At 53.0% G+C, this 115,343-nt stretch carries 104 protein-coding genes, 2 riboswitches and 1 other annotated feature (2 of these 107 cut by a window edge); of the genes, 14 read left to right on the top strand and 90 right to left on the bottom strand.

Annotated elements, in window-relative coordinates:
- The 20 genes from DQG23_RS14285 to DQG23_RS14195 form a co-directional block, all read right to left on the bottom strand.
- Nucleotides 1-118: the start of a sugar phosphate isomerase/epimerase family protein gene (locus DQG23_RS14285; RefSeq protein WP_238177890.1), read on the bottom strand. 704 nt of this gene lie to the left of the window's left edge; only the first 118 of its 822 coding nucleotides appear in the window; it begins with the start codon at nt 116-118; its stop codon lies off the left edge, out of view.
- Nucleotides 119-135: 17 nt separating this feature from the next.
- On the bottom strand, nt 136-384 hold the full coding sequence (locus DQG23_RS43960; protein WP_475110895.1) for an SGNH/GDSL hydrolase family protein: 249 nt from the start codon (nt 382-384) through the stop codon (nt 136-138).
- Nucleotides 381-746 (bottom strand): GDSL-type esterase/lipase family protein, encoded by a 366-nt coding sequence (locus tag DQG23_RS43955; protein ID WP_475110891.1) that lies wholly within the window; start codon nt 744-746, stop codon nt 381-383. Before DQG23_RS43955 ends, DQG23_RS43960 begins: the two co-directional genes overlap by 4 nt.
- A 47-nt stretch (nt 747-793) precedes the next feature.
- Nucleotides 794-1,654, bottom strand: coding sequence for a phytanoyl-CoA dioxygenase family protein (locus DQG23_RS14275; protein WP_113031534.1), 861 nt, complete (start codon nt 1,652-1,654; stop codon nt 794-796).
- 52 nt (nt 1,655-1,706) lie between these two features.
- Complete coding sequence (locus tag DQG23_RS14270; protein WP_113031533.1) at nt 1,707-3,848, bottom strand: ligand-binding sensor domain-containing protein; 2,142 nt, start codon at nt 3,846-3,848, stop codon at nt 1,707-1,709.
- 36 nt (nt 3,849-3,884) lie between these two features.
- Nucleotides 3,885-4,496 carry a histidine phosphatase family protein gene (locus DQG23_RS14265; RefSeq protein WP_113031532.1) on the bottom strand — a complete coding sequence of 204 codons (612 nt, stop codon included), beginning with the start codon at nt 4,494-4,496 and terminating at the stop codon, nt 3,885-3,887.
- A 58-nt stretch (nt 4,497-4,554) separates the two neighbouring features.
- Nucleotides 4,555-5,160: a histidine phosphatase family protein gene (locus DQG23_RS14260; protein ID WP_113031531.1), complete on the bottom strand. Its 606-nt coding sequence runs from the start codon at nt 5,158-5,160 to the stop codon at nt 4,555-4,557.
- Entirely contained in the window at nt 5,160-6,197 is a 1,038-nt protein-coding gene (locus DQG23_RS14255; RefSeq protein ID WP_113031530.1) for a Gfo/Idh/MocA family protein, read from the bottom strand. The genes DQG23_RS14260 and DQG23_RS14255 overlap by 1 nt, the downstream gene beginning before the upstream one ends.
- A gap of 21 nt (nt 6,198-6,218) precedes the next feature.
- Nucleotides 6,219-7,613: an ABC transporter substrate-binding protein gene (locus tag DQG23_RS14250; RefSeq protein WP_158560487.1), complete on the bottom strand. Its 1,395-nt coding sequence runs from the start codon at nt 7,611-7,613 to the stop codon at nt 6,219-6,221.
- Nucleotides 7,614-7,750: 137 nt separating this feature from the next.
- Nucleotides 7,751-8,740: a carbohydrate ABC transporter permease gene (locus tag DQG23_RS14245; RefSeq protein ID WP_113031528.1), complete on the bottom strand. Its 990-nt coding sequence runs from the start codon at nt 8,738-8,740 to the stop codon at nt 7,751-7,753.
- Nucleotides 8,741-8,744: 4 nt separating this feature from the next.
- On the bottom strand, nt 8,745-9,623 hold the full coding sequence (locus DQG23_RS14240; RefSeq protein WP_113031527.1) for a carbohydrate ABC transporter permease: 879 nt from the start codon (nt 9,621-9,623) through the stop codon (nt 8,745-8,747).
- Nucleotides 9,620-11,905 carry a DUF5696 domain-containing protein gene (locus DQG23_RS14235; RefSeq protein ID WP_113031526.1) on the bottom strand — a complete coding sequence of 762 codons (2,286 nt, stop codon included), beginning with the start codon at nt 11,903-11,905 and terminating at the stop codon, nt 9,620-9,622. The genes DQG23_RS14240 and DQG23_RS14235 overlap by 4 nt, the downstream gene beginning before the upstream one ends.
- A 12-nt stretch (nt 11,906-11,917) precedes the next feature.
- Nucleotides 11,918-12,532 (bottom strand): YIP1 family protein, encoded by a 615-nt coding sequence (locus DQG23_RS14230; RefSeq protein ID WP_113031525.1) that lies wholly within the window; start codon nt 12,530-12,532, stop codon nt 11,918-11,920.
- The gene (locus DQG23_RS14225) at nt 12,529-14,019 is read right to left on the bottom strand and encodes an NHL repeat-containing protein (protein WP_113031524.1); all 1,491 of its coding nucleotides are present in this window, start codon (nt 14,017-14,019) and stop codon (nt 12,529-12,531) included. Before DQG23_RS14225 ends, DQG23_RS14230 begins: the two co-directional genes overlap by 4 nt.
- Before the next feature lie 74 nt (nt 14,020-14,093).
- Nucleotides 14,094-14,975 carry a carbohydrate ABC transporter permease gene (locus DQG23_RS14220; protein WP_113031523.1) on the bottom strand — a complete coding sequence of 294 codons (882 nt, stop codon included), beginning with the start codon at nt 14,973-14,975 and terminating at the stop codon, nt 14,094-14,096.
- Entirely contained in the window at nt 14,975-15,925 is a 951-nt protein-coding gene (locus DQG23_RS14215; protein ID WP_113031522.1) for a carbohydrate ABC transporter permease, read from the bottom strand. The genes DQG23_RS14220 and DQG23_RS14215 overlap by 1 nt, the downstream gene beginning before the upstream one ends.
- Complete coding sequence (locus DQG23_RS14210; protein ID WP_113031521.1) at nt 15,922-18,900, bottom strand: extracellular solute-binding protein; 2,979 nt, start codon at nt 18,898-18,900, stop codon at nt 15,922-15,924. Before DQG23_RS14210 ends, DQG23_RS14215 begins: the two co-directional genes overlap by 4 nt.
- Before the next feature lie 120 nt (nt 18,901-19,020).
- Nucleotides 19,021-19,935 carry a dihydrodipicolinate synthase family protein gene (locus tag DQG23_RS14205; protein WP_158560485.1) on the bottom strand — a complete coding sequence of 305 codons (915 nt, stop codon included), beginning with the start codon at nt 19,933-19,935 and terminating at the stop codon, nt 19,021-19,023.
- Between the two features lie 34 nt (nt 19,936-19,969).
- On the bottom strand, nt 19,970-21,058 hold the full coding sequence (locus tag DQG23_RS14200; RefSeq protein WP_113031519.1) for a bifunctional heptose 7-phosphate kinase/heptose 1-phosphate adenyltransferase: 1,089 nt from the start codon (nt 21,056-21,058) through the stop codon (nt 19,970-19,972).
- An 86-nt stretch (nt 21,059-21,144) separates the two neighbouring features.
- A complete protein-coding gene (locus DQG23_RS14195; protein ID WP_113031518.1) occupies nt 21,145-24,345 on the bottom strand; it encodes an alpha-mannosidase in 3,201 nt (1,066 codons plus the stop codon).
- 189 nt (nt 24,346-24,534) lie between these two features.
- Between DQG23_RS14195 and DQG23_RS14190 the strand changes: the two genes are divergently transcribed.
- Nucleotides 24,535-26,463: an ABC transporter ATP-binding protein gene (locus DQG23_RS14190; protein WP_238177889.1), complete on the top strand. Its 1,929-nt coding sequence runs from the start codon at nt 24,535-24,537 to the stop codon at nt 26,461-26,463.
- A 185-nt stretch (nt 26,464-26,648) separates the two neighbouring features.
- On the opposite strand, the gene DQG23_RS14185 is transcribed toward DQG23_RS14190, so the two are convergent.
- Entirely contained in the window at nt 26,649-27,194 is a 546-nt protein-coding gene (locus tag DQG23_RS14185) for a glutathione peroxidase (RefSeq protein WP_113031517.1), read from the bottom strand.
- A gap of 296 nt (nt 27,195-27,490) precedes the next feature.
- Here DQG23_RS14185 and DQG23_RS14180 point away from each other — a divergent pair, with 296 nt between their 5' ends.
- Nucleotides 27,491-28,255, top strand: a complete 765-nt coding sequence (locus DQG23_RS14180; protein ID WP_113031516.1) for an ABC transporter ATP-binding protein — start codon at nt 27,491-27,493, stop codon at nt 28,253-28,255.
- Nucleotides 28,252-29,271 (top strand): ABC transporter permease, encoded by a 1,020-nt coding sequence (locus tag DQG23_RS14175; RefSeq protein WP_113031515.1) that lies wholly within the window; start codon nt 28,252-28,254, stop codon nt 29,269-29,271. The genes DQG23_RS14180 and DQG23_RS14175 overlap by 4 nt, the downstream gene beginning before the upstream one ends.
- 70 nt (nt 29,272-29,341) lie before the next feature.
- On the opposite strand, the gene DQG23_RS14170 is transcribed toward DQG23_RS14175, so the two are convergent.
- The 26 genes from DQG23_RS14170 to DQG23_RS14050 all read right to left on the bottom strand — a co-directional run bounded on the left by DQG23_RS14170 (nt 29,342) and on the right by DQG23_RS14050 (nt 59,676).
- Entirely contained in the window at nt 29,342-29,986 is a 645-nt protein-coding gene (locus DQG23_RS14170) for a hypothetical protein (protein ID WP_146762308.1), read from the bottom strand.
- Complete coding sequence (locus tag DQG23_RS14165; RefSeq protein WP_146762307.1) at nt 29,970-31,148, bottom strand: hypothetical protein; 1,179 nt, start codon at nt 31,146-31,148, stop codon at nt 29,970-29,972. Before DQG23_RS14165 ends, DQG23_RS14170 begins: the two co-directional genes overlap by 17 nt.
- A complete protein-coding gene (locus tag DQG23_RS14160; protein ID WP_113031512.1) occupies nt 31,145-32,011 on the bottom strand; it encodes an ABC transporter ATP-binding protein in 867 nt (288 codons plus the stop codon). Before DQG23_RS14160 ends, DQG23_RS14165 begins: the two co-directional genes overlap by 4 nt.
- Nucleotides 32,012-32,065: 54 nt before the next feature.
- The gene (locus DQG23_RS14155; protein ID WP_113031511.1) at nt 32,066-32,452 is read right to left on the bottom strand and encodes a hypothetical protein; all 387 of its coding nucleotides are present in this window, start codon (nt 32,450-32,452) and stop codon (nt 32,066-32,068) included.
- Nucleotides 32,453-32,455: 3 nt separating this feature from the next.
- Nucleotides 32,456-32,986, bottom strand: a complete 531-nt coding sequence (locus DQG23_RS14150) for an RNA polymerase sigma factor (protein ID WP_113031510.1) — start codon at nt 32,984-32,986, stop codon at nt 32,456-32,458.
- Between the two features lie 315 nt (nt 32,987-33,301).
- Complete coding sequence (locus DQG23_RS43430) at nt 33,302-34,036, bottom strand: CAP domain-containing protein (protein WP_192894593.1); 735 nt, start codon at nt 34,034-34,036, stop codon at nt 33,302-33,304.
- Nucleotides 34,037-34,046: 10 nt separating this feature from the next.
- Nucleotides 34,047-34,184: riboswitch (cyclic di-AMP (ydaO/yuaA leader) on the bottom strand.
- Between the two features lie 112 nt (nt 34,185-34,296).
- Nucleotides 34,297-35,535 (bottom strand): DUF445 domain-containing protein, encoded by a 1,239-nt coding sequence (locus DQG23_RS14140; RefSeq protein ID WP_113031509.1) that lies wholly within the window; start codon nt 35,533-35,535, stop codon nt 34,297-34,299.
- A gap of 126 nt (nt 35,536-35,661) precedes the next feature.
- Nucleotides 35,662-38,181 (bottom strand): ATP-dependent helicase HrpB, encoded by a 2,520-nt coding sequence (gene hrpB, locus DQG23_RS14135; RefSeq protein ID WP_113031508.1) that lies wholly within the window; start codon nt 38,179-38,181, stop codon nt 35,662-35,664.
- A 249-nt stretch (nt 38,182-38,430) separates the two neighbouring features.
- Nucleotides 38,431-39,519 (bottom strand): M24 family metallopeptidase, encoded by a 1,089-nt coding sequence (locus DQG23_RS14130; protein WP_113031507.1) that lies wholly within the window; start codon nt 39,517-39,519, stop codon nt 38,431-38,433.
- A 36-nt stretch (nt 39,520-39,555) separates the two neighbouring features.
- The gene (locus DQG23_RS14125) at nt 39,556-41,214 is read right to left on the bottom strand and encodes a DUF4091 domain-containing protein (protein ID WP_113031506.1); all 1,659 of its coding nucleotides are present in this window, start codon (nt 41,212-41,214) and stop codon (nt 39,556-39,558) included.
- A 105-nt stretch (nt 41,215-41,319) separates the two neighbouring features.
- On the bottom strand, nt 41,320-42,048 hold the full coding sequence (locus DQG23_RS14120; RefSeq protein ID WP_113031505.1) for a phosphonate ABC transporter ATP-binding protein: 729 nt from the start codon (nt 42,046-42,048) through the stop codon (nt 41,320-41,322).
- Between the two features lie 200 nt (nt 42,049-42,248).
- Nucleotides 42,249-42,941 carry a spore cortex-lytic enzyme gene (gene sleB / locus DQG23_RS14115; RefSeq protein WP_113031504.1) on the bottom strand — a complete coding sequence of 231 codons (693 nt, stop codon included), beginning with the start codon at nt 42,939-42,941 and terminating at the stop codon, nt 42,249-42,251.
- A 186-nt stretch (nt 42,942-43,127) separates the two neighbouring features.
- The gene (locus DQG23_RS14110; RefSeq protein ID WP_113031503.1) at nt 43,128-44,345 is read right to left on the bottom strand and encodes an MFS transporter; all 1,218 of its coding nucleotides are present in this window, start codon (nt 44,343-44,345) and stop codon (nt 43,128-43,130) included.
- Between the two features lie 171 nt (nt 44,346-44,516).
- Nucleotides 44,517-44,912 carry an ArsR/SmtB family transcription factor gene (locus DQG23_RS14105; RefSeq protein ID WP_113031502.1) on the bottom strand — a complete coding sequence of 132 codons (396 nt, stop codon included), beginning with the start codon at nt 44,910-44,912 and terminating at the stop codon, nt 44,517-44,519.
- A 1-nt stretch (nt 44,913) separates the two neighbouring features.
- Nucleotides 44,914-45,339 (bottom strand): SRPBCC family protein, encoded by a 426-nt coding sequence (locus tag DQG23_RS14100; RefSeq protein WP_113031501.1) that lies wholly within the window; start codon nt 45,337-45,339, stop codon nt 44,914-44,916.
- Between the two features lie 453 nt (nt 45,340-45,792).
- Nucleotides 45,793-46,470, bottom strand: coding sequence for an MOSC domain-containing protein (locus DQG23_RS14095; protein ID WP_113031500.1), 678 nt, complete (start codon nt 46,468-46,470; stop codon nt 45,793-45,795).
- Nucleotides 46,471-46,592: 122 nt separating this feature from the next.
- On the bottom strand, nt 46,593-46,715 hold the full coding sequence (locus DQG23_RS43425; RefSeq protein WP_272949046.1) for a hypothetical protein: 123 nt from the start codon (nt 46,713-46,715) through the stop codon (nt 46,593-46,595).
- Nucleotides 46,712-48,787, bottom strand: coding sequence for a (Fe-S)-binding protein (locus DQG23_RS14090; RefSeq protein WP_113031665.1), 2,076 nt, complete (start codon nt 48,785-48,787; stop codon nt 46,712-46,714). Before DQG23_RS14090 ends, DQG23_RS43425 begins: the two co-directional genes overlap by 4 nt.
- A 155-nt stretch (nt 48,788-48,942) precedes the next feature.
- Entirely contained in the window at nt 48,943-49,359 is a 417-nt protein-coding gene (locus DQG23_RS14085) for a PaaI family thioesterase (protein ID WP_113031499.1), read from the bottom strand.
- Between the two features lie 53 nt (nt 49,360-49,412).
- Nucleotides 49,413-51,191: an acyl-CoA dehydrogenase family protein gene (locus DQG23_RS14080; RefSeq protein ID WP_113031498.1), complete on the bottom strand. Its 1,779-nt coding sequence runs from the start codon at nt 51,189-51,191 to the stop codon at nt 49,413-49,415.
- A 72-nt stretch (nt 51,192-51,263) separates the two neighbouring features.
- Complete coding sequence (locus DQG23_RS14075; RefSeq protein WP_113031497.1) at nt 51,264-52,442, bottom strand: acetyl-CoA C-acyltransferase; 1,179 nt, start codon at nt 52,440-52,442, stop codon at nt 51,264-51,266.
- A 38-nt stretch (nt 52,443-52,480) separates the two neighbouring features.
- Complete coding sequence (locus DQG23_RS14070; protein WP_113031496.1) at nt 52,481-54,856, bottom strand: 3-hydroxyacyl-CoA dehydrogenase/enoyl-CoA hydratase family protein; 2,376 nt, start codon at nt 54,854-54,856, stop codon at nt 52,481-52,483.
- Nucleotides 54,857-54,904: 48 nt separating this feature from the next.
- Nucleotides 54,905-56,797 carry an AMP-binding protein gene (locus DQG23_RS14065; protein WP_113031495.1) on the bottom strand — a complete coding sequence of 631 codons (1,893 nt, stop codon included), beginning with the start codon at nt 56,795-56,797 and terminating at the stop codon, nt 54,905-54,907.
- 44 nt (nt 56,798-56,841) lie between these two features.
- The gene (locus tag DQG23_RS14060) at nt 56,842-57,822 is read right to left on the bottom strand and encodes an electron transfer flavoprotein subunit alpha/FixB family protein (RefSeq protein ID WP_113031494.1); all 981 of its coding nucleotides are present in this window, start codon (nt 57,820-57,822) and stop codon (nt 56,842-56,844) included.
- Nucleotides 57,823-57,950: 128 nt separating this feature from the next.
- Entirely contained in the window at nt 57,951-58,727 is a 777-nt protein-coding gene (locus tag DQG23_RS14055; protein WP_113031493.1) for an electron transfer flavoprotein subunit beta/FixA family protein, read from the bottom strand.
- A 310-nt stretch (nt 58,728-59,037) separates the two neighbouring features.
- Nucleotides 59,038-59,676, bottom strand: coding sequence for a GDSL-type esterase/lipase family protein (locus DQG23_RS14050; protein WP_113031492.1), 639 nt, complete (start codon nt 59,674-59,676; stop codon nt 59,038-59,040).
- A 245-nt stretch (nt 59,677-59,921) separates the two neighbouring features.
- Between DQG23_RS14050 and DQG23_RS14045 the strand changes: the two genes are divergently transcribed.
- On the top strand, nt 59,922-61,166 hold the full coding sequence (locus DQG23_RS14045; RefSeq protein WP_113031491.1) for an MFS transporter: 1,245 nt from the start codon (nt 59,922-59,924) through the stop codon (nt 61,164-61,166).
- 111 nt (nt 61,167-61,277) lie between these two features.
- Here DQG23_RS14045 and DQG23_RS14040 read toward each other — a convergent pair whose 3' ends face one another.
- The 3 genes from DQG23_RS14040 to DQG23_RS14030 all read right to left on the bottom strand — a co-directional run bounded on the left by DQG23_RS14040 (nt 61,278) and on the right by DQG23_RS14030 (nt 64,574).
- Entirely contained in the window at nt 61,278-62,243 is a 966-nt protein-coding gene (locus DQG23_RS14040; RefSeq protein ID WP_238177888.1) for a 2,3-diaminopropionate biosynthesis protein SbnB, read from the bottom strand.
- A gap of 60 nt (nt 62,244-62,303) precedes the next feature.
- Nucleotides 62,304-63,266, bottom strand: a complete 963-nt coding sequence (sbnA, locus tag DQG23_RS14035) for a 2,3-diaminopropionate biosynthesis protein SbnA (protein WP_113031489.1) — start codon at nt 63,264-63,266, stop codon at nt 62,304-62,306.
- 87 nt (nt 63,267-63,353) lie between these two features.
- Nucleotides 63,354-64,574 carry a phenylacetate--CoA ligase family protein gene (locus DQG23_RS14030; protein WP_113031488.1) on the bottom strand — a complete coding sequence of 407 codons (1,221 nt, stop codon included), beginning with the start codon at nt 64,572-64,574 and terminating at the stop codon, nt 63,354-63,356.
- A 253-nt stretch (nt 64,575-64,827) separates the two neighbouring features.
- Between DQG23_RS14030 and DQG23_RS14025 the strand changes: the two genes are divergently transcribed.
- The gene (locus DQG23_RS14025; protein WP_146762306.1) at nt 64,828-65,688 is read left to right on the top strand and encodes a YheC/YheD family protein; all 861 of its coding nucleotides are present in this window, start codon (nt 64,828-64,830) and stop codon (nt 65,686-65,688) included.
- A gap of 81 nt (nt 65,689-65,769) precedes the next feature.
- On the opposite strand, the gene DQG23_RS14020 is transcribed toward DQG23_RS14025, so the two are convergent.
- From DQG23_RS14020 to DQG23_RS14005, 4 genes are all read right to left on the bottom strand, one after another.
- Complete coding sequence (locus tag DQG23_RS14020) at nt 65,770-67,374, bottom strand: DUF3369 domain-containing protein (RefSeq protein ID WP_113031486.1); 1,605 nt, start codon at nt 67,372-67,374, stop codon at nt 65,770-65,772.
- The gene (locus DQG23_RS14015; protein ID WP_113031485.1) at nt 67,371-68,909 is read right to left on the bottom strand and encodes a sensor histidine kinase; all 1,539 of its coding nucleotides are present in this window, start codon (nt 68,907-68,909) and stop codon (nt 67,371-67,373) included. Before DQG23_RS14015 ends, DQG23_RS14020 begins: the two co-directional genes overlap by 4 nt.
- 46 nt (nt 68,910-68,955) lie before the next feature.
- On the bottom strand, nt 68,956-69,330 hold the full coding sequence (locus DQG23_RS14010; RefSeq protein ID WP_113031484.1) for a hypothetical protein: 375 nt from the start codon (nt 69,328-69,330) through the stop codon (nt 68,956-68,958).
- 95 nt (nt 69,331-69,425) lie between these two features.
- Complete coding sequence (locus tag DQG23_RS14005; RefSeq protein ID WP_113031483.1) at nt 69,426-69,842, bottom strand: thiol-disulfide oxidoreductase DCC family protein; 417 nt, start codon at nt 69,840-69,842, stop codon at nt 69,426-69,428.
- A gap of 240 nt (nt 69,843-70,082) precedes the next feature.
- Here DQG23_RS14005 and DQG23_RS14000 point away from each other — a divergent pair, with 240 nt between their 5' ends.
- Entirely contained in the window at nt 70,083-71,051 is a 969-nt protein-coding gene (locus DQG23_RS14000) for an alpha/beta hydrolase (RefSeq protein WP_113031482.1), read from the top strand.
- Nucleotides 71,052-71,157: 106 nt separating this feature from the next.
- Here DQG23_RS14000 and DQG23_RS13995 read toward each other — a convergent pair whose 3' ends face one another.
- Nucleotides 71,158-71,454: a hypothetical protein gene (locus DQG23_RS13995; protein ID WP_113031481.1), complete on the bottom strand. Its 297-nt coding sequence runs from the start codon at nt 71,452-71,454 to the stop codon at nt 71,158-71,160.
- 257 nt (nt 71,455-71,711) lie between these two features.
- On the opposite strand from DQG23_RS13995, the gene DQG23_RS13990 reads away from it, so the two are divergent.
- The 3 genes from DQG23_RS13990 (at nt 71,712) to nagB (ending at nt 74,079) form a co-directional block, all read left to right on the top strand.
- Nucleotides 71,712-72,152 carry a hypothetical protein gene (locus DQG23_RS13990; RefSeq protein ID WP_113031480.1) on the top strand — a complete coding sequence of 147 codons (441 nt, stop codon included), beginning with the start codon at nt 71,712-71,714 and terminating at the stop codon, nt 72,150-72,152.
- A gap of 325 nt (nt 72,153-72,477) precedes the next feature.
- Nucleotides 72,478-73,335, top strand: coding sequence for a MurR/RpiR family transcriptional regulator (locus DQG23_RS13985; RefSeq protein WP_113031479.1), 858 nt, complete (start codon nt 72,478-72,480; stop codon nt 73,333-73,335).
- 6 nt (nt 73,336-73,341) lie between these two features.
- Nucleotides 73,342-74,079, top strand: coding sequence for a glucosamine-6-phosphate deaminase (nagB, locus tag DQG23_RS13980; RefSeq protein ID WP_113031478.1), 738 nt, complete (start codon nt 73,342-73,344; stop codon nt 74,077-74,079).
- A 189-nt stretch (nt 74,080-74,268) separates the two neighbouring features.
- Here the strand turns inward: nagB and DQG23_RS13975 are convergent, their stop codons facing one another.
- The 4 genes from DQG23_RS13975 to gcvH all read right to left on the bottom strand — a co-directional run bounded on the left by DQG23_RS13975 (nt 74,269) and on the right by gcvH (nt 77,327).
- Nucleotides 74,269-75,522 carry an MFS transporter gene (locus DQG23_RS13975; protein WP_113031477.1) on the bottom strand — a complete coding sequence of 418 codons (1,254 nt, stop codon included), beginning with the start codon at nt 75,520-75,522 and terminating at the stop codon, nt 74,269-74,271.
- A 125-nt stretch (nt 75,523-75,647) separates the two neighbouring features.
- Nucleotides 75,648-75,788, bottom strand: a complete 141-nt coding sequence (locus tag DQG23_RS42125) for a hypothetical protein (protein ID WP_158560483.1) — start codon at nt 75,786-75,788, stop codon at nt 75,648-75,650.
- Between the two features lie 121 nt (nt 75,789-75,909).
- Nucleotides 75,910-76,833 carry a TIGR01777 family oxidoreductase gene (locus tag DQG23_RS13970; RefSeq protein WP_113031476.1) on the bottom strand — a complete coding sequence of 308 codons (924 nt, stop codon included), beginning with the start codon at nt 76,831-76,833 and terminating at the stop codon, nt 75,910-75,912.
- A gap of 104 nt (nt 76,834-76,937) precedes the next feature.
- Nucleotides 76,938-77,327 carry a glycine cleavage system protein GcvH gene (gene gcvH / locus DQG23_RS13965; protein ID WP_113031475.1) on the bottom strand — a complete coding sequence of 130 codons (390 nt, stop codon included), beginning with the start codon at nt 77,325-77,327 and terminating at the stop codon, nt 76,938-76,940.
- Nucleotides 77,328-77,625: 298 nt separating this feature from the next.
- Nucleotides 77,626-77,738: riboswitch (glycine riboswitch) on the top strand.
- Between the two features lie 388 nt (nt 77,739-78,126).
- Between gcvH and gcvT the strand changes: the two genes are divergently transcribed.
- From gcvT to gcvPB, 3 genes are read left to right on the top strand one after another with little or no spacing between them, the layout of a single operon-like run.
- Entirely contained in the window at nt 78,127-79,227 is a 1,101-nt protein-coding gene (gcvT, locus tag DQG23_RS13960; protein ID WP_113031664.1) for a glycine cleavage system aminomethyltransferase GcvT, read from the top strand.
- Nucleotides 79,228-79,275: 48 nt separating this feature from the next.
- Nucleotides 79,276-80,628, top strand: coding sequence for an aminomethyl-transferring glycine dehydrogenase subunit GcvPA (gene gcvPA, locus DQG23_RS13955; protein WP_113031474.1), 1,353 nt, complete (start codon nt 79,276-79,278; stop codon nt 80,626-80,628).
- On the top strand, nt 80,625-82,088 hold the full coding sequence (gene gcvPB, locus DQG23_RS13950) for an aminomethyl-transferring glycine dehydrogenase subunit GcvPB (protein WP_113031473.1): 1,464 nt from the start codon (nt 80,625-80,627) through the stop codon (nt 82,086-82,088). Before gcvPA ends, gcvPB begins: the two co-directional genes overlap by 4 nt.
- 207 nt (nt 82,089-82,295) lie before the next feature.
- Here gcvPB and DQG23_RS13945 read toward each other — a convergent pair whose 3' ends face one another.
- From DQG23_RS13945 to DQG23_RS13915, 7 genes are all read right to left on the bottom strand, one after another.
- Nucleotides 82,296-82,805: a GyrI-like domain-containing protein gene (locus DQG23_RS13945; RefSeq protein WP_113031472.1), complete on the bottom strand. Its 510-nt coding sequence runs from the start codon at nt 82,803-82,805 to the stop codon at nt 82,296-82,298.
- Nucleotides 82,806-83,126: 321 nt separating this feature from the next.
- Nucleotides 83,127-83,762: a trimeric intracellular cation channel family protein gene (locus tag DQG23_RS13940; protein WP_113031471.1), complete on the bottom strand. Its 636-nt coding sequence runs from the start codon at nt 83,760-83,762 to the stop codon at nt 83,127-83,129.
- 48 nt (nt 83,763-83,810) lie between these two features.
- Nucleotides 83,811-84,596 carry a TIGR00266 family protein gene (locus tag DQG23_RS13935; protein ID WP_113031470.1) on the bottom strand — a complete coding sequence of 262 codons (786 nt, stop codon included), beginning with the start codon at nt 84,594-84,596 and terminating at the stop codon, nt 83,811-83,813.
- A 24-nt stretch (nt 84,597-84,620) separates the two neighbouring features.
- A complete protein-coding gene (kapB, locus tag DQG23_RS13930; protein WP_113031469.1) occupies nt 84,621-85,001 on the bottom strand; it encodes a kinase-associated lipoprotein KapB in 381 nt (126 codons plus the stop codon).
- A gap of 61 nt (nt 85,002-85,062) precedes the next feature.
- Complete coding sequence (locus tag DQG23_RS13925) at nt 85,063-85,383, bottom strand: thioredoxin family protein (RefSeq protein WP_113031468.1); 321 nt, start codon at nt 85,381-85,383, stop codon at nt 85,063-85,065.
- The gene (locus DQG23_RS13920; protein ID WP_113031467.1) at nt 85,380-85,877 is read right to left on the bottom strand and encodes an NUDIX hydrolase; all 498 of its coding nucleotides are present in this window, start codon (nt 85,875-85,877) and stop codon (nt 85,380-85,382) included. Before DQG23_RS13920 ends, DQG23_RS13925 begins: the two co-directional genes overlap by 4 nt.
- 30 nt (nt 85,878-85,907) lie before the next feature.
- Nucleotides 85,908-86,585, bottom strand: a complete 678-nt coding sequence (locus DQG23_RS13915) for a DUF6483 family protein (protein WP_113031466.1) — start codon at nt 86,583-86,585, stop codon at nt 85,908-85,910.
- Nucleotides 86,586-86,676: 91 nt separating this feature from the next.
- Here DQG23_RS13915 and DQG23_RS13910 point away from each other — a divergent pair, with 91 nt between their 5' ends.
- Entirely contained in the window at nt 86,677-86,883 is a 207-nt protein-coding gene (locus tag DQG23_RS13910; protein WP_113031465.1) for a hypothetical protein, read from the top strand.
- A gap of 240 nt (nt 86,884-87,123) precedes the next feature.
- Here DQG23_RS13910 and DQG23_RS13905 read toward each other — a convergent pair whose 3' ends face one another.
- The 24 genes from DQG23_RS13905 to DQG23_RS13785 all read right to left on the bottom strand — a co-directional run bounded on the left by DQG23_RS13905 (nt 87,124) and on the right by DQG23_RS13785 (nt 114,608).
- Nucleotides 87,124-88,746, bottom strand: a complete 1,623-nt coding sequence (locus DQG23_RS13905; protein WP_113031464.1) for an ABC-F family ATP-binding cassette domain-containing protein — start codon at nt 88,744-88,746, stop codon at nt 87,124-87,126.
- A 347-nt stretch (nt 88,747-89,093) separates the two neighbouring features.
- Entirely contained in the window at nt 89,094-90,125 is a 1,032-nt protein-coding gene (locus DQG23_RS13900) for a M42 family metallopeptidase (protein WP_113031463.1), read from the bottom strand.
- A 140-nt stretch (nt 90,126-90,265) separates the two neighbouring features.
- The gene (locus DQG23_RS13895; protein WP_113031462.1) at nt 90,266-90,538 is read right to left on the bottom strand and encodes a hypothetical protein; all 273 of its coding nucleotides are present in this window, start codon (nt 90,536-90,538) and stop codon (nt 90,266-90,268) included.
- A 291-nt stretch (nt 90,539-90,829) separates the two neighbouring features.
- The gene (locus tag DQG23_RS13890) at nt 90,830-91,117 is read right to left on the bottom strand and encodes a Dabb family protein (RefSeq protein ID WP_113031461.1); all 288 of its coding nucleotides are present in this window, start codon (nt 91,115-91,117) and stop codon (nt 90,830-90,832) included.
- A gap of 62 nt (nt 91,118-91,179) precedes the next feature.
- Nucleotides 91,180-92,739, bottom strand: coding sequence for an ABC-F family ATP-binding cassette domain-containing protein (locus DQG23_RS13885; protein WP_113031460.1), 1,560 nt, complete (start codon nt 92,737-92,739; stop codon nt 91,180-91,182).
- A 155-nt stretch (nt 92,740-92,894) separates the two neighbouring features.
- Nucleotides 92,895-94,508, bottom strand: a complete 1,614-nt coding sequence (locus tag DQG23_RS13880) for a DUF6382 domain-containing protein (RefSeq protein WP_158560481.1) — start codon at nt 94,506-94,508, stop codon at nt 92,895-92,897.
- A gap of 5 nt (nt 94,509-94,513) precedes the next feature.
- On the bottom strand, nt 94,514-95,038 hold the full coding sequence (locus DQG23_RS13875) for an A24 family peptidase (RefSeq protein ID WP_113031458.1): 525 nt from the start codon (nt 95,036-95,038) through the stop codon (nt 94,514-94,516).
- A 22-nt stretch (nt 95,039-95,060) separates the two neighbouring features.
- Complete coding sequence (locus DQG23_RS13870) at nt 95,061-95,750, bottom strand: TadE/TadG family type IV pilus assembly protein (RefSeq protein WP_113031457.1); 690 nt, start codon at nt 95,748-95,750, stop codon at nt 95,061-95,063.
- A gap of 24 nt (nt 95,751-95,774) precedes the next feature.
- Nucleotides 95,775-97,916, bottom strand: coding sequence for a hypothetical protein (locus tag DQG23_RS13865; RefSeq protein ID WP_158560479.1), 2,142 nt, complete (start codon nt 97,914-97,916; stop codon nt 95,775-95,777).
- 211 nt (nt 97,917-98,127) lie between these two features.
- On the bottom strand, nt 98,128-99,162 hold the full coding sequence (locus tag DQG23_RS13860) for a hypothetical protein (protein ID WP_113031455.1): 1,035 nt from the start codon (nt 99,160-99,162) through the stop codon (nt 98,128-98,130).
- A 2-nt stretch (nt 99,163-99,164) separates the two neighbouring features.
- Nucleotides 99,165-99,386, bottom strand: coding sequence for a Flp1 family type IVb pilin (locus DQG23_RS13855; protein WP_113031454.1), 222 nt, complete (start codon nt 99,384-99,386; stop codon nt 99,165-99,167).
- Between the two features lie 15 nt (nt 99,387-99,401).
- Nucleotides 99,402-100,202: a type II secretion system F family protein gene (locus tag DQG23_RS13850; protein WP_113031453.1), complete on the bottom strand. Its 801-nt coding sequence runs from the start codon at nt 100,200-100,202 to the stop codon at nt 99,402-99,404.
- Between the two features lie 4 nt (nt 100,203-100,206).
- The gene (locus tag DQG23_RS13845) at nt 100,207-101,115 is read right to left on the bottom strand and encodes a type II secretion system F family protein (protein ID WP_113031452.1); all 909 of its coding nucleotides are present in this window, start codon (nt 101,113-101,115) and stop codon (nt 100,207-100,209) included.
- Nucleotides 101,112-102,347: a TadA family conjugal transfer-associated ATPase gene (locus DQG23_RS13840; RefSeq protein WP_113031451.1), complete on the bottom strand. Its 1,236-nt coding sequence runs from the start codon at nt 102,345-102,347 to the stop codon at nt 101,112-101,114. The genes DQG23_RS13845 and DQG23_RS13840 overlap by 4 nt, the downstream gene beginning before the upstream one ends.
- Nucleotides 102,340-103,464, bottom strand: coding sequence for a P-loop NTPase family protein (locus tag DQG23_RS13835; RefSeq protein ID WP_146762304.1), 1,125 nt, complete (start codon nt 103,462-103,464; stop codon nt 102,340-102,342). The genes DQG23_RS13840 and DQG23_RS13835 overlap by 8 nt, the downstream gene beginning before the upstream one ends.
- 310 nt (nt 103,465-103,774) lie before the next feature.
- Nucleotides 103,775-105,463: a serine/threonine protein kinase gene (locus tag DQG23_RS13825; protein WP_113031448.1), complete on the bottom strand. Its 1,689-nt coding sequence runs from the start codon at nt 105,461-105,463 to the stop codon at nt 103,775-103,777.
- A 206-nt stretch (nt 105,464-105,669) separates the two neighbouring features.
- Nucleotides 105,670-106,719: a threonine ammonia-lyase gene (gene ilvA / locus DQG23_RS13820; protein WP_238177887.1), complete on the bottom strand. Its 1,050-nt coding sequence runs from the start codon at nt 106,717-106,719 to the stop codon at nt 105,670-105,672.
- 15 nt (nt 106,720-106,734) lie between these two features.
- Nucleotides 106,735-107,038, bottom strand: a binding site (T-box leader).
- Nucleotides 107,039-107,140: 102 nt separating this feature from the next.
- Complete coding sequence (locus tag DQG23_RS13815; protein WP_420330233.1) at nt 107,141-107,911, bottom strand: ABC transporter ATP-binding protein; 771 nt, start codon at nt 107,909-107,911, stop codon at nt 107,141-107,143.
- 46 nt (nt 107,912-107,957) lie between these two features.
- Nucleotides 107,958-108,428, bottom strand: a complete 471-nt coding sequence (locus DQG23_RS13810) for a YdeI/OmpD-associated family protein (protein ID WP_113031445.1) — start codon at nt 108,426-108,428, stop codon at nt 107,958-107,960.
- A 36-nt stretch (nt 108,429-108,464) separates the two neighbouring features.
- Nucleotides 108,465-108,806 carry a cyclic-phosphate processing receiver domain-containing protein gene (locus tag DQG23_RS13805; protein ID WP_113031444.1) on the bottom strand — a complete coding sequence of 114 codons (342 nt, stop codon included), beginning with the start codon at nt 108,804-108,806 and terminating at the stop codon, nt 108,465-108,467.
- Entirely contained in the window at nt 108,803-109,648 is an 846-nt protein-coding gene (locus DQG23_RS13800) for a deoxyribonuclease IV (RefSeq protein ID WP_113031443.1), read from the bottom strand. The genes DQG23_RS13805 and DQG23_RS13800 overlap by 4 nt, the downstream gene beginning before the upstream one ends.
- Nucleotides 109,649-109,661: 13 nt before the next feature.
- Nucleotides 109,662-110,471 (bottom strand): Fpg/Nei family DNA glycosylase, encoded by an 810-nt coding sequence (locus DQG23_RS13795; protein WP_113031442.1) that lies wholly within the window; start codon nt 110,469-110,471, stop codon nt 109,662-109,664.
- Between the two features lie 242 nt (nt 110,472-110,713).
- On the bottom strand, nt 110,714-112,231 hold the full coding sequence (locus tag DQG23_RS13790; protein WP_113031441.1) for a ribonuclease H-like domain-containing protein: 1,518 nt from the start codon (nt 112,229-112,231) through the stop codon (nt 110,714-110,716).
- Nucleotides 112,232-112,358: 127 nt separating this feature from the next.
- Nucleotides 112,359-114,608: a DEAD/DEAH box helicase gene (locus DQG23_RS13785; protein ID WP_113031440.1), complete on the bottom strand. Its 2,250-nt coding sequence runs from the start codon at nt 114,606-114,608 to the stop codon at nt 112,359-112,361.
- A 566-nt stretch (nt 114,609-115,174) separates the two neighbouring features.
- On the opposite strand from DQG23_RS13785, the gene DQG23_RS13780 reads away from it, so the two are divergent.
- A protein-coding gene (locus tag DQG23_RS13780) for an ABC transporter ATP-binding protein (protein WP_113031439.1) crosses the window boundary here: on the top strand, nt 115,175-115,343 show its 5' end (the start). The gene runs 1,619 nt beyond the window's last position; 169 of the gene's 1,788 nt are visible here — the first part of the coding sequence; the start codon lies at nt 115,175-115,177; its stop codon lies off the right edge, out of view.

Below are 115,343 nucleotides of genomic sequence, written 5' to 3'. Positions count from 1 at the left end.
CCCTCCGCGCAAAAAGTTGAATGCCCTCCGCTCCTACCTCCTTCGCCTTCTTCACGCCTTCCCATGCGCCGATCTTGAAATTATCCTCGATTACGCCGATTTTGTTCTTCATCGTCAAGCGGATCTCCATCCTCTCTACCAAGTAAAGCCGATCGATTTCAAAAACGCCCTTGCGATCGCCATATGTCCGGCCTTCTTCGGATGAATGCGGTCCGACGCGATCGCACCGGGATAATAATAGCGCATCAACTCATCCATCACGGCTTGGGTATCGACGAAAATCGCATCGTACTCCACCGCCAGTCTCCTGACGACATCCGAGTAACGATCCATCATCGCACGCATCGCATCAGCCCTGTTGGATTCGATATAAAAAGGCGTCATGAGAACGAGTCCTTCAATTGCCCCTTCGTACCGGCGATTAATTCGCGCAAAATGCTTTCGTATTCGTCGATATAAACGGGATTCGCCGGTTTGCCCGGCAGATCGAATTGCTGCCATACATCATTGATGCCGATTTTGATCGACAGCCATTCCGGCCGGTGATCCAGCACATCCTGCTGCCAGCGATGCTTGAGATCGCGCGACGTATGCCCGCCGACCCCTTTGTTCATCACCCGTATGCCCAGCTGCGGATAAACGGCCTGCAGCAGCGAGGCGATGCCGGACACATAACCCTCGCCTTTCGGTGCTTCCGTAATCGAATCGCCGATCATCAGCAGCGTATCGCCTTGCTCCAGTTTCATCGTCCGTTATCCTTTCCCTCTTGAAATCGTTACCGTTCGTTGCGGCATCACCAAGGATCCAGACCCAGAAGCTTACGGCCGAGATCCGTCAGCGCTGCGGGCTCCGCACTTGCCTTCGCTTCCCAGCCGCGCGGATCTTGAGGAACGTCGGATGATCCCGTCCGGTTGCGCCAGGTTTCGACCGCACTCTCTCGGCGAACGCCGGGCTGAGCGGGAGACATCGAAATGTACTGCGCAAACCGCGGCTGCGACGTGTAATTTTGCCCGTTCCCATGCGCCAGCAGAACATCCCATATCAGCAAATCGCCTGCCTCGCCCGGTATCGGGACGACTTCGTGGCCCGTTACGTCCGGAAGGGTAGGATGACGGTCGTCCGGCTGCGCGCGAAGCCACTGCTCGAAGTCGCGGTAAATGCTTGGGACACATTGAAAGCCGCCTTGATCCGCTTCCGTATCGGCCAAGTACAACACTCCCTGTACGCGGCGCGGCTTGGGCAGCGGGAAGGTCAAGTTACGCGTATCGATATCCCAATGAATAAACCCGGTATTAAATTGCGTGAAATCTTCGCGTCTGGGCGGCTTCATATTGACCCGGTCGATGCTAACCCACAGCTTTTCCTCTTCCAGCAATTCGGCGAAAGCGCCGTATAGTCTCGGATACTGGCGGTTATCCCACATGGTTTGGTGGTTATACAGAGGCAGCATGCCTTCCTTTTGGTGCTTCCAGAACGTATCCATCCCCGCTGCAGGCCGATACCAGCTCTCCGGATCGTCCGGCTGCTGGCCCGTAAATTGCCAGATCGTTTCGATAACGCGTTCGCAGTTCGCTTTCGGCACCGCATTTTTTACCACGACATAACCGTTCGTTTCAAAAAACTCGCGCATCTCCGCCGTAATGACAGCTTCCACGTGCTCATCCCCTTTGACCGGTTTCTCATTTTATAACGCTCGTGATTAAACGTCAGTCCGCTTTAACCGTCTCGTCGATCAGCTTCCAATACCGTGCCAACCAGTAAGGGTGAAGATAGACGGTTCCGTCCTCGAGTAAATGACCGTCTCCGCTGTCGCATATATATGGCGTTTTGTCCCACCGGTGCATCGGCCTTTCCTCGTACGGGAGCGGTTCGGCAAGAAGGCGGTACCCATGTTTGGCGAGCTCAGAATGGAACCGGACGTCGGATCGGTTGCTGTTGACAACCTTCCAATGAATAAAGTCGAGAGGCATTTCGGCCAGCGTCTGTACTGCAGCTTCTACATCGCAAGCCCGCCCGGTTAACGCCCCGTATACCGCATTCCATAAAGGCGACCGCTCCCGGCGCTCGAACTGCCAATGATGCTCCAAGCTCATCATATATAAGGCGCGCAGATCAGGATCCGTCTCATACATCAGCAAGGGAACGTAGGCATGAAAGCCGAGATTATCGTCAATGCTGCTCGCTTCGCCAAGAAACGTATTTTTCTGCTCCAGCGTGTTCATTCCGTAATGGTGACGGGCGACCAAGTTCCGGTATTCTCGTTCGTATTTCTCATCGCCCGTCATATGGACGGCGGATTTCAGAAACGATAATAACTGAAGCGAATTGATTCCCCGCTGATCGAGCCATTTGGCGTCTCCATTCAGCTTCCCGGGCGTCCACACCGCCCACGTTGTCGGCAAGCCGTCCATGTCGGTCAAGCAATAATCATGCTCGATCACATGATCCATAATCGCGCTTACGTTTGCGCGGATGAGCGCTTTGTCTTCCTCATCCGCCGCCAGATCGAAATAGACGGAATAAGCATAGAAGTGGCCGGTCAGCTCGTCGCTTGACGTATCGCCCTTCCATTCCCACTCGCCGTCCGCGCTCAGGCGCCACTCCGGATTGCTTTCGTTCAGGCCGAATCCCGGCTCCGACTTGTGTCGGACGGAACGTGCGAAAAAGCCCGGCCTGCCGGTAACCGAAAGCAGTCGCATAACCGCATGCATGGAGCGTTTAGCCTTCTCCTTCGCCCGCTCGTCACCGGTTACCGCATAACGGTAGCATTGTGCTGCGACGTAATCGGACGTCCATAATCCGTCGTTGTCGGAAATTCTGACGCTTCCGCTTTCGATGTCGCCCCCTTCGGTCAATCCCCTGCGCGTGACATAGTCGAAACGGGTTTCGTACCGCTCTACCATCCTGTCAAAATGATCCGCCTTCTCCTCCAGCGACATCAGTCGCGCAGACATCTTCGCTATTCCGCCGGAAGTGCCGACCCAAACTGTCCCGTCTGCATCGACCGTTATCGCATGAACGTCATCGTCGGGCAGCCAGCGCTTGGAGGCGAAATACCTCAGCTGTCCCTCGCGAAGCCGGATCGCTCCCCGCGCGGTGCCGAACCAGCGCGTGCCGTCGCCGCCGCGCGCAATTACCCGGACATCCTCGCATGCCAACCCCTTTGAGCCGTCGAGGACATAAAACATATCGCTATCGTCGTGCACGCAAACGCCTTTGTCGGTTCCGATCCACAGATGGCCCCACCGGTCGGCGGACATGCCCCGCAAATCGTCGCTGACGATGCCGCCGTCCCGCGCTTCGATCTTGAACCAGTGCGGCCGCTTGCCGGATAACGCGAACAGCCCCGAGTCCGTCGATGCATATACCTGACCGTCTCCCAGTACGGCAAGATCACGCACCTGCGCTCGCCCGAAGAGAGCCACCCGCTGCCAGCCGTCCCTACCCAAACGAAACAACCCTTCCTTAGCAGCCGCCCACAATGCTCCGCGATCGTCCTCCGCCATCGCTATAGCCGGATAGCCAAGGCTGTCCCGGCGCCATTCCCCGCGAAAAAAACGATACAGCTCGCTTCCAGCCGTCATCCAGAGCGCGTCCTCGCGATCCGCATACAGCATAGTAACCGCACCCGCTTGAGGAAACAGCTCCTCTCCCGCCACACCGTCGACTGCTGCCCATCGTTCGCCTTCCAGTCGGGCCAGCCCGGCGTCCGTGCTCGCCCATAACGTCCCCGCAGCGAATGCCAGCGCATTCACGCGGCTCGAAGGCAAGCCCTGCTGCATCGTATAAAAGCTGCGTTCCCATTGCGGGTAACGCCCCAGCATAAGCGTCGCCCTTGCGGTATTCATTTTCGTTATCACGCCTTCCAAATTGCCATTAATGCGTTACGAATGTTGAAACAAGGGACGGAAGTCGCCAACATACTTCACGTTTACCCCGGCTTCGCCGAAGCTTAGCCAGTACATCGTTCCGTTGCTTTGCAGGAAGCGGACATCGCTGCGAAAATCCAGGCCGAGAGCCGCCAGCAGCAGACGCCGGTTGAAGCCGCTATGCGAGAACAGCGCCACGCGCTCCTCGCCGGGAAACTCGCGCCGCAGCCGGTCCAATATTCGCCGGGCCCTGCCATGCGCCGTCTCCTCGTCCTCGTCGCCTGCGCAATACCAGCCTTCGGCCGCTATTTCGTCCTCAAGCTTAATTTCCGGATACATACTCGCCAGCTCCGGTTCGCTCGGACCGCGGTACGCCCCCTTGTTGCGAACCTCGAACGTTTCGATCCATACCCGAATCGGCAAATTCGCCGCCCGAGCGAGCGGCTGTGCCGTTTCGATCGCCCGCTGCAGAGGACTGGACACGATGTGCGTCACGTTCGCGCCCAGCATACCCGTTTTTACGTGCTCGGCTTGACTGCGGCCAAGCGCGGTCAATTCCCCGTCCGCCATGTCATGCGGCACGGTATTGCCGATAGACTGTCCGTGGCGAATGATGAATAATTCCATAGCTTCCTCCCTGTCGCGCAATGGTGTTTTTCTTCCAACAAGCTCACTGCAAATCGCGTCAACCGAACAACGGTCTCGGCAAACCTGCGTATTCCACCACGGTTTCCCGTTCCTTGAAGCTGATCCAGTAAATACTCCCGTTGCTCTCTGCAAAACGAACGCCGCTGTTATGATCCAAACCGATCGCCGCTCTCAGCAGGTACCGGTTAAAACCGCCATGCGCGAACAGCGCCACGCGCTCGTCGCCGGGGAATTCGCGGCGCAGCCGACCGATGAAGCGCTGCGCCCGCTCATGTCCCCTTTCGGGCGTTTCATCGCCCGCGTAAAACCAGCCCTCCGCGTCCATTTCGTCCTCCAGCAGGATGCCGGCAAATAAACGCTCCAGCTCTTCGCTCTTCGGTCCGCGGTAAGGGCCGCGGTTCCTGATTTCATAAGCTTCGAGCCATACGCGAACCGGAAGCTCCGATCGCCGCGCGAGCGGCTGCGCCGTTTCGATCGCCCGAATAAGCGGACTCGACACGATATGCGTCAACCCGGCCCCCTCCAAGCAGTCGGCGACATGCTCCGCCTGGCGTCGGCCAAGCTCGGTAAGCGGACAATCGGGCATATCTTCCTCGCTTATATTGCCGACCGATTGACCGTGCCTGATGATGAATAAGTCCATTACAGCTTCACCGCTTCCCCGGTTTCCGCCGAACGGTACAACCCTTCGATAATTTGCTGCACGATGACCCCCTGACGGGGAGTCGACAGCATACGTCCGTTTCCGGCGACGGCGTCGATGAACGCTTCCAGCTGAAGCTGATGGGAGTCGGGGTCGGGCAGCTTCGGCGCCGCGATATCGACGATCGTTCCGTAGCGGCTTTGGAAGACGCCTCCCGTCTTGAAGTCGCAGCCGCCCTTCGTGCCGTGCAGTCTAACCGTATTATTCGTATTCTCCAGCGTATGGACGATAAAGCTCGTTTCGAGCAGCAGCGTCGCCCCGTTATCGAACTTGATCATGCCCATCGCCAAATCCTCAACGGTATAGTTCCGGTAATCCCACGGCGTCGGTACGGATTCGAGCGGCTTGATGCCGAGCTCCCGGTGTGTAGAGCCGAGCACCGACACCGGCTTCGGAAACTCCATGTACCACAAGGCCAGATCCAGCATATGAACGCCGATGTCGATAAGCGGACCGCCGCCCTGGAGCTCCTGGTTGACGAAAACGCCCCCCGGGATGCCGTTCCTGCGCATCGCCGATATCCGGCCGGCATAAATCCGGCCGAGTTCCCCGTCTTCAATCATCCGCTTGAGATATTGCGCCCGCGCTTTATAGCGGTTGTTGAAGCCGTAGGCGAGTATTTTCCCGGACGCGTTCGCCGCTTCCTCCATCGCCTCCGCTTCCGCCGCGGTCATGGCTGGCGGTTTTTCGCACAGTACGTTGCAGCCCGCCTTCAGCGCGGCCAGCGTTGCCGGGGCGTGAAATTTGTTCGGCGTACAAATGCTGACGGCGTCAAGCTCCACATCGGCGAACATTTCGTTATAATCTTCGAAAGCGTACGCGAACCCGTGCTCCTCGATATTCCGCTGCAGCACTCCTTTGTTCACGTCGGCGATCGCGACTAGCTCCACCTTATCGCCGTGCTTCTTGTAGTTGTTAATATGAGCCGCTTGCGCTATCCCCCCGCCGCCGACGACGCCGATTTTGAGTTTGGCCACTACGATCCGCTCCTTAATCCGTTATTTACCCAGAACTTTCTTAAGCGCGTCTTTCTCGACGGATACCGCCTTCTCCGTTTCGTCCGCGATTTGCTGAAGGACGGCGCGGGAATCCTGATTTTTCGTAAGCGCTTCGGTCAGCTTCTCGCCCCAAATCGTGGAGGCCTTTTCGTCGAGCGGATTGCCGCTTTGGTACACCATTTTATCAACCATCTTGAAGCCTTCTTCGAGTATCTTCTGTCCGCCCATTGCCGGTTCTACCTTTTCCTTGACGATCGGCAAACTCCAGTGCGGTTTATACGGCGTCAAATCCGCCGTCTTCATGAAAATTTGCTGCGCCTCGGGCGAGGTGACTGCGAATTTGATATATTCCCATGCGAGCTCTTTGTTTTTGCTTTGCGAAGGAATCACATATGTGCCGTATCCGAGACCCGGATGCTGACCGAACGGCAGCGTCGTCATCCGCCATTTGCCTTGGTTTTCGGACAACGAGCCTTTGCCGCCGTTTTCGTCGATTTGGAACGTGCTGAGTCTGTACACGCCGCCGAAATACGTGATCAGCTTGCCGTTGTTGAGCGCACGGTCCTGCTCCTCTTTCGCGCCCGGGAAAATCAGATCGAGCTGAGTCGCCCGCTTTGCATAGTCGATCGCTTTGGCGAACGTATCGTTATTCCGTAAATATTTTAGGTCCTTGTCATAGTAGCCGACGCCCGGAGATGCGATGTCGGTCACTTCCTCCGCTTTACGGAAGAAATAATGGCCTTTGGCCCGCATTTTTTGCGCCAACTCGAAAAACTTATCCGGATCGGCAATCAGCTGCCCTACCGAATCCGGGTCGGACGGATAACCGTTCTCTTCGAAAATGTCCGCACGGTAAAACATGACGTAAGGCGTCATCCGCCAAGGCAGCCCGAACAGCTTTTTGCCGTCAAGCGTCGTAGACATTTCCCAAGCCATGGGTGCAAAATCTTTCTGCATGGCGCCCGCATTGTAAGGAGCGTCGAGCAGGTTTTCCAAACCGGCCATCGCTTTGAATTTATGGAAATGCGCCTGCGACAAATCGATAACGTCCGGCGCTCCGGTGCCTGTGGCCAGAGCGGTCGTAAATTTATCCTCCGATTTCGGCGGCGTATCGGTGATGACCTTGACGTTCGGATACTTTTTCCGGAAAAGATTGGTGACGTCCTCGTAGCCTTTCCAGACCGTAATCTCGCCTTTAAAATCCTCCGGCTTCTTCGCCGGAGCGGCGCTTGCGCTAGGACTTGCGCTTGCGCTCGGCTTCGCGGAGCTGTCCGTGCCGCTTGGCTTAGGACTGCTGCTTCCGCTATCCCCCGGCGCATTCGATCCGCTGCATCCGCTTAACGCCAATCCGACCGATAAAAGGATGGCTGACAATGAGAGTGACATTTTTTTCATCGTTCTTCTCTCCTTCGCAGTGTATTTTCGTCCTTCGACTTGCCGTTTCCCCGCTTTTTGGTGACTGTAACCGCCCGTTCGTCTTGCCATGGACACCTGTGCGCCAAACTGCGGCATCACCCCTTTCAAAGCCTTGTTTATTCGCCGGCAATCCCCGTTCGTTCGACGCTTTCCACGAAATAACGCTGTGTGAATAAATACAGGAGGAGTATCGGCAATATCGTCAGAAACGCTCCCGCCATCAGCTTCTCATGGTTGGTCGGAAGCTCTCCGATTACATCCTTCGAGTCTTGCTTCATCCCGGTTTCATCCTTTTCCTTCGTCACCTCGATCGTCCCCAGCTTCTGATTCAAGGTGAAGGTGTCCGACTTATTCAGATACAGGTTCGGAAAGAAGGAATCGTTCCAATGCCAGACGATCGAGAACAGGAAAACAACCAGTATAGCCGGCTTCGCCAGCGGCACCATGATCGATATGAACGTCCGCCAAGGTCCGGCTCCGTCGATCTTGGCAGCCTCCTCGAGCTGATGCGGCAGCCCGCGGAAAAACTGCATGTAGACGAGGACGAACAATGCGCCGCGCAGCCCATGGCCGAAAAAGTTAGGAACGAGGAGCGGCAAGTACGTATTCATCATTTTCAAATCGCTGAACAACAGGAACAAAGGCACGACGATCGACTGGGGCGGAACAAGAAACGTAAACAGAAGCAAAACCATCAGTAACGTGTATCCCGGAAACCGGTAACGCGCGAAGCCGTATCCCGCAAGCGCGCAGCCGAACAGCTGCAGCAGGGCTCCGCCCAGCGATAAGATGACACTGTTCTTGAAGTGCTTCATGTACGACAAGCTGTTGAACGCAAAAATGAAATTATCGAACTTCAGCGACTTCGGTATCCACTGGACGAGCGCATCCGCCACATCCTGCCCCGTCATAAACGATTGGCTGATCATATAAAGCATCGGGTACAGGAAAACGAAAGACAGACTGAGAATCATCACATAATGAATCGTTGCGCTTATCGCATCCTTCACCCGTCTTACGCCCGTCGAGCGAAGAAAGCCGGAGGCGGAAACCGGCTCGTGAGCCGGCCTGCGCCTGTAAACGAGGGTGAACCGGGTTTCTTTCACGCGCTTACCTCCTGTCCTTGGCCATGGCGGACGTATTGCGGAATATCGCGAATACGATGCCGATGACGATAAAGATGAAGACGAAATAAATCCATCCGATGGCCGAGGCGTAGCCGTAGCTGAACTTATTGAAAACGAGCGTATTGATAAAACGCATCATCTTGTTCATAACCGACGTAAACGAGTCGACGATACAAAACAGCGTGCTCACGAGCAGCATCGGCATGATCATCGGAAACGTAATTTTCCAAAAGTTCTCCCAAGGCGTCGCGCCGTCGCATTTGGCCGCTTCATAAAGCGTCGGAGATATCGTTTGCAGACCCGCCAGCAGGATCAGGATCGGAACCCCGGCCCCCCACATGACGAGCGTGAGCGAATCCATCATGGACAACAGCGGCGTCAGCAGCTCCAGCGGAATGTAGTCCTGCAGCATGCTTTTCATATCATACTGCTGGAAAATCGGCAGTGTCGCCGCGCCTTGGGCGGTTAATTTCTGCAGCGTTTCACCCGCGGCGATGATGACCGGAAGGAAGAAGACGCCGCGGAAGAAGATTCTGCCTTTCATCGGTCTATTCAACAGGATAGCGCTGAACATAGCGAAAATGAGGATGAGCGGCACTTGAAACCCCATTTTCAGCATCGTGTCTTTCAGGATCGGCATGAACTCCACATCTATCGTAAACGCCTGCCTGTAATTTTTGAGGCCGATGTAAGTCGCTTCAAGACGCCCTGAGCTTACCTTCAAATCCTGCAGCGAGTAGATGAGCGACCGGACGAGCGGAATCGCCATAAAAACCAGAAACCCGATCGTCCATAGCGCAACGAAGGAGTAGCCTTCCCATATGTGTCTGCCCCTTAGCGTCAAGCGCAGCTTTCCTTTCATTTGGCGCTCCCCCCTTCGACGACGGCATAGCTGCCTGCTTCGATCCTCACATTGTCCGCAAGCTTGGCACTTTCCCCATAATTCACATAAATGGCGACGCCGTTCGCGAAAGTCGTACGATACACGTCCGGCTCCAGCTGCTCGTGACCGACGATCGGCTGATTCGTCACCGGCTTCAGCGCTTTTGCGGCTTTCCGGTATTCCTCCGCCGCCGGTTCAAGCCAATCCCGGTAGTCCGAGCTGATCAGATCGTTCAGCGGCGTGCGCTGGAGATTGGACGAATTCGCATAGGACAACCGGTACAGCGGCATCGCCCCGTATTCGATCATCCGCAAGAACGATTTCGGTCCGTCCTCGCGCATATTCCCGGGTTCTCCGTAATAAGGGATGAGGCCGCGGAGCACGATTTGATAGAACGGAACCGTCCGGTCTTCGAATATGAAATGACTCGAATCCATAGGCGCGTTGTCGATCCGGTTCACATGACCGAACGTGTAGGCATTGCCGTAATTTACCGCTGCGCCGCCGATCCGATTCTTAACGGATTCCAGCACCTCCTTCCAGCTCTCCGCCGTTTGTTTGCGGCTGAAAAGCGAGGACGGGGATTGATCCGAATAAAGCAGCTTGCCGACGTGATCCATTCGAATGCCGGTTATGCCCAGCTTCTCATACTTCGCAAGCTCCTTGTTCATTTTGCCTGCTGCGGTTTCCGGCTTCAGCAAAAGGAATTTCATCCCCTTTTGCTGCTGTAAGGTAGCCAAATTCGCATGGCGTACGACCAACGGCTCGCGGTTCAGTCCGCGTATGACGTCCTTCGATTCCTTGAACGTTCCGCTATCCGCATACGGCTTGACATAGTTCGCGTCCAGCGTGATCCGGATGCCCTTCGATTTGGCGTAATTGGCCAGGTCCACAAGACGACTCGAACCCCCAAGCTTGCCGGCGACAGGAAAATGCAGCGGCTGGCTCCCGAACACTCCCCCGTCCGACCAGCCCTCCAGCGTGACTCCCATCGCATCGACACCCTGCTCCGTAAACCGGTCGATGATTTCCTTGGCCTGCTCGAACGTGGTCATCTTGACGTAGGTGCTGCCGAGTATTTCGTCCCGCACCACGCCGCCTACCAGCTGCAGCTGAAGCTCCGGACGATCCTGCGGCACCGGCTTGACGCCGCGGTCGTTCGTCAAGTAGCTGCGATAAGCGTTCGCCATCCCGACATAACCGCTTTGCTCGCCTTGGAGCGGCACATAGCGGACACCCCGGTCTCCTTGAATCATGCCGCCTTGATACATCGGCACTTCGCCTGAATCTCCAATGAAGATGACATCGTCGTTGCGGTACGTAAATTCGACAGACGCCCGGTAAAGGCCGATGTTCTGGTAGCCGGAGGGAGCCGCCGCGATCTTGGCGTCAAAATCGCCTTCCGTTACGATGGCTGCAAAGCCTTGCTTGCCGCGATTGATGCCGAATACCGGCATGGCGATCGTTTCCTGCGGTGCGGGAAACACGTCTTCCTTCGAATTTTTCAGCACCGTTTCCTTCGTTTTCGTTTTGAAGGCGGGATCGCCGCCGTAAATGTTCTGATAGTACCGGTCGAAATATTCCAGATGCTTCTCCTTGAAATTGACGATTGCGCCCGAGCCGTCCGGAATGAAGAGATAGCCGTTTTCCTTGGCGTTTGCCGCATCGAAATACGGCAGCGGCTCGAGGCTGACCAGTTTGCAGCCGGCACCCTCCTTAATCGACTCGAAAGGCACTTTGACTTCCATGCCGTCTGCCGTCAAGCGGTATTCCATCGCAAAATGCAGCCCGATCGACGTAAGCGCGTAATCGACCCGTACGCCGCCCTCGATCAAGGCGGGCGCCGCCGTTCCCGCTTCCTTAAGCGGGTTAGTCAGCGTCGGATTAGCCCCCTGGGTATACCGGATCACCATCGGATTTTGAATCAGCGCAAGCTGGCTCTCCGATATGCCGGCAAGGTTCTGCGGATAGTTGTACCAGCGGTAACCGCTCGACTTGTCTTCCAGATGGACGAGACCTTTGGCTCCGTCGTACATCAAGCGGAATTTGCCGTTCTCGGCCACCTGTTTGACGGTGTCGCCCGCCGCCCCTTCCAGGGCGCGGATCTTGATCGGCGCCTTGTCGTCGTTCTCGGCGCAAACGCCGTTACTAGCCGCCGCAGTCGTCTGCTTTCCTTTCGGATACCGAACCAGGAGGACCGCCGCAACGACCGCTGCAATCACAACGAAGACTGACAGTTTGTAAATGGTACGTTTACTCATGCGCTCCCCCCTCTACATGCGGAATCGGATTTCCGTAATCAAGCCGGCCACAAAGTTGAACGCCTGATTGACAAGACCATAGAACAGAATTAGGACAAACCAGATGATCAGCATGCCGATGATGGTCAGCATCAGAATGCCCAGCAGTTTATACAGGTTGAAGTCATGCAAAATTTTCACTTTCATAATGAGCAGGAACGCCACCCAGAGGAATACGAACCCGCTGATGAAAATATAAACGGGCATTTCCTGAAGCGTCAGCACATTCGTCAGCATCGAAAGCGGCAGCGTCATGACGACGTAAGGCGTCAAAGCGTAAGCGCCGCCCACCAACAGCTCCTTGAACTTTCCTTCGCCCTCTTGGATCGTGCTGATTCCCCAATTGGCTACCGTCCAGGTGAGCCAGAGGATGAGGATCGAGGACGCTTCGGTAATGAAGGATATTTCGTAAGCTTCTCGCCGCTGGAACAAGATCCCCGAAATCGACAGAGACAAAATCCGCACCGCAACGACAAGCGCCATCATGAAGGCGGCATCGCGGTACCGGGCGCGTCCCGGCTCTTGGAGGTCGTAATAAAAATCGATCGGATGCGCCAGTACCTGACCGGCCATTTTCCATGTGCTCATCGGACTTCCCCTCCTTCCGCGCGAACAGCCGACATTTGCCTCTTCAGGAACAGCTTGCGTTTGCGCCGCCGCCACCCGATCACGGTCCGCAGGAGAACCCCGACAGCTATCAGCACGAGGACGGATTCGATAAAGTGCTTGCGAAGAAATATTTTGCGCTGCTCAAGGAAAGCGTCCGAGTATTCTTCATAAGCTCTCGCTTGTTTAAAGTACCTCATCGCTTCGGTGTATTTCTCCTGCTTGCTCAGCGATTTGCCGATCGCCAAGTAAGCCAAATTGTAGTTGCTGTTCAGCCGCAGCACCTGCGCCCACGGCTCCTGCGACTCCTCGTAACGGCCGTCCGCATACAGAACGGACGCCTGATGCACCAGCTCCCCGAACGCCGTGACGCGAAAACGGTCGATCCGGTTTCTTGTCTCATCGGCGATATAGATGATACCGTCCGACGTCTGCGCTATGCTCGAAGGCGTAAGCATCAGCCCGTTCTGGGCGCCAAGGCCGCCGAAGGCGAACAGCAGATTGCCTAGACTGTCGTATTGGAACGCCCTGCCGGTAATTTTGTCCAGCGCCGTAATGAACCCTTGGCTGTCGACGCTCACATCGACGAAGGAGTTAAATTTGCGTTTATCGTTCGTGATCTTCATCCGGTAGTCCCCGTAGCGCCCGATGGCGGACTCCTGCGCATTCAGCGTGTCGACGCCGACGGCGCTCAGCCGCTTAACCTGAAGGGTCTCCGTGCCTAGCGTCGTCGTATAAATGAATCCTTCCGCATCCTGGAACAGGTTGGAAAACTCCGGCGGCTTATCGCCGGACATCTGCGCCTTCTGCTCCTTCGTTGCAATCAGGTTGGTCAGGATGCGGGTCACGTTGAATGCCACGTGATTGCCTCCGAACAGTCCCGCGAATTCTCCGTTCGGATCGAGCTGCAGCAAGCCTTGATACAAGCCGTCGCAGACGATGGACAAGTAACCGCGTTTATCGACGATCACTTTGGACGGCAAGTATAGGAACTTTTCGCCCAGAAGCGGGCTTTTGGGATCGCGGAAATCTTTGACGAACCGTCCGGAGTGGTCAAATACCGCAATTCTGCTGTTTTTCGTATCGGCCACATAAACGGTTCCGTCTTCCGCGGCGAATACGCCCTTCGGTCCGTTCAGTTTGCCGTCGCCGTCTGTTGAGCCGTAAATGCCGAGCACCCGTTTATTTGCGTCCATATGCACAATCCGGTTATTTCCGGTATCGGCGATATAGATCGTGTCGTCGGCTGCCACATACAGATCCTGAGGCTTGTTGAACGGCCCCGCTTCATTGTCGAACCCGTCGATCGAATCCATGTAGGCGTAACCGTTCAGCGAGGCGACCGGATCGAATTTGTTATTGTACGTATACCCGTCGTATGGACTTCGGGCCTCTGCAGGCGGCGCCTCCGCAATCAGCAGGACGATCGCCGCCAGGAACGCGAATGCGAAACGTATGTGAACTCTCACTGGACTCCCCCCTATAAAGCTCTGCCGAAGCGAAGCGTTCCGCCGTAGGCGCCGGCTTCGCGAAGTGGAGCGGGTTATGCTTTGATCCCGGAGTGCGCCATCGTCTCGAGCACCCGGCGCTGCGTGATGATAAACATGACTAACGTCGGGATGACCATCAGGAAGCTGGCCGCCGCCAAGGCGCCTACGCGGGCGACCACGCCATATCCTCCGCTGATCGTATTGATGGCGAACGGCAGCGTTTTCATCTGGTCCGTTGTCGCGTAAACCGTCGAAGCCCACGGATCGTTCCACGCTGCGATGAAATTAAGCAGCATGAGCGTCGCGATGGCCGGCTGCAGCAGCGGGATCACGATTCTGAAGTAGCTTCGCCACTCGCCTGCCCCGTCGATACGGGCCGCTTCCAGCAGCGCATCCGGAATTTGATCGAGGAATTGCTTCATTAGAAACAATCCCATAGGCGAAGCGAGCATCGGCAGGATAAGCGCGAAATAGGAATCCATCAGCCCCATCTTGGATACGACGATATATTGCGGAATTTGCGTCACTTGCGGTGCGAACATAAGCGCCAGAATGATCATGCTGAACATTTGCTTGCGGAACGGCAGCTTCTTGTGCTTGCTGAGCGGATATGCCGCCATCGTGCTGATCAGAATACCGAGCGTCACGACTAAGAGAGAAACGACGACGCTGTTGAAAATGTATCTGGAGAACGGAACGACGGAGCTTGTCGCCGCAAAAAGGAGTTCCTTGAAGTTTTGCAAGGTCGGATTGATGACGATAAACCGCGGCGGAAACAAGAAAAGCTCCGAAACGGGCTTAAAAGCGGTCACCGCCAAATAAACGAGCGGCATCAGCATAAGCAGACCGAAAACGGTCAGAAAAGCGTAGAGGATCGACCCGCTCCAATCGAAACGGCCCCCGTTTATAAGTGAAGAGCGACTGGTCACGTTCATCAATCCCTTTCCCCGAGTAAATTGAAGATGATCCGGTTAAGCCCCACCATCAGCAGGAAGAGCACGACGGCGATCGCCGCGGCGTATCCCATTTCGAAGCGGACGAACGCATAGTCGTACAGATGGGTCATAATCGTATGGCCGGCATATAAGGTGCTGGGGAAGCCGGCGAGCGACATGGCGATGTCGTACACCTGCAGCGAAGAGACGATCGTGAGCACCGCGCCGAAAAGCAGCTGGGGCTTGATGGAAGGCAGCGTAATATACCATAACTCCTGCCAGCGGTACCGGACCCCGTCGATGACGCCCGCTTCATACAAGTCGGTCGGGACGTTGGACAAACCGGCGAGAAACGCCAGAAATCCGGTACCCATACTAGTCCATAAGGAAACGAGTATGATGACGGGCATGATCGTCTTCACATCCTGCAGCCACAGCCACGGTTCGTCGAAAACGCCTATTTTGATCATCCAGTGGTTAATCAGCCCGTAGCGGTCGCCTGAGAACAAGTACAGCCAGACGACGGACATGGCGACCGAGCTGGCAATCGCCGGCGTATAAAAGCACAGTGTAAAAAAGAATCGGTATTTTTGCGGAATGTTGCTGATGAGCCAAGCGAGAATGAACGACATGCAGTAGCCGAGCGGGCCGGTAAAGACGGCGAACGTAAGGGTGTTCCCGATCGCCTTCAGGAAGATGTCGTCCTCCAGAAAAAGCTGCTTGTAGTTTTCCAGACCGACCCACCGCGGCGGCTCCAAAATGTTATAGTACGTCAAGCTCAGTCCCGCGGCGGTTAATACCGGAATTACCGTGAATACGAGAAACAGCAGGAAAAACGGCGCCAAAAACAGGAACGAGGTACGGTGGCTGACCAAGCGGGCCCATAAGCTCTCCTTCTTGTCGGCTATGACCTTCTTCGCGGTTTGCGAATCAAGGGCTGCTTCACTCATCCGCCGTCACCTCCCTTTCCTTTCGTCGTCTTAGCCGGCTCGTCGTCCAAGCCGAATTCATCCCGTTTTTTGCGGATTTCCTTGTTGATTTCCTTCACGCCGTCCTCCAGCGCTTCCCGCGTGTTTTTGCCGTTTAATACGATTTCGTTCCAAATGTTGTTGATATACCTGGATGTGTAGTAGTCGCCGGGAACGATTTCCCGTTCCTTGAACCAGTCCCACTGCTCGAGAATGGCGTCGATGTCCGCCTTCGGCCACGGCAGGTTTTTCAACGCTTCCACGTTAGCCGTATTCCAGCGGGCTTCGGCGCCGATTATGGCCTCCAGCTCGCTTCCGAATCGTTCCTGCACGGCCGAGCTGGTCCACCACTTCAAAAACTCCCATGCGTCGTCCTGCTTTTTTGTCGTGCTGAAAATGACTCCGGTTTGCGCGGCTCCGCCGACCGAACGGTCGATGACGCCGTCGCTGCGGCGAATGCCCGGTATCGGCCGCATTTCCCACCAGCCCGTCAATTCGGGAGCGGCGGTCGACAGCTGCATGTAAGTCTGGTAATCGGCTACACCGATCGGCATTTCCCCGGTACGAAACCGGTTATAAAAGCTCGATTCCTTGCTGATCTTGTAGTTCGTGTACATGCCGGTCCACATCTTCATTGCGGCTAGCGCTTCCGGCGTATCCAAACCGGAGATGCCATTGTCGCGGTAAAATTCGCCGCCGCGCTGGAACAGGAACGGAGCAAACTGAGCTGCAGACCCGTCCGTATCGTGCGGATAGTAGAAATCCATCCCGTTCTGCTGCAGCTTAGGAATGATATCCATCACTTCCTGCCACGTCTCGGGAATTTTCTTGATGCCAAGCTCCTCCATTATGTCTTTGCGGTAAAACATCATGTTGAAGTTCTGATTCTCGGGGAGCGCGTAATTGCCTCCTTGGAACCGATAAGGGGTAAGCGCGCCCGGCCTGAAGCGCTCCGCAACTTGCTCATAGTCTGGAAAAACGTTCAAATCAACGAGTCCGCCCCGCAGTGCGAAATTGTTCGGGATTGTCGCGTCGACGCCTAGAGCGACATCGGGTCCTTTGCCCGAAGTCATCGCCAGCATAAACAAGTTCATCGAGCCGGCGGGAATGATGTTGACCTCGACGTTGATACCCGTCTGGGCCGTAAAATCGGCATCCGTCATCTGTTTAATGATTTGCACCCAATCGCGGCCGCGGGCTACCCATACCTTCAGCGTATCGCCGTTTTCCTCGCGGGTGGAGCCGATTTTTCTGTAATCTTTGGTGAAAGAGGTGAAGAAATCGTAAACGCCGATCCCGACCTTCGTCATGAAGCCGGCATTCGCATCGGGCCAATTCCGGTCAGGCGACTTGACGACCAAGTAGTCGAGCTGCAGTTTCTGTTTGTTCATTGAGGTAATCCATGAGCTGAGTGAAGTTTGTGTCGTGGAAAAGCTGTCGATCCGCTTCGGAATGGTGTCGGTTTTGCCGGCCAAATCGATCAGAAGATCTCGAGCCATCAGGATGGATGCGAGTTCGGTGCTGCCTTTCTTGACGCCCAAGCTATAAATGCGCTGTATGGCGTCGTCCAGATCGCGCGCCATCAAATGAAGTCTGGGCACGAGATTCGGAATGTTGTTTTCCAATTCCCATTCGCGGTTCGGATCCGGGTTCGTGCCGGTTATCATGATGACCTCGCGGCTCAAAAACGACATTTTGCCGGAAACGTCCTGAATCAATTCGAAGATGGAGCCTAACTGACCGACCTGAACCTCCATACGCAGGCGGTGCTTGCCTTTATCCAGATAAAATAAGTACGGATCGCCTTCCTTGCTTCCAAGGCCACCGACCTGCCAATCCCCGTCGAACGGGAAATCGGCGCTGTTCATTTCGCGGAACGGAATGGAGCCGTCGAGGTAAATCGTCCGCTGCACCGGAACCTGATTCAGCCATTTGGCCAAGTACCGGGCTCCTATGTTATACAGGCCGGATTCGGGAACTTCGAATTCCCACTCGATCCATTGGCTGCCGTCGCGCCACGCACCGCCGCCGATCGTATTCATCCGGACGGCGCTTCTATCGAACGGTTCGGTAGCCGGATCGCGCTCATCCACTCTCCGCAGCGTAGCTTCGGATTTCAGCGAAGCTTCTTCCGCCTGCACCTTGATGTACGTATCGCGGACGTCCTTATAGCCTTTATCCTGATACATCTTTAACAGCTCTTGATAGGTTGGCGGAGTAACGGGGGAGTAAACGCTCAATTCGCCAATGGCAGCCGGTTCTCGAATATAGCCGATGCGAATCGTATGCTTCCCCTTGGTCATATAAAAACGGAACGGTTCGGCCGTGCGCGCTTCCGGATCGCGAAACTCGCGGAACTGCCATCCGGCGACCTCTTCCTGCTTCGGATTGAATTCGTTGCCCATGGTATCGAACCAGGTCGTTCCGGCTTCCTTCCACATTCTGGGGAACACCATTCTTTTGGCCTGCGAGAACGGATAAGCGCCGTCGATTTGCACGCTCCGCTGGATAGAGGCCCCTTTGCCTTGAAGCGCGTAATACGCGATGCCCATCTGATAATAACCTGCGCTTTCAATATCGATCTCGTACTCGGCCCAATCTCCTTCGGCGGTCATGGCGAGCACGTCGCCTTTCATCCCTTCCGGGTCGCTGCGCTTGAAAACGCCTGACCCGCCAATTGCTTTAAAGCCGGCGCCTGGAACGGCGATACGGATCCCTTTCGTATCTTGCGCTTCTTTGCCGCTTGTTTGTTTGTAATAAGCGGAGTACGCAGTTTCCTGCCTGGCACCGATTCCGGAGCCCGCAATGATAGATCTCTGATCCACATCGCCGTATTCCGGTATGCCGGCCATAACCGTATCGTCATAACCGCGTGCATTGTTCCACCATATAAAAACCGATACGAGCAGCACGCCGGTAATGATCGATACCGTGTATTTGCGAAGCATCTTAAGCATGTATTTCCCCCCAACGAACCGATGTGGGCAATTTCTTAATCATTAAAATATAGTGCAAGAGTTATGCGAATGCATGTTCATTGTTCGCTAATTTTACCGGCTCACTTTCGCGCTTCTGCCTTAAAGCGCCGCAAGGGTACGGTCTGCCGCTCTTTTCCAAACGGCGATTCCTTGTCTGGCGGAGTCGTTCATCTCTTTCGCTTTGCGCGTAAGCTCGTTCATCGGTACACCTCGAAGCTTCGCCAGATGTTTGGCCGTAGCCGGATATCCTTTGCCGAGAACGCCGTCCAGAAAAACCAGCAGCTCGTGAAGCCTTTCCGCCGTTTCCCGGTTTCCGTTCGCAGCTTCGCGCCAGAATGCCAGCGCAACGTCGGCCGCGGCTGCGGAAATCGTTGCCATAATCCCTTGCGCGCCGCTGTGCAGAGCTTCCAGCAAGTATGGCATGTTAGCCTGAAACACGAGGCTCCCGGTAGCGCTTTCAATTTTCGCTCGAATGCCTTCCGGCGTGCAGGTCGTGTCTTTGATACCGGCAATCCCATGCTGCGTTACAAGCCGTCCGTATACATCCGGATCGACAAACCGCGGCGAGGCAAGCGGACACTCGTAAAGAAAGACCGGGATAGGCGACAGATCGGCCAATCTGCCGAAATAATCCTCAAGCCGGCTTTGATCTTCCCCCATGCTGCCCGGCGGGATCAGCACGATGCCGGAAACGCCCGTCTCCGCCATGCGCTGCAATTCCTCTTTATGCTCTGCGGGGTCGCTTTGCACGTTTCCGGTTGCTACCACGGGCATATCCCCCGCAAGTCGTACCGCGCGTTCGGCAAGTGTAAGCCTTTCCTGCAGCGTCAAATATTCCATTTCGCTGCTTCCGCATACCGCAAACAAGCCGTGGGGACGATGAGATACCTGCCATTCGACATAACGGTCGTATACTTCCCAGTCGATCTCTTTATTTAGCTGAAACGGAGTAAGCAATAACGCATAAACGCCCTTAAACCGATCCGCAGGCACTAAAGATGCCCGGTTTGACACGCCATCATCTCCCAATCCTTGTATTTCGTTACGTTTAGCATGGCTCAGACGTCTGCTTGAGCGATTCATTCTCGTCAAACCGGTTCAATATTTCCTGCGGCGAAGCCGTCCCCGCCCTTCCCAGCTTACGGACGGACACCGCTGCGGCCAAATGCGCGAACGCCGCCGCTTCCGGACCCGAGCTTCCTGTGCCGAGCGCCGCGAGGAACGCCGCCGTGAACGAGTCGCCTGCGCCGACGATATCGATAGGAGGCTGGACCGCTATCGTCGGCACGAGCGTGACTTGCCCGTTTTCGAACCAGAGCGCTCCTTTTTCGCCTAAAGTGACGCAGCATGGCGCCTCCGCGAATTTCGCAAGTTGAAAGCCGGCTTTGATGATTTCATTGTCCGTCGGTTGAGGGTATTTCAGGCTTCCGTAGCTCCACCGGAGCGTTTCCAGCTCATTCGGTTTCACGATAACCCCTTTGTACTTGCCGATGTTATCCCTGCTGTCGACGACGATCCGCTTGCCTTGCGATGCCCAATAACGCAGCCTATCGCGAAGCGTTGGGCCGATAACGCCGCTCTTCAGCTGGTCGGTCGTGCTGATGACGTCCGCATTCGCAGCCATCAGGTCAAGCTGCGCAACCAGGCGCCTCTGCAGAAGCTCGAACGGACCGTCCGTATTGATAAAATCGATGCGCGGAGCTTCCTGCTGCACATCCTCAAGGCCGTGCAAAATCGTTTTGCAGTAAGCCGGGGTCACGCGCTCCGTATCCGTCACGACAAACGAATCGTCGATACCGAGACCGCGGAGCGATTCCTTCAGCAGCATGCCCCGCCAATCGCTGCCTATTGCGGTGCAGAAGCTTACTTTCGCACTGCCCAGCTCCATGAAATTGGCCGCTACGTTGCCGGCCGCGCCGGGAGAGAAAACCTCTCTCACGACCGGCAAATTATAATGCGGCGTCTCCCGCGACAGCTCGCTGACCTTCATGTCCGCATGCCAATATATATCCAAACAACCGTCGCCAAGCACGCCTACTCTCAGTTTCGCGATGCGGTCCAGAATTTCTATTACTCTGCCGCGGAGCAATCCGTTATATTGTGGAACGGAAGATAAATTCAGCACTTCTTCCTTCATCGAATGGCCTCTCCCTTCCAGCCTTTGTCATCCGCATCAGGCGGTCCTTGCAGCATGTGAAGTTCAATTAGTCCCTTTACCGCTAGCTACATACCGCTTATCGCGATCCGAAACGTTTTCAGTTCGAACGGTTTAAAGAATGCTTGGAAGGCGTGCTCGTCATGCGGCACGAGCACCGCTTCTCGCTCAGCCAGATTGACTTCTTCCACCCTGCCGATGCTGTAGTGGACGGCGAACGAAACTTCCCCCCGCTTGCCGGCGTATTCGTAACAGCGCACGATCCAGTCGTCGGAATCCTCCGCTTTCTTGACCGTATCGATCATTACATGATCTCCGCTTACGCCGATCATGCTTAGAGCCGCCGGAAGCGAACCGGATGCCGGATTTGCCGCCTCGGACAACGCCGCCGTTCTAACGGGCGCATTGAGGCGATGTGCCTGCTCCGCAGTCCCTGCCGCAAACCAATCGCCTTCATGAGGGAGCAGCGCGTACGTAAATCTGTGTTCGCCCTTGTCGCATTCGGGATCCGGCTTGTTGGAGGACTTGAGCAGCGTAACCCTCATGACGTTATCCCGGATGTCGTGGCCGTACTTGCAGTCGTTCATCAGGCTGACTCCGCAGCCCCGCTCGGACAAATCCACCCACTTGTGGGCGCATGTTTCGAACCGTGCGTAGTCCCAGCTCGTATTCCAATGCGTCGGACGTTGTACGTGGCCGAATTGAATTTCAAAAGTAGCCGACGTCGCCCGGACACGCACCGGAAAGGCAACCTTCAGCAGCGTTTCCCGCTCCTGCCAGTCGACCCAAGTGGAGAATTCGATGCGCGGATCAAAGACGTAAAGAATCATGTCCTGACGGATTTTCGTATTCCCATACGCCCACTCAAAGCTGACGACAGCCCGCAGCGGCCCGTTCTCAATGACCTCCATCGAACGAAGATCCGTCACATGCCGCACTTTCTCGTAATAGAAAATGTCGATTTCCCAGTTGTCATGGTTGACCGGCTTATCCTCGTGCACATCGAAGCGGTTGGCCGTTTCCCCTTCGGCGATGATTTCGCGTCCGGACCGCTTGTCATAAAGCCTGGTCATTTGCCCGGTCTCGTTCCACTCGATTTCGTAGAAAGGCGTAGACGCATTACGTTCTCCGAAAATGACGGCGGGAACGGCAGGCGTTGCCATGCCGTCGCCCTCTTCCATCCGAATGGTCGTATATCCCATCGAAGGAATGCCGGTCGCCAGTATTTGAACCCGGTCGCCGTCCGCAAAGCCGCTAATGCGTTCAGCCTGCAAAATATTTCCTGCCGCATCCCGCCACCGTTTCCCCGTGAACCGCGCTTCCCAAGGGAGCTGAACGAGCTCGCTGCGGGTCCATGGCAGCGAATTGAATACGAGCCAGCCGGGACCGTCCGCATCGACGAGCGTGGCGAGCCGGGTCAAGCCGTCCGTCAGCGCGGACTGCGCCAGCCCTTCGGCTTCCGCATATTCCGTGCGGCAATCCTCGTATACCGCAGTAATCGAAGAACCCGGCAATATATCGTGGAACTGGTTGCGCAGCACAATCTTCCAGCTCTCGTACAGCCGGTCCTGCGGGTAAGAGGCGTAACCCGCCAGCGGACTTCCGAAGATTGAAGCGATCTCTGCGTCCCGCAGCAGAAACTCCATGTGCCGGTTCATCTTCTTCACATAGCCTTGCGAAGTGTAAGTGCCTCGGTGGAGCTCCAGGTACAGCTCGCCGTCCCAGCGATGCACGTAACGGTCCGTCGCGGAGACGGTCTCTTCGAGCTTGCGGAAAAACTCGTCCGCGCGCCCTGTCGTCGCTTTCGGCAAACCCGGCATATTTTCGAGCCGCCTGCGCAGCTCCAGCATCGTCCGGGTCGGACCGCCGCCGCCGTCTCCCCAGCCGTAAGACAGCAGCAGCTCGGAGTCGTTGATCTCCTTGTTGCGGTAATTGTTCCAGATCCCCGCCAACGTAGCCGGTACGACCTGCCCGTTGTACGTATAGAAACGGGTGAACGTGCCGTCCGGCAGATCCGGATCCGGCGTCGTAATATAGTGCGTCAAAATTTCCGTGCCGTCGATGCCGCGCCAGTGAAAGGTATCGTGCGGGAACCGGTTGTAAACGTTCCAGCTGATTTTCGTCGTCATGAAGTGGCGCAGGCCGCTCTTCTGCAAAATTTGCGGCAGCGCCCAGCTGTAGCCGAACACGTCGGGCAGCCACAAATATTCGCAGCTGACGCCGAACGTTTTCTCGAAATACCGCATGCCATAAAGCAATTGACGGACGAGCGATTCGCCGGAAGGAATGTTGCAGTCCGATTCCAGCCACATGGCGCCGCCGGCTTCCCAACGTCCCTCTTGCACCCGTTCTTTGATTTTGGCGAAAATATCCGGGTAATCATGCTCGATATATTCGTAAAGCTGAGGCTGCGTCTGCAGGAAGACGTATTCCGGAAATTGCTCCATCAGGCGGAGAACCGTCGAGAACGACCTCGCCGCTTTCTCCCGGGTATGTCTTAGCCGCCACAGCCAAGCTACGTCGATATGCGTATGGCCGATGCATCGCACGGTAACCGGCTGGAATTTAGGCAAGGCGTCCAGCTCTTCCTTCAGCTTCCGGTTCGCTTCCCGAACGCTTGCATAGAAGGCTTCGTCGCCGGGAACGCGCCAATCGAGCAATACGATCGCACGATCAAGCGCTTTCATTAATGCTTGCTTCTCCCAACTGTTCTCGCTCAACACCCTGATCGTTTGCCCGACGGCCAGCGCCGAATAGTACAAATCGTCGGTTTCCGTTTCGAGGACGGCCAAGGCGGACATCGCGATCCGATGCTCCAGCTCGGTCTTCGTTCCTTCCTCTCCGTTGAGTCCGCTCCATACTTTGAACAGCAGGTTTATGCTTTGACCGGCGAACGATTCCGGGAAGAAGACTTCCTTATGATTGCTGCCGACGCCTTGGTAAGGTTCGCCGTTTACATAAAGCAAGGATTCGAAGCCCGAATTGTGACCGGCGCCGGTTTTCCCGAAGTCGAACAAGCCGACAACCGTTCTTCCGCTCCATTCGTGCGGAATTTCCGCCTGAACGCTCAGCCATGCCGTCAGATCGTAGCCTCTCCATCTGTCGCCTACAGACAGAGTTTCCCATTCGGCATGCTCGGGAGGCATCGCCCCGATTTCCGCTTCCCTGTCGATCCACATGCGGTAAGAGGGCAGCTCGCGAAAATCTACGTAACGATATTTTTCCAATTGCGCGATTCTTTTCCACAGCTTGTCGAATGTTAAGAGCATATGCCCCTCCTAGTTAGCACTCCCGAAGCATCTGCCGAGGGCAGGTTCTGCGTCCAGCGTGCGGATTAACAAGTCCTGTAAAAGAAGAACTTGCTTCGTGTTCCATTTTAAGTTAATTTAATCATAAAGATAACTGAAGTTTTTGTAAAGATGTTTTTTCGGAGCTTGCATATGCGGGGAGGAGATTTCATGACCAAGCAAGAAAGTCCGGAGGATGGGATGAAGAGAAAAAAGCTCATCAGGCGCTACCTGCAGTTTGTAAAGCCCTATCGCCATTATTTATTCGCCGTTATCGGGCTTGGTTTGCTGCAGTTCGTCGTCCCTCTGGCTACTCCCTGGCTGACGAAGATTCTGATCGACGACGTGCTCGGGCAAAACGGTTCCGGTTGGACTTTGAAGCGAGTCCTTGTCATTTTCGGCTCCATATACGCAATGAGCGTCGTCGTCACCTTCATCCGGAATCATCTTACCGCCCGTTTGGGAAGCCGGATGGTGGCCGGTATTCGGAGGCAATTGTATGAGCACATCCAGAAGCTGTCGCAGCGGTTTTACGATAATCAGCAGGTAGGCGGAATTTTATCCAGGGTGATCAATGACGTGAACGGCGCCCAAAACCTTGTAGGCACGACCGTGATCAACATCGTTTTCGATATGATGATGATCGTGTTCGCGGCTGTCTTCATGTTTTCGTTGAACTGGAAGCTCGCTCTGCTGTCGCTTTGGATTTTGCCGATCTATTATTTGACCTTCACGAATCTGAACATCCGAATCCGCTATGCATCCCGAGCCGTCCAGCGGCAAATGGAGCGCATATCCGGCGTTCTGGTCGAACGTATATCCGCCATGAAAATCGTGCAGTCGTTCAACGGGGAGAAGTCGGAGCTGGATCGGTTCGACAAACAAGCCAAGCGTCACATTCATCATTCGCTGGCGGCGCAGCTTTTATCGAATACGCTCGGCCGGATCAGCGAGTTCGTCGGGTATTCCGGCACGCTTATCACTTGGGCAATCGGCGGTACGCTCGTGCTGAACGGTCACCTGACGATTGGCGCCCTTGTCGCTTTTCACGCTTATTTGGGGCAGCTGTACGGCCCTATTCAGCGCTTCGCCGACGTGAATGTAACGATCCAAAATGCGCTGACGAACATCGAACGCATTTTCGAGCTGCTCGACACGGCTCCTGAGGTCAAAAACGCGGACAATCCGCTGCCGCTGAACGCGTGCGGGGGCGACATCCGGTTCAAAAACGTTTCCTTCAGCTACGAAACCGAGCTGCCCGTCCCGCGCAATGATAATATCGGTTACGATCCCGACCTTGTCGAACGGCAAAAGCCGCCGAAAGCATTCTACTGGCTGCCTCCCAAAACGAAATCCCCGCCGCTGCCGACGGTCGTCGAGAAACGCAGAGCGCTCAAAAACATCAGCTTTCACGCCAAACCCGGCCAGGTTGTCGCTCTGGTGGGCCCAAGCGGGTCGGGCAAATCGACGCTGATCAATTTCATCCCCCGCTTTTATGACGCCGACCGCGGCACCTTGTATTTGGACGGCAAAAATATTCAAGAATACGACATTCACGAGCTCCGCAAACAAATCGCCGTCGTGCTGCAGGACAATATTTTGTTCTCCGGCACCGTCTTCGACAATATCGTTTACGGGCGTCCCGAAGCAACGATGGAAGAAGTCGTCCGAGCGGCCATTGCGGCGAACGCGCACGACTTTATCGTCAAGTGGGAAAAAGGCTACGAAACCGTGCTCGGCGAGCGCGGCCTGCGCCTTTCGGGCGGACAAAAGCAGCGTCTGGCTATCGCCCGCGCGCTGCTTAAAGATCCGAAAATTCTCATTTTGGACGAAGCGACATCGGCGCTTGACGCGGAGTCCGAAGCGATCGTCACCGAGGCGCTCGACAATCTGATGCAGAACCGCACCACTTTCGTTATCGCCCATCGTCTTGCCACCGTCGTTCGGGCCGATTTGATTCTGGTCATGGACAACGGCCGCATCGTCGAGTGGGGAACGCATGAACAGCTGCTGCTGCAGGAAGGACTATACCGCGAGCTCTACGAAAAGCAGCTGCAAGCGATGCGTCCGGAAGATTTGCCGATCCGTTCGATTTCCTGATGCAGCTTCGCCGGCGGCGGACATAAGGATATACGGCATCGCCGTCCTAAACGCTTTCGAAGAAAGCGACTTCGTAAGCATAAGCTGGGACTGGCGCTTTTACCGAGGAATAGAGCTGCTTCCATGATACTTTCTGCTAAACAAATAAAAGGGCTGCCCTCTATCGGGCAACCCCTCCGTTTATGCTATAGCAAAGCTTCGATATCGGCTTCCATGGCGCTCGGGGATACGATCGGCTCATACCGCCCTACCGAATTCCCGTCCCGGCTGACGAGAAATTTCGTGAAGTTCCACTTGATCTCGTTATTTTGCAGCTGCTCCGGCATATGCTCCTCGAACATCGCTTGAAAACGCCGGCCGCCCGGATCGTTCTGGTCGAAGCCTTCGAACGGCGCCTCTTCCGTCAAGAAGGCGAATAACGGATGCTTGCCGTCCCCCTTCACTTCCACTTTCTCGAATAAAGGGAAGCTTACGCCGTAGTTGACCTTACAGAAAGCGTCCACCTCATCATTCGTTCCGGGCTCCTGGCCACCGAATTGGTTGCACGGAAAACCCAGAACAACCAACCCTTTTTCCTTATATTTCTCATAAAGCCCTTGCAGCGCCTCGTATTGCGGCGTGTATCCGCACTTGCTCGCCGTGTTGACGATAAGCAGAACCTTCCCTTTATAGGACTCCAAGCTGACCGTTTCTCCTTGAATCGTTCGAACGGCAATATTAAAAATGTCCATTTTCTCAGCCTCCACAGCATGATTTGTTGAATCCCGGAATCCTGATCTGATCTTTGTATGTACGCATCTCAAACATTAGGCTTTGTGATCGTTCATGTCAAGCTTTCGTCGTCGCGTTTACCGTTGAATATAAGCACTTGATACGTGAAACATATAAATTCCTTATATTTATAATAAAGTATATTATGTTCCCCTTTCTATTTCGTTGTTCGCTTTACAAGCGTAACGATCGATCAGTATAATCGATTTATAGTTGTGAGTAATCACTCATTTTTATACCGAAGGAGCGTGCAATCATGTTCACTTCCCATACGCAATCCCCCTCTCCGCCCTTGCATTCTCCGGCGGTCGAGCTTCAAAGCGTCACGCGGGCATTCGGAAACCGAACTGTGCTTAAAGACATCACGCTGAATGTGGAGCATGGCGAATTATTCGGATTGCTCGGCCCTTCCGGCTCCGGCAAAACGACGCTTATCAAGCTTATAACCGGGATAGATCGGGCCGACGGAGGCAGCGTCCGCTTGCTGGGCGAACAGATGCCGAAGCTAGCCATGCTCCAGCGTTTCGGTTACATGGCTCAATCCGACGCGTTATACAATGAGCTGACCGCCAAGCAAAACCTGCAGTTTTTTGCATCCTTGTACGGACTTTCCGGATCCGATCGAAATCGGCGAATCGAAGCTTCCATGGCGATCGTCGACCTGCTCGATCATTTGGATAAGCCGGTTGCCGCTTATTCCGGCGGTATGAAACGGCGGCTCTCTCTCGCTATTTCCTTGCTTCACGAGCCCGAGCTGCTAGTGCTGGATGAGCCGACGGTCGGGATCGACCCGGTGCTGCGCCAATCGATTTGGAAGGAGCTTCTTGCGATGCGGGATCGCGGCACGACAATTATTTTAACGACCCACGTCATGGATGAAGCTGACAAATGCGATCGGATCGGCTTGATCCGGGACGGTCATTTGACGGCGGTCGATTCGCCGGCGGCTTTGAAGCTCAAGAGCGGTACGGCTACGATCGAGGATGCATTCATCGTACTCGGAGGAGGCGGTCCGGCATGAGAGTTCGCGCGCTCGCATTACGCATTATTCAGCAGTTCATTCGGGATAAACGGACGCTCGCGCTTATTTTTTTGGCGCCTCTGCTTATTATGACGCTGTTGAACTTCGTGTTTAACGGCCAAGCGATAAAGCCGGATATCGGGGCCGTAAGCCTCCCGCAACAGCTGACGGAACGGCTCGAGAATGCCGATGCCGACGTCACGATGTTCACAGATAAGGAGCAAGCCGAAAAAGCGCTCGCGAACGGCGAGCTGGATGCCGTTATCTCGATCGACAATGGGAAGCCATCGATCCGTCTAGAGGGCAGCGACCCGACGATCAGCAAGGCGGTCATGCTTTTGCTGCAGAAAAGCATTCAAGCCGAAACGGCAGCGGTACAACCGAGCATCTCGTATTTACACGGCAAGGATGACATGTCATCCTTCGATTCCTTCGGCCCGGTTCTGATCGGTTTCTTCTCGTTTTTTTTCGTTTTCATGCTGGCAGGCGTCGCCTTCCTGCGCGAACGGACGACAGGAACGCTGGAACGTTTGCTGGCCACACCCATTCGGCGCCAAGAAATCGTTGCCGGCTACTTGCTCGGCTTCGGCGTGTTTACGCTGCTGCAAGCGGCGCTTATCGCGTGGTATTCGATCGGCGTTCTCGGTTTATATATGACCGGCTCGATCTGGCTTGTGCTGCTTGTCAATTTGCTGTTGACCTTGACGGCGCTTACGCTCGGCACGCTTTTATCGACTTTTGCAAGCAGCGAGTTCCAAATCATTCAATTCATTCCGATCGTAATCGTTCCGCAAGTTTTTTTCTCCGGGTTGTTCAATTTGGAATCGATGGACCCCTGGCTGCAAAAGCTGAGTTACATCATGCCGCTGTTTTACGGCGCCGATGCCATGCGCGGTATTATGATTCGCGGGGAAAGCTTCGGCGACATTCAACTCGATATTTATGTGCTGATCGGATTTTCGGCCGCTTTCGCGCTGTTGAATATTTTGGCTTTGAAAAAGCAGCGTTCCATATAATCGCGATGACGGATACAACAAAAAACGAATCGCTGCAAAAAACTTTTGCCGCGATTCGTTTTTTTCTTTCCTAGCTTTTGCGCCAAACATAAACTAAATTAACGGCCAGCACGACTGCGATAATACCCGCCATCCCCCACTTGCCTTGCTCGAATTGGCCGCGAAGCAGGCTGAACAAGTATAAATCTCCCGTATATTTGCCCTTCGTGAACAATTCCAGCACGTAATACAGGAAACCCGTTATATACGCGGCCGCAATGTTCCTGCTGAAGGTTGCCGCCGTTAGCCCGGCAGCGCCCAAGCCCATCGCCGATATCCAAACCCCGCCCGTTATTTCCAGCCAAGGAAATTCGCTTCCCTGCAGCTTTGCCAGCATAACGACCGACATGATCAAAAACCAAAGCAGCGCAGCCGTAAACAGAAGGCGGTATAAAACCGATAACACATGACGGAAACGTCTGGGATATACCGTTTCGTGGATGTAATCCGTATCCTCGACGATCGAAAGATGAGGAAGCAGAATAATCCCCAGCAGCGATAAATACATTTCCCCGACTTGCGCGATCTCGCTATATGTCGAAAACCGGAGGTTAAACACGGTACTGATGACAGCGGTGCATGCAACCGCAACGAGTATAGACACATACCCGATTATTTTGGCGTTATAGTAAACAACCATGAACGTCCGGTTGAACGAGCTACTTAAGCGCTGCACCGGCATTCCCCCGCTTCCTGTCCCAGATCCAGGCGACTAACGCCACGATTCCCAGCGATACGGCAAAATAAAAGATCCGGTTGGTCATAATCTCGTCGCTCCACCTTGCATAGTTCGCATGCCCTCCGAACGTGTTGTACCGGATCACATATTTCGACAAGCCGTACTCGCCTTCCAGAGGCATCATCGAGCTCATCCACAAAACAAATTGCACGGGAATCGCCACGATCGCATATCTCACGATAACGGAAACCAGCATACCTAAAGCGACGGTCGTCATAATCGTGGGAAGCAGCCAAAATAAAGCGTGCTTATAAAAGGCCAAATAATCGATTTGCAAATTTTCGGATGCCGCGATTCCGGAAAAAGCGAATGTCGCATGCGTGGCAAGCGCTAAATACCCCAGCAGCAGCGCCAAGCATAACGCCGTATATTTAGGCAGTATATAGCTGAGCGAAGCGAACTTCCTGCTGTAAATAAGCTCCTGCATATTGCTGCGGCGATCCCTGGCGAGCATAAAGGCGGATAGGAATACAGGGAAAAACCCTGCCGTAATCCCCATATAATCGGCGAACAGCCTCCCCCCTGCGTTCGTCACTTTATCCTTGTCCACCACATCATGATAATCCTGCATCGCTTCTTCATAGGTCATCGGCTTGTGGAGTATGGATGGCCGCATTTTATCGCCGTATACCGTTGAGCCTCCAAGCTTCTTATCCAAATCGCGCACCAGACGCAAGTAGTCGTCATACGTTACGGCAAATTCGATCCGCGTATCATCCATCGCCGTTCGGGAGGGCAAACCTTGCGGGAGCATGGCCTCGCTTACGCTTCGGATCGCGGCTTTTTGTCCCTCGTCCAGTTTAATGAATTTGTTGAAAAACAAAATGCTCTTCATCACTTCGCCCGCGTTATAGTCGCGCTCAAGCTGCCAAGCTATCTCCACCATTTCGTCATACGGATCGGTAATCGGCTTTTGCCCGTAATAGATAGGCTGGCTTTGCGAGCTCTCCGGGGAACGCGGCTTCAAATCGGTTATGGAACGGGGCGGATCGAACTGGGTAACGTAAAACATAATGATAACTGCCAGAAATATATAATAGGTTACATTCGTGAACTGATATTTCAATTCTTTGCGAAGGAGCGGGAAAAACATCCTCATGCGCCTCCCCCCATCAGCTTCATGTACGCATCCTCGATCGAAGGCTCGATTGGTTGCGCGTGCGTGAAAGGCCGTTCATCGCTGAGCAAGCGGATGCGAATTCCTTCGCCTTCCGAAACGGTCGATAGAATCGGATATACGGCGCGCACCTCGTCAAGCTGGCTGCGTCCGATCGTAACCGTCCATACGCGGCCTTGGGCATGATCCAGCAAACCTTTCACCTTTCCCTCGTAAAGCAGCTGTCCGCGTTTAAGCACAGCCAGGCTTTCGCATGTAAATTCGATATCCTCCACTATGTGCGTCGAAAGAATAACGATTCTTCCCTCCGAAAAATCGCGCAGCAAATTACGGAAGCGGATCCGTTCCTCGGGATCGAGTCCCGCTGTCGGCTCATCGACGATCAACACGCGCGGATCGTGAAGAATCGCTTGCGCGATGCCGAGTCTTCGTTTCATGCCGCCCGATAACGCGCGGATTTTCGTTTTACGCTGCGGCGTCAAGTTGACTTTATCCAGCAAAAAATCGATTTTCTCTATGCGCGCTTTGCGATCGCTCATCCCGGACAATATTGCGAGATAATCCATCGCTTCGGCAACCGAAAACGACGGGTAGACGGAAAAATCTTGCGGCAAATAACCGACCATTCCGCGAATTTTCATCTTTTCCTCGATCGGAACGCCGCAGATTTGGACATGTCCGGCACTCTTAGGCAATAATGTGGCCATGATGCGCATCAAGCTTGTTTTGCCTGCGCCATTCGGTCCCAGCAGTCCGAACATCCCTTCGCGAATATGCAAATTAACGGCATCCAGCGCTTTTTTGGCGCCGAACGATTTGGTTAATTGTTGAATAACAATTTCCATTTTTTGAACACCGCCTTCCCATTGATTTTCTTACATATATGCAGCTTTAACTGATCATCGCGCCGGACGAAACATTTTGCCGAGCAGCCCCAATTTCGAGCCTGGCTTCAACCGGGCATGCTCATGCATAGCGGCGGCGCTCATCCATAGGACGGATAATCCGAATACCGCGCCGATCGAGAAATCGGATGCGATAAGGACGAGCACGGTAAGGATCAGCAAGCCCAACAGCATGCCGGCAAATGCCCATGCGGATTGACGGCGTTTTTTCTCGTACTCCCCCACCCTTTCCCGCTCCGCCAGCTCCTTTTCCAAGATAGCCGCCTTTGCGTAAACGCCTTTTAGAAACCGCTGCTCATGTTCGGCGTGCGCTTCCGTCATCGTATGAAGGTTATGGTTCGCTGCCGCTTGCTCTCCCGATCGTGAAGACGAATGCTCCATCGCTTATCCCTCCTGTTCCAAATATCGCTTCATTTTTTGCCGGGCGCGGTAAATGAGGATTTTCATCTGCATAACGTTTTTTCCCATGACGTCGGCCGCTTCCTTATAGGAAAATTGTTCGAGATCGATCAGATGTATCGCCGTTCGGTAATCCTCTTTGAGCATCAAAAGCTTGTCCTGCAGAAACGTCCGCTTCTCCTGCTGCAGGACGGCTTCCTCAGCGGAGCGGGTTGCGACAATTTCGCTTTCCAGCTCCACATGTTTGAAGCGGGCATGTTTACGGGCGTAATCCACGCATTTGTTGCGGATAACGGTATACAGATACGGCTTAAACTTATAGGCCGGATTAAACCGCGCGCGGTGTACGTAAATCTCGGCGAAGGATTCCTGCGCGATATCCTCGGCGATGTAATAATCCTTGACGAATTGCTGCCCGAACGAAATCGCGCTTTGGCGATATTTCAGAACAAGATGTTCGAAGCCCGCGTCGTCGCCTTGCAAAAACAGCTTTATCCATTGCTGTTCTTCGTCCATCTTGTCCCTCCCTTCTTCCTAACTACTTATTATTCGTCCGAAATCGTCAAAAGGTTACACCTTCCCTGCAAATTTTTATTTACGCCAAAAATGAAATACCCGGAACGGCAAACCTCCGATGCAAGGATAAACGGCTTCGCCGTCCTTAAGGACAGACGCGTTTACCGATGAAATATCAGGCTTAAGTAATTGTGAAACATATAAATTCTGGCTGAGCCTTGTATAAAGACAACAAAAAAACGCAGCCTCGACCGATGGTCGATGACTGCGTTTTTCGTTCCGAATAATGCGATGCTGTAAAGGGGATCCTAAGCATTAGTTCGCGATAAATTCTTGTACCCATACGCCGTTGTAATAAGCGACGCCGATTTTCGTAAAGTTAGGGCTCATAATGTTTTGACGGTGCCCGGCGCTGTTCATCCATGCATTCATAACATCCTGCGGCGAACGTTGTCCTTTGGCGATGTTTTCGCCTGCATACGAGTAGTTAATGCCGTAAGATCTCATCATATCGAACGGCGAGCCGTATGTCGGAGAATTATGATCAAAGTAGTTTTTCGTATACATGTCCTTCGCTTTGTCCATGGCCATTGCTGCCAAAGCGCTATCGCTCGCGAGCGGCTTCAGTCCTGATTTGGCGCGCTCTTGATTGACTAGATCGACAACTTGGCTAGCGTAAGCGGATTGCGAAGCGTTCGTGCCGGAGCCCGCTTGCGAGCCTCCTGCGTTGCCTGCATTGCCGCCTGTTTGCGATCCTGTACCTGCGCCGCTGCCGGCCGATCCCGATCCGGCGTTTCCGCCCGTGCTCGGTTTACCTGTGTTGTCCGGCGCCTTAACGCCCAGCTTTGCAATAAGGTCGTTCAGGTTCATGTTGCCGTACTGCTGATTTCCTTGAAGCAATTTTGACAAATCGATGCCGTATTGCTGGCCTGCATTAGGCTGAGAAATGATATCCGTAATATTGCATGGAGCTGCGGAAGCCGCTCCGGCACCGACGATCGGACCCAATACGAGAATACCTGTCATAGCGACTTTCTTGAAGCGTTGCATCATGATATAATGTTCTCCTTTTCCCGGCCTGCGAGGTTAGCTGACGGATTCGGGTCAAAGAGTAAACACCCGGCCACATAATCGTGGCTTCACCCCGGTAACGATAGGGTTCCCCCGCGCTTCTGCGAAGCTTCGGCCTACTGTTTTTTTTGTCTTCGAAAGCCTGCCTAACGGCGACTCCCTCTGACTCGAACAATTGTAGCACGGGATCTAGGCGATATCATGACGCAAAGTCTTCCAATTCGGCATTTTCAGTTTGCTTACAGATGAAATAACGAGAGTACGAGACCGACCAGAAACCCGCAGAGCGCGCCGTTGACGCGGATCCATTGCAGATCGCCGCCGATTTTTTGTTCCAGCATTTGGACTAGCGTTTGATCGTCCAGCTTATCGAGATTGTCTCTGACAAGCACGCCGATACGGAAATGATTTTTCTCGACAAGATCGACCAAAAATACGCGCAAGCCGGTTTCCCACTGCTCAGTCAGCTCGGGCATCGTTTTCATTTTATTGACGCCAAAACGAAACGCTTGAATGACGAAGCGCCCGCCTTTCCGTTCGTCTTCGGCCAGCTTGGCAATGATCGCTTCGCGAATGTCCTGCAGACGGTCCAAGATGAACGCTTCGGTTTGTGCGCTCCCCGCTTTCGTTTCAAGCCACCCTTTAAGCTTGGATATGACGGCTTCGTCATTCGCCAAGCGCTCCGCCTGATTGTTCAATTCAAACAGAAGCTGGTTTCGATACGGATTGTCCGGATGCCGGAGCTCGCGCAAGCCCGATATGAGCATGCCTTGAATCATGCCGCCAAGCTTTTCCTCATTCATAAATCCGATGAATGCTTGCACGGCAAAGCCCATCAACCCGCCTACCTGCAGTTCGTTAAGCTTCCCGTATGCAATTTTGCCGAGCATAATCTCCGTTTCTCTTTTGGCAGCCCAATCCCGGCCCAGCTCCAACGCTTTATCAAGCGCTTTTTCATCCCACCCTTCGCGGGTTGCGGTATGAAGGACGGACTGGACGATCGGCTGAATGTCCTTGTTTTCAAAGTAACGGATAAGATAAGCATGGATTACGGGCGCCAAACGTTCCAATGGAAGCTGGTTAAGCGCCGTTTGCAGGAAAGACAGTGTTTTTTTGCGAACGTTTTTTTTCAGAACAAGCTTTGCTAGAGCCGAAGATATGATTTGGAACAGATTCATTTTGCTCAGCTTTTGCGTGATGCTCTCTTTGTTCAAAAGCTCGTTTTCCATAGCGGAAATAAGCGAGTTGACGATTTTCCCCCGATTCTTGAGCAGCAAAGAAGTATGCGGGATTGGAATGCCAAGCGGATGTCGAAACAAAGCGGTAACGGCGAACCAATCCGCGATCCCGCCGACCAGTCCGGCCTCGAAGCCGCCTTGCAGTAAGGTCGTATATAGACTATCGGGTAAAAATAACGTTGCGATAAAGCCGATTCCCATAAAAGCCAATGAAAATCCGGCAATGTTTCTCGTATTCATCAATATCCTCCGATCGTTCACGGATAAGCATGCACGTTATGTAGAACGTTCCTTATTAACGTATACATGTAGTATCCCTCAAAAGCTTTGCCTTACACGGTTATCTTCCGTCCGCCGGATTTTTCGCTAGCTCCGCGGGCGCGTACGATTAGTCGGGATGGCCGCAGTCGGATCGTCGGGCCAATAATGTTTGGGATAGCGGCCCTTCAAATCTTTTTTGACTTCAAAATACGCCTCTCTCCAGAAGCTGGCCAAATCGCGCGTAACCTGGACGGGGCGATGCGCCGGTGAAAGAAGATGCACGGTCAACGGCACGCGTCCGCGGCCGATGGCGGGCGTTTCGCTTAATCCGAACATCTCCTGCAGTCTTACGGCCAAAACAGGGGCGCCCGGATCCCCATAATCGATCGGTATACGCGAGCCGCTTGGGACGACGATGTGCGTAGGCACTAGCTCTTCGAGCTCGCGGCGTTTACTCCACGGCAGAAGCGCTTCCAGCAGATCAGCGACATGCAGCCGTTTCAGATCTTCGCCGTTTCGCAGTCCGTACAAATGCGGAAGCAGCCAGTCCTCAAGTTCATCAGCGAGGTGCGTGTCGGATACGTCCGGCCAATTCCCCGGCTCCAGCTTGTGCATAAACATCATTCGCTGCTGAAGCTGCCGGGCCGCCTTCGTCCAGGACAGCATGCCGATCCCTTCCGTTCTGATGCCGTTCAACAGCGCTAACGCAACTTCTTCCTGGCTCGGATTGGGATATGCCGCCTCCGACAATACGATGGCCCCAATCGATTTCCGTACGCGCGCCCGAACCGTTCTCGATTGACGATCCCAGAAAATAAGCTTCGTCTCGTCAATTTGATCGCCGGCATAACGCATCAGCTCATCGGCTTGAATCGGTGCAGCCAAATAAATACGGCTATCCGCGCCGAAATCCGATAGCTCTGCGGCAACGACATAAGGCTCTGACGATAACGGCTGCGCGTCCGCAAAAACCGCACCTCTGCCGCTTCGCAGTAAGAACCGCCCATTTTCCTTCCGGCCGGCTATTCTGTCCGGGAAAGCATAAGCCAGAAGAAAACCGCATGCTTCCGGGTCTCCGCCCTTCTCGCCGGCAATACCGAATTGACGCTTCAACTGCTCCGCTTCGGCTGCCGCTCTTCTGCAAACGGACATATCGACCCGGTGACCTTCCTTATAATGAGGCTCCGTCCACTTCGTTCGGATCGCTTCGCGCAGCGCTTCAACGCGCAGGCGCAAATCGGCGGCAGGGGCTTGCTGGGATTGAGCGTTCAGCATATCCCGTTCGTTCAACAGCGCCGCCAGCTCGCATGCCAATCCGCCAAGCTTGAGCGGAATGGCTTGCAAAATCATATGGGCCAGCCGGGGATGCGTGCCGATTGCAGCCATCCTTCGGCCATGCTGCGTTATCGTTCCGTTTTCCTGCAAAGCGCCGAGCTGGCGAAGCAGTTGGCGCGCCTGCGCATATGCGGCAGCCGGCGGCGGGTCGAGCCACTGCAGCTCCATTGGATCTGCCGCTCCCCACGCGGCCAGCTCAAGCACAAGCGGAGCCAAATCCGCTTCGATGATTTCCGGAACGCTGCGAAATGCAAGCTTGCCCTCATCGCGTTCCGTCCACAAACGGTAGCAGACGCCTGGCATTTGCCGGCCTGCGCGGCCTCTTCGCTGATCAGCGGACGCAATCGAAACCGGAACGGTTTCAAGACGGGTCATGCCGGTTTTCGGGGAAAACTTAGGGACACGGCTGTACCCGCTATCGATCACGATGCGGACGCCGTCGACCGTCAAGCTCGTTTCCGCAATCGATGTGGAGAGCACGATTTTGCGCTGTCCCTCCCGACATGGCGCAATCGCCAAATCTTGTGCCGCCTGCGGTAAATTACCGTAAAGCGGCATAACGCTTACGTCCTTACCTAGGGAATGTTCTGCAAGCTGCGCCTCAACGCGTCGAATTTCTCCCGTCCCCGGCAAAAAAACGAGCATATCCCCTTGCTCGCTGCGCTGCGCCTCCAAAACGGCCCGAACGACAGCCGGCTCGAGACGCCCCTCAACGCTTCGGTTCAAATAACGCGTTTCAACGGGGTATGATTTTCCTTCGCTGAGAACTATCGGCGCGTCACCCAGTATACCCGCTACCGGCTCCGCATCGAGCGTAGCCGACATGACAAGCAGCTTCAAATCTTCCCTGAATACGGCTTGGCTCTGCAAGCATAGCGATAACCCAAGATCCGCCTGCAAACTGCGTTCATGGAATTCGTCGAATATGACAACCGCCGTACCGTCCAGCGACATATCCTCTTGCAGCAGTCTCGTCAACACGCCTTCCGTTACGACTTCAATACGGGTCCGGCTGCTGATGCGTGTATCCATTCTCACACGGTAACCCACGGTCTCCCCGACCTCTTCACCCAGAGAGCTCGCCATAAAGCGGGCAGCCGACCGGGCAGCAAGACGCCGCGGCTCCAGCATGACGATTTTGCGGCCTAACGTCCAAGGCTCGTCCAACAGCGCGAGCGGCACCCTCGTCGTTTTGCCGGCGCCCGGCGGGGCGATGAGCACCGCGTTCGAGCGCGTCCGCATCGTATGTAATAATTCCGGCAAAACCGGTTCAATCGGCAGTTGACGCATGACTCTCTCCTTGACTAACTTTCATTCGATTACCATCATACTCTAAGGGAAAAGTGTTGTCATCCCCGTGATCATTCGGGTCATGGCTCGCGCTCGAACCAAGCGTTTACGCCTTCCATGTTCGAGCCTCCGGCATTACCCGTAAACTGGGAACCGTAAACGAAACAACCATTCCGTTGCACGCAAAAGGCCCGCCTCCTTATCGCTTATCAAGGCGGCGGACCTAATAACGATTTTATCCGGCGATAACTAGCCGATTACGGTAAGCTCCTTCGGAAACGAGGTGAGCACTTCGACGCCGGATGCGGTCACGAGCACGTCGTCTTCAATCCTGACCCCGCCGAGTCCTGCCACATAGATGCCGGGCTCGATCGTAAATACGGAGCCTTCCTGCAGCTTCTCGCGGTTCGCACCGTGAACGGAAGGATATTCGTGCACGTCCAAGCCGAGTCCGTGGCCGAGACGATGCATGAACTGAGGACCGTAACCGGCCGTTTCTATATGCTCCCTTGCCGCCCGATCGATATCGGCATAGGCGACGCCGGGTTTAACCGCTTCGATCGCCTTCAAATTAGCGTGAAGCACCGTATTGTAAATGCGCTTCAGCTCTTCGCCAATATCGCCCACGGCGAACGTCCGTGTAATATCGGAAGCGTAGCCGTCCGCATAAACGCCGATATCAAAAAGCAGAAGCTCGCCGTTCCGCACTTCGCGAGTATCCGGTTTGCCGTGCGGAAGAGCGGATTTATCGCCTGCAAGCACCATCGTATCGAAGGACGGCCCGTCCGATCCCAGCTTTTTCATCTGATACTCCAGCTCAGCGACGAGCTCGATTTCCTTGACGCCGGGTTTGACATGCTTCAGCCCTTCTCTCAGCACATCTTCGATAATTCGCACCGCATTTCTCATCCTGACGATTTCTTCGGACGATTTAATCAGACGCATAACGCGCAAAGGCTCGTCGATATCGACGTACTGCTCGGCTCCGGCAGCGGCGGACAGCGCTTCGAAACGGCTGACCGTCATATGTGTCTTCTCGATACCGAAACGGCTGATCTTCGTCGGTAATATCGATTTGAGAATGGCGTAAGGATCTTGCGTATCGGTATGCGTCACGATTTCCCGGACACCTTTGGCAACTCGAGCCGCTTCTTCGTCAAGCGCCGGCACGACCAGCACCGGCTCCTTCGTTTGCGATAACACAAGGCCGAGAAACCGCTCATGCGGGTCGGTCGCCAATCCGGTCAAATAATAGACATGCTTGGGCTGCGTTATCAATATTGCGTCCAGTTCATGCTGTTCCATGTAAACTTGCAGTCTATCCAATCTAGTCGTCATATCGTTTCCTTCTTTCCTGGCATACCGGGCTGCATATTATAAGGATTTAGCTAAAATAGCGTTGATTTGTTCGCGTTTGTCAAGCAGCCATCCGGCATCGCTCGGATACTCGCTGAACGTAAGCGGCTGTTCAAGTCCTTCTTCGATTAGGCCGATGACCGCATCGCGTCCGATCCTGCTTTCGAGAAGCTCGAGTGCGCGCAAATCCTGCAGCGCTTCGTAGAACACTTCCATCCGAAGCGATTCGATCGGACCTTCTTCGCCAGGATAAACGAGGAACGCATCACCGGAAGGAAACCCTTGGCCGGCGTCCGTAACGCGGAACGGATCGATTTCTTTCTTCGAATACTGCGAATACCAGAAATTGTATCCCCAATGCAGAAATCCTGCGATCCGGAATTTATAGAGCTGAAGTCCTAGCACGCGGTTCCGAACCGACGGGAAAGCGAAGAAACGGTTTGCCACCTGTTTATATTGGGCGCAGCAATAATAAGTCCACAAGTTCGGAACGTCGTTCTCGAGGAACGGTTCGATATGATTGTTGGCCGGAATCGGATTTTTGACTAGCCCCTTCTCATAGAAGTCATAATCCGACAGGGCATCGATGACCGGGAACGATTCCAAATGGGTCTTGATCGTTTCATACGCGCTTCTGTAGGATTCCAGATGCTTCATGCTTGGCTCGTCGGACACATGGAAATAGCTGCGGTCGCGAAGACCGTTGCCGTCGATAAACGACACAAGCTCGGGCAAGAACTGGTGAAGAAACGATTTATACGCTTCGCCGTGCGCATCCGTCTCCCAACCGAAAATGCGCTTATATTCTCCGTGCTCGCTCGCCATAATTTTGGGTGCGTGTCCCGCGCCCCATTGCGTAAACAGATGCGAAAATTCGAAATACCGGATTCCGGCCGCATCCGCCATCCCGATCCATCGCTTCAGCTTGTCGAAACCGAATCGGTAAGTATCGCCGTCTTTCTCCACATCGACGAGCTGAACCGTCGGCCGCTCGCCGCCCACCGCCGTATCGAGAGGCGGCGTAAAGAGAGGCGTCAACAGCATATTCATCCCGTGCTTCGCTGCGGTTTGCACGAATTGCCCGACGCGGAACCAGTGCTTGTCGCTGAACACCTCGTCGCCGTAATAGTTCGCGATGCAGTCCGTATGGAACCACTCCGTATGGATCAGGCGCTGCTCAGGGAGCGAGATCGGCACGACGTCCAGCTCGAACTTTTCCGATCCGAGAACCGTACCGTCCTCTATCGCAAAACATATTTCAATGGTTTGAATGCCTGCAGCCGTCTCCGGATTTACTTCGACGGAAACCCATACCGAACGCCATTGATTCGGCAGCGCATTAACGCCGTCGGGGCCGATTGGGTACAAAGGATCAGGAAATAATCCGGGCGTTTCGCGAAGCAAATCCCCGTCATGTCCGTCATACATCGGAAACTCCGAAGGAGCCAGACCGACTTCTCTGACAACAATCGCTTCCTCAATTTCGGATATAGCTTTAACTTGTATATTTTTATAGATAGCGTTCGACCGATAAGCAACCTGGAACGCATAAGTTTCATTGTGCAGAACGGTAGCGCGCCGGAACGGCTTTTCGTTCAGTTCGGCATCGGCAAACACCTTTACTAGGGAATGCAGACTTCTCGTTTCAAAAACTTTTTCTCTGGATGAGTTCACCATAACCGCACGCTCTCCTTCACGCATTCAATAAATAGTTTATGTGATTAATAATTAAAGAAATTAAGAATAAGTGGTTTCGCCATCCTAGATATACATGCTGAGATTTTAAAAAATAAGATCCTTCTCCCGCATCGTCAATCGTCTAGCCGGAATGTCGACTACGATCTTCCCTTGGGACAGCCCCCATATTCTCGTGGCAAAACGCTCCGCCAATTCGATTTGATGAAGACTGCATACGACCGTTACTTGCTGCTTCTGACAGACGTGCTTCAAATCTTGCATGACTTGAATGGCGGATTCCGGCTCCAGTCCGGATACCGGCTCGTCCGCTACGATCATTTTGGCGCCCTTGACTAGCGCCTTGGCAATCGCAACGCGCTGCTGCTCGCCATGGCTCAGTTTGGAAACGCGTTCATGCGCTTTGTCGAGCATGCCCACCTTCTCAAGCAAATCCATAGCCAGCATATGCTCGTCCATCGCAGGCTTCCCGATTATTTTACGCCATAATGGCGTCTCGAAAAATCTTCCGGAAAGTACGTTTTTAAGCGCCGATTTATTCGGATTCAGCTGCGGCTTCTCGTGCAAATACGCCCATTCCGTGCGAAGCTTGAGGCGCTGCAGAAGATTCATTGCCGTAACGTCTTCCCCATTGTATATAAGCTGGCCTTTAGTCCATTTCTCTTGCATGGTCAAGCAGCGAAGTATCGTGCTCTTGCCGCTGCCGCTTACGCCGAGCAGCGCCACGAAATCGCCGTCGTCAATTTGCAGGCTGATCTGCTTCAGCACTTCTTGCCCCGACTCGTACTGCTTCGTCAAATTGCGAATCGAAATCACGCGCTAATCCCCTTTGCTTCCGGTTAAAAATCCAGTTCGATTAAGGCATTTTCATTATAGCCTATTCCTTCTCGTTAAGCCAAGGAAATCGATCCTTTGCAGCGGATAGCCGGACTCTCAGAGGAGCGGGAAGTAAGCAAAGCGCATCCTCCGCCATCGGTCTAACCGAAAAAAGGGCCGCCGTTAAGCGAACCCTCCGTTCATTTGGTGAAAATATGATTTCCGATCTGTTTGATTTGCGGTCTGGACCATATCCAAGCGGATGTCGCCGTCTTTGGATTGAAGTAATAAAGCGCCGAGCCTGAAGGATCCCAGCCGTTTACGGCATCTCTGGCGGCATTTCGCGCCGTTTGGTTAGGGGTGAGCCAAAACTGCCCGTCAGCCACCGCAGTAAACGCGCCGGGCTGAAAAATGACGCCCGAAATCGTATTCGGGAACAGCGGACTTCGCACCCTGTTCAAAATAACGGCGGCCACGGCAACTTGTCCGACGTACGGCTCTCCCCGCGCTTCGCTGTAAATCGCCTGCGCCAGCAGCTGCATGTCTTGGGCGCTGTACGCGCCGGTCCCGGAAGTGCCTCCGCTCCAATTTTTTGTGGCGCGCACGAGCATATCCTTCGTTTTGGCCCCTGCTATGCCATCCACCGCCATGCCGAATTTCCATTGAAAATTGCGGACCGACTGATACGTTTGCCACCCGAAAATGCCGTCGATATTGCCGTTGTAATAGCCTAAATACTTGAGCCGCCCTTGCAGCTCGTATACGTCCCCTCCGCTTGCCCCGTATTTAAGCGTGGCGCCTCCGAAGGAAAATGTTTTTGTCGGGAGCAGCAAACAGGCTGCGAGTACGAGAATCGCCATAAACGGTACAAACCGCATAAGCTTTCCGCGCATACCGTCACCTCCATGCCCTTAATATGGAAATATAGGTTAGGAATTATTCACGCACAGTTAGTTTACATAATAATTATTATGTAACTTATAATGTGAAAGGACTGAAGAACACATTACTTCGATTCAACTGTCCTAAAAAACAACCCGCGTTCCAAGCGAAAACACCCGAGCCCTTCATGAAACGTATTACTCGGCATCCGGATCCGTCCCCTTCGTTTCCTTGCCAAATACCAAGACAGCAAGCGCCCCGACAACGTTCGTTATAAAAAACATCATAAACACCGCCGTAACGGACACCCCTTTTGCTATCAGCAGTCCGACTATAAACGGGCCGAGCACGCCGCCGATCCGTCCGAAGGAAGAAGCTAATCCGACGCCGGTGGAGCGAATGGCCGTAGGATATAACTCCGGCGTATAAGCGTACATCCCGCCCCATGCCCCCAGATTGAAGAACGATAAACATATGCCGGCCGCAATAAGCGCGCCTTCCGTCTCCGCGTTTCCAAACCAGATTGCGCTGGCAGCCGTCAGAAGCAGGTATACGACAAGCACGAATTTTCTGCCCGCTTTCTCGATCAAATATGCTGCCGTAAAATAGCCGGGAAGCTGCGCAAGCGTGATAATCAGCACATATTGAAAGCTTTTGACAAGACTGAAGCCTTTCATCATCATGACCGAGGGCAGCCAAAGAAACATGCCGTAATAGGAAAACACCACTGTAAACCACATGATCCAAAGCGTGACGGTCGACAGCCGGTATTTCGCCGACCATACGGTTGTAATCCGCTCGACGAACGTTAACCTAGTGTTTTGCAGCGTCGTGAACCTGGGCGAATCCTCTATTGCCGTTCTCAAGTAAATGGCGTACAACGCCGGCACGGCTCCGATCATAAAAGCCGTTCTCCAGCCGTATTCGGGAATGACGAAGTATGCGATAAGCGCCGATAAAATCCAGCCCCCCGCCCAAAAGCTTTCGAGCAGCACGACTACGCGTCCCCTGTCTTTGATCGGAACCGATTCGGAAACGAGCGTCGATGCAACCGGGAGCTCGCCTCCGAGTCCGAAGCCTGCGGCGAACCGAAGCACACAAAGAACAAAGAAGCTCGAAGCGAAGGCCGACAATCCGCTGGCCGCCGAGAAGAGCAGCAGCGTCCAGAGCAGAACCGACCGCCGTCCGTAACGGTCCGCCATCGTGCCGGCAACCGCCGCTCCTGCCGCCATGCCGACCGAATTGATCGCAGTGATGAGACCGATTTGTTGAGCGCCCAAGTTCCAATCTACCGCCAATGCGGCGACGATAAACGAGATCATGCCCACATCCATGGCGTCGAATAACCAGCTTAAACCTGCGCTTATCAACAGCTTGCGATTTTTCGGTTCATAAACCCGTGCGGCATTTTCCATATAGCGGACTCCATTCTTAAGCATGCAAGATTTGAGGATAATATTTGCAAAATGGTTCATCTTTATGTTTGGGTGCATTTCGTTTGCGTCATCGGGTTCATAAATTGCAAAAAATGCTTCGTCAAGAATTGACGAAGCATTCGGGTATTAGTTTACATAATATTTATTATGTTACCTTGTTTGCGGCTTGTGCTTGGCTTGCCCTTCGACGAGCTCCGGTTTGACCGGCGAAGCGGCGCCGTCGGTTTCGTTCGACTCGACGAATCTTTGAAGCGCAAACAGTTTATTTTCCCAAAACCGCTCGTAATAGGATAACCAGCGCTTCAATTCGAGCAGCGGCTCGGGCTCGAGACGATATCTCGTCTCTCTGCCCGCTTTGCGCTCCTTCACAAGCCCGGCATCCGCCAATACGCGAAGATGCTTGGACACAGCCGTTCTGCTCATCGTAAAATGTCCGCTGATCGCGGTAACCGGCATTTCCTCATGCGACAGCAAATTCAGCAGCTTGCGGCGAGTCGGATCGGCAATGGCTTGGAAAACGTCATGTTTCGGATCCGGAACAGCCATATCAGCCCTCTACATAAGCGCCTAGCTTCTTGACAATGCCTACCCAGCCGCCGGCCATGGTCTCGCGCACAACCGAATGCGGTTGACCGAATTCGGTAACCTTGTCCGGATCCCAGCCTCCATGAGTTAAGGTAAACGCCGTTTTTCCGTCCTGCTCGACTAACTCGAACGTAACCGTCCACTCCGCCCCCCAGCGAAAAGAAAGCCGGTTCGGCGGATCGAGCTCCGTCACTTTGCAGGGCGACATGCCGAAAGGACCGGCGTTTATTTGAAACTCGTAGCCTTCGATCGGCTGAAAATCATTCGGCATAAACCATGCCGCAATCCCTTCCGACGTTGAGACGGCATCCCAAACCTTTTGAATCGAGGCGTTCATCACCAAGGTTTGACGTATTTCCGGAAGCGTTTGATTCGTATTGTCGTTCATTTCTAAAATCCTCCTATAACTTTAAGAATTCGTGTTCCAATTGAAGTCAAAACCAACCTAGGTTGCTGCACTGACGACAAGCCGGTAATAGGTTATTTTTACTCCGCTTCGGCCAAACGATACTGTTTCATACCGTCAAGCAACCTTCGTTACGAAACCTTTTGGTTTCGCTTTTTAAATAATATGACACCAATAGGTTTCGTGTCAAGCCGAGAATAATCGTCCGAAACATCAATAATCGGGAGGTCCTATATATGCTAGAAGCTCCGTTTGCACGTACGGGAGGTGTATATAAAAAAAGATTGCCGCCGCATCAGAGATGCTAGCAGACAATCTTTAAAGGCATCCCACAAAATAGTTTATGGCATTAACAGTCGCCGCGAAGCCGAATCGCATGTTCCCTAGCGACCGCTGCACAAACAATAACCATCCGGCGCGCTGCCAACTTTCGTTTCACTCGCCGATCAGCCTGGCTTTCGTGTCCGTCTCCATGCCAACGAGCCGTTTCTCGAAGGTAGCGCGCCAGCTGGCGGATAGCGCAGTTACCGCCAATATCCGGCGCACTCCGTCCATATTTTCCTTATCGTGATGCATGATCCGGTTCGCAAACTCGACTGAAATGCCTCCGCCGTCCGCAGCGAGTCTCGTTAGCCGGCTTTCTTTGGAAACATATCCCTCTTCCAGCACACGAAAATAATATCCGGTATATCCCGTGTTTTGCACCTTGACCGGCATGTCCGGCACGCCGTATTTCACGGCAAGTTTGAAGCACGGCTGCCTTGGCTGGCTGATTTGCACGACCGCTTCTCCAAGCAGGAACGTATCCCCGATATGTACGGTCGGCTCCGTCAATCCGGTCACCGTCAAATTTTCCCCGAATGCGCCGAGTCCCATTTCCCGCTGCAATTCCCGCTCCCAATACGGATAGTGCTCGATGCAGTATACACAAACCGCTTTGTCCGGGCCGCCATGGTGCTTCAGATCGGCTTGTCCGTCCCCATCAAAATTGGTCGCGGATAAAAACAACCGTTCGGCCGTTGACGTTTTATTGATTCCGGTGCTCACGGTCTTGCCGTTGTACGCTATATACGCCGGCTTGCCGACGTTCAAAGAAATGATTTTGGGCTTCATGATAATCCCCCTTCAAACTACGTTCCCTATCAAGTTGCTGAATGGATATCATTATACAGCCGGCTGTCGCTTCATGCCACCATTTTGCGTCTATGGATTGCCTAATAACCGCTTCCCTTCCCTCAGCATGTTCGCGATGCTTCCTCGGTCGTCCGCTCGCCCCGGTATACCGCAATAAGCTCGATATCGATAACCCGAAACACAAAAAGCCCCGGCTGCCCGGAGCGGATAAAACAGCATGTCATTCGAGAGCCGCTTCCACGATCTCGGCGATATCCATCGTGCGGACGCGATCGTCCGCTTCGAGCGTTTTCGTCCCGTCGCTCATCATCGTCAAACAGTACGGGCAAGCCGTGCCGATGATCGTCGGCTTGACGGCGAGCGCCTGCTCCGTTCGAGAGACATTGACCCGCGTGCCTTCGCTTTCTTCCATCCACATCCGGCCGCCGCCTGCACCGCAGCACATGCTGTTGCGGCCCGTTCTCTCCATCTCGGCCAAGTCGATACCCGGCACGGCGGACAAAATATCGCGAGGCGCATCGTAAATGCCGTTATAGCGGCCAAGATAACACGAATCATGGTATGTTACCCGTTCCGCCAGCTTCATTGTCGGTCGTATGCGCCCCTCCTTCAGCCAGCTCGCGATCAGCTCGCTGTGATGATACACTTCGACATCCGGCCCGAGCCCGAAATCCGGATATTCGTTTTTGAACGTATTGTAGGCATGAGGATCGATCGTTACGATTTTTCGCACCTTGTATTTGTTAAAAATTCCGATATTCGTGCGCGCTAGCTCCTGATACAGAAACTCGTTGCCAAGCCTTCTGGCGGTATCTCCCGAATTCGTCTCCTCATTGTCGAGAACCGCAAAGGAAATGCCGGCTCGGTTCATGATTCTGATGAACGCGCGCGTAATTTTCTGACAGCGCTTGTCGTATGCTCCCATCGATCCGATATAAAACAAGTACTCGAACGGCTTCCCGTCCTGAATCGACGGAGCCGGATCGCCCCCCCCTAGACCGTCTTTCCAGCGCGCCCGATCTTGTCTGCTCAGCCCCCAAGGATTGCCCTGCCTCTCGATATTCATGAGCGCTCGCCCCGCTTCGGCAGGCAAGCTGCCTTCCGTCAACACCAAATAACGCCGCATGTCGACGATAAAGCTGACATGCTCGTTCGCGACCGGACATTGGTCTTCGCAATTGCGGCAGGTCGTACAAGCCCATAATTCCTGATCCGTCACCGTTTCGCCGAGCAGCTCGAGCGTAAACTCGGTATCGTTCGTTTTATCCCCGTCCATTGCCGAAGCTTCTGCAGCCACGCGATTGGCCACGTTGCCCGAGAACGCAAAAGCGGGCATCCATGGCGTACGGGATGTAATCGCCGCTCCTTTATTCGTCAAATGATCGCGCATATGAATGATCAAATGCATGGGAGACAGCATTTTCCCCGTACCCGACGCCGGACACGACGAGGTGCAGCGGCCGCACTCCACGCAAGCGTACAAATCCGTAAGCTGGTTGCGCGTAAATTGCTCGATCTTGCTTACGCCGAACGTCTCCGCATCGTCATCTTCCAAATTCACCGGTTCGAGCCGGCCATGAGGGCTGACGCTGCGAATGAACAAATTGACGGGTGCAAACAAAATATGCGCGTGCTTCGATTGAGGGACGTATACGAGGAATGCAAGCAGAATGAGCAGATGCGCCCACCATCCCGAATAAAACATAACGCCGTTCGCCGTTTCGCCGAATGTCTCGAATTGCGAGGCGATGAACGACGAAACGAACGGATAGCCTGACGGCGCCTCTCCAAGCCAAACGCGTTTGGCAGCCAGAGTGAAAAGAATACTGAGCATGAGCCCCCCGATGAACAGCAGTACGATCGCGGGTCCCCACCCCTTCTTTAAGCGCGGCAGCTTTTCCGCGTATCTGCGGAATGCGGCATACAGGACTGCGGCGAGCACAAGCAGAACGACGATTTCCTGACTAAGCGTGAAAGCCGGATAAACGCCGCCCAGCGGCAAATGCCAGTCCGTATTTATACCCTGCACGATCAAATCGATAGCGCCGAGCTGAAGCACGATAAAGCCGTAAAAGATAACAAGATGCATGACCCCGCTCCGCCAATCCTGCAGCAGCGTGCCGTGCCCGAACATCTGAGCAGCCGTATGCTTCAGCCTTTTTTTCCATGACGTCTTTATCTCATCCGTTCCGGGTCTGCCCAATCGTATAAATAAATAACGGCTGTATACGACGTGCGCGAACAAGAAAATGGCATAACCCGTCACCAATACAGCCGCCGCCAAATGTATCGCCATAAACGTTCCGCTCCCTCTGTCTTCCGCCGCCGGAGCCGATTGCGCATAGAGAGCAGCCAATGAATTCGCCATTGCGGAAACAAAGTAAAGCTTCATTGTCGCACCGCCTTCCCGATGTCGGTGTATCCGTTAGCGCCTGACTCCGCAACCAAAATTTAAGTAACGCGAAACGAACCGGTTCCGATCGAGCCGAGGCGGCCGTCGGCATCCATAATCCGGCCTTGCGCCGTGATGCCTTTGCGGGTCGAATGAACGATCTCTGCCGTGACGGTCGCAAGTCCCGTTCGTATCGGGGATACGAAATGAACATTCAAGACCGCAGTAACGACTTTTTCCTGCGGACGAGATGCCATGGCAGCGAGTCCCATCGCATTATCGAGCAGCGATGAGTGGACGCCCCCGTGCAAGATACCGATTAAGTTCAAGTGATGAGGCTGAACGTCCAGCGTAATGACGACTTGACGGCCGTCCCATTCGACAAGCTTGCAGCCCAAATAGGTCCAGAACGTCCCGTTTGCGGAACGCTCCAATGCCTCCCACTCGTCGTCAGACATCGGTTTCCCGGTATTCATGATGCATGACTCCTTTCATGCGAGGCATTTGGTTCGTCCTAGTCCGCCAATCGTCATGTCACATATTTGCCTGCGGCAATATGGACGGATGCGATGCTGCGCTTCAGCGATATCAGGTTGACCTGCTTGAAGCGGGTCATCTTTTTGAGCACGGACAGCTCCGTCTGCAGCTTATCACCGTCGCTCATGGCGACGATCGCCGTACGCGCAGCCGCTTCGATTCGCCCGAACGACTCGTGAACGAACACTTGCGCCATCATGGCTTTCAAGCCGCCTTTGACCGCACCGTCGCGTTCGCTGACTTTAACGGCACGAAGCAACGAAGATTCCACCGCATAGATTTCCATAATCATATTGGCCAGCGCTTCCAGCACCTCTTGCTCCGCTTCAAGCTCCGTACCGAACTTGCTGACAGCCATCCCCCCAGCCATCAAAAACATTTTTTTCGCCGCGGCGAGCATTTCCGTTTCCTGCGCAAGCAAACCGTCCTCCGATACGACCGGCACATAAGCGATAAGCTCCTGCTGCAGCCGTTCAGCCGCCTGAAACAGCGGCAGCTCGCCTTTCATCGCCTTGCGAAGCAGCGTCGCCGGGATGAGAAGCCGGTTGATCTCGTTCGTCCCTTCAAAGATCCGGTTTATTCTCGAGTCGCGATAAATTCGCTCGATCATATATTCTTGAATGTAACCGTATCCCCCATGTATTTGTACGCCTTCGTCGGCAGCGAAGTCGAGGCATTCCGTCGCAAAAACCTTGTTCAGCGAGCATTCCATCGCATACTCTTCTACGGCCTTCGCCACAAGACGGCTGTAATCCGCCGCATTTTTGTCCAGAGGCTTCATCGCCGTGTCAATCAAACCCGCGGTCCGGTACACCATGCTTTCCACAGCATAAGAACGCACGGCGACATCCGCCAGCTTTTTCTGAATAAGCGGAAACCCGACCAGCGGCTTGCCGAACTGCTTCCGCTGCTTGCCGTATTGAATGGCCAGCTCCAGCGCCCATTTGGCCGAGCCCGCACAGCCGGCGGCAAGCTTTAAGCGTCCGATGTTTAATATGTTAAAAGCGATAACATGCCCGCGGCCGATTTCGCCAAGCACGTTTTCGACGGGCACATGCACATCCTCGAGCAGAAGCGGCCGCGTCGAGGAGCCCTTGATCCCCATTTTTTTCTCTTCCGGCCCAGTCGAAACGCCCGAATAACCTCTTTCCACAATAAATGCCGTAAACTTCGCCCCGTCGATTTTGGCGTAAACGATGAACAGTCCCGCAAAACCGGCGTTCGTAATGAACTGCTTGGCGCCGTTCAGCACGTAATGCGTACCTTCCGGATTGAGCTTCGCAGTCGTCCTCGCATTTAACGAATCGGAGCCGGATGCAGGTTCGGTTAAGCAATATGCGGAAATCGTTTCACCGGATACTAGCTTCGGCAAATACCGCATCTTCTGGTCTTCGTTGCCGAATAAAGCGATAGGTAAGCTGCCTATGCCTACGTGGGCACCGAAGCTGAGCGCAAACGAGCTTGCGCGGACAAGCTTTTCGGTAATAAGGGTCGAGCTGATTTTATCAAGATCGGTTCCGCCGTAAACCTCAGGTATGTCTGCGCCCAGCAGGCCTAACGCTCCCATCTGCCGCAGCAGCTTGACCGTCAGTTCAAAATCCTGTTTTTCAAGCTGTTCATCATGCGGAAGAACTTCCCCTTCGACAAACTGCTCCGTCAGCTCGGCGATCATCAGCTGCTCCTCCATAAAGTCCTCCGGCGTGAATACGGATGCCGCATCCGTTGCTTCGAGCAGAAAGCTCCCTCCACGGACATGGGGATTTACCGCCATCGAAATCCCTCCTCCTTCAGCGTCTCCCGCCCTACTTGCCGGCGGTGAAATCAATTCACGCCTCAATCCTTTTTACACGAATTCAAATACGGCAGCGGCACCCATCCCCCCTCCGATACACATGCTGACTACGCCGAATCGGCTTTTGCGTCTTCGCCCCTCGTGCAGCAGCGTCGCCGTCAGCTTCGCGCCCGTACACCCGAGCGGATGGCCAAGCGCGATGGCGCCGCCATTCACGTTGACACGCTCTTCATCGATCCCCAGTTGACGGATAATCGGCAAGCACTGCGCCGCGAAAGCCTCGTTGATTTCGAACAGGTCGACGTCAGCAATCGTAATGCCCGCTTGCTTCAGCGCCTTCGGAATCGCGGAGATCGGTCCGATCCCCATAACGTCAGGCGCTACTCCGGTAACGCCAAACGAGCGAAACGCCGCTAACGGCCGCAAGCCAAGCTCATCCGCCTTCTCTCTGGACATGACGATGGCTGCGGCGGCTCCGTCGCTCATCTGCGAAGCGTTCCCCGCCGTAACCGACCCCTGCGGATGGAACGACGGCTTAAGCTTCGCAAGCGCCGCCGTATTCGTATCCGAGCGGACACCTTCGTCCGTATCGAATTTTACGCTTCGAACATGCAGCTTGCCGTCATCGCCGAGCGTGCGTTCCTCCAGCATGTAGGCAACCGTTTCGTCCCGGAATCGGCCGGCTGCTATGGCGGCGGCCGCTTTCCGATGACTGCTTTCTGCAAACCGGTCCTGGTCCGCCCGAGAAACGCTGTACCTTTTGGCTACTTGCTCGGCGGTATGCCCCATCGCCATGTACAGCTCCGGGCGGTAATCGACCAAATACGGATTCGGCAGCGGTCTGGCGCCCGCCATCGGAATCAAGCTCATGCTCTCCGCTCCGCCCGCCGCAATCGTGTCGGCTGCGCCGCTTTGAATTTGCTGCGCCGCATATGCGATCGCCTGCAAGCCGGAGGCGCAAAAACGGTTGACCGTCAGACCGGGGACGCTGTCCGGCAGTCCGGCCCTCATCGCAACAATCCGGCCGATATTCAAGCCTTGCTCGCCCTCCGGCATTGCGCAGCCGATTATGACGTCGTCGATATCGGAGTCGGTTACGCCCCGCGTCCGGGATATCGCTTCGCGTACGACGTGCCCGCCCAAATCGTCCGGACGAACGTTGCGCAGCGCCCCCTTGAACGCCTTGCCGACAGGCGTGCGAACCGCCGTAACGATAACGGCTTCCTTCATCGGCTCATCCTCCTCTCTTTGAAAACACAGCGGTTTTGTTAATTGCGAAGCGGCTTGCCTTTGAGCAGCATGTGCTGCATGCGCGCTTGGCTTTTCGGTTCCCCGCATAAACTGAGGAACGCTTCGCGCTCCAATTCCAGCAAATAGGTCTCGTCAACTAACGTGCCTGCCGGCACCTCGCCTCCCGATAATATATGTGCAAGCTTCGTTCCGATGAGCGCGTCATGCTCGCTGATCATGCCGCCGCAGCGCATTTGATACACGCCCAGCTTTAGCGCCGAAAGCCCCGGTGCGCCCACGACGCGCGTACGCCGGGTTGAAGGCGGCACATATTCTTCCGCATCCAGCGCAAGCACCGTTCGTTTCGCCTCGTAAAGCTGCCGGTCCCGGCTGAACGAAATATTGTCGTTCGGGCGAAGGTAGCCGATTCGCTTGGCATCCGCTGCGCTTGTCGACACCTTGGCCAATCCGATCGTCTCGAAGACGCGGTTTACGAACGGCTGCAAATCAACTTTCCCGTCAAAATCGACCGCAGCGGTCGCTCGCACAAGCATTTCTTTCGTTCCGCCGCCTGCAGGTATGAGCCCGACGCCGGCTTCAACAAGACCCATGTAAGTTTCAGCCGAAGCCTGTACGCGGGCTGCGGGAATCGACAGCTCGACGCCTCCTCCCAAAGTCATGCCGTACGGAGCCGAAACAACCGGCCTCGCACTATATTTGATCGCCATCCCCGCCTGCTGGAAGCTCGCGATCATGCGTTCGATTTCCGTCCAATTGTCGTCCTGCGCTTCCATCAAAAGCAGCATCAAGTTCGCTCCGACACAAAAATGCTTGCCTTCGCTCGCAATGACTAATCCGCGGTAATTCCGTTCCGTCTCGGCAATCGAGTGGGAAACCATCTGCAAAATATCGGGACCGACCGCATTATTCGGCGAATGCAGCTCTAGACAGGCTACATCGTCGCCGATATCGATCAGGCTGGCGCCGTAGTTTTGGCGTATGATACGTTTGTCCTGCCCTTTCAGAACGCTTAACTGAATATGCGCTTGCGGGACGCTGCGCGGCTTTCTCTCGCCGTCGTCCCCCACGTATGTTCCCCGTTCGTAAAAAGAGGACATACCGTCCGCCAAACGCCGTTCTATCCAGTCCGGCAAACGTTCGCCTTCCGCCTTCATTCGCAAAGCCGTCTTCACAAAGCCGAGCTTATCCCAAAGTTCGAACGGCCCCCACTCCCAATTGAAGCCCCAACGCATGGCGTCGTCTACGCTTACAAGATCATCCGCAATGACCGGCATGACGGATGCGGCATACAGAAGCGTACGTTTGAGCACCGACCATACGAAGGCGGAGCCCGGGTCCAGCCCGCTTGTCATGGCCGCAAGCTTCTCCTCCGGCGTTTTGCCGTTCCTGGCTGTATCAAGACACGGGAAACGTTTTTTGTCCTTCGTGACGTAATTCATCGTCCCGGCATCCAACTGCAAAATTTCCTTGCTGCCGGTGACACCCTGAATCGCCTTATAGAAGCCTTGCCCCGATTTTTCCCCTAGCCAATTCCGCTGGATCAACGCATTGAAAAGCTCGGGGACAGCGAAAATCTCCCTTTCCTCATCGTCGATCGCATGATCGTACATATTCGAAGCAACATGTGCGAACGTATCGAGGCCGACGATGTCCAAGGTTCGGAACGTGGCGCTTTTGGGCCTTCCGATTGCCGTTCCGGTCAAAGCATCGACGGCGGATACGGACAAATCTCTAGCCGTCATTTCCTCCAGCGTCACCATTATGCCGTAGGTTCCGATTCGATTCGCAATGAAATTGGGACTGTCCTTTGCGATCACAATGCCTTTGCCGAGCCGCCGCTCCGCAAAATCGGCCAGCCGTTTTATCGTTTCCTTCGAGGTCGACGCCGATGGAATAAGCTCAAGTAGCTTCATATACCGGGGCGGGTTGAAAAAATGCGCGCCGAGAAAATACGGCTGAACCGAGCTCGGCAGCGTCTCAGCCAGTCGGTTGATCGACAACCCGGAGGTGTTGCTGCTAATAATGGTGCCGGCTTTCACATGCTGCGCAAGCTTTGCGAACAATGCCAGCTTGACGTCGAGCCGTTCGCTCACCGCCTCGATAATCCAATCGGCTTCTCCCGCGGCGTGAAGATGATCGGTAAAATTACCGGTCGCGATTCGTTCCAGATCGTCGGCATCGTAATATGGCAGCGGCTTCTGTTTAAGCAGCTGCAACTTGCCCGCTTGCGCCAGCCTGCTGCGTTGCGCCGAGCCCGCTTCCCGTTCCGGAGAATCGTCTGCTAGCCGGTCCAGCAAATAGACGTCTACGCCCGCCCCTGCCAAATTAGCGGCGATCTGCGCACCCATTACGCCGGCTCCAAGGACGACCGCCTTACGTATTGTCGGCTTCATGCCATCACCCTTTTCGCTGGAATTGTCATGTTTACAATCCGTTCGGCTTTACTCCTTCAAATCTTCATTTCGTTTCGGCTTGCCCGATTGCCCACTATCCGTTTCTTCCTGATGAATACGGGCCTTCGGTTCATCATCCCCTCCATTTTCTTTTCGTTTATCCGCGCTGTCGGACCCAGTTTGCCGAGCATTCCCTTCAGTCCCGTCCTGGAGATCGCCTTCATTCTTTTGCCCGGACGGCGTCCCGTTTTCCGATTCCTCAGGGATGCGTCCCTTCTCTTCGTCCGCCAAAACCCGCCGCAGCACTTTCCCGACGAAAGTTTTCGGCAATTCCTTGCGAAACTCATAAACGCGCGGTATTTTGTATGACGCCAGCCTAGCCCGGCAATACGCGTCAAGCTCGGCCTCATTCGTGTCAACCCCAGCTTTGCAGACGATGAACGCTTTAACGGTCTCGCCGCGATAGGCGTCCGATACGCCGATTACAGCGGCTTCCTGCACGGCAGGATGACCGAACAGCACCTCCTCTACCTCGCGCGGATACACCTTCAGTCCGCCGGCGTTGATCATATCCTTCTTCCGGTCGACAATATAGAAATATCCTTCCTCGTCCATATATCCGAGGTCGCCGGTGTACAGCCACCCGTCCTTCAGAACAGCCGACGTTTCCCGTTGATTGTTCCAGTAGCCCCGCATCACCTGCGGCCCCTTTACGATCATTTCCCCAACTTCGCCTGGAGGGAGCTCCTCGCCGGTCTTCGTTTCGACGATTTTGCACATCGTGTCCGGCCAAGGCAAGCCGATGCTGCCGTTTTTCCGTTTGCCCCAGATCGGGTTGACATGGGTAACGGGCGACGCTTCCGTCAATCCGAACCCTTCCACAAGCCGTCCGCCGGAAAGCTTCTCGAATTGCGTTTGTACGGATTGCGGCAGAGGCGCCGAACCGCTAATGCAGCATTGGATCGAAGACAATTTATAACTGCCGGCCTTGGGATGGTTGATTATGGCGATATACATGGTCGGCGCTCCCGGAAATACCGTCGGCTCCTGCGAGTGGATCAAGTCGAGCATCGGATCGATTTCGAAGCGAGGCAGCAGAACCAGTCTCGCGCCTATCAGCACGCCCAGGTTCATGCAAGCGGTCATCCCGTACACATGAAAAAGAGGAACGGCGGCCAGCACGCTTTCGCGCCCTTCTCTCAGCTTGTGCAGCCACGCTCGGCACTGCAAAGCGTTCGCAACCAAGTTATAATGCGTCAGCATGGCTCCCTTGGACGTCCCGGTAGTACCGCCGGTATACTGGAGCACCGCCACATCGTTAAGCGGATCGACAGGGGTTTCCATCGGCACGTTTGGCGAGGCGGACAAAAGCTTTGCAAAAAAATGCACGCGTTCACCTGGAGCATCGATTTGCGGCAAAGGGGTGCCCTTCCGCTTCTGGACAAACGGATACAGCATATTTTTTGGAAAAGGCAAAAAATCCTTGATGCTCGTAACGACGACTTGCTCCAAGGAAGGAACCGATCCTCTGACCGCCCGCAGCCTTGGATAAACCAGATCGAGGCAGACGATCGCCTTCGCGCCTGCGTCGTTCAAATGCCGTTCAAGCTCGCTTTCGACATACAACGGATTCGTTTGCACGATGACTGCGCCTACATACAATGCTCCGTAATAAGCGATAACGTATTGCGGACAGTTCGGCAGCATAAGCGCGACCCGGTCGCCTTTGCCGACGCCGAGCGAACGAAGCGCATTGGCGAATCGGAATGCCTCCTCGCGCAGCTTGCGATAAGTCATTTTTTTGCCGATAAAATAAAGCGCTTCGTTCGCCGGATATTTCTCCGCCGCTTCGTTCAGCAATGCTGTAAGCGGTTTGATCGGGTAATCAAGCTGCGGCTGGACTTCATGTTCGTAGAACGAATGCCAAGGTTCGTTACGCATGAATCGATCCACCTCCTGGCTGACTTTCTTCCCGTCTTCACTCGTTACCCGCCTGCTTGAAGACTGCGAATTTGCTGCGACAGCAGAGGCACGACCTCAAACAAATCGCCGACAATGCCATAGTCCGCCGCTTGGAATATCGGCGCTTCCGGATCTTTATTGACGGCGACGATTATTCTCGACCCCGACATGCCCGCCAGATGCTGAATCGCGCCGGAAATGCCGCAGGCGATATACAAATCGGGCGTCACCACCTTGCCGGTTTGCCCGATCTGCAGCGCATAGTCGCAATATCCGGCGTCGCACGCCCCGCGGGATGCGCCGACCGCGCCTCCGAGCGTTTCCGCCAGCTCCCTGAGAGGCGCAAAGCCCGCTTCGCTTTTGACGCCTCGGCCGCCGGATACGATCACCTTCGCTTCGCTTAAATCGACGCCTCCCGACGACTTGCGTATCGACTGCTTGATGACGGTCCGCAAATCGGCAAGCTTGACCGGAACATGAATGCGCTCAGGCGTCCGCGTAAAATCCGGATCGATCGGCGCAATATTGTTCGGCCGAATTGTCGCAAACATAATGCCGTCTGCGAACGTTCGCCGTTCGAAAGCTTTTCCCGCGTATATCGGCCTCGTGAATACCGCTCGCCCTTCAACCGCCGCAACTTGGATACAGTCGCTGATCATCCCGCATTGCAGCCTAGCAGCCGCTCTCGGCATCACATCCTTGCCCCGAGCCGAGTGCGGCGCCAGTACGGCATCGGGCGATACCGCGGCAATCAGCTGCAGCAGCGCTTGCGTAAAGCCGTCCGTCGAATACGCGGCGAGCGACGGGTCGGCCGCTTCATAGATGCGGTCCGCTCCATGTGCGGCAAGCAGCTCGGCCGTACCTTTCGGAGAAGGCCCTATGCATGCGGCGCCGACGTTACCGTCCGCACCCGCAATCGTTCTTGCCGCACTTAGCGCCTCGAGCGATACGCGGCGAACGGTTCCATCCTTTACCTCAGCCCATACGAGCACGTTTCTTCCCACGACTTCACCTCCCCCAAAAAGAAGTATAAGGAAACGGATTGCTTCGCTTACCGTTAGGAATGGTTCCGGCCAACAGCGGCATTTGCGTATAAATGGCGATTCCCCGAGAGATCGTCACCTCGCACTCTTTACAGAACCTTAGCCTCCTCGCGAAGCAATCGGATCAACTCGGCTGTTTGCGCGGCCATTTCCCCTTTCATGAGCCGGCCGGGCTGTTTGGGCGGGGGCAAAAACCGCTCGTTCGCTTCCGTTTTCGACAAAATCGCCGCCATTCCGATTTGTTCGGCGGTAAGCGTCTCGATCGTTTTTTTCTTCGCCTTCATGATGCCGGGAAGCGTCGGATAACGCGGCTCGTTCAAGCCTTGCTGCGCCGTAATTAGGAGCGGCAAGCCGGCGGCCACGACTTCCTCGTCTCCTTCCACATCGCAGCGTGCCGTAACGTCCTTGCCGGCGATCGTCAGCTCCGTCACCGCTGCGACATGCGGGATGCCCAGCAGCTCGGCAATGCGCGGCCCCCCTTGGGAAGCGCCATTGTCAACCGACATATGCCCGGCAAGGACAAGATCAAACGGTTTTCCCGATGCTGCCCGGGTACGTATAGCCGCAGCCAAAGCTTCCGCCACCGTATATTCGTCTCCTGCAACACGTTCGTCATTAATCAAAACCGCTTCATCCGCCCCGATCGCGAAGGCCGTCCGGATGGCCGCTTCCGCGCGCTGAGGACCGAGACAAATTACGGTGACGGTTCCGCCCAGTTTTTCCTTCAGACGAATGGCTTCCTCCAAAGCAAAATCGTCGTACGGGTTTACGACACGTTTTCCGTCATCCGGCTCGACCGTTCCCTCGCCCATAACGACTCGTTCTTCCGTATCCAGCGTTTGCTTGAGGCATACGACGATGTTCATAGATTCGTCCCTCCTCTACCGTATTCATCGGTTACTTATACTTGAACCAAGGTTGATCTACGGTTATTCCATTGTATGGGCGGCGGCATGTCCAACATTCTTCATTCCGAAACAATCCCTTTGGCGCGATTCGATTAAGCCCGCACATTCTTGAACGGCTTCACCGCCCAACAAGAAAAACCGCCCGGAAGTTCACTGGACGGTCATTTTATGTGCGCAGCATAACGTTTGTGCGTGGGGGAGGCAATGGGGATAGGCCTTCAACCGCTCTTGACTCTGATGCGGCAGGGGCAGGCCGGTCGTCTTTCTTTCATTCGAGCGGAAAGAACCCGGTTTGCCGGACTTGCTCGGCGATTACCGCATATCCGTTTCCGTTAGGATGAATGTGATCGATGTACAACAGCTCCTCCTCGCGCCCTTCGAACGCCTCGAATACGTTCGCAACGCGTATATTCCGGTCTTCGAACTTCATAAGCTGCCTGTTGAATTGCTGGATCCAGAAAGCCGCAACCGGCACCATCGGAATCGGATTGTACAGGTTGACCAGCCTGATCATATAAGGGCTTCTCGCATGACGCTTAAGCAGCTTCAGCTCGGCAATGAGGCGTTTATATACGGAGTTGTATTGCCGTAAAGCCGACTTGAGCTCATCGGAACGCCCGTCGTACAAAAACGATTTAGCGGCCGCAAGCAAATCGTTGCCGCCCGCCGTAACCGTGATCAGTTGCGATTTGACGATTTGCTCGCGCACACTGCGGTCCGTCTCAATCAACTGGATGATTTCATCCGACTTCGCCCCTACGACTCCGACATTCACAACCGCGACCCTTCGGCCAAGCCGCTCCTCGGCCATCGCTGCGAAGCGCGGAATGAAGCCTTGACCGGCGGATGCACCATACCCGACCGTCAGCGAGTCCCCGATGGCGATATAATGCAGCGCTTTCTTCATCAGTACCAGCTCCCGTTTCACGAATTACTTCATCGTATTCAACAAGGGGCCGATTGGGTATTCGCCCAGAACGTTTTTTTTCGTATCATCGAAAAATATGTCCGAAGCCTTGCACCGCAAGACCCCGATTAATAGATTGCAATTCCGATAGCCTCGGTATATGATTTCATTTTGAAGCGGCACGCTAAAAAATAAGGCTTCAATCCTCACATCCTACTCAACTTGAATTGAAGGAGCCGTCGACCATGTGGAATACCTTGAAGCCGCTTCTGACGTTCTCGCCCGGCGTCAGCCGCTTTATTATGACAGAAACGCTGCTAGGCCTAGGCGTCGGCATTTTTCAGCTGGTATTGAACCTGCATCTGCTCGAAATGAAGCTGGACGAAGTGCAGATCGGCGAAATCACCTCGGTCGGCGCTTTATTGATGGGACTCATTTCAATACCGGCAGGCTTGCTTGCAGGCTGGGCCGGCCGTAAACGAATGCTTGTGCTTGGCATTTTTTTAATGGCGATAGGTTATGCGGGATTCGGGGCCGGAGAGACCGTACCGGTTTTTTACGCTTCGCAAATTATTCTGACCGTCGGCCTTACGTTGCTGGTTACCTCGGAGATTCAATTACTCTATCAATACAGCCGATCGCAAAAGGAAGAAACGCGCGCATTCAGCATGCTGTTCGCCGTGTTTACGCTATTCGTCGGAGTCGGCACGCTGCTCGGCGGTTATTTGCCCAAATGGCTTGGAGGCAGCACGTCCATCTATCAATGGACGTTATACATCGCGGCTGCCATGCATGTGCTTGGCGCTTTATTTCGCGGCTTGCTGCTTCCTCCCGAGCCGAAGCCGGAGCCCGGTAGGAAAGCTGCGGGAAAACATGCCGAAACGGCTTCCCGCAAAAGCAAGCTGCCCAGCCGGACCGTGTGGGTGCTCGCCTTGTTTACGCTCCTGACCGGCGCAGCATTCGGCTTAACCGGACCGTATTTAAACGTGATCGTCAAATTCCGCTTGGAATGGCAGGATACGACCGTATCATTATTGCTGATGGCGGCCGGTTTCTTTACCTTCGCGGGCTCGCTGATCATGCCGGCCCTCCTTGAACGTGCCGGAGTAAGCTACGCTTACAACATCGTCTATATCTGCAATGTCGTGCTGACGATACTATTGTCCTTCGCATTTCCCGTATTCCTATTCTGCATGGTCTTGCTGGTCAGAGGCGGGGGATTTACGCTGCTCACCAATATGACGGAAAGCCAAGCCATGTCATGCGTGGACGAACGGGAGCGGAACATGTTCGCAGGCATGCGCACCGTATTCCGGAGCATGGGCACATCCGCAGCCTCCTACGCGACCGGCATCATCCTGGCGGCCAAAAATTATACCCTGCCCTTCCTGCTTACGGCAATTGTCATATCCGTCAGTTATGTATATTTTCTGGTTTGGGTACGGCCGTTATTTACGGAAAATATGAAGAAAACGGAAACAACCCGCTGACTGACGATTCCTGCAGGCGGATTCACACAGAAGAAAACAACGAGCCCCGCTCCGCTGAGGCTCGTTGTCTCGCGTCAATCTCTTCGTCTATCGATGCTAAAGAACGAATTCTTATAAAAGCTCTTGCCCGAGTCCTTTCTGCCGCGCCAATCCGGCGTAGTGGCTTCCCATCGCGATATCGAACACGGACAATCCCATCGGACAAAACAAAACCGGTTCATCCGGTCCCCATTCCGCCATCGCCCTTCGGCAGACGACGTCGGCAATGGAACGCGTTTGCGCTTTCGAGAGCCCGTATTCCTTATGCAGCAGCTCGATATCCGTTTGCTCGCGGCAAACTTCCTCCCAGTCGTCCACGATAATTGCCCGCACCGTATTTAACGCCTCCGGCACGTAATCCCGCAAAGAGACGTGCAGCAGCAGCGCGCCAGGTTTCGGCGGCCGCGTAATGTACCGCGATGAAGCAACCGTACAGGTCACGATGACATCGGCCTGCTCGTAAGCTTCCTGCCAGGTATCCGCAATAAACACCTTGGGTCCGAAATCGGCTTCGATGGAGCCTTTGTTCAACCGCTTCACATCATGCAGCAAAATCTTCTGAATGCGATCTCCGAAACATGACGTCATCATTTGAAAATGCGCCTGGCCGATCGGCCCCCAGCCGATGATGGCTAAATTGAAAAGCTTGGTGTACCGGGAGCTTGCGGCCGATTCCATAACGAGTCCGCTCACCGCTGCGGTCCGCAGTACGCTTAATCGCGGCGTATTGATGACGGATACGGGCACGCCCGTATCCGCATCGTTCAGAACGACGACGCTGTGGGCGCGCGGCAGCCCGCGCTTCAGGTTTTCGGGAAAGCTGGCGATCCATTTGATGCCGGCCGATTCGAACGGACCGCCGACGAAAGCAGGCATCGCAATAATCCGGTTTTTCGGATTCCTGTAGCGCAGATAGGGTTTAAGCGGCTGAGCGAAATCTCCCTTGTCCACGCAATATACGGCTTGCCGAATAACGTCTATCAAAGCGGACCAATCCGTACGGATTGCCGCGATATGCTCATCGTTCAAATAAAGCACGCTTTTCCCCTCCAGCATCGAATAGCGGCTGTTTTGACATTACGCAAGCCGGCCGGGCCGTTATAGGGAGACGTCCCCTAACTTGCTGCTCACCCACTCGTTCGAATATACCGTGTCCAAGTAACGTTCTCCTCGGTCCGGCAAAATGAGAACGACGTTAGAGCCCGGCTCTATACGATCGCTCATCCGCTGCAAAGCCGCAACGACCGCCCCCGACGACCCTCCAGCCAAAATCGACTCGCTTCGTATGAGGGCGCGGCAGCCTCGCACGCATTCGAGATCGGTCACGTGCATAATATGATCGATCAGCTCGAGCCGCAGCTGCTTCGGCACGAAGCCTGCGCCGAGCCCGGGAAGCAATCTGTTACCATTAGGCCCTCCAAAAATCGCGCTGCCGACGGCATCGACACCGACAATCTGCGTAGGCAGCCCAAAATCGCGCACATATTCTGCACATCCTCGTATTGTGCCGCATGTACTGACAGCGCAAAACAAGTAATCGACAGGCGACAGCACGGCGTCGATTTCCTTCATCGTCGTATTGTAATGACTGCGTGCATTATGCTCGTTCTCATATTGATTCGGCCAGTAGCTGTTCTCGATGTTTCGTAGCAGCCGCTTTACCCGGTCGATCCGTGCAGGCAGAAACTCGCCCGTGGCCGGATCGGGTTCGCTCACGTATTCGATCCGCGCACCGTAGGCTTCGATAATTCGCCGGTTTTGCGCGGTCGTTTTCGGATCGATGACGCAAATAAGCGGCAGTTTGATATACGAGCATATTTTCGCCAAGCTTATCGCCATGTTGCCCGAGCTCGATTCCACGATCACCGTTCCGGCCCGGATGCGTCCGCTCTCCAAGCCGTGACGGATCATTCGAAGCGCCGGCCGGTCCTTCGAGCTGCCTCCCGGATTCATCAGCTCAAGCTTGCCGTACACCGTGAACGGGAATGCCTCGCTAAGCTTCGCCAGCCGTACAAGCGGCGTATTGCCGATCGCGGATAATATGCCTTCATTCAAAATCATTCCGCTTCCGCCTCTCTGCAAGTACTGTCTATATAAGTGGAACCTTATGAATGAAAGTCCGCTGTAAGGCATTCCCTTTCTCCATTTTTACATAGATCCCGGCTCCTCGAAGCGAAGTTTTTTTTCCTTGATGCCTTTCCGCTCACCGGGCTCGCCGTACGGAGACGCGTTGACCCCTATATCTTCGAGCAGCCCGTTCCGGATCATAAGGCCGATTTCCGGAATTTGCTCCCGGATTCCCTCCTTTATCGCCTGGAGCGACTCCCCGGTAGCAAATGCGCTGCTCACCGTAACTTGAAGCTTATTTCCCGATACGCTGACGCGAACGATCGCATCGGGCAAAATGGCGCCGACGACTTCCTCGATATCGTAAATGCTCATTTTTTCCCCGTGTTTGAATTCCGTCCCTACTCGCTTCACGATACTTTCAAAGCTGGCGGCTCCCGAACCGTCCTCCGGAGCCGGCCGAAAGCCGCGCACAACATCGTAAGTGACATATCGAAGCGCCGGAAAAAGTTTGCGGTTCAACGAGGTCAGCACAAGAACGGCTTCGTCCTCGCGAAGCGGCTCGATCGATAGACCGAGCTCCCGAGGCTGCACCGTTTCGGCTATGATATTATCTTCAAGTAAATAGCGTCCGTGTGTATGCGAAAAATAAGCCATCGTCCCGAGCTCGATCGAGCCGTACGTGTCCGTTATATCCTCCTTGGACAATCCGAAGGCAGCCGCTATGTTGGCAATCCATCTAACGCTTGCGATTTCGCCGACCAGTATGATTTTACGTATGCCGTAAACCTTCGGATCCGCGGAGCCCTGTACGATTCGTTCCAAAATGGAGGGCATCGTATAAAGCAGCTCCGGCCGATACGTCGACAACATTTCGATATGCTTCTCAAGCGGCTGCTCGAACGGAATGATCCGGCAATCGATGCCGAGCGCGGCAAAAACCGCGTCCGCCGTGCTTGCCGCATGGCCGGTCCCCATATCGGAAACAGCCTTCGTAATGACGGCTCCTTTAATAATCTCAGCAAAAAGCATTTGTTTGAGCGATACGTAGTAATCGTCATCCTCGATCGAATACAAAATGGTCTTTCGTCCTTTGGCGCTCGTACCCGAAGTCCGGTATACCGATATACCGGGATCTTCCGGAGTCTGCTGCCGATAATACCGCTTTTCCAGCAATGGCGCCGTCAATAGCGGAAGCTCGGCTAACGAGCGGATCGATTTCCCCTTCGTCAGCTCCTTGTACCACGGGTACATCCTTTCAACCTCACGCCATTTATGCTCCCATCGGTTCGCAGCCTGCATGTTTCGCCCCTCTCCAGCTCACGTTTGCCATGTTCATCCATCCTGCAACCTCTTAGAATTTATGCGAACGCCAACCGAAAAGAACCGCAGCAGCAGCCCGTTTGTCGACATACCAGGTTGAAATGGGCCTCCCGTTCCGGCTTCATCCGGTTAACTTCCGCGCTTCGTTAGGCAGTCACGCATGCAATCGATGGCATGTCATCATACGATATGCTGAAGCCGTCCGCGGACTGGAATTGGAGGGGGAACCTTGGTGGCCAAAGATTTAAGACGCAACGACCCGAACAAATGGCGGAAAACGGAGGTTATGCTCCGTCATCCCGTACTTCGCGACTATATCCCCGAAACGAAAAAACTGACACGCACATCGCTCGCTTACATGCTGAACAAATACAAATCGGTATACGTCAAGCCGGAGGTAGGCACCGGCGGACAAGGCGTCATGCGGCTAGAGAAAAAAGGAGCGCGGAGCTACTACTGCCACGCCGGGCTTGACAAACGGAGCTTAACCACATTCAACGCATTGATTTCGTTCTTAAAGTCCCGAATAAACGGCAAGCCGTATTTGGCTCAACGCGGCATCGAGCTGTTGAAATACGGTAAAAATCCGCTGGACGTGCGCGTCATGATTCAAATGAATCCGCGCGGACAATGGGAAGCGACCGGCTTGATCTGCCGCGTCGCGCAGCCGGGTAAAATCGTCACCAACCGTTCGAACGGCGGGACGGTCATGACAGTCAGACAAGCGCTGAGCCGTTATGCGAAGGGCAAGAAGCTTCGGGAGCTGAACGATAAAATGAACCGGGCCGGTTTGCTGACCGTCAAACAATTGTCGACGCAATATCCGAACATAAAGGAAAGCGGACTGGACATCGGATTGGACGCCGGCTTGAAGCCATGGATATTGGAAGTCAACATGAGTCCCGTCTCCAAAATGTTTCGCGAGCTCAAGGACAAACGAATCGTGCGCAAAATTATGCGTTATTCCTTGGCTTACGGACGCAAGCTTACTTACAATATTTATCCCGAACAAGACAACAAACCGGCGGCTAAAGTAAAAAGGGCGGGACGCGGCAACCCGGCAGTGCGGCGTAAAGCTGTCAGACGGAGATGAACCGGCTTCGAGTTTTGCCCGAAAAAAACAACCCCTTGCCGCAGCCAAGAGCGGTCAAGGGGTTGTTGCGTTTGGATACGATCAGAACACCTTCTGATCCGGATATTTATTGCGGATTGCCAGTACCTCGTCCATACTTCCGAGAAACAGATCGACGAGCACCGGGTCGAAATGCTCGCCGCGTTCGCTTCTGAGCAGCTCGATGATCCTGTCCAGCTCCCAAGCTTTCTTGTAAACTCTTTCGCTGCCGAGTGCGTCGAATACGTCTGCGATCGCCGTAATTCTGCCGTAAATATGGATGTCGTCGCCTTTGAGCCCGTTCGGGTAACCCTTGCCGTTAAATTTCTCATGATGCTGAAAAGCGATCGTAGCGGCCGCATTGAGCAGACGAGTATTGGAATGCTTCAGCATGCTGTAGCCTAGACCGGCGTGATTTTTCATCGTGTCGAATTCGTCATCGGTCAGCTTGCCGGGCTTATTTAAAATGGAATCAGGAATACCGACTTTCCCTACGTCATGAAGAGGGGAAGCGAGCCGAATGATCTCCGCTTCTTCCTCGGACAGCCCGTATTTGAGCGCAAGCAGCTTGGAATACTCCGCCACCCTTTTGACGTGGTAACCCGTCTCCTTCGAACGCGTCTCCGTAATTTCGCCCATCGTAAAAATGATTTCCTTCTGCGTATGCTCCACTTCTTCGTTTAGGTAAATATTCTCGAACGCGACCGAAACGTTTGCGCAATAAATTTCGATCAAATACCGATCCCATTCGTTAAGCGCCTTTCGGCCGCTTAAATAAATGACATTCTCGGAGCCCGTCTTGCTCTGGAAGTAATATACGAAATGGCTGTCGAAAAACTTGCTCCGCTTCTCGCGGAAAGCATCTTCGATCTCTTTCAAAATCGTGATAGGCACAACATCGCTTACCCTGTCGTACTCTTTGGACGAATAATCGCCGGTAGCCGCCAGTATGTAGATTTCGCTGTCTTCCTTCGTGACGGCAAGACTGCAGTGCAACGCGTTTTTATTCAGATTGATAATGGAGGTCAGCTGGGTCAGAACACCTCTTGCAAATTTACGCATCGATTGCAGCTCGAAAATCGTGGCGGACGACTTGATGATTTCCTCCAAGCCGTTCTTGTTTTTCTCGATCACCTTCATGTCCCGAAACGTCCGAAGCGAAGAAACGACTGTCGTAAACAGCTTCTGGGACGTAAGCTCCGTCTTTTCCTTGTAATCGTTGATGTCATAATCCATGATGATCGTTTTTTCCGGCGCTTGTCCGGGTTGACCCGTGCGCAATATGACGCGGATCGTCTGATTTTTCAGCTCTTCGCGGATAAAACGGACGAGCTTGAGTCCCGAATCCTCTTCTTCCATCACGACGTCCAGCAGGACGAGCGCAGCATCCGGGTGTTCCATAAACAGCTTCTTGGCGTCAGCCGCCGTATATGCGCTATGGAATGCAAGCGTCTTGCCGGCAAACTCGAAATCGCTGAGAACAAGCTTCGTTACACGGTGTATTTCCTGTTCGTCGTCGACGATGATGACTTTCCAGACATCCTTGCCTAATGCGTCTCCTTCTTCTTCGGATCCTACGCCCTCATCCGCAAAAATAAGCTCGTCTTCTCCATCGGCAAACCGGAATTGATCGCGATTCGCCTCTTGTACCGTCTGATTGCTGGTCATATTTGATAATCCCCCTGATCCGGAATGTCGATGATGAAAGAAGTTCCCTTGCCGAGCTCGCTTTCGCAGCGGATCGTGCCGCCGAACGTTTGCGTGACGATATTATAAACGACATTCATGCCCAGCCCGGTTCCCCCGCCTCCGCGGTTCGTCGTGAAGAACGGATCGAAAATTTTGCCTGCCGTCTCCGCCGACATCCCTTTCCCGTCATCGGAATAACTGATTCTGAGAAGTCCCTCGAGCTTTTGGATGTCGATCCGGATAGTCCCTATCTGATCCGGCTCATAAGCATGAATCGTCGAATTCATGACAAGATTCGTAACGATTTGCGAGATGGCCCCCGGATAGCCGTCGACCTCGAAATCGCCTTGCGGACAAACTACGGTAACGCACAGTTTCGTTTTTTTCAAACGGGGATTCAAGCTGAGGAGCACTTCCTCGATATAGCTTTTCAGCTTGAATCTTCTTTTGGCTTCGCTGGACTGGTCGACGGACACCTGCTTAAAGCTGCGGATCAGCTCGGAGGCACGCAGCAAGTTGCTCATAATGATCGAAGTCGTTTCGTCCGCCGTTTGCAGATAAGCGTCGAGATCCGATTTTTTCATTTTGTTCTGGGCATAAAGCGAAATGATATCCTTCGTGCGTTGATCCATATATGAGATGGCGGTAACGCCGATGCCGAGCGGCGTATTGATTTCATGGGCGATTCCTGCAACGAGACCGCCGAGTGCCACCATTTTCTCGGATTGGACGAGCTGCTTTTGTGTGGTTTGCAGCGTCTCAAGCGCATTTTGCAGCTGTTCGTAACGGTCGTCCAGGTTTTCCACCATATCGTTGAAGGCTGCCGCCACTTCGTTGATTTCAAGGCTCGCATTCAAATCGAGATGATTGTAATCTTGCCCTTGTTTAACGGCGGAAGCGGCATGCCGCAATCGCAAGAGCGGGCGAATGAGCAGCTTCCGGATCATGAACAGAAGCAGAATCAGCATGACAATGCCAATCGAAAGGCAAACCCATGAGATCATTCGTATTTGCGATGCGATAAGCGACGTTTCCTCCGAAGTATTCAAAAGCAGAACGATCGCGCCGACCGTCGTCCCATCCTCTTTAAGCGGCGCTACAAGCTGGGCCTTCGGTATTCCGTCTGCATCATGCGTCAAGCGGGTAACGAGTGATTTATCCGTACGCGCTTGCTCCAGAATCGCACGTGTGGATTCCATTCCGATTTTGGCGCGGTCCGTCGAAGCCAGAACGCTTCCTTCCATACCGTGCAGCGTCAGCTCGATGACTTTTTTGTTCTTGTATTGGATGTAATCGAATATTTGCTGAACGTCCTGGAGCACATGCGATTCTTCGTACCGTCCGTTGATCGCGATGGTCATGCCCTGCAGCTGGCCGTTATACGTTTCTTCGACGGACTGCCGCAGTGCGTGCGTCGTGAACCAAATGACGCTCGCCATCATCAAGATCGTGATCGCGCTCGTCAAGATGATGATTTTGTTGCCGAGACTGATTTTCGTTATGATCGATTTCATCCTTCACCCCGCGCCGTCATGCAAATCGTCCAAGCTTTATGCAGCCTCATTTTATTTCGAAGCTGACCGTTTCCGTTACGTCATAGGGGGTGTGATCGTTATTATGCAGCGATACCTTCAGCTCATGTTTGCCCGGAACCAAGTCCGTGTATGTTTTCTTTATTTCATCCATCGAAACCTTTTCCCCGCCGTCCAAATATGTATGAATATGACCTTCCCCCACCTTGCGCGCTCCTCCGTAATTTTCTTTGGATATACGGAGATCGGTTTGTACGGTCATCGTGGCCTGAGTGCCTTCAACCTTTACCGATACGCTCAATGTAGGCTTTTGGTCCTGCATCGGAACGCTCGCCTTCTTGCTTGTCCCGCATGCGCTCAACACTATGCTGCAAACCACAATCGTAGCCGCTAACCGCTTCATCGAATGCCCCCTATGAGATCGTGCTTTTCTCCTAATCTTACAAAATGTAACATCGCTCGACAATAGCGAATATTCATTTTTTTCCACGGTTTACGTTAGTCCAAAAAACGTTTCCGCAGCTCGGGAGTAGGCATCATGCAGGCGTCCGACTTGCCGAACCAGCGATAGCGATTACGAGCCACCGCTCCGTAAACAGCATCGCGTATAAACCGCGGCACGACGATACCCGCATAAGCGAGCGGCCATAGGTCATTTAACCTACGGCATACGAGCAATGCAGCCGTCGATCGGGTCCAGCAGCGTTCGCCTTCCGCCAGTACGAACGTGTCGAGCTGCCCCGGCTGCAGGCCGTGTTTTTCAAGAATCCGCCGTCCGGTCTCGGATTGCAGAGCGGCAAACCGGAATCGTTCTTTGTGATCTCGCTTGACGACAAAACGAACGACGGCCGCGCAAAAATTGCAAACCCCGTCATATAATATGACCGGCGGCTCATCCTGTCCCGGCATTGCCATATCGCTCCCTCCGTCCATCGATCATTTACTGAAAATTATGACATACAAGCGCTGTCGAAACAATGGCATACACGCCAAGATTTGGACGCTTCGTTACAGCCGTGTTACAAGAAGATAACATTTCGGCACGCTTATTGACGCCCTGCTTCCATCGACATACTATAAAGGTAAGCAACTTACATGAAGTAGATTCCTTTCCCGTTCTGCCAACATCAACCTACATCACAAGGAGGGATTCGGATGAAAACCGTTACGTTTAATCCTTTGCTCCGCCAATTTGAAAACGCTGTCAAAATCGGGGCGCGCGCGAAAATCCGGCTGCCGAAATGGGTTACGGCAGTTGCCATTCTATTACTGGCGCCGATTCTCGCCTTTCACGGATATATTGCCTGGACGTTAGGCAGACCCGTTATCGCGCCTCTGATGTCCAACCCGCTCGAAGCAATCGGGGTTGATTATGAAGACGTCACCTTCCCTAGTGTCAACGGGCGAAGTATTCTGAACGGATGGTACATCCCCGGTGATTCCGCGCAAACCGTCGTTTTCTCTCATGGCTACGGAGCCAACCGGGAAGAATCGTGGGTGCCGATGTATGAATTGGCCAACGCGCTGCATCAGCTGCAGTATAACGTCCTTATGTTCGATTACGGATTCGTACAACCGGGCCGCGTCGTTACCGGCGGCATCCAGGAGACGCAGGAGCTGCTCGGCGCCATACAGCTTGCCAAGCATAAAGGTGCGGAGAATGTGTTCGTTTGGGGGTTCTCCATGGGGGCGGGCACCGCGCTGCAGGCCGCACTGGTTACGAAGGAAATAAGCGGGATGATACTGGACAGCACGTATTTGCTCGATCCCGATACGCTTTATATGAACGTTAAGCAGCAAATCGACCTTCCACGTTTTCCGTCTCTGGCCTTGATCCGCTTCTTCTTTCCTATCTTCAACGGCGTCAGTCTCAGTCAAGTGCCGACTCATGATGTCAAGACGACGCATTATGAGCTTCCGATTTATTTGATTCACAGTAAAAAGGACAGTAAAGCGGATTACAGGCTGATCGAGGCGTTATATGAAAATCAGCCCGATAACGGCAACACCAAGTTCTGGCTGGTATCCAACAGCAAACACGAGCTCATCTACCGAGCCCACAAGAAAGAATATATGCGACGCGCGACGACATTTTTACAAAGCATAACGCAGGGAGCCCGCTGAACCGGCAGGCTCCCTTTTTTTTGTTTCCAAATCATATTGGATGAATTGTCTGAAGCCGGATATGCCATCTGCATAATGTTCCGCTACGATTGCAATTCAATATCGCTCAGTTTTGCTCGACGGGAATTTGATGCTTCACGGCCAATTGGCGTATAACCTCTTCGATCGCATCGAATGATTTCACTTTATCGCTTCCGATCGTGTACGGCTCTTCCTTGTCCTTTACAAATAACTCGATTCTTCTGACCTCTTTGGACGAAAACCATTTTTTTACCGTTTCCTTGCTCATCCGAATGGTTTGCACTTTGTCGAAGGCGACCGTTTGCGAAGTTACCCGTTTGCCGTTGTCGACCGTCAATATTAGCTCCGTACGGTCCACGTTAATATCCACCACTTGCACCACGACTTATCCCTCCCATTTGGCTTACGAAAGCCGCTGCTCTCCACTTTCCGCCTGCGCCGGAAAGAACGGCTTTCGCGACTCTTTAATAATTTATTTGCAATCGACAGCGTTCAGACTCCTTTTTTTAAATGTCGGCGTATATCCATGCGGTTGTTCATATCACGATGCCCCTGCTAAACGCCGTGCCCTTGTTGAAGCTTCGACATATCGTAACTATAGATGAAACAACTACGATTTCGATGAAAAGAGGCACATATATGAATCCGAACTCGATCGAGAACGAAACGATTCGACTTACGCTGCAAAGCGCAAAAGAATATGGGCTTATTGGAAAACGGCGCAAACGGAACAAATATCGCCATCTCGTATTCGCCATTGTTAGAAAGGGCGGCAGTAACGACGGGCCGATGGGCACCATCTCGCTCAAAGAAACGGATTTGGAGCGCCGCGAAGCTTTGATCGTAGGACCTGACTGGGATGACGCAGCTGCAGATACGGATACTCCGGTACGCGATGCCGTTCAATTGTTGTGCAAATTTGCGTTCGACGCTTTGCGGGTTGAAGAAATCGTTATTTATATAAGGAAATGCGATACGGATTATTTTGCGCTTTGCAGAAGCTGCGGGTTTACCTCGACCGGTTCGATCAATAAAGGCGAAGGACTGTCTTTTTATGAAATGCGGATTTGCTCGGGATAACCGGACTCTCCGCGGGACAAGCTGTTTTTAAAAGGATTGCGGCTCTTGCATCTTTTGGCGCCTTGCAAGTATAGATCGCTTAGGATGCGGACTAACCCCCTGATCTTTTATTAAACATGCCGGAAATCAATGGCGCACCTACAATGGCGGCGTTTTATGTACAATTACCGACCTCTCCGTTTTCCGGCTTGTCGGTTGACAGAAAATACGGTATGATCATGATGAAAAATATTTTCTCGAAATCTCCGTATTTCGTAGAAATAATTTTCAAAAATTTTAAATCGCCCTGCTTGTGCAGGAAACCGACGAATGTGGTGAACCGCTTATGCAAAGCATGCTTAAAGCAATTCGAGAACAATCGTCAAGCTTTAACAAGAAAGAGCTTGAACTTGCCGAGTTTATTGCGGCTAATCCGCACTCGGTCGTACGCATGAGCATTACGGAGCTTGCGGAGCAGTCTCACACAAGTCCCGCAACGATATCGCGGTTTTGCAAGACATTCCATTTCAGCGGATTCGCCGATTTCAAAATGAAGCTTGCCGCCGACTTGGCCCAGCCGCCGGTCGAAATGACCTATCAGGACATCGTCGCCGGCAACCCGTTAAACGAAATTATTGCGGCCATTGAGAAAAATCATATCCGCTCGATCATGGATACGACGCATTTGCTCGATTATCGCCAGCTGCAGCTCGCGCTTCTCGCCCTTCGCTCCGCCCGGCAAATCGATCTTTACGGCGTCGCCACCTCCGGTATCGTGGCGCATGATTTTTATCAAAAGCTGGTGCGGATCGGCAAACGGGCATCCATTTTCTCCGACTCGCATATGCAGGTCACTTCCGCGTCGACGCTGAAGGAAGGCGATGTGGCGGTTGGCATCTCCTATTCGGGAGAAACGCCGGAAACGATCGACGCCCTGCGCTGCGCGAAGGAAAATGGGGCAACGACAATTTCGCTTACGAAATACGGCTCGACGACTTTGGCCGGAATATCCGATGTGCAGTTGTTTACTTCCTCATTGGAAGAAGGCGTCCGCCGCGGCGACATGGCGTCGCGCATCGCCCAACTGCATGTGATCGATATTTTGTTTACGGGCATGGTCAGCGAACACTTCGACGAATATGTGCCGAGACTCGAGCATTCGTTCCAGATGGTCAAAAAATATCGCAAAGAAAAAGGGAGATAGTTTAGAATGAACATCCTAACGTTCCGCACAAACGACGAATTGAACATCGCCGGCGCAAGCATCATTACAAGTCTTGTGCAGACGAATCCGAGAGCCGTTCTTGGACTTGCCACAGGGAGCTCCCCGATCGGTATTTATGAAGAAATCATCAATACGTTCCGCAAAAATATGGTCAGCTTCCGTCAAGTGACGACCTTCAACCTCGATGAATACGTCGGGCTTCCGAAGGATCATCAAGAAAGCTATCACAGCTTTATGAACCGGCAATTGTTCTCGCATATCGACCTGCCGGCTTCGCAAGCGAACATTCCGGACGGCAATGCCGCCGACCTCGCGGCGGAATGCGAACGGTATAACCGCCTTCTCGAGGATGCCAAGCAGATCGACTTGCAAATTCTCGGCATCGGCAACAACGGCCATATCGGCTTCAATGAGCCGTCCCATTCCCTGATTAGCGGGACGCATATCGTCGAGCTCAAAGAGGAAACGCGTGAGGCTAACGCCCGCTTCTTCAACTCGATCGACGAAGTGCCTACACACGCCTTGACGATGGGCGTAGGCGCCATCCTCAAAGCAAAGACGATACTTCTTGTCGTCCGCGGCGAAGGCAAAGCGGAGATCGTTCACCGCGCTTTAACCGGCCCGATTACGACGGAATGCCCGGCATCCCTGCTGCAGACCCATTCGAATGTCGTCGTATTGCTCGATGCCGAAGCCGGCAAATATTTTGCAAATGAAATGTAACGCTAACCGAGGACAAACGGTTACGCCGTCCTTTGAGGACAGGTGCGTTTACCGGGAAATCGAACAATCAGCAGAGATATTCTTTCTGAGATTTTGATAAAAGGCAGCCCGAAAGCGAAGTGTTCGCTTTCGGACTGCCCTTTTTTTGCTGTGTGGAACGACATTTTGTTATGCATCTTTCGACTGGCGTCATTGAACGGATTTACGACACCAATGCCGGTGTGCGCTGCGCGCTGCGATCGCCGTAATGCCCGCCATAAGCGGAAGCCAAACGTTCAAGATGGTTTGCAATGACGCAGAAAGACTCATCCGATCCGCAAGCATCCCGATTACCAGGAACGTAACCATCATGCAAGCCGAAATCATCATACTGAACACGGACAGCATCGTCGCGCGCATCGGCGAAGGAACGAGTTCATGCAAATATGTTTCCAGCAGAGGCTCCAAACCGCTAATAAACAGCGCCATCAGGAAAAAGAAGGACACTGCGCCGATGGCGTCGCCCTGATAACCGAATAATGCCAAACAAAGCATAAAGCCGAGAGCCGATATCCAAATCGTACCCCTTCTTCCGAGCAACCGTTCACCCAAATAAGCTATCGCCGCCACCGCTGCGGAAAACCAAGTTTCCGCTCCGTTTATCAAGCCGATTATTCCATTATCCAACCCGATTTGCTGAAAAATCACTTGACTGTAAAAACCGATGGACCACGACATCGCATACAAAACCGCCCCGAAAACCGACAAAACCGCAAACGTCTTGTTTCGCCCGATAAAGCTGACGATACCTCTAATTTGTCCGGTCAACGGCAAGCGTTCGAAGCCGTTCGCTCTCCTCTCTTCTTCGTTCGTTTCCAAGTCCTCCTCTTGATCCGGTAAAATCGCCGGCTCCTCCATCAGCCATATGACGAATAGGCAAATGAAATGTAGAAGCGCCTTACCCGCATAGACATATGCCCAATTCAAATCGGCCAGCGCCCCTCCGGCCATACCGCTTACGCCCATTGAGACGAGCGCAATCGAAGCCAGCCTCGAGTTTAGCTTGGCGAAGGCGCTCTGCTTTCCCTGCCCCTTCAGCGTCTCGTAAAAAAGCGCGGACGCCGCTCCCGACTGGAGCGTGTGCACGAGCGAGCCGAGCATAAAAGCAGCGGTAAGCCCGTAAAAATCCGAGGCGGCAATCAGCCAAACGGCGCTCGCGATACCGACCGCTTGTGCGGCCAACAGGCTCGTACGCTTGCCGAAGCGGTCGGCAATCATTCCCGTCGGCACCTCCGCCACAAAGTTGACCGCGTGAAAAAGCGTTTCGAGAAGGGCGATCTGCCCCAGCGTCAATCCCTTCGAAACGAGAAACAGCATCCAGATCGCCCGGTCGAGCATGAACATCCCGATCCACTGATAAACAAAAAATAAAGGCACATTGCGTTTATACCGTAACGTTTTCATCTTTTCTCATCCTTTAGCCCGCATCCTGTAGCGCGGCTTTTATTTGCACGACAAAAAACCATGGAACGACAGCTCCATGGTCTTCATCGGATAAGGATATTTTGAGAAAAGTCGAGCGTTATCGCTCACATTTCTAGAAACATACCCGAATGAGGCGGCTGGAGATGCCGATCCGTATGCATGAAAATGGACAGACGTATCCCGTGTCCGTTTTTCGCATGCGTGATCGTCCGCTTCAACGCCGCGCTCCGCGTTTGTTCGCTCATCTCCAATCACCTCCTTAACGTATTTATTAGCATGATGACTACTAGCTTACTTCGTTCAGAGCGGTCATAACAGAGAAAACTTCGATAAAATGATTCTTTCCGTTTCGATCAGTACTTCCGCTCACCCGCGGGCAACGATATTGCGCAGCGCAAGCTCGAGGTCCGGGTAAAGAAAACGAAAGCCGTGATGCAAAGCTTTGGCCGGCAGCACTTTCTGTCCCTCCAGAAGCAACACGGACAGCTCGCCGAATAAAAGCTTAAACATGAATGAAGGCACAGGGAAATAATGTGGACGACCTAACGAGCGGCCCAATACGCGTCCGAACTGATCGTTCGTTACCGGATTCGGGCCCGTTCCGTTTACGCCGCCTTCCATGTTATCGTTATCGAGACAAAAAGCGATCAGCCGCACCATATCTTCAACATGAATCCATGACAGCCATTGCTTCCCGCTGCCGACTCGGCCGCCTGCAAAAAGCTTGTACGGCAGCATCATCGGGGTAAGCGCTCCGCCGTCGGCACCAAGCACGAGACCGACGCGCAGCTTGACAATCCGTTCCGCAGGAATGCGGTCGGCCGCCTTCTCCCATCGATCCACGACAGAAGACAGGAAATCGATGGTTCTGGCCGGACTCGATTCATCGTATTCATCTTTCTCCGAGGTGCCGTATATCGACATGCCGGAGCCGTTTACGACGACCTTCGGTTTATGCTTCAGCCGTCCGATCACGTCCGCAACCTGACCGGTAGTCCGCAGACGGGACTCCAAAATTTCCTTCTTGGCTTGTTCCGTCCAGCGCCTGTTGATCGATTCGCCGGAAAGGTTGACCCATCCGTCTATCCCTTCAAGCAAAGACGGATCTTGCTCAAGCTGCTGCCAGCTTACGGAGCGCAGCTCGGTTATTTGACCAGCCGTTTTGTTCGTATGTATGCTTACCGGTTTATCGCTTCGGGAAACGACGACGATATCGTCCCCTCTCTCGAGCAGATGGCGAATGAGGTGGCCGCCGATAAAGCCGGTGCCCCCCGATACGGCTATTTTCACCTATACTCCCTCCCGGTTTCCGACTTCTCTATTCATGATAACCGGAAAGGATTGCCGTCACAAGGTTTTGCCGCCATTCTGTACGCAACCGGTACTGCTAGCTATTATTCGCCTTCGGTATATGCCGTATATTGCTCCGCCGAAAGCAGTCCTTCGAATGCGTCGTCTCCGCTCACTTCGACTTCCAGCATCCAGCCTTCCCCGAACGGATCGGAGTTGACCGTCTCCGGCGCATCTTCAAGCGAACCGTTGATTAGCACGACTTTACCGGAAACCGGCGTGAAAATATCGGATACCGTCTTTACGGACTCTACCGTGCCGATGCTTTCGTTAGCGGTGATCTCGGATCCCGTCTCAGGCATTTCCACGAAAACGATATCGCCCAGCTGGCTTTGCGCAAAATCGGTAATTCCGATGCGAACCCGATTATTCCCCAGTTTTAATACCCATTCATGCTCCTTCGTATACAACAAATCCGCCAACACTTGACTCATCATGAACCCTCGCTTTACATTTCAAATTGGTTTCGCTGCCGTATGCATCTGGCATAGTTTTCCCAGGTTATCCCTTTACATGCAGCCGATCGGAATCGATTGATTATCGCTGCAGCTTTGAAAAAGACGGATCAAGGGCGCATAACGTCCCCCTGTATGCAATTACGATTAGCATAATCACCAAAAAGATCGCTGTCAATCTTTTAAAAAATAATTCCGGACATTTGAGACGAAAGCATTGACAAAGCTAGCCGTCATTCCGTAATAATAGAAGAGGATTGTTTTATGATATCGGCGAATGAGGGTAAAGGGAGAGACCGCAGCAGTCGGCAGGTCGTGCCGGCCGGAAGCGGCGCCGAAGGAGTAAGCCGTCATGGTGAATCTCTCAGGCAAAAGGACCTTTATCGGACGCATCTCTGGAGAGCGCCTTGGAATTCCGCCCGCGTCAATGGCGGCTTTTCCTTCAAGGACACCCAAGGGGAAACTTTATGCCAATACGTGCGTGTTCGAAAGTCAGCTTATCGGCACCTCATCATGAAACCCGCATCGAGATAAGCCGGCTACTTGAACATTCTCTTTAAGCATGGAGGCAACTCTCAGGTACAAGGACAGAGCAAAAAGCGCAGGCAGCTGCGTCCTTTTTGCTCTGTTTTTTTTCGTTCATGCCAGTACGTATATCGCGGAAGCGGCTCTAAACCTCGTCAAGCGCATCTGTCCTTAATGAGCGGCAGGCGTTTATCCTCGATCGAAATGAAAATACTAAGTCGACACGCAAAAATCCGGTTATGAGGTGATTGTTATTTCTACGTTGAAACGCACGCCGCTTTACCCGCTGTACGACAAGTACGGCGCTCGGGTAATCGACTTCGGAGGCTGGGAGCTTCCCGTGCAATTTTCCGGCATACAGGCTGAGCATGAAGCCGTTCGTACGCGGGCCGGCCTGTTTGACGTGTCCCACATGGGAGAAGTGAATGTAAGCGGCAAGGATGCGCTCGCTTTTTTGCAAAAGCTAACGACGAACGACGTTTCGAAGCTTGTCCCGGGGCAAGCTCAGTACAGTCTCATGTGTTATCCCGACGGCGGAGTCGTGGACGACCTGCTCGTTTATTTTATCGGCGGAGACCGGTACATGCTTGTCATCAATGCGTCCAATATCGATAAAGATCTGGAATGGCTGCACGTGAACAAACAAGGCGACGTCACGATCGAAGACGTTTCCGATCAAACCTCCCTGCTCGCTTTGCAAGGACCGAAAGCCGTTTCGATCTTGAGCAAGCTGACGGATGCGCCCATCGGGGAGCTTCAACCGTTCCGCTTTATTCCCGACGCGTCGGTAGCCGGCTTCGGCGCTTTCGTCTCGCGTACCGGCTACACCGGCGAGGACGGTTTCGAGCTGTATATCGGCAGCGGGAACGCGCAAGCGTTATGGGAGAAGCTGCTTGAGGCCGGAACGGATGACGGCATCATGCCGATCGGACTCGGCGCTCGCGACACGCTCCGATTTGAAGCGCGGCTGCCGCTGTACGGCCAGGAGCTTAGCGCGGCGATCACGCCGATCGAAGCCGGTCTCGGTTTTTTCGTGAAGCCGGATAAAGGCGAATTTATCGGACGCGATGTATTAGCTGAACAAAAGCTTAACGGTGCGCCACGCAAGCTTGTGGGAATCGAAATGATCGACCGTGGAATCCCGCGGACTCACTATCCGGTCTTCTCCGACTACAAACAAATCGGCGAAGTGACGACGGGAACGCAATCTCCCACTTACAAAACGAATGTCGGCCTCGCCCTTATCGACAAGGCTTATGCCGAGCTTGGCACGGAGCTGTTCGTGGAAATACGCGGCAAGCAGCTTCGCGCCAAAGTCGTCAAAACGCCTTTTTATACGAAAGCTAAGGCTTAATATAATATCCGCCAACATGCGAACCTTGAAAGGAGCTATTCCAAAGCTATGAAGCATCGCTATTTACCGATGACGGAACAGGACCGGGCTCAAATGCTGGAAACGATCGGCATTTCAAGCACCGAGGAGCTTTTTGCCGATATCCCCGCTTCCGTACGTTTCCAAGGAACCTTAAATATTGAAGGACCGCTGAGCGAGCCCGCCATGCTCAAGCATATGAAAGCTCTAGCAGGCAAAAACGCCGACTTCGACCGCTACGCGTCGTTTCTTGGCGCAGGCATTTACGATCATCATATCCCGGTCGTCATCAATCATGTGATTTCCCGTTCGGAATTTTATACGGCGTATACGCCTTACCAGCCTGAAATCAGCCAAGGCGAGCTGCAGGCCATTTTCGAGTTTCAATCCTATATTTGCGAGCTGACCGGTATGGCGGTCGCGAATGCTTCCATGTACGACGGTCCGACCGCCCTCGCGGAAGCAGGCGCACTTGCCAGCGGCGCTACCAAAAGAAAGCAAATCGTCGTTTCCCGCGCCGTTCACCCGGAAGCAAGGCATATTTTGCGGACAACGGCGAAAGGCTTGAATCTCGAAGTCGTCGAGATCGGCTGCAAGAACGGCGTGACCGATCTGGAGGAGCTATCCGCTAAAGTATCCAAGGAAACCGCCGCCGTTATCGTACAATCGCCGAACTTTTTCGGCTGCATCGAAGATCTTCGTGCAGTCGAGCCGATCGCGCACGGCACGGACAGCTTGTTCATCGTCAGCTGCAACCCGCTCTCGCTTGGACTTTTGGAAGCGCCGGGCAAGCTTGGCGCCGATATCGTAATCGGCGACGCGCAGCCGCTCGGAATTTCCGCTTCGTTCGGCGGCCCTACCTGCGGATTTTTCGCGGTGGCGGACAAATGGATGCGCAAAATGCCGGGAAGGATCGTCGGACAAACGGTCGACCGCAACGGCAAACGCGGCTTCGTGCTGACGCTGCAAGCGCGGGAGCAGCACATCCGCAGGGAAAAAGCGACGTCCAACATTTGCTCCAATCAGGCACTCCTTGCCCTTTGCGCATCCGTCTATATGTCCGCTCTCGGCAAGCAAGGCATGCTCGACGTAGCCAAGCTGAACTTGCAAAAAGCGCACTATGCCGCGAAGCGTTTGGAGAGCTTGCGGCAAACGGAGCTAACGTTTTCCGCCCCATTTTTTAACGAATTTGCCGTAAAGCTGCCGGAAGGAACAAGCGTCGCTCAACTGAACGACTATTTGCTCGGTCAAGGAATTATCGGCGGATACGATCTCGGGATCGACTATCCGGAGCTGAAGGGCAACATGCTTATTGCCGTAACGGAACAGCGGAGCCGCGAAGAAATCGTTCAATTTGCCGCAAGCTTGGAGGAATGGCTATGACTACGACAAAACACGATAAAGCGCTCATTTTCGAGCTGAGCCAGCCTGGCCGCGTCGGATACGCGCTGCCGGATTGCGACGTTCCGGAGCTTGAAATCGATTCGCTCATCCCAACTAGCCTTCAGCGAAGCCAGCCTGCGGAGCTGCCGGAAGTATATGAAGTGGATGTTATCCGCCACTACACCGCTCTGTCCCGCCGCAACTTCGGGATCGATAACGGCTTTTATCCGCTTGGCTCCTGCACGATGAAATATAATCCTAAAATCAACGAAGATGTTGCGCGTTACGCCGGCTTTGCCAAAATTCATCCTTATCAGCCGGAATCGTCGGTACAAGGCGCTCTTGAGCTGCTGTACAGCTTGCAGCAGGATCTGCAGGAAGTGACCGGCATGGATGAAGTGACGCTTCAGCCTGCTGCTGGCGCGCATGGCGAATGGACCGGCTTGATGATGATCCGCGCTTATCACGAAAGCCGCGGCGAGCATCGCACGAAGGTAATCGTCCCGGATTCCGCGCACGGCACCAACCCTGCCAGCGCCACCGTCGCCGGCTTCGATACGATTACGATTAAATCGAACGACAAAGGTCTTGTCGACCTGGAGGCGCTGCGCGCAGACGTCGGACCGGATACGGCCGCACTCATGCTGACGAATCCGAACACGCTCGGCCTATTCGAAGAGCAAATCGTCGAAATCGCGGCGATCGTTCACGAGGCGGGCGGCCTGTTGTACTATGACGGCGCCAATGCCAATGCGATTATGGGCATTACGCGTCCCGGCGATATGGGATTCGATGTCGTGCATCTCAATCTCCACAAAACGATGAGCACCCCTCACGGCGGCGGCGGCCCCGGAGCCGGTCCTGTCGGGGTGAAGTCGAAGCTTGCGCCTTTCCTCCCTTCGCCGATTATCGGACGCAAAGCGGACGGCACGTATTATTTGCAGGATATTCCGCAATCGATCGGCCGCGTCAAAGGGTATTTCGGCAATTTCGGCATCCTTGTGCGCGCTTATACGTACATCCGTACTTACGGAGGCGAAGGGCTTCGTCAAGTTTCTGAAAACGCCGTACTGAACGCCAACTATATGCTGCGCCGACTGGCTCCGCATTTTGACGTGCCTTTCGATCGGGCCTGCAAGCATGAATTCGTGCTGTCCGGCAACCGCCAGAAAAAATGGGGCGTCCGCACGCTCGATATGGCTAAGCGGCTGCTCGATTTCGGCTACCATCCGCCAACGATCTATTTTCCGCTTAATGTCGAGGAATGTATCATGATTGAGCCGACCGAGACGGAAAGCAAAGAAACGCTCGACGCTTTCATCGATACGCTGATCCAAATCACGCAAGAAGCGGAGCAAAATCCGGAGCTACTCCTGAACGCGCCATACACAACGGACGTCAGCCGTCTCGACGAGGCGCTGGCTGCACGCAAGCCGGTATTAAACTGCAGCTGCGGGTAAGCATTGTGCAAGAATCATTCCTTCATGACCCTACTGACCCAGGTTATGATAAACATGCAGCCCGAGACGTCTCTTAGTTATCCCTACCCGAAGGATATGCTGCGTTTAAAGAGAAGTCGAACAAACGAGTCCGAGCACTCAAAAAGCCGCCATCCCACTAAGTAATATGGGTTGGCGGCTTTTTCGCTGGATTCGAAAGTCTGCCAGTTATTTATCGCGGATCGGGAAATACAAGTCGATTTCGGAGTTCGGATCGTTAGCTTTCGTATAGCGCTGGTCGTAAAACTCGAATTCGTATTTGCCCGTGCGGGTACCCCCGTCATATTCATATAAACTGTTCGGCAGCAAATGTCCCCAAAAATGTCCGAAAACATCGCCGATTCCGTCCAGCGGCCCGCGATGAGTGAGCACGATATATCGTGCAGCCGGCACTTCGATGCGCGTCATCCCCTCTGGAATATCAAAATCCTGATGAATTTGCACGGCTGCCGTGTATTCGAACGGCGCGCCTGGCGGATTGTCGGGATTTTGCAGCATCAGTCCGAAGCCGCGCCAGCCGACCTGGCCTTGTATTTCCGGGTTTCGGGCGTTGAACCGGCTCCAAAGCTTGGCGATCGCGTTCTCGGACGGCGGCACGGACGAATCGAAATGGATCGTTTCGGTAATGCCGACTGCGCTGAATGCGGGCTTCTCGATGATTTTCGTTTCGATGATCATGATTGATACAGCTCCCTCTTCGCAATGTTTACGCGATACACAACACCAACATATGTTCGCATTTTGTTATATTCGCCGTATCCCATAATATTCCTTCTTCGATTCCCTCAAACGAACAAATTTTCTTATTTTCAAAACAAGGATAAACATCCGCCTGCGACTTTGATGCTGACTTTTAGCATTCAAGTCTTTAACTAGAGATTGACGAAGACACGGTTACGTAAGCAATCATGGATATCCGTTATGTGAAACATATACAGCCTACTTTTTTCAAAAAAAGAGTGCCGGCGCCGTTATCGGCCCGCACTCTCTTTTAAGCGATCACATCGATTTATTGCCGCCCTGCCCATGCTTCACACGCGAAATATACCGTCTAGGCAGCCGCCATTTATAATAAACGGACAACATGCGAAGAACGACGACGACGGCGAACAGCAGCATCAGCTCGAACGTTGTTTGACCGAAGCCCATACCGACCGCTATCCCGGCCAAAATCGCCCAGCCGGCATATATTTCATCCCGGAGTACGACAGGCTTGCGTTTGGCCAGCACGTCACGTATGATACCGCCTCCGGTGCCGGTCATGACGGCCGCCACCATCGCTGCGCTTATGGGCAGCCCCATTTTGACCGCATGCAGTGCGCCTTGAATGGCGAAAGCCGCCAGCCCGATCGCATCGAAGAAAGCTTCGAGCGATTTCCAGCGCCAAATCCAGCCCTCCGGCATAAAAAATAAGATCGTCATGACGATTAGCGATATTTTCAGCAGGGATCCCTGGTTCCAGATCATCGTCACCGGCGCTTCGATGAGGATGTTGCGAATGATGCCGCCTCCGAACGCAGTCGCAAGCCCCAGCACAAATACGCCCAATATGTCGTAATCTTCTTCCATCGCGACAATCGCGCCGCTGAGGGCGAACGCTATCGTTCCGATGATGCTAAATACTACCCAATCCAACCCTCAAGCAACTCCTCTTGCCTCTATAATGCGTTCGATCGAGAACGATCAATTCCCATCCAACATTCTGCCTAAACCGCCAAGAACGCTTCCTTCTTCCTTACGTCCGACCGTGCCGGCGGCAGCCGAAATCCGATCCGCCAAGCGGCTGAACGGCAGCGACTGAATCCACACCTTCCCCGGTCCGCGAAGCGTCGCGAAAAACAGCCCTTCGCCACCAAACAACGCGGATTTGACGCCTTTTACGAACTCGATGTCGTAATCGACATCCTTGGTCATCGCCACAAGGCATCCCGTATCGATACGGATCATTTCGCTCGGCTGCAAGATTTTCTCGCAAACCGTTCCGCCCGCATGAACGAATGCCAAGCCGTCGCCTTCGATCTTTTGCATGATAAAGCCTTCACCGCCGAAAAAGCCGGTACCCAGCTTGCGCTGAAACTCGATTCCGACCGAAACGCCTTTAGCCGCGCACAAGTACGAATCCTTCTGACAAACGACTTTGCCTTCCAACTCGCTTAAATCGAGGGGAATGATTTTGCCGGGATAAGGAGCGGCGAACGACACGGATTGCTTGCCGTAGCCTCCGTTCGTAAAGACCGTCATAAATAAGCTTTCTCCGGTAAGCAGCCGTTTGCCCGCGCCCATCAGTTTGCCCATAAACCCTTTATTCTCGTAGCTTCCGTCTCCGAAGATGGTTTGCATCTGAATGCCTTCGTCCATCATCATAAAGCTTCCCGCTTCGGCAATGACGCTTTCCTGCGGATCCAACTCGATTTCGACGTATTGCATTTCATTCCCGACGATCCGGTAATCAATTTCATGAGCATTCATGGCTGGACGCCTCCTTATCGATCGTTAAACGTTATAATCGCGTTTTAATGCTTCAAGCTCTTCCAAAGACCGCTCCGCAAACCGGACGGTTTTCTGCAGCGCGTCTATGTCGGCCTGGAGCGCCTTCCGCAGCGATTCCTTGTAATCGGGAATTTGCTGACTGTATAGCCCGATCGTTTGATACGGCATCAGCGCGATCTCTTGAAAAGCCAGCGCTCTGCGCTGATGAAAAAAGCCGACGTCCGGGTTATTCGGCCGATGAAGGTCGCCCTGCGTCGGATGACGAAGTACCGCCAGTACGCGCACCGCTGCTTTCTCCGCGCCGAGTTCGACGATCTCGCCGATATATTCGCCCGTTTTATAGGCGGCTCTTACAATGTTGCCGATAGCGAAAGGTTGATTCATCCGACTGTACCTCCTTTTTCAGTTGGCATTGTTTATATACACACGACGGTATGCGGAAAGCTTACCGCTTCTCGCCTAAAGGCTTCAGCATCATATACAATTCATCGACCGATTTCATGCTGTACGCCCTCTCCGTTTCCGAACCTTTGTCATATAAAATCAGACACGGCACCGAGGTGATTTCCTGCGCTCGCACCCATTTGGGTGCATAGTTCACGTTGCACTGCACGAGCTCCAAATCCGGCAGCATTTGCTCCACGATGCCGAGCATGCGGCTTGCCAGCTTACAGGTACCGCACAAAGGCGTGTACGCAAAAACCGCATACCGCAGACCTTCGTCCTGCTCTCTGAGCAGCAAATCTTTTTCGTCGATATCTCTCATGCTCGAATATTCTCCGGATGCACGCTCAGTTTGACGGATTCGATGGAAACAAGCTTATTATCCGCAAAAACGCAGCGATGATCATATAAGGTATCTTCTTCCAGCATGCGCTTGAGGACATGCGGTAAATTATGCGTGATGCCGTAGTTGTTCGGATGCAAGATCCAATCGATCGTTTTCCAATCCAAAATGCCTTCGTCCGTCCCTAGCGGCGTTTCGTAAGCAAAATCAACCGGCACGTCGGCCAAAAAAGCATGCATGCCGCCGTAATGACCGCCGTTCTCCCGCCAAGTGACAAGGCCTTTGTAGCTTACGGCATCGAGGGTGATCCCCGTCTCCTCGGACACCTCTCGAAGAACGCTTGCTTCCGCCGCTTCTCCGGGCTCGATTTTACCGCCTACGCCATTCCACGCGCCCATCCAGGGGGCAGCCTGACGATTGAGCAGTAAAATACTGTCGCCTCTGCGGATCAAGCAGATCGTATAGCTAATCATGCGTTGTCCCCCCAATTCGGAAAGATGTTTTTACTCAGCTGCCGTTTGCAGCTTTCGAAGCCCCTCCAGCACTTCCGCACGAGGTAAATTCCCGTCCTCCAGTGCATCGTCCTCATTGGAAAGCAGGCGCTCGTAGAACGCAACCCCTTGAGCCACAGCATCAGCGGCATGAAAATCGCCATCGGATAAACGATGCATATCAATCCATTCGAACAACAGGTCTTCCGCCTTCGCGAACTGCCCTTCCCGTTCAAAATGACGCCAAAGCCTTTCGCAAACCGATTCCGGCAGCTGGTAGCGTCGAAGCGAAGCGAGCAGATCGTCGATATGAGCATTCCCGTCGATCGGTTCTTTGTCGGTTCCATTCTCACTCGCAGCGAGAAAAAGCTGAAGCGACTTGACGCGTCTCCGGTAGCTCTCGTCGTCATGTCCCTGTCTTTCGAAAAAATCGCCCTCCTCCTTCAGCAATACGCCTGCCATTTGCAGCGGGACAGACTCGACATTGCCGTTAACGGAAAGCATCGAGATTAAATCTTTCTCCGACAGGGTTCCCGCTAAACGCGAATTAAGCCTGAACCACTTTCCCCATAACTCGTTTATCGTCAGCAGCGCCTGCGCTTCTTTACGCTCCACCTTCAAACCCAAGAGCTGGCCCAGCGTTTGCGTCATCTGTTCGATCATTCTGACCAAATAATCTCTGCTGTACAAGTTCGGCATCTCCTTTCGTGAACTGATATCTTGCCTGCCGCACGGAAAAGGATTACAATATGTGCAAAGTGTAAAGAAGGTAGGTGACAACATGGCGGAATCGACTAATCACGAAACGGAAGCAAGCGAACCTAAGAAGGTCAGCCTTGCTGATGCCGTACGCAACAAACTCGCACAGAAGAAGCAAGCGCAATCGAATGACTCGAATATTCGGAGCAAGGACAATGCAGCGAAAAAAGTCGCCAGTCAGATGACGAAGAAGGTCAACAATCAGCGTCGCCGCACCGGAGGCAGTTAGAGCCTCCCCCAGGAAGCCGAAAAGCAGCCCGGACAACATAAGCAAATCATTATGTTATGTAGGAACATCATGCACGATCCGGTCAAAAGGAAGGCCCGACATTCGTCAAGGGCCTTCCTTTTTTCTGATCGGAACCTATTTTTTTTCTTATCGTGTTAATGATAAAGCTAGCGGACAATTCAAACGAAGTATTCCATGGCAAGGCCGGTAAAGCTTTCACTTACCCCGTTTTCGCTGCAATTACTTCGCGTCGCCGTACAATGCTTCACGCTGCCGTTTGACATCTTCGCTTTCCATATACTCGTCATATGTCATGAGCTTGTCGATGACGCCGTTCGGCGTGATTTCGATAATGCGGGTAGCGATCGTCTGCAGGAACTTATGGTCATGCGAGACGAAAAGCATCGTGCCGTCAAAATCGATCAAACCGTTGTTAAGCGCGGTGATGGATTCCAAATCCAAGTGGTTGGTAGGTTCATCCAGAATGAGTACGTTTCCTGCCGTCATCATCATTCGCGACAGCATACAGCGGACTTTCTCGCCTCCGGACAGCACGTTCGCCTTCTTAAGCGCCTCTTCGCCCGAGAACAGCATCCGGCCAAGGAAACCGCGAATAAAGCCTTCGTCCTGATCCTTCGAATACTGACGAAGCCAATCGACCAGGTTCAGATCCGTATCGAAGTATTCCGAATTGTCTTTCGGAAAATATGCGCGCGATGTTGTGATGCCCCAGTTGAATTCGCCCGAGTCAGCTTCCAGCTCGTTCATAATGATTTGGAAAAATGTCGTCTTTGCCAACCCGTTCGGACCGACAAAAGCGATTTTATCGCCGGTATTCACGGTAAACGTAACGTTGTTCAGTACAAGCTCGTCACCGACTTTTTTGCTGATGCGGTCGACCGCCAGCATTTGCTTGCCCGCTTCCCGCTCCGGTTTGAAATTAATAAACGGATATTTCCGGCTTGACGGCTTGATATCCTCAAGCGTGAGCTTCTCCAAAAGCTTTTTACGCGAGGTCGCTTGCTTCGCCTTGGATGCATTGGCGCTGAAACGGCGTATAAATTCTTCGAGCTCCTTGCGCTTCTCTTCGGTCTTCTTGTTCGCATCGCGCTGAAGCTTCAGCGCAAGCTGGCTGGATTCGTACCAGAAGTCATAGTTGCCGACATACATTTGAATTTTGCTGAAGTCAATGTCCGCAATATGCGTACATACTTGGTTTAGGAAGTGGCGGTCATGGGATACTACGATTACAGTGCCTTCATACTTCCCGAGGAAGTTTTCCAGCCATTCGATCGATGCCAGATCCAAATGGTTCGTAGGCTCGTCAAGCAGCAAAATATTCGGCGTGCCGAATAAGGCTTGTGCAAGCAATACCCTTACCTTCTCGTTTCCGTCAAGCTCTTTCATCAAGACGTCGTGCAGATTTTTCGGGATGCCGAGACCGATCAGAAGCTCTGCCGCATCGGATTCCGCTTCCCAGCCGTTCATTTCGGCGAACTCGCCCTCCAGCTCGGCTGCGCGCATGCCGTCTTCATCCGAGAAATCGGCCTTCGCATACAGTTCATTTTTCTCTTCCATGATTTGAAACAAACGGGCGTGACCTTTAATGACAGTCGTAAGAACCGGCAGCTCGTCATATTCGAAATGGTTCTGCTTCAGAACGGCCATGCGCTCGCCCGGCGTAATGTTTACTTCGCCGCGTGTTTGCTCGATTTCGCCGGACAATATTTTCAAGAACGTCGATTTTCCGGCTCCGTTAGCACCGATCAATCCGTAACAATTTCCTGGCGTAAACTTGATGTTGACGTCCTCGAACAGCGCTCTGCTGCCGTAACGTAACGTAATATTACTTGTGCTGATCATTCTAACTATTACCGCCTTTACATCATATATTTGGATGGAAACATCTTTGTCTTTACGGCATACTGCCGTCCGTTTCCTATTAGCCGCATATTCGTTATATTCGAATCCCCCGGCCTCAGTGACCCGATTTCGTCCTTCCGGACAACAAATCTTCACTATTATAGCACATTTGTACCCGTATCGACATAGGGCAACAAACTAGTTATCCCAAAGAAATCGGCAGCCGTCCGGCGTTGGCGCCTGACAAATTCAGGAATCGGCATTCTCAAACCGAATATTCGATATCCCGGATTACGCGCTTTTCATCGGGAATCATGCATTAACCGACTGTCCTTGCCCAAAGGCCGTTATTCCTTGACGTACGCAGCCAGAAGCGATACCGTGTTCCAGATTGCCTGCTCATGCGTCCGCTCCAGCGTATGGGAAGCGTGAACGCCCGGTCCGATCAATGCCGCTCGTATGTTGTTTCCTCCCCGCAACGATGCCGATGCGTCCGAGCCGTATTGCGGATAAATGTCGACCGCATAAGTTAACCGTTCCCGTTCGGCCAGTTCGATCAGCCGCGAAGTCATTTCATAATCGTAAGGTCCCGACGAGTCCTTCGCGCATATGGAAACGCCGAGCTCCGTACCGTTCAAATCGTCGCCGAGCGCACCCATGTCGATCGCAATCATTTCGGACACATGATCCGGAATATAAGAAGCGCCGTGACCGACCTCTTCATAGGTGGAAATGAGGCAGCAAAGCGTTTTGGCAGGCTTCACATTCTCGCGCTTCAACAGCTCAAGCAGCCCGAACAATGCCGCTACTCCCGCTTTATCGTCAAGGTGGCGGGATTTGATCCAGCCGTTATCTGAAATAACAGTTCGCGGATCGAACGAAACGATATCGCCCGGCCGAATCCCGAGCGCTTCCGTTTCTTGTTTGGTCGTCACGGTTTCGTCTAAACGTATTTCCATTACCGCTTCTTCCCGCTTCAAATCTCTGGCGTCCGGATACACATGAACGGAAGGCTTTGTCGTCAAAATGGTTCCGCTGACCGTTTTGCCCTCCCGCGTATGGACAAGGCAATATTCCCCTTCTACCGATCCCATCATATACCCGCCGATGGACGTAAACCGAAGCGTGCCATTCGGCTTTACCGACCGAACCATCGCTCCCAAGGTATCAACATGGGCGGTTAATGCCAGCGTTTGATCGCTTGCGCCAGGCACGGTAATAATGCCGCACCCTTTATTTGTCTTTGTAAAAGAGTAGCCGAGCTTAACCGCTTCTTTCTCGACAAAACTCATCACCCGCATGCAATATCCGCTTGGACTAGGAATCTCCAGTAATTGTTTAAGGACGTTAAGTATATAGGTTTTGTTCATTTCGCTCATCGCATTCGACCTCTTTCTCGTGACCTTCAAAAGCATTGTACCTTTTTGCCGCAAGTTTGTAAAAAACGCCGCCCATGCATAAAAGGGACTGCCTCAAGTCGACTCTGACTCGGACAGTCCCTCATGTACATGATTGTTCCTTACACAGTCGGCACTTGAATCAAACCGACCGATTGCTCGAAAACTTCGTCAATGCAGCGTTCCATACAGTTGCAGTAGTAATCTTTCCTGCAGATCGGGCAAGGAACGTTCTGGAGGCGATTGATGCTGGATGGTTTCAGCTCGCCGTTCACAAGCTGCACGAACAGCTTGCATTTCGCGGAATCCTGAAGCGTTACGGCAACCTCGAACGAATCGTTGGCCTTACTCGATTTTACGATTTTAGCATCCTTTACAACAGGACGATAGATCATGCGGAAACCTCCAAAAATATATGTCTTGTAAAAAGTGATTATAGACCTAAACGAGCTTCAAAACAAGAGCGGCCTGACTTTGCTCGCTTTTTACGTTTCTGTATATCTATTGAATATCATTTCCATAAATCACATGGATAAACGGCTTCGCCGTCCTAAATGCTTTCGAAAAAAGCGACTTCGTAAGCATACGCTTGAATAAGCGCGTTTACCGATGAAATATGAACACTTGACAGGTGAAACCTATTAATTCTTTTATGTTAAAAAAATAACGGTAATCTTCCTTGTTTCTTAAGCTTCGTAATCGACGGCAACCGAAGATTCGCGGACTGTCGACATGTATGCAATAACTTCTTGGTGAACCGGATGGACTTGGTAAGCATTCATATCGTCAAGCGAGTCGAAACGCGTAACGAGAGCGATATCATACGAACGCTCCGTGTGAAGCACGTCGGCGCCAACTTCGATATACTTCAATTGCGGAATTTTGCCTTCCATGTTCAGAAGAACTTCTTTCGTTTTGGCAACCACTTCGGGAGTGCGCTCTTTGAGCTTGAAAAATACGATATGCGTAAACATACTTTTTTCCACCTTTCGAATTTGAGGGACTATTTTATTTGAAAGGCCGTTAGGCCGATCACTTAACGGGCGGTTTTCTCAAGCGACCATTGTTCGACATCCCAAGTTTTCGTTACCCAACCCTCATAAAAGTCCGGTTCGTGGCATACGAGAAGAATCGTGCCTTTATATTCCTTCAGCGCGCGCTGAAGCTCGGCTTTGGCGACAACGTCAAGGTGATTGGTCGGCTCGTCGAACAAAATCCAGTTGCTTTCACGCATAAGCAGCTTGCACAGGCGAACCTTCGCCTGCTCGCCGCCGCTCAGCATATTCATCGGACGCGTAATATGCTCGTTCTTAAGCCCGCAGCGGGCAAGCGCTCCGCGAACCTCATGCTGATTCATGTGGGAAAATTCATTCCACACATCGTCGATCGGCGTCTTATTAGGCGCCTTCACTTCCTGCTCGAAATAAGACGGGAACAGAAAATCGCCAAGATAGGTCGAACCGCTGAAAGGCTTGATTTTTCCCAGAATCGTCTTGAGCAGCGTGGATTTCCCGACGCCGTTGCAGCCGACGATCGCGATCTTGTCGCCCCGCTCGATCGTCATATTCATCTTCGGCAGAAGCGCCTTCGTATACCCGATCTCCATATCGTTACCTTCGAAAACAATCCGGCCGCTCGCCCGCGACTCTTTGAACACGAAGGTCGGCTTCGCCGCTTCCTCCGGACGATCGATACGGTCGATGCGGTCAAGCTGCTTCTGACGGCTTTTGGCGCGTCCGGATGTCGAGTACCGCGCTTTGTTTCGTTGAATGAAATCTTCCTGCTTCTTGATAAATTCCTGCTGCTTTTCGTAAGCGTCGATATGCTGTGTCTTGTTAATATCCGCCATCTCAAGGAATTTCTCGTAGTTGGCCGAATAACGGGTCAGCTTCGCAAACTCAAGGTGGTAAATGACGTTAACTACTTTGTTCATAAATTCCGTATCATGCGAAATAAGCATAAAAGCGTACGGATAATTTTGCAAGTAATCGGTCAGCCACTCGATATGCTCGACGTCCAAATAGTTCGTAGGCTCGTCAAGCAGAAGCACGCTTGGCTGCTCAAGCAGAAGCTTGGCAAGTAAAACCTTGGTCCGCTGTCCGCCGCTAAGCGATGCGACATCGCGGTCAAGTCCTATGGCGTTGATCCCGAGACCGTTAGCCATTTCCTCAACCTTGACATCGATCATATAAAATCCGCTGTTCTCCAATTTATCCTGGATTTCGCCCATTTGCTCCAGCAAGAGCTCGAGCTCCTCCGGCGTCGCATCTGCCATTTTGTCGGTGATGGCCATCATTTCCTTCTCTTCCTCGAATAAGGGAAGGAAGGCGTCGCGCAAGATGTCACGAATCGTTTTTCCCGGCGTCAGCTTTGAATGCTGGTCCAAATATCCGTAATGTACCTTCGGCGTCCATTCGACTTTGCCTTGATCCTTCAGCAGCTGCCCCGTTAAAATGTTCATCAACGTCGATTTGCCGACGCCGTTGGCGCCGACGATACCGACATGCTCGCCCGGAAGCAAACGGAAAGAGACATTTTTAAACAGTACCCGATCTCCAAAAGTATGACTTAATTCTTCTACAGTCAAAAGGCTCATAATTGCTGTAAGGCTCCTGTCGTTTCATAATTCTGTTTTTACCACCGTATATTATAACATTATCATCGGCAGGAGGAAAAGGTAAAAAACCTCTATAGTAGAGGTACCTTAAAATAACGAAAATGAACTTGGGTTTATCGGCATCGATCCGTCGATTATGTGAAGTTTTTGAACACGCATTCGACCGTAGCGATTCTTATTCGGTCTCCGTCGTGAAGAACGTATTCCCTATGAGGATGAAGCCGCTCCCCATTTAAATAGCTTCCGTTTTTCGATTCCAAATCCTTGATTACATATTCGCTGCCGTTATGCTCAAAAGCCAGATGCTGCCTGGAAATACCGGATGCGTCAACCTCATAATCCGCCAATACCGTTCCGCTTGCATCTATTTTCCTTCCAATGACCAGTCGGTTTGCAGCTATCGGCAAGAAAACCTGTTCATCTCCCGAATGCACCTCCAAAACGGCCGATGGAGCTAGCATCGTCGTCTCCATTCCCGATTGCCCAAGAAAAACCGTTTCGCCCGAAAAACTAGCATCCGATTCGTCCAGTTCCGATTCCGCTTCCGATTTCGAAACAAGCAGACTCGTATGAGACGATAAATGCTTATAATACTCGTCCAAGTGCGCCTTCTTTCGTTGCGCTTCGTCCCCGCCGATACTTCCTACGTATGTATGGGTTCCTTTTCCGAATAGAGGCTGAGCATTCCGGGAATCCCTTTCATTCCAAACCGGCTCGATCGAGCCGTTCGTTCCATTCGTTTGCGCTTGCGGTTGATCGTCCATAAAAGCGGAACTCCTCATATTCCCGACATCGTCCCTAACACCGGCAAGCGCTTCGCTGCTAACAGACGAAATTCTCATCACGTCCGCATGCAGGAAAAATAAATAACCGGCAACAAACAACAAAGTAGCCCCTATGCCAATATTCAAGGCCGCATCGGAAGATTGTTCGTTATACCAAAGCCATATTATCGGTATGCCTATAGCGGCGCAAACGAAATAAATTTTGATTTTCAAGCTTACGGCGCCGCCTTGCCCGGATCGGGCTCCCCGCATGTCGGATCCGATTTCAACTCCTAACGGTGTAATATGCGCCTCTTCATCGCTAACACCTTTTCCTTGCCTTGCGAATTGTTCATCCTCCCCATGCTCGCTCAATAACCTGTCCTGCCCTGACTCCGCCTCCAATTGGACGACAATTTCAAGAAGAATCCGCTTCATTGCTGCAATGCCGAATGTTTCTTCCTTCAAGCAATCGAGCAATTCATTTACCCGATAGCCGTCAAAATCGCGAACCCTTTCAAACAAGCGGCGCGTCAAACGGCGAAATTCCTCCTGTAAAGCCCCTTTTCCAGGGATCGATTCGAGCGGCATATACATGAGGTGAACATCCGTTAACTCCTTCCCGAGAAAAATGAATTCTTCTTGCAGCACATACCTCTCCTCGTTCAGCATGAAGCGTTTACTTTCGTCTATAACCGATGCTATTGCATATAAAATGCGAAAACATTCAAGCGGCGTTACTTGATCCCGTCGCATCGCTTTGGAAAGCAGCCGTTTGCCTGCAGCATGATAATGAATCGTCAACCCGCCGTCGATCTCTGCAAACTCTGCCGGAAGCAAATGGGGGATTCGATTATGCCTCAGCATATTTCCGTCAAGCGCGCTCATATCGCCGATACTCAGCGCCTCAGCGCTAGTCAAGGCGACATATCCGGATTGCGGCTTTGACCATTCGGCCACAAGCCCGTACAATGGCCTTTTCATCGTATTCATCCTCCATTCGACAAAAGGAACGTTTCATAACCTGCAATCACGGCGCCGGGAAGGACGGCATACATAAACGGGAATTTTAGCAGCCCGCTTCTCTCGGACGGACGAAACCATGCGAACTGCTTCCAATAAACGAGGCCGATAAACACGTATGCGATCCTGTTAGCAAGTGTGATGAGCCTCCCGTTTACCACTAGTACGATCAGGGCGATTACCCCTGCGGCAAACAAAGAATAGAAGGAACAGACAAGTGCGAAACGCATGCCGCCAAGCGCGCCGATCGCTGCGAACAGCTTGACGTCGCCGGCGCCGAGAGCTCCGCACACATGCAGCACCAGCATCACTCCGAAGCCGGTTCCAAGCCCTGCCGCCGCTCCCAGCAGCCCTTCCACCCCACCGTATAGACCATTGACAATAACGCCTGCAGCAGCGCCTCCGGCTGTCAGCCAATTTGGGATTACGCTGCGACGCGCGTCCGTCCAGAACGCCACCCCCAATAAAAGTGCCAGAAGTAACCAAGACATCGATTCACCTCCCTATTTTTCGTCAGCTCCCTACCCAAGTCCGTTCGTAAGACGTTCTGCCGATAATGACCGTTTTCCGAATAAAAGGCACCGGAAGCGAGAACTCGTACTCCGCTTCGATTCCGATATACGCTTTGTCGTGATTCCCCATTTCGGGCAGCACTACCTTGATCACCTTAATTCGCTCTCCTTTTAACCTCTTTGCGTTGTCGCTTTGCAACACCAGCTTTTCGAAAGCTTTATTCAAAATAGGCGAAATCGATTTGTCCAGCGCCTCGGTCAATTGCTCCTGCCCTGCGGCTTCCAGCTGTTCGCGTTTCGTTTGCTCCAGCTTTACCAACTCAAGCAGGGCATCGGGAATGAAGGCGGCATACTGATCCACCAATTGCTCCGCACTCGTGACCACGCTTCTCGCGCTCATGATTTTGCTTGCAATTCCCTGAAGGAGCTGAGCCGGCTTGCTTTGAAGCGCCTGCGACTTCGCCTCGACATATAACAGCTCGACGGGGTATACATTGTCGGCGATCGTTTGCGTCGTATCCGCAAGCGACTTTTGCAGCGCAGTCCCTGCAATGGATATTTGAAGCAGCGAATGAAGGGCCAGTACGAACAAGAGAAAAAAAGGCAGCGTTACAGCCGCTTCCACTGCAGCCCCGCCTGTACAATCTCTTTTGAAATGCCGAAGGATATGTATCCCTTTGCGCCGGATCATCGGACACCACCTTCCATCTATCAATCAATAAGATAAAACGGCAGTTTTTATCATCTCGCATCGGTTGCCCTGCGGTTTGCAGCCTACGCCTCCCGAGGCGTATACAACGTTTGCGAGCAGCGGCCCGAACCAAAGCTGAAGCGAGCTTTTGGCGCTTGCTTGCACGACCGAAGCATGAACGACCAAGTCTTTGCCGGTATTTAGTTCGATCAATCCTTGCATTCTCGACATCGCAGCCGCGTCATTCGAATGCAGCATGTAAAAAATGCGCAGCAGTTCCTTATAATCCATTGTCACGGCAGAGAGCTTTCGGACAATCGGAACCGAGTCGCCGGCGACCAGCTTGTTCATATCGGCGTAAGCTTCAACCGCCCCTTGCGCCAAGGCGGCCAAAAAAACGAGCAGCGGCGAACCAGCCTGGAGCACTTGTTTTTTAGGATCGGCAAGCGCCTCCGTCGTTCGAACGGCAAGCAGCATCACGAACATTTCGCCGTATGCCGCAGAAATGTTTGCCATGCACGAATCCAAGCCGTACAAAATATATTCCGCTTCCTGATTGACAAGCACATGCGAGCCCGGATCGGATCTTTCCGCCGATTTTTGGTTGCCGTCAGCAGCTTCCTTCGTTAATCCGTAAGTCCGGTAGTTGAATTTAGTCAGAGCGAACTCATTCGTATACAGCTCCGTCCGAAAACTTGTCAGCATCTGATTAAATCGTTTGATCCAAGACACCGCGTTTCCTTTAGCAGCATCGGCATCTCCCGTTTCATATGCTTGCCCCGTTCCTTGCAGCGTCGACTGGTTATACTCGGCGTATTTCACCGCCAGTCCTGCTTTTTTTGTGTGTCGATCTCCTTCCAATCGCTTATAAGTCTCATCCGACGAATCGGCCCCCAAAACCCCGCAGCTTCCCGAAGCCTTCTGCACTTCGTCCAGAACTCCTTGAAGCAGCGAACGTTGATCGTTCTTTCCGCGGGTAAGCTCGGCGTTCTTGCTATGCCTGGTCCCTTCTTTCGCCCCTTGCTCGTTTCGAAACCGGATCGCTTGTACTTGCAGCTCCGAAACCGATGCCGAAAGCTTTTCGAATGCCTCGCCCGTAAATAAAATCGTGTCTCCGATTTTTTGCCGCAGTCCTTGAACGTTAGCCGCCAGCTTAGCCAAGTCCGTTTTGTAAACGGAAAAATACGACAGTTCGTAAACCGGTACGTGCTGCCATACTTCGGCACTTGCGCCGCTGCTCAAACTCTCTCCTCCGATGAATGTAAGCTTTTCCTGCGCCACATCGTCGTTCAAGCGCTGCGCCTCATCAATTGCTGCGGCTGCAGCTTTATATATTTCTATAAATCGCTCCGCATCCGGACCAATTTCCAGCTTAATCGCTTGTACTGCAGCGGCGTATCGAACAGCATCCTCGATCAGCTGATCGAGCTCGATCTTTCTAGCAGCAAGCGCATCAATACTGGATGCTGCGGATTGCAAATCGTTTTCCAACGATTGCTCTTCTTCATATAAAGACTGCAGTTCCTCGGCTAACTCTTCGGCTTTGCCGGAAAGCTCTGCAATCCGCCCGCGCGTCTTGGTCAACGCTTCCGTTATCTTATCGGCCGATTCGCGCATGCTTCGGATCGATTCCTCCGCATCGCTCAGCGCCCTCCGCAGTTCGTTTACATCGTGCAGACCGATCCGTTGTCCCCACTCATACAGCTCGGCAAGCTTTCGCTCATAGCTGCCGTGCAACTTCAACGATTCGTCAATCACTTCAAGCGCCTTGTTCCAGGCTTGGTCGAGCGCCGTCTCCCGCTTCTCCATCAACTTTTCCAGTTCATCCGCATGATCGGCGAACGACGCCGTCCCAGCCAAGCTCGATGAAACACCCGTTTTTCGGAATTTGTCCGTTAATTCAAGCGCAAATTCTATCGGGGCGCGGTATTTCATCTCTTCCTGCACCTGCTGCCGAAAGACCGAATGATTGGCCAGAGTATGCAGTGCCGATACTTTCCAGCCATCCTTGTCGAAACGAATATCCAAATCGCTGAACGAAGAAGCAGATGAAGCCGATCGCATATTGCGGTTTGCCACCTCGGGAAAAATATCCGCATGACGATCAATGCCTACATTAACACCGAAAAGCCCGTAAGTTTGCAGCCTGGAATCGAAAGTCGACATGACGGAGCGAACGCCTTTGCGAACAGCGGATTCGGTCTCCCTTTCCGCCTGTCGAATACGGACGACGTCAATGAGCAGCGCGTGGAATAAAAATATTGGCACGATAACGATTATCAAGTATACGGACACAGACCCTTTAGCGGAACGCAGTCTTGTCCTCAGCTTTCGCAGCGTAACGGTTCCCCCTTTCTTTCGCCGGCCTGGAATCCGGTCAATTATGGACGATTACGATGATTCCGTTTTGCTCCAATTCCTGCCGCAGCTTATTCGATAAGCTTATCTTCCCGTTTTTCGTCCGAAAAAAATGCCAAACGACTCCCTTGACCATCCCTTTGCGCATCAGTTCAACATCTTTCAATAGCTGCAGTCTGGCATCAGCCGAATTAAGCGTAAACTTCGCTTCGTGGGCAATTCCGTCATTGTCGAGAACGTCGACCTTACGCCTTTGCCCGACCGTATCCGTTTCAAAATAAACCGTTTTGCCGCCAATCGTCTTTAGCAGATACGCAGCCGCTTCCGCCTCCGATCGGATGGAAAAGGGTTCCGCGACGGAAGGATCCGACTCAATCTGCTCCTCCAATTGATCGATCGCGGAGCCCGTCGCCAGAGACTGCCGCAGCCTCTCTATATAAGTTCTGGTCAGATCAACCGTACGTATCAATTCAACGGGATCGGAAACAAGCGCTGAAGATCCGCCACTCGAAGGAGTCTCGCGCAACCGCCAAAATGCAATCCTGTTCGGGATACGCATAATGCCCGACAAACGAACTTGCACGCTGCGTTTAATCCAGGCATTCGTATAACTTAGCTCGCCCCTTAATCCTCCGGGAAGCGATTGTCCCGCTTGCCGGAGCTTCCGTTTCACAATGCCGTCCTCCTGCGAAGCCGCTTCGTCCGGCAGCAAAACAGCCGTTCGTTGAGCATGATTCGAGAAGCGGAGCAAACCGAACATTCCGTCGTCGGCAACCCGCCAGTACAAGCCGTCTCCTGCCCCTAAAGGAGCCGCCCCTGTCGATGCATCCTTATACGAATTCCCCCAATTAAAAGCGGTGCGCTCAGCTGTTAAAGCAGCTGTTTGAGTAAGCGCCGCCCGATCGTAAACGACCAGTCCCAATGCCAGCAGAAGCAGCGTTCCGACAAATACGGCAGGATATATGAGGGAAGCCTCCAGCGTATAGCTTCCTTCCTCACAATGAAACAGCCGACCCGAACCCGGGGAGTCGCCATTTTTAACCGACTCGGACATTCTTATGGAGCGGAAGACGGACTGATGCTGCTGCCGTCCAAGTTCTGATTGTTAATTTCGGTATCCGCTTTTTTGAACAAATCGCCCACCCACTTCATGATCCATTTACGAAACGCAACCGCAATGACAACGATAACGGCAAGAATCAGCAGTATTTCGAGCGTCCCCAATCCGTCCTCATCCTTCCAAAACGCTTTGACGCGCCCTCTCCAACAACTATCCATCCTCATCCCTCCGCATTATTGTTGATTCATAAACAATATGGCCGGCGCCGCCACTACAATAACGACAACACCGAAAATAACGACCATCGGAAACACCATTTTTGACGACGCTTCCTCGCCTAGCGTTTTCGCCGTTGACAGCCTCTTCTCCCATAACATGCGCGACAACTCGCGAAGAGCATAAATCAATTCATCGCCGCCCCGCCGCATATTAAGCAGCATAGCGCTCGAGAACATCGAAACTTCCTGGACGGCGGCCCGACGGGCCATATCCTCCATTGCTTGCGGAAACGAACGGTTATTGCTCAGCTCGTTGACAAGCTGCCGAAGCTCCTTGTACAAAGGATGACCGGCATCGGCCTTCTCATTTGAAATGCACCGCAGCATCGCTTGCTGAACGGTTTCGCCCGCTTGAACCAGCAGCAGAAGCTTGTCTACATATTCAGGCAAATCGAGGATAATCCGAACTCGTCGTTGCTTGATTTGCTTTTCCAAATTCATGTATGCGTGAAAAGGCACAAAGCCGCTAAAGCAAAAACCTCCCAAAACAAAGCCGAGCGGATCGCCGGAAATTAGTGCAAGCATATGCAAAAAAATAAATACGAGAAACGTGCGAACGATCGTTTTGGAAATAAACAATCGCGTTCGGGCATCCGCCTCTTTTCCGCCGTATAACATCGTCATGCGCACATGAATTTTGGCCGAGAGCTGCGGACATTTATTCAGATATCCTCTTCGATCCAATTGACGCAGCACAAGTTCATCAAGAGACTCCAAAAGCGGCCTTTTCATAGCCGGATTATTTGTTTGCCGCATCGGCTCACACCTTAATATTCATTAATTTCGAGGTTATCGCCCCCGCCCCGATCAACATGGCAAGCGCGAACGACATAATCGCTATACCTGCCGGATTTCCGTATAAAGGGGCCATGTAGTCGGGAGAGCTTAATCCGAGCAGCGCCACGACTGCCGCCGGAGCGCAAATAAGCACCTTCGATTCGAACCTTTTTTGCGCCAGCAAAACCATGATCTCCTGCTGGAGCTCCATCTTCTCGCCGATCATATCGGATGTTCTTCTGACAACCTTCATCAAGTTGCCGCCGGAGCGCTTGCAGGTCGATACGACATCGCAAAAATTGCGTATATCCTCCAAGCCCGCCCGACCGGCGAAATCCAGGAGCGCCCGTTCGATCGTTTCGCCGTTTTCCAGCTTGCGCCCGATCCTCTCAAGCTCGTCCACAATATAAACACGCTCGTCTCGATACAGCAAACGCATGTCCACAGCTGCGTCTTGAAACGCATTTTCGACGGATTTTCCGGCAGACAGCGAAGAGGATATCGCATATAATGCCTGCTTGAATTGCCGGTTCAGCTCATCTTTCCTGCGACGGATCAGCAGCCTTCGATACAACCTCGGGTAAAGCAATCCGAACAGCGATATGACGATACCGGCCGCAGGATGCTTGTAAAACAGCAATCCGATAAAAAATAAAACAAGCGCGGCAGCGGCGGAAGAGCCTATTTTCTGTTTTGTGCTTAGCCTGTATTCGTCGTAGTGAATGGCTCCGCTCTTCCGGTTATCGGCCTGCATAGGCATCTCCGTTCCACCGGCCACCGCATGTTTTCGAATCAGCCCCTTAATAAAACTCGTAACCTTTGCAATCATGTTTCGATTAAGCATCAGCCAAAGAGTCGCCCCTGCGGCAAGAGCGACCGCAGCGATCATCATAACGCCTCCAATCCGGCCTTCAGACCTGCCAGCTCCAGTTTTCGCCGATTTTGCAATACATTTCCCGTCGCCGTCAATTCGCCGACTACCCGTTCGACACAGCTTCCTTCCGATTCCTTGAATACATATAAAGGATTCAGCTGTATCTCGCCGTCCCGATACCCGGCAACTTCATGGATTTCCGTCACCTTCCTCGATTTGTCGCGCATCCTCGACAGATGGACTAAAATATCGATCGCAGAAGCGATCTGCTTGCGCACCACTTGAACAGGGAGCTCAGCACCGCTCAGCACCATCGTTTCCAGCCTGCCGAGCATATCGGCCGCAGAATTTGCATGCCCCGTTGACAAACTGCCGTCATGCCCCGTATTCATCGCTTGCAGCATGTCCAAAGCCTCCGCCCCGCGCACTTCGCCGACAATAATCCGGTTGGGCCTCATCCGGAGCGACGTTCGAATCAAGTCGCGTATCGTAATTTCGCCCTTCCCTTCCGTGTTTGCGTTTCTCGTTTCCAGCCTAACTAGATTGGGGACGCTTAAAATCCGCAGCTCGGCCGAATCTTCGATCGTAATGATCCGTTCGTCGGGCGGGATGAACTGCGACAGTGCATTGAGAAAGGTAGTTTTCCCCGATCCCGTACCGCCTCCGATAAACAAGTTGTATTTTGCCGCTACGAGCTTTTCCAAAAAATCCGCCGCCGGCGCGGTCAGCGCGCCCTTGCGAATAAGATCGCTTACCGTCATCGGCCGATCGGGAAACTTCCGTATCGTCACGGCCGTTCCGCCCAAAGATACGGGCGAAAGCACAACATTAACGCGGGATCCGTCGGTAAGTCTGGCGTCTACGATCGGACTGCTCTCATTGACAACCCTGTTAACTTTCGAAACGACCGATTGCACCACATCTTCAAGCTTTTGCGCAGACTCGAACGCGCCGGCCGCCTTCATCACAACTCCGTCGCGTTCGACGAATATGTCGGCAGGTCCGTTGATCATAATTTCCGTTACGGATGGATCGTCAACTAAAGGCTGCAGCATATCCAATCCCCTAAAGGAGTCGAACAGCCGACTTACCATCGCTTTCTTGCTCCCGGCCGTCAAGTAAACTTGTTCGGAGTAAGCAAAAACTTTGCTCTCGATCATTTCCAGCAACGATTCATCCGGCAAAGTCTGCGAATAGTCCAGTTGCTCCGCTATTTGCTTTCTCAGCGCTTCATAGGGGCGGTCATCCATCGCATCCTCCCCCTCCAAGACCGCGTCTACCCAAAACGCTTATCAAATGCTCCTGAAAAACCGGCTCCTCGAGCAGTTGTCCGGTATGCCGCACCGATTTCCAAGCCGGGATGTAAGGCAGCTTGACATGCGAGCGGATGCCAAAATCGGCAGGATTATGAACGGCCGCGCCTGTAAATTTATTCATGACGAACGTATGATGCGGCATCGTATAGTCCCCTTTTTGCCCAAGCTTTTTGTTCAATTGACCAAAAAGCTTCCCCGTTTTGGTTAGAGACTGGATATCGTCCGTAAAGATCCATGCAACCTCGTCACTCGCAGAAATCGCTCCTAGAACACGTTCGCTTATTGAGGCGTCCAAATCGATTATCAACTCATCGTACTCGCCGCTTGACTTGATGGCTTCAATCAGCTTTCTGGCATCGGCGAAAGTAATTTGCTCCATTTCCTCCATATCGGACACCGGCTCAAAAAAAGCTACCCGCCGTTCCGGATCCTTGGATGCGAGCCCCGCCAGCCTCGCGGATGAATGCCGTTCACCCGACAGCACGAAATACATCCATTTCGAAAAGGACTGCTTCTCCGTTTCCGTACTGCTGCGAAAAAAAGCCGGCGATTGCAACAGCTCCAGATTAAGGTAGAACACTCTCCAGTCGCGAAATGCGTGAATCTTGGCCATGTTCGCCGCAACTGTCGATTTCCCGCTGCCGCCCGTCGCCGAATAAACGGAAACGACGCGCATCTGTCCTCCATCTTCCGCACCACCCCTTCCTATACGGTCATGAACAAATTCCGATATTGTTGCGAACATTTGATCGAGCGGCTGGTATTTGTTCACCCTCGGCAAGTCAATTGCCATTAAGGCATTATCGCCCGCATCGCCAATCAAACCTACTGCGATCGTACCGGAGGCCATCCCGATTTCAATCAAATGTCCAGGTTTTGCAAGCAATACATCCGCTTGTCGGGGCATCCGCAAATATTCGACCAGCCCTTCCGGCTTGGAAAAGCATTTGAGAATAAAATCGTTTCCGTGTGCGGAAACGCCCAAGTAGCGGGCGAGCGATTCCAAATAGCGAAAATCGTCGTCCAAAACGCATAAAACCAGCTTCCCCACCCTTCTTCGCCCTTTCGCAAAATATTGTCGGCCAACGATTAAAGCCAGCCATTCCATTGCATGACCCCGCAAACGATCATAACTATCCCGGCGATCGCCGCTGCGACGGCAATACGCTTTAACTTGACGTCTTTCAGGCCGCCACCTCCTTGAACGCTTCGAAAACAAACAAAAAAAGCACGCGCCAACCTTGGATCGTAGGATCCGGTTAGCGGTGCTTCCGCGTTTATTTCCATATGCACACCCGATTATACCATCATTTTCCGCAAAAACAACTCTTTTTTTGAAAATATTGCCACACGCATTTTTTCTAGCCAAACCACTTTGTCAGCACGCTTCGCTTTTTCCGTTCAGCTGCAAGCACCTTTGTCGGAACGATTCTCGACATCATAGGAGTCAGCATAGCCCCGATCATCCCCCGCACATCGGGATCGTCAAAAACGATTCGGCCCCGCCACTCCGCGTCAAGCATCGTCCTGCGAGGAAGCTCAGGAAGCGTGCACAAAGGCTCTTGGGGAAGCGACGCCAGCCATTCTCCCCTGAAGGACATGGGAACATCCCGATTGGCGATCAAGGAAACTCCCGCGCCTGCGCTGCGCATAGCTCTTAACAGCTCCAAATTGGTTCGCGCCGTGCTGCCGTTCCATTTGGCCGGACTGGAATCGACAACCACGATTATTTCTTGGGCTTTCGCGCATAATTCCCTCACGACATCATGCGCCCAGCAGCTGGAAATATCGACAATGACGATCGGTTGCGGCAAAGAAACGAGCTGCAGCAGGAACGCTTCGATCGTCCAATCCGAAACGTTTTCAGCCGGTCGGACGACCCACTCCGTCATGCCGTCCTTCCAACGCAGCGTCGCATGATCCCGTTCGATCCTTGCATCCGTCCCCGCGGAATTCGTCTTCCCTGTATTCAAATGCATGTCCATATAGACATGCGGCCGCGAACCGCCTTTTTCAAACCGCATCGCCAGCGCAGAGTAAAGCCTCGGCTCGCCGCCGCCCGCTTCGACATACGCATGCGAAACCCCGGCATGATGCAAGAACCTCGCCAACGCCGTCGCTACAAAAGTAGCTCCCGCCCCTGCATGCAAGCCCCCTACCACGATAATCTTCCTCTCGAACGAGCGCAGCTCGGACAATGCCGGAGCCTCCGCTTCGCGTTCTGCGGTCAAGCCTTTGATCTCCCGCTCTTCCCCTCGCTCCAAAGCTTGCTTCAACCTGGAAGCGGATTGAAAACGCGCTTCGGGCTTCGACGCCAGCAGCTTGCGAATAACGATAACAAGCCATTCCGGAATGTCTTTCCCGATATTTCGCCAGCTGGCAGAGTCGTTCCCGAAACATGCTCCGCCGCTCAGCAAATAAAACATACAGGCGCCAAGCGTGTAAAGGTCGGTACGCGCGTCCGTCTGCAAGCCTTGGAATTGCTCCGGCGCCGCAAAGCCTATTGTGCCGAGCTGAACGGTATCCGACGATCTGTCCGACGAATAATTTCTCGCAATGCCGAAATCGATTAATCTCACATTGTCGAGTTCGTCAATCATGATATTCGCAGGCTTCAAGTCGCGATAGATGATCGGTTTCGGTTCCAGATTATGCAAATAATCGAATAGCTCGCAAAGCTGGACGGTATACTTGACAACACGCGTCCAAGCGAAATTTCGGCCGTTTTCCGCAAAAAGCTTTTCCAACGTTTTTCCTTGCACATAATCCATAATCAAATAGCTGTAGCCTTCATCGTCGGGCGAATAAAAATCGATGACTTTAGGGACGAGCGGATGCTCCAGCTTGGCGAGCACCTCCGCCTCATCCGCAAAACCCCGGGGATCCCCGGAATGCCTCAACGATTCTTTAACCGCCCATTTTTTACCCGGCAGCTTGATGTCTTCAGCCAAATAAACACTGCCCATACCGCCGGTGCCGATTTTCGATACGACATGATATCTCTCGGCTAAAGTAACGCCAGGCGCAAGCTTCGAAGACGGTTTTCTCAAACGTCATGACCCTCCTCCGTATTTTCCAGTAATTTCAAAACGGATTATAGGACAGACTTCCGCAAAAATCCACTATTATTTTAGTTAATAGCATTTACTTTAAATATTACTAATCATATTTTACCGTATCACGATAAAGATTAGATGTCGGAGTTTCGACTGCAAGGATGCCTGCAGCAGCTGTCGTTCAACCGGATGTCGCCTTGCTAAACCGACCGTTCCGTAAGCATGCCGATCTTCGTTAAATCGACATTCCCGCCGCTGACAAGCACAACCGTACGCTTCCCCTTCAAATAACCGCAGCCATCGATAAGCGCCGCCAAAGAAATTGCACCGGCTCCTTCGACGAGCAGCTTCGCACGTTCCAGGTATAGCCTCATCGCATGCATAATTGCATGTTCGGGCACCGTTACCACATCATCTACCAAACGATCGATTAATGGGAACGTAATTTCACCGGGACGTTTCACATTTAATCCATCCGCGATCGACATAGGCGCAGCGATCTGTTCGAGCTGCTTCGACCTCCATGACAAAGCTGCCGCATTGGATTGTTCCGGCTGCACGCCGATGATTTGAATGTTAGGGTTGATCGTTTTCGCAGCTAGCGCTATGCCGCTAATTAGACCGCCGCCGCCGATCGGTACCACAATCGCTTCCGCATCAGGCAGCTCATCCATAATATCGAGCCCGATCGTCCCTTGTCCCGCAATGATATCGGGATCGTCGAAGGCATGAACAAATACGGCGCCGGATTCTACAGCGGCATTTTGAGCGGCTGCGAATGCCTCGTCATAATTGCAGCCCGTCAGCACGACGCGCGAACCGTAGTTCTCGGTTGCGGCTTTTTTGCTTAAAGGAGCCGTTTCGGGCATAAATACTGTCGAAGCGATTCCGAAAGCCGCCGCCGCACAAGCCACTCCTTGCGCATGATTGCCGGCCGATGCCGTAATAACGCCGTTTTTGCGTTCCGCTTCGGAAAGCAAAGCCAGCTTGTTATACGCTCCGCGCAGCTTGAATGCACCCGTTTTCTGCAGATTTTCCAGCTTCATGTACAAATCGGTGCCGGTCATAGCGCTGAACGTGTTGGAGTGCTGAAGCGGCGTCCGGTGAACGACCGTTCTTAAACGGCTTCTTGCTTGAACAATTTGTTGTACGGTTACTTGGCAATCCCCATCGAATACCACCAGTCCTTCTTTTTCAATATTTTTGAGAATCGTCTGCATGGAACACGAGACCTTTTCGTACGAAAACAAAAAAACTCCCGCCCCATAAGGGACGAGAGATCTCGCGTTACCACCCTAGTTCCGGTTGATTGCATACACAAAAACCGGCGCTTACAGGCATACCATCATATGCCGCTCCCTGTAACGGTGGAGTTCCGGTAACACCTACTGCATGACAAAGCGATGCAAAACCGTCATGCCCGACAAACGTACACTAACGAACGTTAACATCGGATTCGGATTACGCCTCGGAGGTGATTTTCGGCAAAAACGGAACATCGGCTCGCAGCAACCGCCGACTCTCTGAAGCTCCGGACTTTCGCATACTCTTCCTCGTCAAAGGCTTTCAATATGAAACGATTCATAAATTAGCATTATGATAACAAAAAGCGATTGCTGTTGCAATAGACAATTGCGCGAAGCCTCTTCAGCAGGCAGCAAAGACAAAACGCTACTCCGGCAAAACCTTGATCCAAGGACGATCCTGGAACCATTCCACAGCGAGCGGAACTTGATAAGCCTTTTGCAGATTTTCCGCGTGAAGCACCTTCATTTTCTCTCCGGAAGCGATGATCTCCCCTTGCTCGAGCAGAGCGACATGCGTGAACAGCGGCATAATCTCCTCGATATGGTGCGTTACGTAAACGAGACTGATGTTCTGCTTGCTAAGCGCATTGATATTGACCAAAAGCCTTTCGCGCTCGTACAAATCCAATCCGGCGCATGGCTCGTCCATAATCAATATTTCCGGACTGGACATCAAGGCACGGGCAAGCATCACTTTTTTGCGTTCTCCCTGTGACAACGTTCCGAGCGGCTGGTCCTTCACATGCGCCATTTGCACCGTTTCAAGCATGCCGACGGCTTTATCGATCACCGCTTGGTCGATTTCCTGATAAAACCGCAGGAAGCCGTATTCGCCGGTTGCAACGACCTCCCAAACCGGATCCCCTAAATTCAGCTTCTCAAATAACGATTGGCTAATGTAACCGATCCGTTTGCGCACTTCGCGAATATCGCATTTGCCGTATTCGTTGCCCAGCACCTCTACCCGTCCCGATGAAGGAAAATGATAGCCGTTCATCATTTCCAAAATCGTCGTCTTCCCCGAGCCGTTCCGGCCCAAAATGACCCAATGCTCGCCTTCGTTCATTTGAAACTGCACATTTTGCAAAATGGAACGCGATTCGCGTTTAAAGTTGATATCCGTAAGTTGAATCAAACTCATCATGATCACCGTTTTGTTTAGTTTATTTGTAGTGCGCCGCTTATTTGAGTTTCTTGTTGCTCATCAGCATGCCGATCGCTTTCGCGATACGACTGTGTTTCGTTTCCTCTTTTTTGGCGGAATTAATCCAATCTGCATATTCCTTCCGATGCGAATAGGAGAACGATTCGAAAACCGCATTTGCCTCGGGAGAGTTGGTTAACGCTTCCCGAAAAGCTTCGGGAATTTCGACGATCCGTTCGTCCGTATCCCGTTCGAGACTCACTTCCACCCGGTCGCCCGTCGTAACGCCGATCTCGTCGCGGATAGCGGAGTTGACGACGAGAAAATGGACATCGTTGCCTTGCGGCATTAATGAGCTTCGAAAAGGTCGGCCGTTTATCGTGCCTTTTACCGGTACGCGCGACTTTGTGCCGAATGCCGCTTCCGTACTGAAGGGAACCGTCAAATACGTCCACGATCCTGCCGCGTCCGGCCTTTGCAGAACAGCCGTAAAGGTTTGTATCGTCATTGCGGACAGCCTCCCGAATTCAATCTGCTACCATGCCTACTTGGCTTGACCGGCAGCGATACGCATAAGCAGCTCCGGAGGCATTGCATGCAAATACAGCTTAACATAATCCGGCTTATGGCTGTACAAAAGCTCATACATCTTTTGTCGGCCAAGCGGACTGGACGAGTGCAAATAGATCGACCTGGCATATCGCGACCCGCCGATCATATGACGAACAACATCAAGTCCCGTCGGCGCATTCCAGCCCAAATCGTAGTCCAGCGAAAGAATATCGACTTCGCACTCATCAAGAATCAAATTACACTCCGAGGCGTTCGCAGCATGAACAAAACCTTTGGGACACGGTCGATAATCGTCAAGATACAAATGAATCATTCGGCCCCCTCCATTTCGGCTATGGACCTTGCATAAGCGATTTCTTCCCGATGCGTGCGGTCTTTGCCCGGCTCCGTTTCCAGAACGACCGGAATATGACGAATATAAGCAGATTGCAGAAGCGAGCGCAAATGCGCTTCTCCGATAAAGCCTTTGTTTACATTCGCATGACGATCGCGCCTCGATCCGTGAGCATACATCGAATCGTTTAAGTGCACCGCTTTAAGATGCTCGAAGTACCCGAGCTCCTCGCCGCGTTTTTCGAGTGCCGCCCAATCGCTCCCCGCCCACAATCCGCTGGCGAATGCATGACAAGTATCGAAGCAAAATCCGATTTTACCGGGATACCGGGTCAGCTTGCGAATATGTACCATTTCTTCCAAGGTCGTTCCGACATCCGTTCCTTCGCCCGCCTGATTCTCAATGAGCAGCAGCGCGTCCCCTTCGTAGCCGGTTAACACCTCATTAAGACATTGTATACTATTTTTATAGCCTTGTAACGGGTCTTTCGATTTCCACTTGCCAAAATGCACGACAACGCCAACAGAGCCGCAGCGGTCGGCAATCTCAAGATCGTTTTGCAGCGATGCGACAGTCGAGCGAAACCCCTTATCGTCCTCCGCCATTAAATTGGTAGGGTACGGGGAATGCGCGATCGAAAGCAGACCGTTCTCGCGGCAAAACGCCGCACAGCCATCCGCGTCCCGGACATCGAATGCTTTTACCGTCAAGCTCCGCGGATTTTTCGGAAAATATTGAAAAGCATTCGCGCCGATTTTCAAAGCGGTACGCGCCGCTTCCAAGTATCCCCCGCGAATGCTTATATGGCTGCCGATATACATCCTTCCGCCCCCTTTAGTGCTGGCAGTTCAAACAACAGAACGATTTGCGCGAACCGACATCCTTCCGAACGATAGGATTTCCGCAGCGGACACAGGGCAAGCCTTCTCTATCGTATACCCGGCACTTGGCATCGAACCCTCCGGTGAGGTTGTCTCCGATATACAGCGGCATGTCCATATAGCCGCCATATCCGGTCGCTTCCCGCAAAATGGATTGTATTGCGCGGTACAATCGTCCGGCTTCCGAATCGTCAAGCCGCTCGATTTTGCGTGCCGGCAGCAGACCTGCCGCAAAACAAATCTCGTCGGAGTAGCAGTTCCCGATCCCCGAAATAAAATGCTGGTCAACCAAGCTTGCTTTCAAACTGCCGCGCTTTTGCGAAGCAATATCCGCGAAAGCCTTTTCCGTAAAAGACGGCTCCAGCGGCTCCGGTCCTAGCCCCATCAATTCGCGCGTCAGCTCGTCCTTGGTCCAATAATGCAAATAACCTAACCGCAACCCGATAAAATGCAGCGTTTCGAGACCGAACGACAGCGCTACCTGGACGGTTCGATCCGGCTTCTGCTCCGGCGTTCCCCAGAATAACACGCCGCCTAACATAAGATGCAGAAGCAGGACATGCCCGTCCTCCAAAACGAATAAAAGCTGTTTCGCCCTTCTGTCTATATGTACGATTTGTCGCCCTACAACCGCCGCATAAAAAGATTCCGGCGACAGGTTGATCGATTTCGGCCTAGTCACGTCGCATCCCGTTATCGTCTTGCCTGTTACCCGATATAACAACAGCGATCTGTACGTTTCCATCTCCGGAAGCTCCGGCATTCCGCTCACCCGCCTCTTAAGGATGGTTCGAAGCCACCTGGTGCCCGCGATGCTTTTCCTCAAAATGGGCACCGCAATCCACCCTCTGTACGACTTGAACCGTTGTCCCTATTTATCGCCGGAGCGCAGAACCTTTATACATGGAAAGCTTGTTGTAGATCTACGCAATATGCGCAACGCGCTGGAAGCTATGAACTGGGAAACGCTTGAAAAAACGGACATACCGCTACTATGCAAGATTATTAAAACGTCATCGTCCCTTGCGTTACGGTTGAGCGTGAATCGGATCGGGCTTTCGTTCGGCTCCTGACCTCGTTTTGGACAACGTGCGGCTCCACACCGCTAGCTTCAAGCAAATCCAGCCGCGTCTGTTTGTCCCTCAGCCTTTCGATACGCTTGCGCAGCTCGTCGCTCAAAGCTTTCAGCTTAGCGTCGCGGCGCTGCAGGGATGCCCGCTTCCATGCGAGACGCTGCGCTTCCTCCGCGTAACGAAGCGCTTCGACGAAATCCTTGCTGCGATGCTCGTAATATTTTGCCAGCTCGACGAACGGTTCAAGCGAAGCGATCGATTGCCCTGCAAGCTCGTCCGCTGCCCGATGCCACAACAAAACCGCCTTGTTCCAATCTCCCTTTTGCTTGTAATGACCCGCCAAACCGTTCCAATAACGGCCGCTTTCCCGATCCGGGCGTTCGAGCAAGCTCTCGAAGACGCGTTCGGACAAGTCCTCTTTGCCCATTTTGTCCAGCCATAACCCCAGACGGTACAACTCTTCTTCTTCCATACGTTCGGCGTCCCATACCCCGTTTAATCTATACGAGAATAATACGGACAAACCGGCAAGGGAAAGAATATCCTGCTCATTGTGCTCAAATACCCCTTTGAGAACGGATGCGTCCTTCTCCGCCAAATACAAGAAGTACAGGGTTGGCGCGAGCGACCCCGGCACATCGTCCGTACGCGTAAAGCCCAGCTTCTCCTCTTCCACTTTGCCGAGCCTGCAGGAAGGCAGCGTATGCCGCCACAAGCTGCGCGAAGCGTATAAGAAGTCGAGATGCTTGAGACGCCGGTCGTCCAGCTTCAAACGGTTCATCACGAACCGGTTCTTCAATATCGGCCAGTCGAAGGAGCGGCCGTTATACGAGACCAGATGCGTAAAGCGGGGCATCATCGATTCCAAATATTTCAGCATCGCAAACTCTTCGGCCGGATTTCGCATAAACAATTGCTCGATTACAAAAGATTGCCGATCGTAATAGCCGAAGCCGAGCATGAACGGCACGTTTCCCGCCCCGTGGCCTAGACCTGTCGTTTCCGTATCGAAAAAGAGCAGCGTTTCCGAGCCGTCAAGCGCTTGGCCGTCCTCGATGAATGCCTGCAGTTCGCCGGAAAGCTCGTCGAGATCTCCAAGCCGGTACCGGCCGTGAAGATGACCGAGCGGATACGTCGTCCTGCGCATGACGAACGATCCAAACTCCGTATCGATCAATGCGGCGCCGCAAACCGCCCATTCGTTATTCGACTCCCTTTCGGGAAGCTGATTATTCCATTCACCGACGGAACCGCTCTTGAGCGCCTCCGGTTCGCTTGAAGCGCCCGGCCCTGCCGGGAAAGGGACGCCGGCGGATTCCGATGACAGACCGGAGTCGCACTGGAGTTCATCACCTTGCGTCTCGCCCGGCACGCTGCTGTCAGCACGCTGAGCCGCACCGCCTGCATGCGGCTTGGCAAGCCGTTTCAACCGTTCTCGCAGCAAACTCATTACGTCCTCTCCTTCCGGCAGTCAGCCTTTCATACGAATAAACGGACAGCTGTCATTAGATGTTCCTTCCATCCTTCTCTACCGCGTTGCTTGATTTTCTTGATGTATAGCAAAAACACATGACATTTTATATTACATCCAGCAGTTCTATGCTTTTTTGTTTTGCATTTAGTCCTTCTATTTCCGTACCGATACACGAAGGGCAACCATCTATACACGGGCATTTTTTAATTAAATGTCTTGCAGCTGCTTTTATTTCGTCGAACCGCTTGTAAACATCTTCGGCTAATCCAATGCCGCCGGGGTAATGGTCGTATATGAAAATCGTAGGCAGTTGTGTATGTTCTGCTCTTATTTGCGAAACCACATGTATATCGCTTCGGTCGCACATAACATGAATGGGAACGATATGCCGTAAAACATTAGATACCCCTAGCAGCAATTGTTCCAGTGTTTTCGTTCCTAATGTAGGGTCTACCTCTTTCAACTCTACCCAAGTCCCGCTAGTATGCAATTCTTCTTCGGGAAGATTAATCTGGCCGTACCCAATATTTTCAAAACTGGTTAAACGTATTTTCTTAAAAATCGTTGGCATGGCATTTACTTGGACATCGCCAAAATTTATTGAAGTGGTTCGCCTATTTTCTGAACGGTCTATCTCTAACACTTTAAGTTTTACCGCCAGGTTCGCGTCTGTGTAATATTCTACATCCACTTCCCTTACATACGCCTTCTTATGCTCCCAGTCCAGCTTCTCGACTTGGTACTGTACGCCTTCATGGAGATATATTGCTTCGTCATGTAAAAGGGTCATAGCGCTGAAGCGGTCCATTTCTCCGATAATCTTTACGTTTGCTATGTCGGACTGGTCTACGATTACTACATTTTCCTGTGCAGCAGAACGCAGGCTTACTTCGCTTGCAGGGAAAGACTGGTTTGCCCAGTAAAACGAATCGCCTGCTTTGTGTAATACCCGTTCTTCTACCAGGTATTCTAAGATTTCTTCAATTTCTAACGGGCCGAATTCTTCCCCTTTCTTAAAAGGGAGTTCATAAGATGCACAGCGCAAATGATCGACTAGAATGATTAAATTTTCCGGGTTAATTCTTGCAGATTCCGGGGAACGATCAAAAAAGTATTCCGGATTTTGGACGATATACTGATCTATGGGTGTATTACTTGCTACCATAAGTACCAGGGCTTCCCCATGCCGTCTTCCAGCCCGGCCTGCTTGCTGCCATGTACTCGCTACGCTTCCAGGATAACCGGTCATGACACAAACCTGCAGTTGTCCTATATCTACGCCCAGTTCTAATGCGTTCGTGCTAACTACTCCCAATATCTCCCCGTTCCTTAATCCTCTTTCAATTTCCCTTCGCTGATTCGGTAAATATCCGCCCCGGTAGCCCCTTATGGATTTCGTCCCGATTTCATTTTTAACCAATTCTTGTATATGGCTTAAAATGATTTCTACCCTTACCCGGCTTCGGGCAAAAACAATAGTTTGTATTTTATTCGCTAAAAATTCCCTAGCTAAATGGTTTACCTCTACTGTAGCACTTTTCCGAATATTTAACGGTTTATTAACGATCGGCGGGTTATAAAAAACAAAATGCTTTCTTCCTCTAGGCGCGCCGTTATCGTCAATTAGCCGCATAGGGTTTCCTGTCAGCTGTTCGGCCAGTTCCTTCGGGTTAGCGATTGTCGCGGAAGTGCATATAAAAACGGGTGTGCTGCCGTAAAATCCACAAATTCGTTTAAGCCGGCGTACTACATTCGCTACATGGCTACCAAATACGCCCCTATATGTATGTAGTTCGTCTATGACGATATACTTAAGATTACTAAACAGACTTACCCATTTCGTATGATGGGGCAGAATTGCAGAATGCAGCATATCGGGATTAGTAATTACGATATGCCCGACGTTACGTACAAGCTGACGGATAGCTGGGGATGTATCGCCATCGTAGGTAAAGCTTTTTATGTCGATTCCCATTTCGTTTATGATTTCGTTCAATTCGCTTTTTTGGTCTTGCGCCAGGGCCTTAGTCGGAAACAAGTAAAGCGCGCGGCTGCCATCGTCTTCGGCTATCGCCTGCAATACAGGAAGGTTATAGCATAACGTTTTTCCCGAAGCGGTTGGGGTTACCGCTACAATGTTTTCCCTTTTACGTACAGTTTCATAAGCTGTGAACTGGTGCGTATATAGCTGTTCTATACCGCGTTTGGATAACGCCGCTTTTATTCTTGGGTCTACACTTTCGGGCATAGGCCTTGTTTTCGCTTCCTGCGGCTCGACTTCGTGCCAATTGATTATATTTTCATTCCCTCGCAATTCCTCTATCAGTTGGGAAAGGTCCTTCTTTCGAAACATGTTTTTCACTCCAAACCATAGAACGATTGTTCCCCTATTATACGCTTCGAATGAAAAATAAAAAAGCCCCTACAGGATGGGGCTTTTATGCAGCTTCCAAACTTGCTAGGTAAGCGCAGACGCGTACCACAACTTCAAGGCCGATCCTGCATTGCCCGGCCCCGTTTTATGGCCTGAAGGATAAAATCATTTAATCATTTTTTTCTATTGCAGCGTTTATCTTATGATGTTACGCTTCCTAGGAAGACATTCCATTATTTGTGAAAGGCGGTAAGTCGATATGTATACGTTCCATACAGCCTTGACTGGCGGCAGCGCCTTCGCATTCATCCCCCCCCGGTGTGACGGAATAATGATGTCGTGCTTCCGTTCCGGTTGCCGCGATATGCAGCATTCCTAAACCATCGGCTGCCGCACGATGGTTTTTTTATTGTGTATCGGCGCATTTTCGAAGAGGATTTCCGCCTGCCGCAAACGCCGGTCATGATGGAGTGCGCATTCGTTAATTCATGTTACTGCAACTTGATTTTCAAGCGCCTCAAGAGACGACTTAGGAGGTATTTCATATGCAATTGTTTACCCGACTGGCCAAGTTCGCGTTCCCGTACAAGCGTTGGTTTTTCATCGCCTCGTCGGCCATGCTTGCCGGAATTGCGTTCGACCTGATCGCTCCGTGGCTGCTAAAGCAGACCATAGACGAGGGCATCGCCAAATCGAATGTCCGGGCAATCGTTT

Origin of the sequence: Paenibacillus contaminans (assembly GCF_003285015.1) — a bacterium.
Lineage (GTDB): Bacteria > Bacillota > Bacilli > Paenibacillales > NBRC-103111 > Paenibacillus_V > Paenibacillus_V contaminans.
The sequence above is the reverse complement of the archived record's forward strand: the minus strand, read 5'-3'. Positions and strand labels throughout refer to the sequence as shown.

What these genes read in the sequence shown, in the direction of transcription:
- DQG23_RS43960 (WP_475110895.1), bottom strand. Translation starts at nt 384, where the DNA reads ATGACGCCTTTTTATATCGAATCCAACAGGGCTGATGCGATGCGTGCG.
- DQG23_RS43955 (WP_475110891.1), bottom strand. Translation starts at nt 746, where the DNA reads ATGAAACTGGAGCAAGGCGATACGCTGCTGATGATCGGCGATTCGATT.
- DQG23_RS14270 (WP_113031533.1), bottom strand. Translation starts at nt 3,848, where the DNA reads ATGAATACCGCAAGGGCGACGCTTATGCTGGGGCGTTACCCGCAATGG.
- DQG23_RS14265 (WP_113031532.1), bottom strand. Translation starts at nt 4,496, where the DNA reads ATGGAATTATTCATCATTCGCCACGGACAGTCTATCGGCAATACCGTG.
- DQG23_RS14260 (WP_113031531.1), bottom strand. Translation starts at nt 5,160, where the DNA reads ATGGACTTATTCATCATCAGGCACGGTCAATCGGTCGGCAATATAAGC.
- DQG23_RS14250 (WP_158560487.1), bottom strand. Translation starts at nt 7,613, where the DNA reads ATGAAAAAAATGTCACTCTCATTGTCAGCCATCCTTTTATCGGTCGGA.
- DQG23_RS14240 (WP_113031527.1), bottom strand. Translation starts at nt 9,623, where the DNA reads ATGAAAGGAAAGCTGCGCTTGACGCTAAGGGGCAGACACATATGGGAA.
- DQG23_RS14235 (WP_113031526.1), bottom strand. Translation starts at nt 11,905, where the DNA reads ATGAGTAAACGTACCATTTACAAACTGTCAGTCTTCGTTGTGATTGCA.
- DQG23_RS14230 (WP_113031525.1), bottom strand. Translation starts at nt 12,532, where the DNA reads ATGAGCACATGGAAAATGGCCGGTCAGGTACTGGCGCATCCGATCGAT.
- DQG23_RS14220 (WP_113031523.1), bottom strand. Translation starts at nt 14,975, where the DNA reads ATGAACGTGACCAGTCGCTCTTCACTTATAAACGGGGGCCGTTTCGAT.
- DQG23_RS14215 (WP_113031522.1), bottom strand. Translation starts at nt 15,925, where the DNA reads ATGAGTGAAGCAGCCCTTGATTCGCAAACCGCGAAGAAGGTCATAGCC.
- DQG23_RS14210 (WP_113031521.1), bottom strand. Translation starts at nt 18,900, where the DNA reads ATGCTTAAGATGCTTCGCAAATACACGGTATCGATCATTACCGGCGTG.
- DQG23_RS14200 (WP_113031519.1), bottom strand. Translation starts at nt 21,058, where the DNA reads ATGAAGGAAGAAGTGCTGAATTTATCTTCCGTTCCACAATATAACGGA.
- DQG23_RS14195 (WP_113031518.1), bottom strand. Translation starts at nt 24,345, where the DNA reads ATGCTCTTAACATTCGACAAGCTGTGGAAAAGAATCGCGCAATTGGAA.
- DQG23_RS14190 (WP_238177889.1), top strand. Translation starts at nt 24,535, where the DNA reads ATGACCAAGCAAGAAAGTCCGGAGGATGGGATGAAGAGAAAAAAGCTC.
- DQG23_RS14185 (WP_113031517.1), bottom strand. Translation starts at nt 27,194, where the DNA reads ATGGACATTTTTAATATTGCCGTTCGAACGATTCAAGGAGAAACGGTC.
- DQG23_RS14180 (WP_113031516.1), top strand. Translation starts at nt 27,491, where the DNA reads ATGTTCACTTCCCATACGCAATCCCCCTCTCCGCCCTTGCATTCTCCG.
- DQG23_RS14175 (WP_113031515.1), top strand. Translation starts at nt 28,252, where the DNA reads ATGAGAGTTCGCGCGCTCGCATTACGCATTATTCAGCAGTTCATTCGG.
- DQG23_RS14165 (WP_146762307.1), bottom strand. Translation starts at nt 31,148, where the DNA reads ATGAGGATGTTTTTCCCGCTCCTTCGCAAAGAATTGAAATATCAGTTC.
- DQG23_RS14160 (WP_113031512.1), bottom strand. Translation starts at nt 32,011, where the DNA reads ATGGAAATTGTTATTCAACAATTAACCAAATCGTTCGGCGCCAAAAAA.
- DQG23_RS14155 (WP_113031511.1), bottom strand. Translation starts at nt 32,452, where the DNA reads ATGGAGCATTCGTCTTCACGATCGGGAGAGCAAGCGGCAGCGAACCAT.
- DQG23_RS14150 (WP_113031510.1), bottom strand. Translation starts at nt 32,986, where the DNA reads ATGGACGAAGAACAGCAATGGATAAAGCTGTTTTTGCAAGGCGACGAC.
- DQG23_RS43430 (WP_192894593.1), bottom strand. Translation starts at nt 34,036, where the DNA reads ATGCAACGCTTCAAGAAAGTCGCTATGACAGGTATTCTCGTATTGGGT.
- DQG23_RS14140 (WP_113031509.1), bottom strand. Translation starts at nt 35,535, where the DNA reads ATGAATACGAGAAACATTGCCGGATTTTCATTGGCTTTTATGGGAATC.
- hrpB (WP_113031508.1), bottom strand. Translation starts at nt 38,181, where the DNA reads ATGCGTCAACTGCCGATTGAACCGGTTTTGCCGGAATTATTACATACG.
- DQG23_RS14130 (WP_113031507.1), bottom strand. Translation starts at nt 39,519, where the DNA reads ATGACGACTAGATTGGATAGACTGCAAGTTTACATGGAACAGCATGAA.
- DQG23_RS14125 (WP_113031506.1), bottom strand. Translation starts at nt 41,214, where the DNA reads ATGGTGAACTCATCCAGAGAAAAAGTTTTTGAAACGAGAAGTCTGCAT.
- sleB (WP_113031504.1), bottom strand. Translation starts at nt 42,941, where the DNA reads ATGCGCGGAAAGCTTATGCGGTTTGTACCGTTTATGGCGATTCTCGTA.
- DQG23_RS14110 (WP_113031503.1), bottom strand. Translation starts at nt 44,345, where the DNA reads ATGGAAAATGCCGCACGGGTTTATGAACCGAAAAATCGCAAGCTGTTG.
- DQG23_RS14105 (WP_113031502.1), bottom strand. Translation starts at nt 44,912, where the DNA reads ATGGCTGTTCCGGATCCGAAACATGACGTTTTCCAAGCCATTGCCGAT.
- DQG23_RS14100 (WP_113031501.1), bottom strand. Translation starts at nt 45,339, where the DNA reads ATGAACGACAATACGAATCAAACGCTTCCGGAAATACGTCAAACCTTG.
- DQG23_RS14095 (WP_113031500.1), bottom strand. Translation starts at nt 46,470, where the DNA reads ATGAAGCCCAAAATCATTTCTTTGAACGTCGGCAAGCCGGCGTATATA.
- DQG23_RS43425 (WP_272949046.1), bottom strand. Translation starts at nt 46,715, where the DNA reads ATGACATGCTGTTTTATCCGCTCCGGGCAGCCGGGGCTTTTTGTGTTT.
- DQG23_RS14090 (WP_113031665.1), bottom strand. Translation starts at nt 48,787, where the DNA reads ATGGCGATACATTTGGCGGCGGCTGTATTGGTGACGGGTTATGCCATT.
- DQG23_RS14085 (WP_113031499.1), bottom strand. Translation starts at nt 49,359, where the DNA reads ATGAATACCGGGAAACCGATGTCTGACGACGAGTGGGAGGCATTGGAG.
- DQG23_RS14080 (WP_113031498.1), bottom strand. Translation starts at nt 51,191, where the DNA reads ATGGCGGTAAATCCCCATGTCCGTGGAGGGAGCTTTCTGCTCGAAGCA.
- DQG23_RS14075 (WP_113031497.1), bottom strand. Translation starts at nt 52,442, where the DNA reads ATGAAGGAAGCCGTTATCGTTACGGCGGTTCGCACGCCTGTCGGCAAG.
- DQG23_RS14070 (WP_113031496.1), bottom strand. Translation starts at nt 54,856, where the DNA reads ATGAAGCCGACAATACGTAAGGCGGTCGTCCTTGGAGCCGGCGTAATG.
- DQG23_RS14065 (WP_113031495.1), bottom strand. Translation starts at nt 56,797, where the DNA reads ATGCGTAACGAACCTTGGCATTCGTTCTACGAACATGAAGTCCAGCCG.
- DQG23_RS14055 (WP_113031493.1), bottom strand. Translation starts at nt 58,727, where the DNA reads ATGAACATCGTCGTATGCCTCAAGCAAACGCTGGATACGGAAGAACGA.
- DQG23_RS14050 (WP_113031492.1), bottom strand. Translation starts at nt 59,676, where the DNA reads ATGAAGAAAGCGCTGCATTATATCGCCATCGGGGACTCGCTGACGGTC.
- DQG23_RS14045 (WP_113031491.1), top strand. Translation starts at nt 59,922, where the DNA reads ATGTGGAATACCTTGAAGCCGCTTCTGACGTTCTCGCCCGGCGTCAGC.
- sbnA (WP_113031489.1), bottom strand. Translation starts at nt 63,266, where the DNA reads ATGATTTTGAATGAAGGCATATTATCCGCGATCGGCAATACGCCGCTT.
- DQG23_RS14030 (WP_113031488.1), bottom strand. Translation starts at nt 64,574, where the DNA reads ATGCAGGCTGCGAACCGATGGGAGCATAAATGGCGTGAGGTTGAAAGG.
- DQG23_RS14020 (WP_113031486.1), bottom strand. Translation starts at nt 67,374, where the DNA reads ATGACCAGCAATCAGACGGTACAAGAGGCGAATCGCGATCAATTCCGG.
- DQG23_RS14015 (WP_113031485.1), bottom strand. Translation starts at nt 68,909, where the DNA reads ATGAAATCGATCATAACGAAAATCAGTCTCGGCAACAAAATCATCATC.
- DQG23_RS14010 (WP_113031484.1), bottom strand. Translation starts at nt 69,330, where the DNA reads ATGAAGCGGTTAGCGGCTACGATTGTGGTTTGCAGCATAGTGTTGAGC.
- DQG23_RS14005 (WP_113031483.1), bottom strand. Translation starts at nt 69,842, where the DNA reads ATGGCAATGCCGGGACAGGATGAGCCGCCGGTCATATTATATGACGGG.
- DQG23_RS14000 (WP_113031482.1), top strand. Translation starts at nt 70,083, where the DNA reads ATGAAAACCGTTACGTTTAATCCTTTGCTCCGCCAATTTGAAAACGCT.
- DQG23_RS13990 (WP_113031480.1), top strand. Translation starts at nt 71,712, where the DNA reads ATGAATCCGAACTCGATCGAGAACGAAACGATTCGACTTACGCTGCAA.
- DQG23_RS13985 (WP_113031479.1), top strand. Translation starts at nt 72,478, where the DNA reads ATGCAAAGCATGCTTAAAGCAATTCGAGAACAATCGTCAAGCTTTAAC.
- nagB (WP_113031478.1), top strand. Translation starts at nt 73,342, where the DNA reads ATGAACATCCTAACGTTCCGCACAAACGACGAATTGAACATCGCCGGC.
- DQG23_RS13975 (WP_113031477.1), bottom strand. Translation starts at nt 75,522, where the DNA reads ATGAAAACGTTACGGTATAAACGCAATGTGCCTTTATTTTTTGTTTAT.
- DQG23_RS42125 (WP_158560483.1), bottom strand. Translation starts at nt 75,788, where the DNA reads ATGAGCGAACAAACGCGGAGCGCGGCGTTGAAGCGGACGATCACGCAT.
- gcvH (WP_113031475.1), bottom strand. Translation starts at nt 77,327, where the DNA reads ATGAGTCAAGTGTTGGCGGATTTGTTGTATACGAAGGAGCATGAATGG.
- gcvPA (WP_113031474.1), top strand. Translation starts at nt 79,276, where the DNA reads ATGAAGCATCGCTATTTACCGATGACGGAACAGGACCGGGCTCAAATG.
- gcvPB (WP_113031473.1), top strand. Translation starts at nt 80,625, where the DNA reads ATGACTACGACAAAACACGATAAAGCGCTCATTTTCGAGCTGAGCCAG.
- DQG23_RS13945 (WP_113031472.1), bottom strand. Translation starts at nt 82,805, where the DNA reads ATGATCATCGAAACGAAAATCATCGAGAAGCCCGCATTCAGCGCAGTC.
- DQG23_RS13935 (WP_113031470.1), bottom strand. Translation starts at nt 84,596, where the DNA reads ATGAATGCTCATGAAATTGATTACCGGATCGTCGGGAATGAAATGCAA.
- kapB (WP_113031469.1), bottom strand. Translation starts at nt 85,001, where the DNA reads ATGAATCAACCTTTCGCTATCGGCAACATTGTAAGAGCCGCCTATAAA.
- DQG23_RS13925 (WP_113031468.1), bottom strand. Translation starts at nt 85,383, where the DNA reads ATGAGAGATATCGACGAAAAAGATTTGCTGCTCAGAGAGCAGGACGAA.
- DQG23_RS13920 (WP_113031467.1), bottom strand. Translation starts at nt 85,877, where the DNA reads ATGATTAGCTATACGATCTGCTTGATCCGCAGAGGCGACAGTATTTTA.
- DQG23_RS13910 (WP_113031465.1), top strand. Translation starts at nt 86,677, where the DNA reads ATGGCGGAATCGACTAATCACGAAACGGAAGCAAGCGAACCTAAGAAG.
- DQG23_RS13905 (WP_113031464.1), bottom strand. Translation starts at nt 88,746, where the DNA reads ATGATCAGCACAAGTAATATTACGTTACGTTACGGCAGCAGAGCGCTG.
- DQG23_RS13900 (WP_113031463.1), bottom strand. Translation starts at nt 90,125, where the DNA reads ATGAGCGAAATGAACAAAACCTATATACTTAACGTCCTTAAACAATTA.
- DQG23_RS13895 (WP_113031462.1), bottom strand. Translation starts at nt 90,538, where the DNA reads ATGATCTATCGTCCTGTTGTAAAGGATGCTAAAATCGTAAAATCGAGT.
- DQG23_RS13890 (WP_113031461.1), bottom strand. Translation starts at nt 91,117, where the DNA reads ATGTTTACGCATATCGTATTTTTCAAGCTCAAAGAGCGCACTCCCGAA.
- DQG23_RS13885 (WP_113031460.1), bottom strand. Translation starts at nt 92,739, where the DNA reads ATGAGCCTTTTGACTGTAGAAGAATTAAGTCATACTTTTGGAGATCGG.
- DQG23_RS13880 (WP_158560481.1), bottom strand. Translation starts at nt 94,508, where the DNA reads ATGAAAAGGCCATTGTACGGGCTTGTGGCCGAATGGTCAAAGCCGCAA.
- DQG23_RS13875 (WP_113031458.1), bottom strand. Translation starts at nt 95,038, where the DNA reads ATGTCTTGGTTACTTCTGGCACTTTTATTGGGGGTGGCGTTCTGGACG.
- DQG23_RS13870 (WP_113031457.1), bottom strand. Translation starts at nt 95,750, where the DNA reads ATGATCCGGCGCAAAGGGATACATATCCTTCGGCATTTCAAAAGAGAT.
- DQG23_RS13865 (WP_158560479.1), bottom strand. Translation starts at nt 97,916, where the DNA reads ATGTCGACTTTCGATTCCAGGCTGCAAACTTACGGGCTTTTCGGTGTT.
- DQG23_RS13860 (WP_113031455.1), bottom strand. Translation starts at nt 99,162, where the DNA reads ATGTCCGAGTCGGTTAAAAATGGCGACTCCCCGGGTTCGGGTCGGCTG.
- DQG23_RS13855 (WP_113031454.1), bottom strand. Translation starts at nt 99,386, where the DNA reads ATGGATAGTTGTTGGAGAGGGCGCGTCAAAGCGTTTTGGAAGGATGAG.
- DQG23_RS13850 (WP_113031453.1), bottom strand. Translation starts at nt 100,202, where the DNA reads ATGCGGCAAACAAATAATCCGGCTATGAAAAGGCCGCTTTTGGAGTCT.
- DQG23_RS13845 (WP_113031452.1), bottom strand. Translation starts at nt 101,115, where the DNA reads ATGATGATCGCTGCGGTCGCTCTTGCCGCAGGGGCGACTCTTTGGCTG.
- DQG23_RS13840 (WP_113031451.1), bottom strand. Translation starts at nt 102,347, where the DNA reads ATGGATGACCGCCCCTATGAAGCGCTGAGAAAGCAAATAGCGGAGCAA.
- DQG23_RS13810 (WP_113031445.1), bottom strand. Translation starts at nt 108,428, where the DNA reads ATGACGATACAAACCTTTACGGCTGTTCTGCAAAGGCCGGACGCGGCA.
- DQG23_RS13805 (WP_113031444.1), bottom strand. Translation starts at nt 108,806, where the DNA reads ATGATTCATTTGTATCTTGACGATTATCGACCGTGTCCCAAAGGTTTT.
- DQG23_RS13800 (WP_113031443.1), bottom strand. Translation starts at nt 109,648, where the DNA reads ATGTATATCGGCAGCCATATAAGCATTCGCGGGGGATACTTGGAAGCG.
- DQG23_RS13795 (WP_113031442.1), bottom strand. Translation starts at nt 110,471, where the DNA reads ATGCCGGAGCTTCCGGAGATGGAAACGTACAGATCGCTGTTGTTATAT.
- DQG23_RS13790 (WP_113031441.1), bottom strand. Translation starts at nt 112,231, where the DNA reads ATGAGTTTGCTGCGAGAACGGTTGAAACGGCTTGCCAAGCCGCATGCA.
- DQG23_RS13785 (WP_113031440.1), bottom strand. Translation starts at nt 114,608, where the DNA reads ATGTTTCGAAAGAAGGACCTTTCCCAACTGATAGAGGAATTGCGAGGG.